The 86,076-nt window shown below is 68.6% G+C and carries 74 protein-coding genes, 1 other RNA gene and 1 pseudogene; 38 read left to right on the top strand and 38 right to left on the bottom strand.

What is annotated here, in order from left to right; genetic code table 11:
* Positions 1-47 precede the first annotated feature (47 nt).
* On the bottom strand, positions 48-2,429 hold the full coding sequence (locus N5D30_RS13260; RefSeq protein WP_279909363.1) for a penicillin acylase family protein: 2,382 nt from the start codon (positions 2,427-2,429) through the stop codon (positions 48-50).
* A gap of 104 nt (positions 2,430-2,533) precedes the next feature.
* Between N5D30_RS13260 and N5D30_RS13255 the strand changes: the two genes are divergently transcribed.
* Positions 2,534-3,571 (top strand): AraC family transcriptional regulator, encoded by a 1,038-nt coding sequence (locus N5D30_RS13255; RefSeq protein ID WP_279909362.1) that lies wholly within the window; start codon positions 2,534-2,536, stop codon positions 3,569-3,571.
* On the opposite strand, the gene N5D30_RS13250 is transcribed toward N5D30_RS13255, so the two are convergent.
* Genes N5D30_RS13250 through N5D30_RS13240 form a run of 3 tightly spaced genes read right to left on the bottom strand, consistent with a single transcriptional unit; the run spans position 3,535 to position 7,751 of the window.
* On the bottom strand, positions 3,535-4,941 hold the full coding sequence (locus tag N5D30_RS13250; protein WP_279909361.1) for an FAD-binding oxidoreductase: 1,407 nt from the start codon (positions 4,939-4,941) through the stop codon (positions 3,535-3,537). The genes N5D30_RS13255 and N5D30_RS13250 overlap by 37 nt on opposite strands.
* A 28-nt stretch (positions 4,942-4,969) precedes the next feature.
* The gene (ptsP, locus tag N5D30_RS13245) at positions 4,970-7,249 is read right to left on the bottom strand and encodes a phosphoenolpyruvate--protein phosphotransferase (RefSeq protein WP_220811302.1); all 2,280 of its coding nucleotides are present in this window, start codon (positions 7,247-7,249) and stop codon (positions 4,970-4,972) included.
* Positions 7,250-7,271: 22 nt separating this feature from the next.
* A complete protein-coding gene (locus N5D30_RS13240) occupies positions 7,272-7,751 on the bottom strand; it encodes an RNA pyrophosphohydrolase (protein WP_220811303.1) in 480 nt (159 codons plus the stop codon).
* Positions 7,752-7,896: 145 nt separating this feature from the next.
* On the opposite strand from N5D30_RS13240, the gene N5D30_RS13235 reads away from it, so the two are divergent.
* Positions 7,897-8,550: an HAD-IB family hydrolase gene (locus N5D30_RS13235; RefSeq protein WP_279909360.1), complete on the top strand. Its 654-nt coding sequence runs from the start codon at positions 7,897-7,899 to the stop codon at positions 8,548-8,550.
* Positions 8,551-8,623: 73 nt separating this feature from the next.
* Here N5D30_RS13235 and N5D30_RS13230 read toward each other — a convergent pair whose 3' ends face one another.
* From N5D30_RS13230 to ilvA, 4 genes are read right to left on the bottom strand one after another with little or no spacing between them, the layout of a single operon-like run.
* Entirely contained in the window at positions 8,624-9,091 is a 468-nt protein-coding gene (locus N5D30_RS13230; protein ID WP_279909359.1) for a DUF2269 domain-containing protein, read from the bottom strand.
* Positions 9,088-10,344, bottom strand: coding sequence for an SDR family oxidoreductase (locus N5D30_RS13225; protein WP_279909358.1), 1,257 nt, complete (start codon positions 10,342-10,344; stop codon positions 9,088-9,090). Before N5D30_RS13225 ends, N5D30_RS13230 begins: the two co-directional genes overlap by 4 nt.
* Complete coding sequence (locus tag N5D30_RS13220; protein ID WP_220811307.1) at positions 10,344-10,784, bottom strand: DUF2269 family protein; 441 nt, start codon at positions 10,782-10,784, stop codon at positions 10,344-10,346. Before N5D30_RS13220 ends, N5D30_RS13225 begins: the two co-directional genes overlap by 1 nt.
* 11 nt (positions 10,785-10,795) lie before the next feature.
* Positions 10,796-12,310, bottom strand: coding sequence for a threonine ammonia-lyase, biosynthetic (ilvA, locus tag N5D30_RS13215; protein WP_279909356.1), 1,515 nt, complete (start codon positions 12,308-12,310; stop codon positions 10,796-10,798).
* Positions 12,311-12,491: 181 nt separating this feature from the next.
* On the opposite strand from ilvA, the gene N5D30_RS13210 reads away from it, so the two are divergent.
* A complete protein-coding gene (locus N5D30_RS13210) occupies positions 12,492-13,637 on the top strand; it encodes a calcium-binding protein (RefSeq protein ID WP_279909355.1) in 1,146 nt (381 codons plus the stop codon).
* A 64-nt stretch (positions 13,638-13,701) separates the two neighbouring features.
* A complete protein-coding gene (rpiA, locus tag N5D30_RS13205) occupies positions 13,702-14,373 on the top strand; it encodes a ribose-5-phosphate isomerase RpiA (protein ID WP_279909354.1) in 672 nt (223 codons plus the stop codon).
* A gap of 103 nt (positions 14,374-14,476) precedes the next feature.
* Here rpiA and N5D30_RS13200 read toward each other — a convergent pair whose 3' ends face one another.
* Complete coding sequence (locus N5D30_RS13200; RefSeq protein WP_279909353.1) at positions 14,477-15,589, bottom strand: SRPBCC family protein; 1,113 nt, start codon at positions 15,587-15,589, stop codon at positions 14,477-14,479.
* 87 nt (positions 15,590-15,676) lie between these two features.
* Here N5D30_RS13200 and N5D30_RS13195 point away from each other — a divergent pair, with 87 nt between their 5' ends.
* The 3 genes from N5D30_RS13195 (at position 15,677) to N5D30_RS13185 (ending at position 19,199) form a co-directional block, all read left to right on the top strand.
* Entirely contained in the window at positions 15,677-16,600 is a 924-nt protein-coding gene (locus N5D30_RS13195) for a LysR family transcriptional regulator (protein WP_279909352.1), read from the top strand.
* A gap of 200 nt (positions 16,601-16,800) precedes the next feature.
* Complete coding sequence (locus tag N5D30_RS13190; RefSeq protein WP_279909351.1) at positions 16,801-18,747, top strand: autotransporter domain-containing protein; 1,947 nt, start codon at positions 16,801-16,803, stop codon at positions 18,745-18,747.
* 119 nt (positions 18,748-18,866) lie between these two features.
* A complete protein-coding gene (locus N5D30_RS13185) occupies positions 18,867-19,199 on the top strand; it encodes a YegP family protein (protein ID WP_220811314.1) in 333 nt (110 codons plus the stop codon).
* A 51-nt stretch (positions 19,200-19,250) separates the two neighbouring features.
* Here N5D30_RS13185 and N5D30_RS13180 read toward each other — a convergent pair whose 3' ends face one another.
* The gene (locus N5D30_RS13180; protein WP_279909350.1) at positions 19,251-20,174 is read right to left on the bottom strand and encodes an SdiA-regulated domain-containing protein; all 924 of its coding nucleotides are present in this window, start codon (positions 20,172-20,174) and stop codon (positions 19,251-19,253) included.
* Between the two features lie 140 nt (positions 20,175-20,314).
* Here N5D30_RS13180 and N5D30_RS13175 point away from each other — a divergent pair, with 140 nt between their 5' ends.
* The 8 genes and pseudogenes from N5D30_RS13175 (at position 20,315) to N5D30_RS13140 (ending at position 28,479) form a co-directional block, all read left to right on the top strand.
* Positions 20,315-21,298: an AraC family transcriptional regulator gene (locus tag N5D30_RS13175; protein WP_279909349.1), complete on the top strand. Its 984-nt coding sequence runs from the start codon at positions 20,315-20,317 to the stop codon at positions 21,296-21,298.
* Positions 21,299-21,381: 83 nt separating this feature from the next.
* Positions 21,382-22,554, top strand: coding sequence for a 5-demethoxyubiquinol-8 5-hydroxylase UbiM (gene ubiM, locus N5D30_RS13170; protein ID WP_279909348.1), 1,173 nt, complete (start codon positions 21,382-21,384; stop codon positions 22,552-22,554).
* A 203-nt stretch (positions 22,555-22,757) separates the two neighbouring features.
* Complete coding sequence (locus N5D30_RS13165) at positions 22,758-23,807, top strand: ABC transporter ATP-binding protein (protein ID WP_279909347.1); 1,050 nt, start codon at positions 22,758-22,760, stop codon at positions 23,805-23,807.
* Positions 23,804-24,508, top strand: a pseudogene (locus N5D30_RS13160) (ABC transporter permease); the annotation flags it as partial. The gene N5D30_RS13165 and the pseudogene N5D30_RS13160, both read left to right, overlap by 4 nt.
* A gap of 35 nt (positions 24,509-24,543) precedes the next feature.
* Positions 24,544-25,332 carry an ABC transporter permease gene (locus tag N5D30_RS13155; RefSeq protein ID WP_220811320.1) on the top strand — a complete coding sequence of 263 codons (789 nt, stop codon included), beginning with the start codon at positions 24,544-24,546 and terminating at the stop codon, positions 25,330-25,332.
* Between the two features lie 10 nt (positions 25,333-25,342).
* The gene (locus tag N5D30_RS13150; RefSeq protein WP_220811321.1) at positions 25,343-26,386 is read left to right on the top strand and encodes an extracellular solute-binding protein; all 1,044 of its coding nucleotides are present in this window, start codon (positions 25,343-25,345) and stop codon (positions 26,384-26,386) included.
* 143 nt (positions 26,387-26,529) lie between these two features.
* Positions 26,530-27,564, top strand: coding sequence for a histone deacetylase family protein (locus tag N5D30_RS13145; RefSeq protein ID WP_279909345.1), 1,035 nt, complete (start codon positions 26,530-26,532; stop codon positions 27,562-27,564).
* A gap of 174 nt (positions 27,565-27,738) precedes the next feature.
* Positions 27,739-28,479: a DUF6796 family protein gene (locus N5D30_RS13140; protein WP_279909344.1), complete on the top strand. Its 741-nt coding sequence runs from the start codon at positions 27,739-27,741 to the stop codon at positions 28,477-28,479.
* On the opposite strand, the gene N5D30_RS13135 is transcribed toward N5D30_RS13140, so the two are convergent.
* From N5D30_RS13135 to N5D30_RS13125, 3 genes are all read right to left on the bottom strand, one after another.
* Positions 28,460-29,386, bottom strand: a complete 927-nt coding sequence (locus N5D30_RS13135; protein ID WP_279909343.1) for an SdiA-regulated domain-containing protein — start codon at positions 29,384-29,386, stop codon at positions 28,460-28,462. The two genes, N5D30_RS13140 and N5D30_RS13135, sit on opposite strands and share 20 nt — an antisense overlap.
* A gap of 199 nt (positions 29,387-29,585) precedes the next feature.
* Positions 29,586-30,251: a fumarylacetoacetate hydrolase family protein gene (locus tag N5D30_RS13130; protein ID WP_279909342.1), complete on the bottom strand. Its 666-nt coding sequence runs from the start codon at positions 30,249-30,251 to the stop codon at positions 29,586-29,588.
* Between the two features lie 128 nt (positions 30,252-30,379).
* On the bottom strand, positions 30,380-31,774 hold the full coding sequence (locus N5D30_RS13125; protein WP_220811326.1) for an FAD-binding oxidoreductase: 1,395 nt from the start codon (positions 31,772-31,774) through the stop codon (positions 30,380-30,382).
* A gap of 177 nt (positions 31,775-31,951) precedes the next feature.
* On the opposite strand from N5D30_RS13125, the gene serA reads away from it, so the two are divergent.
* Positions 31,952-33,181 (top strand): phosphoglycerate dehydrogenase, encoded by a 1,230-nt coding sequence (gene serA, locus N5D30_RS13120; protein ID WP_220811327.1) that lies wholly within the window; start codon positions 31,952-31,954, stop codon positions 33,179-33,181.
* 161 nt (positions 33,182-33,342) lie between these two features.
* On the opposite strand, the gene ppx is transcribed toward serA, so the two are convergent.
* A complete protein-coding gene (gene ppx / locus N5D30_RS13115; RefSeq protein ID WP_220811328.1) occupies positions 33,343-34,842 on the bottom strand; it encodes an exopolyphosphatase in 1,500 nt (499 codons plus the stop codon).
* Between the two features lie 216 nt (positions 34,843-35,058).
* Here ppx and trxA point away from each other — a divergent pair, with 216 nt between their 5' ends.
* The 4 genes from trxA (at position 35,059) to N5D30_RS13095 (ending at position 39,529) form a co-directional block, all read left to right on the top strand.
* Positions 35,059-35,385: a thioredoxin TrxA gene (gene trxA / locus N5D30_RS13110; protein WP_220811329.1), complete on the top strand. Its 327-nt coding sequence runs from the start codon at positions 35,059-35,061 to the stop codon at positions 35,383-35,385.
* Positions 35,386-35,622: 237 nt separating this feature from the next.
* On the top strand, positions 35,623-36,882 hold the full coding sequence (gene rho, locus N5D30_RS13105; protein ID WP_220811330.1) for a transcription termination factor Rho: 1,260 nt from the start codon (positions 35,623-35,625) through the stop codon (positions 36,880-36,882).
* A gap of 111 nt (positions 36,883-36,993) precedes the next feature.
* Positions 36,994-38,460: a 4-hydroxy-3-polyprenylbenzoate decarboxylase gene (ubiD, locus tag N5D30_RS13100; protein ID WP_279909341.1), complete on the top strand. Its 1,467-nt coding sequence runs from the start codon at positions 36,994-36,996 to the stop codon at positions 38,458-38,460.
* 100 nt (positions 38,461-38,560) lie between these two features.
* Positions 38,561-39,529 carry a CDP-6-deoxy-delta-3,4-glucoseen reductase gene (locus N5D30_RS13095; RefSeq protein WP_279909340.1) on the top strand — a complete coding sequence of 323 codons (969 nt, stop codon included), beginning with the start codon at positions 38,561-38,563 and terminating at the stop codon, positions 39,527-39,529.
* Positions 39,530-39,562: 33 nt separating this feature from the next.
* Here the strand turns inward: N5D30_RS13095 and N5D30_RS13090 are convergent, their stop codons facing one another.
* The 3 genes from N5D30_RS13090 to N5D30_RS13080 all read right to left on the bottom strand — a co-directional run bounded on the left by N5D30_RS13090 (position 39,563) and on the right by N5D30_RS13080 (position 42,174).
* Positions 39,563-40,060, bottom strand: a complete 498-nt coding sequence (locus N5D30_RS13090; protein WP_279909339.1) for a hypothetical protein — start codon at positions 40,058-40,060, stop codon at positions 39,563-39,565.
* A gap of 108 nt (positions 40,061-40,168) precedes the next feature.
* Positions 40,169-41,032 carry a tyrosinase family protein gene (locus N5D30_RS13085; RefSeq protein ID WP_279909338.1) on the bottom strand — a complete coding sequence of 288 codons (864 nt, stop codon included), beginning with the start codon at positions 41,030-41,032 and terminating at the stop codon, positions 40,169-40,171.
* A 161-nt stretch (positions 41,033-41,193) separates the two neighbouring features.
* Positions 41,194-42,174, bottom strand: a complete 981-nt coding sequence (locus N5D30_RS13080; protein WP_279909337.1) for an NADPH:quinone oxidoreductase family protein — start codon at positions 42,172-42,174, stop codon at positions 41,194-41,196.
* A 158-nt stretch (positions 42,175-42,332) separates the two neighbouring features.
* On the opposite strand from N5D30_RS13080, the gene N5D30_RS13075 reads away from it, so the two are divergent.
* Positions 42,333-42,740 carry a flagellar basal body-associated protein FliL gene (locus tag N5D30_RS13075; RefSeq protein WP_279909336.1) on the top strand — a complete coding sequence of 136 codons (408 nt, stop codon included), beginning with the start codon at positions 42,333-42,335 and terminating at the stop codon, positions 42,738-42,740.
* Positions 42,741-42,816: 76 nt separating this feature from the next.
* Here N5D30_RS13075 and N5D30_RS13070 read toward each other — a convergent pair whose 3' ends face one another.
* The 5 genes from N5D30_RS13070 to N5D30_RS13050 all read right to left on the bottom strand — a co-directional run bounded on the left by N5D30_RS13070 (position 42,817) and on the right by N5D30_RS13050 (position 50,161).
* Complete coding sequence (locus N5D30_RS13070; protein ID WP_220811336.1) at positions 42,817-43,941, bottom strand: ABC transporter permease; 1,125 nt, start codon at positions 43,939-43,941, stop codon at positions 42,817-42,819.
* Positions 43,941-46,646 (bottom strand): ribosome-associated ATPase/putative transporter RbbA, encoded by a 2,706-nt coding sequence (gene rbbA, locus N5D30_RS13065; RefSeq protein WP_279909335.1) that lies wholly within the window; start codon positions 46,644-46,646, stop codon positions 43,941-43,943. The genes N5D30_RS13070 and rbbA overlap by 1 nt, the downstream gene beginning before the upstream one ends.
* Positions 46,643-47,710: an HlyD family efflux transporter periplasmic adaptor subunit gene (locus N5D30_RS13060; RefSeq protein WP_279909333.1), complete on the bottom strand. Its 1,068-nt coding sequence runs from the start codon at positions 47,708-47,710 to the stop codon at positions 46,643-46,645. The genes rbbA and N5D30_RS13060 overlap by 4 nt, the downstream gene beginning before the upstream one ends.
* Before the next feature lie 88 nt (positions 47,711-47,798).
* On the bottom strand, positions 47,799-49,661 hold the full coding sequence (locus N5D30_RS13055) for a diguanylate cyclase (RefSeq protein WP_279909332.1): 1,863 nt from the start codon (positions 49,659-49,661) through the stop codon (positions 47,799-47,801).
* 50 nt (positions 49,662-49,711) lie between these two features.
* Entirely contained in the window at positions 49,712-50,161 is a 450-nt protein-coding gene (locus N5D30_RS13050) for an EVE domain-containing protein (RefSeq protein WP_279909331.1), read from the bottom strand.
* A 203-nt stretch (positions 50,162-50,364) separates the two neighbouring features.
* Between N5D30_RS13050 and N5D30_RS13045 the strand changes: the two genes are divergently transcribed.
* A complete protein-coding gene (locus N5D30_RS13045) occupies positions 50,365-50,493 on the top strand; it encodes a hypothetical protein (protein ID WP_262880323.1) in 129 nt (42 codons plus the stop codon).
* A gap of 46 nt (positions 50,494-50,539) precedes the next feature.
* Here N5D30_RS13045 and N5D30_RS13040 read toward each other — a convergent pair whose 3' ends face one another.
* The 4 genes from N5D30_RS13040 to N5D30_RS13025 form a co-directional block, all read right to left on the bottom strand.
* Positions 50,540-51,139, bottom strand: a complete 600-nt coding sequence (locus N5D30_RS13040) for a 5-formyltetrahydrofolate cyclo-ligase (protein WP_279909330.1) — start codon at positions 51,137-51,139, stop codon at positions 50,540-50,542.
* An 8-nt stretch (positions 51,140-51,147) separates the two neighbouring features.
* Positions 51,148-51,326: non-coding RNA, 6S RNA (ssrS, locus tag N5D30_RS13035), on the bottom strand.
* 35 nt (positions 51,327-51,361) lie between these two features.
* Positions 51,362-51,676: a cell division protein ZapA gene (locus N5D30_RS13030; protein WP_220811342.1), complete on the bottom strand. Its 315-nt coding sequence runs from the start codon at positions 51,674-51,676 to the stop codon at positions 51,362-51,364.
* Positions 51,673-51,882, bottom strand: coding sequence for a TIGR02449 family protein (locus N5D30_RS13025; protein WP_220811343.1), 210 nt, complete (start codon positions 51,880-51,882; stop codon positions 51,673-51,675). Before N5D30_RS13025 ends, N5D30_RS13030 begins: the two co-directional genes overlap by 4 nt.
* Before the next feature lie 157 nt (positions 51,883-52,039).
* Between N5D30_RS13025 and N5D30_RS13020 the strand changes: the two genes are divergently transcribed.
* From N5D30_RS13020 to gcvP, 13 genes are all read left to right on the top strand, one after another.
* Complete coding sequence (locus N5D30_RS13020; RefSeq protein ID WP_220811344.1) at positions 52,040-52,594, top strand: YecA family protein; 555 nt, start codon at positions 52,040-52,042, stop codon at positions 52,592-52,594.
* 9 nt (positions 52,595-52,603) lie between these two features.
* Positions 52,604-53,935, top strand: a complete 1,332-nt coding sequence (pepP, locus tag N5D30_RS13015; protein WP_279909329.1) for a Xaa-Pro aminopeptidase — start codon at positions 52,604-52,606, stop codon at positions 53,933-53,935.
* Complete coding sequence (gene ubiH / locus N5D30_RS13010; protein WP_279909328.1) at positions 53,935-55,119, top strand: 2-octaprenyl-6-methoxyphenyl hydroxylase; 1,185 nt, start codon at positions 53,935-53,937, stop codon at positions 55,117-55,119. The genes pepP and ubiH overlap by 1 nt, the downstream gene beginning before the upstream one ends.
* Positions 55,120-55,128: 9 nt before the next feature.
* Positions 55,129-55,611 carry a DUF4442 domain-containing protein gene (locus tag N5D30_RS13005; protein WP_220811347.1) on the top strand — a complete coding sequence of 161 codons (483 nt, stop codon included), beginning with the start codon at positions 55,129-55,131 and terminating at the stop codon, positions 55,609-55,611.
* A 9-nt stretch (positions 55,612-55,620) separates the two neighbouring features.
* Positions 55,621-56,838, top strand: a complete 1,218-nt coding sequence (locus tag N5D30_RS13000; RefSeq protein WP_279909327.1) for a 2-octaprenyl-3-methyl-6-methoxy-1,4-benzoquinol hydroxylase — start codon at positions 55,621-55,623, stop codon at positions 56,836-56,838.
* A gap of 104 nt (positions 56,839-56,942) precedes the next feature.
* Positions 56,943-57,443: a sigma-70 family RNA polymerase sigma factor gene (locus N5D30_RS12995; RefSeq protein WP_279909326.1), complete on the top strand. Its 501-nt coding sequence runs from the start codon at positions 56,943-56,945 to the stop codon at positions 57,441-57,443.
* Positions 57,444-58,391: a FecR domain-containing protein gene (locus N5D30_RS12990; protein WP_279909325.1), complete on the top strand. Its 948-nt coding sequence runs from the start codon at positions 57,444-57,446 to the stop codon at positions 58,389-58,391.
* A gap of 103 nt (positions 58,392-58,494) precedes the next feature.
* A complete protein-coding gene (locus N5D30_RS12985; RefSeq protein WP_279909324.1) occupies positions 58,495-60,927 on the top strand; it encodes a TonB-dependent siderophore receptor in 2,433 nt (810 codons plus the stop codon).
* 267 nt (positions 60,928-61,194) lie between these two features.
* Positions 61,195-62,190, top strand: coding sequence for an extracellular solute-binding protein (locus tag N5D30_RS12980; protein ID WP_279909323.1), 996 nt, complete (start codon positions 61,195-61,197; stop codon positions 62,188-62,190).
* Between the two features lie 124 nt (positions 62,191-62,314).
* On the top strand, positions 62,315-63,934 hold the full coding sequence (locus N5D30_RS12975; protein WP_279909322.1) for an iron ABC transporter permease: 1,620 nt from the start codon (positions 62,315-62,317) through the stop codon (positions 63,932-63,934).
* 146 nt (positions 63,935-64,080) lie between these two features.
* Positions 64,081-65,163, top strand: coding sequence for a glycine cleavage system aminomethyltransferase GcvT (gcvT, locus tag N5D30_RS12970; protein ID WP_279909321.1), 1,083 nt, complete (start codon positions 64,081-64,083; stop codon positions 65,161-65,163).
* An 87-nt stretch (positions 65,164-65,250) separates the two neighbouring features.
* Positions 65,251-65,640 carry a glycine cleavage system protein GcvH gene (gene gcvH, locus N5D30_RS12965; RefSeq protein ID WP_220811356.1) on the top strand — a complete coding sequence of 130 codons (390 nt, stop codon included), beginning with the start codon at positions 65,251-65,253 and terminating at the stop codon, positions 65,638-65,640.
* Positions 65,641-65,731: 91 nt separating this feature from the next.
* Entirely contained in the window at positions 65,732-68,605 is a 2,874-nt protein-coding gene (gcvP, locus tag N5D30_RS12960) for an aminomethyl-transferring glycine dehydrogenase (protein ID WP_279909320.1), read from the top strand.
* Positions 68,606-68,855: 250 nt separating this feature from the next.
* On the opposite strand, the gene N5D30_RS12955 is transcribed toward gcvP, so the two are convergent.
* The 8 genes from N5D30_RS12955 to N5D30_RS12920 form a co-directional block, all read right to left on the bottom strand.
* Positions 68,856-69,182, bottom strand: coding sequence for a DUF2388 domain-containing protein (locus N5D30_RS12955; RefSeq protein WP_279909319.1), 327 nt, complete (start codon positions 69,180-69,182; stop codon positions 68,856-68,858).
* Positions 69,183-69,269: 87 nt separating this feature from the next.
* Positions 69,270-70,334 carry a GGDEF domain-containing protein gene (locus N5D30_RS12950; RefSeq protein WP_279909318.1) on the bottom strand — a complete coding sequence of 355 codons (1,065 nt, stop codon included), beginning with the start codon at positions 70,332-70,334 and terminating at the stop codon, positions 69,270-69,272.
* A gap of 60 nt (positions 70,335-70,394) precedes the next feature.
* Entirely contained in the window at positions 70,395-70,841 is a 447-nt protein-coding gene (locus N5D30_RS12945) for an NfeD family protein (protein ID WP_279909317.1), read from the bottom strand.
* Positions 70,838-71,764, bottom strand: a complete 927-nt coding sequence (locus tag N5D30_RS12940) for an SPFH domain-containing protein (protein ID WP_220815992.1) — start codon at positions 71,762-71,764, stop codon at positions 70,838-70,840. The genes N5D30_RS12945 and N5D30_RS12940 overlap by 4 nt, the downstream gene beginning before the upstream one ends.
* A 42-nt stretch (positions 71,765-71,806) precedes the next feature.
* The gene (locus N5D30_RS12935; protein ID WP_220815991.1) at positions 71,807-73,591 is read right to left on the bottom strand and encodes a GspE/PulE family protein; all 1,785 of its coding nucleotides are present in this window, start codon (positions 73,589-73,591) and stop codon (positions 71,807-71,809) included.
* A gap of 96 nt (positions 73,592-73,687) precedes the next feature.
* Entirely contained in the window at positions 73,688-75,052 is a 1,365-nt protein-coding gene (locus N5D30_RS12930) for a CYTH domain-containing protein (RefSeq protein WP_279909316.1), read from the bottom strand.
* Positions 75,049-75,657, bottom strand: coding sequence for a serine acetyltransferase (locus N5D30_RS12925; protein WP_279909315.1), 609 nt, complete (start codon positions 75,655-75,657; stop codon positions 75,049-75,051). The genes N5D30_RS12930 and N5D30_RS12925 overlap by 4 nt, the downstream gene beginning before the upstream one ends.
* Before the next feature lie 140 nt (positions 75,658-75,797).
* Entirely contained in the window at positions 75,798-77,270 is a 1,473-nt protein-coding gene (locus tag N5D30_RS12920) for an inorganic phosphate transporter (protein ID WP_279909313.1), read from the bottom strand.
* Between the two features lie 166 nt (positions 77,271-77,436).
* Between N5D30_RS12920 and argE the strand changes: the two genes are divergently transcribed.
* Both argE and argA read left to right on the top strand, forming a co-directional pair.
* On the top strand, positions 77,437-78,576 hold the full coding sequence (gene argE / locus N5D30_RS12915; RefSeq protein WP_220815987.1) for an acetylornithine deacetylase: 1,140 nt from the start codon (positions 77,437-77,439) through the stop codon (positions 78,574-78,576).
* Between the two features lie 113 nt (positions 78,577-78,689).
* The gene (gene argA, locus N5D30_RS12910) at positions 78,690-79,988 is read left to right on the top strand and encodes an amino-acid N-acetyltransferase (RefSeq protein ID WP_279909312.1); all 1,299 of its coding nucleotides are present in this window, start codon (positions 78,690-78,692) and stop codon (positions 79,986-79,988) included.
* Positions 79,989-80,203: 215 nt separating this feature from the next.
* On the opposite strand, the gene N5D30_RS12905 is transcribed toward argA, so the two are convergent.
* The 4 genes from N5D30_RS12905 to N5D30_RS12890 form a co-directional block, all read right to left on the bottom strand.
* Positions 80,204-80,401, bottom strand: coding sequence for a ribosome modulation factor (locus N5D30_RS12905; protein WP_220815985.1), 198 nt, complete (start codon positions 80,399-80,401; stop codon positions 80,204-80,206).
* Positions 80,402-80,585: 184 nt separating this feature from the next.
* The gene (gene gshA, locus N5D30_RS12900; RefSeq protein WP_279909311.1) at positions 80,586-82,172 is read right to left on the bottom strand and encodes a glutamate--cysteine ligase; all 1,587 of its coding nucleotides are present in this window, start codon (positions 82,170-82,172) and stop codon (positions 80,586-80,588) included.
* Between the two features lie 224 nt (positions 82,173-82,396).
* Complete coding sequence (locus tag N5D30_RS12895) at positions 82,397-82,783, bottom strand: PaaI family thioesterase (RefSeq protein ID WP_279901598.1); 387 nt, start codon at positions 82,781-82,783, stop codon at positions 82,397-82,399.
* A 3-nt stretch (positions 82,784-82,786) separates the two neighbouring features.
* Positions 82,787-85,135, bottom strand: coding sequence for a Tex family protein (locus N5D30_RS12890; protein WP_279909310.1), 2,349 nt, complete (start codon positions 85,133-85,135; stop codon positions 82,787-82,789).
* Between the two features lie 174 nt (positions 85,136-85,309).
* Here N5D30_RS12890 and ompR point away from each other — a divergent pair, with 174 nt between their 5' ends.
* A complete protein-coding gene (gene ompR, locus N5D30_RS12885) occupies positions 85,310-86,041 on the top strand; it encodes a two-component system response regulator OmpR (protein ID WP_220815703.1) in 732 nt (243 codons plus the stop codon).
* Positions 86,042-86,076: the final 35 nt, after the last annotated feature.

The following is an 86,076-nucleotide window of genomic DNA, read 5'->3' as shown; positions in this document are numbered from 1 at the left end:
GTGCGCACCGGCAACCCCGTGCATGGCTCTGGTGCGCGTGGCGCACCCTACGGTGCTGGCCGTAGCTCCAGCGTGCCGCGGGTATTGGCGCGCACATCGTCCTCGGCGAAGCGCATCGGCAGGTACTCCCCGGCGACGTAGGCCTCGGCCTGGTCGGCGAAGTGGCGGTCGAACGGCACGCCGCTCTGGCCGACCGGATTGATGCCCAGGCCCTTGCTGGCATCGGCCATGTCGATCAGGCGGCGGGTCGAGGGGCCGTAGACCACCGACCAGGGCGCCGGGCCGACCCGGTGCGACAGGTTGTTCGGCACCTCGTGGCCGCCCGGCACGGCGAAGGGGCCGACGTTGAACAGCCTGTCCAGCGGCTTCTGGGTGCCCAGCGGGTGCTGGTGGGTCAGGCTGTGACCCTGGTCCCAGGTCCACTGCCGGCTGTCCGGGCCGAAGGTCTGGCGCAGGTGGGCGATGCTCGCCTGCCAGGCCGCCTTGACCGTGTCGGCGCGGCTATCCACGGCCTCGGTGCCGCGCCTGTCCCACCAGGGCGAGGCGGCGTCGGCGGTCAGGCGCGGCAGCGCCACGTCGAGCACGCGGGTCTGCAGCAGGCTGTCGAAGAAGGCGTCGCCCAGCTCATCGTGCATGGCCTGGTTGACCAGCTCGAAGGTCAGCTGGTTGAACAGGGTGGCGGCGACCGACTCCAGCGGATGGCCGCCGTTCCAGGTGGCGAGTTGCTCGACCAGGGCGCGCTCGTCCTCGTCCGCCGCAGCGGCGCGCAGGTCGTCGAGGATCGGCGCCAGCAGGCGCGGGCCGTAGCCGGTGCCGTCGTCCAGCTGCAGGGCCTGGCTGTTGGCGGTGTCCCACTTCATGTCCGGCTGGGCCAGGCGCTGGTCCAGGCGCGCGCCGCGGTCCGCCAGGTTGTAGTAGCCGGGGATGGCTGCGCCGGTGGGCGAGTCGGGCTGGTAGTTGGCGGAGATGATGTAGCCGCGCGCCGGATTCTCTTCCTGGGGGTTGGCGGCGAACGGCAGGTAGCCGGGTTTGTCCGCCTCGCCGCTGGCGCCGTCGAGGATGAAGCTCGGGTTCACCCCGGCCGGGCGACGCGGCAGCTTGCCGGCGGCCCACCAGCCGATGTCGCCGCTGGCGTTGGCGTAGATCACGTTGAGGCCCGGCGCATGGATCTTCGCGGCGGCGGCGCTGGCCTTGGCCAGGGTGTCGGCGCGGTTGAGCTGGTAGAAGGCATCGAGGATCGGATTCTCGGTCTCCAGGAAGGCCCACCACATGGCGATCGGCGTCTTGCCCGGCGTGGCGCCGAGCGCGTCGTTGACGATGGGGCCGTGGGGCGAGCGGCGCAGGGTGATGGTCACGTCTTCGCCGCCCTTGACCCTGATGGTTTCCTCGCGGCTCTCCAGCCTGACCCAGCGGCCGTCGATCCAGACCTGCCCGGAATCGTTCGGGTTGACCTTCTCGGCGATCAGGTCGAGGTCGTCGTTCTGGAACATGGTCAGGCTCCAGGCGAACTGCCGGTTGTGACCGAGCGAGGCGTAGGGGTTGAGCGCCTGGTGGTGACCGTACAGCTCGAAGCCGGGGTAGCTCAGCTGCGCCTCGTACCACACCGCCGGCACAGCGAAGCGGATGTGCGGGTCGCCGGCCAGCAGCGGCTTGCCGCTGGCGGTGCGGCTGCCGGCGACGGCCCAGGCGTTGCTGCCCTCGAACTGGGGCAGGCCGGCCTCCACCAGCGCCTGCTGGCTGAGCCGCGCCAAGTCGTTGAGCGCCTGCCAGTCCTCGCCGCCCAGGCGTTGCGCCAGCGCGCCGCCGGGGTGCCAGTCGAGGTCGAACACGCGCAGGTAGTCGCCGCCCAGGTTGTCGCGCACGTGGGTCAGCACCGGTTCGGTACGGAAGGCGGCGGCGAAGCTGTAGGCCATGTAGCCGGCCACGGATACGGTGTCTTCGAGGGTGAAGGGGCGTTTCTCGATGCCCAGCAGGTCGAACTCCACCGGCGCCGGGCGGCTGTCCTGGTAGCGGTTGATGCCGTCCAGGTAGGCCAGCAGGGCCTTCACCGACGGGCTCTCGCGGTCCAGGCCCTGGGCGTAGCGGTCGGCGTGCTGGCGGATGCCGAGGGTGCGGAACAGGCGGTCGGTGTCGACCAGCTTGGCGCCCAGCACCTCGGCCAGCTCGCCGCGCGCCAGGCGGCGCAGCATCTCCATCTGGAACAGGCGGTCCTGAGCGTGCACGAAGCCCAGGGCGCGGTACAGGTCGAGTTCGTTCTGCGCGCGGATGTGCGGCACGCCGCGCTCGTCGTAGCGTACCTCGACCGGCGCCTGCAGGCCGGCCAGCGGCAGGTTGCCGTCGCGTACGGGAAGTTTGCCGTGGACGTACCAGGCGCCGCCGGCGGCCGCCGCGGCGACGGCCACGGCGAGGAAGGTCAGACTGCGTTTCATGACGCGCTCCTTGTTGTAGTGCGGCCATTCTGCGCAGCGCTTCGGCCAGCGACATTGACCGGGGATGCGCGTGCTGGAATTCTCCGGTCAAACAAGGAGCGCCCATGAACCCGCACCTCGGCACCACGCCGCTGACCCATTCCGCGACCCTGCGCCGCCTGCTCTACGAGGCCCTGACCGAACTGGGCCACGACCCCGTGACCATCTACCGGCGCACCAACCAGAACCGCCGCCTGGTGCCGCCGCCGACCGAGGGGCGCCTCAGCCACGACGAGGCGCCGCTGTTCTGGCTGGCTGCCGACGCGCTGACCGGCGACCCGGACATCGGCCTGCACATGGGTGAGGTGATGAAGCCGCGCCTGCTCGACGTGGTCGGCTACCTGCTGCTGTCCAGCCGCGACCTGCAGCAGGCGGTGGACAGCTTCCTGCGCTTCCAGCACATCCTCGCCGGCGGCTTCGTCGCCCAGCTGCGCGTCGAGGACGAGCGCGCCTGCCTGGTGCTGGACCTCAACTACCGCGGCTTCGGCCCGCTGCGCCAGCAGATGGAATGCCTGGCCCTGCTGTTCATCAAGCTGCTGCGGCTGATCACCGACGACGAATTCCGCATCGACGGCCTCGACTTCCGCCACCCGCGGCCGGCCCGGGTGAGTGAGCATCGCCGGCTGTTGGGCCTGCTGCCCTGCTTCGCCGCCGAACACGACGCTCTGTGGTTCCCCGCCGCGCTGCTCAGACGGCCGTCGCGCAACGCCAATCCCGGTCTGCACCGCCTGCTCTGGCAGCACGCGGAGACCCAGTTGGCCGAACTGGTGGAGAACGATCTGCTCAACCGTCTGAGCTACCTGATCGGCGTGCGCCTGGGCCGCGCCGACTGCTCCCTGCGCGCCTGCGCCGCCGAACTGGGCATGCCCCCTGGCGCCCTGCAGCGCGGCCTGGCCGCCCAGGGCAGCCACCTGCGCCAGGTGCGCGAGGCGATCCAGCAGTCCCGCGCCCACGAACTGCTGCGCACGGGCCTGGCGATCCGCGACGTGGCGCGGGCCTGCGGCTTCGCCGAGCTGTCGCCCTTCTACCGGGCGTTCCGCCGCTGGTACGGCATCGCGCCGGACGCCTACCGGGCCAAGCTGATGCTGGAGGAGGGGGCGTAGTAAGCGTCCCACAGCCGGTTGCGGAACTTGTAGCCGGGGTCGAGCCGCTGCTTGAGGGCGAAGAACTCGGGCGCGCGCGGGTAGGCAGCGAGGAATTGTTCGCGGCTGGCGTGGATCTGGTAGGGCAGGTAGTAGCGCCCGCCGCAGGCCAGCGCGGCGTCGATCAGTTCGCGGGTCCAGGCCGCGGCCCGTGTCCGTTCTGTCGTATCGCTGCCCTGGCGGTAGTAGAGCACCAGGGCGAATACCTCTTCCGGTGCCCAGGCCAGCAGTGTGTCGGGGTCGGCCTTGGCGTGGCGGATGGATACGTTGATCAGGTTGGCCTGGTGCTTTTCGCTCAGCCGCGCCAGTTCGCCGACGAAGCGCTCCAGCTGCGCCGGCGGCACGAAGTACTCCTGCAGCACGAAGCTGAAGTCCGGCCCCGAGATGGGCTCCAGCTCGCGCACGTCGAGGCTGGCCTCGTGGTTGCGCCATTGCACCTTGGCGCCGCGGAACAGCAGCGGGTCCAGTGCCGCCTCGCGCAGCATGCGGCCGGTGCGCGAGGCGCTGGTCAGGCGGATGCCGGCCTGCTGCAGGTGGTAGCTGCGGCCGGCGGGCGTGAGCCTGGCCGTCTCGGTCAGTGCGGCGCTGGTGCGGCGATAGGAGACGGCGCGCACGGTGTCGAAGCTGTCCGGGTAAAGGATGCCGTTGTGCAGCACCAGGTCGCTCTGCCCGCGGACCTCGCGGTCGAACCAGGCGCGGTATTGGCTCAGCGGCATGACCGTCGACTCGCGGGCGATACGGCTGTTGTCCACCAGGCCCAGCGTGGCCTCGACTATCACCCCGAGCCCGCCGTAGCCGCCGATGGCGCCATGGAACAGCTCGGTGTTCTGCTGCGGGCTGGCGTCCACCAGGCTGCCGTCTGCCAGTACCAGGCGGATGCTGCGCACCGAGCCGATCAGCGGGCCTTCGCCGACATAGCGGCCATGCACGTTGACCGACAGGGAGCCGCCGACCGTGAAGTTGGCGTAGGACTGCATGATCTGCGGCGAAAGGTCGTATGGATCGACGTACTTGAGAATCGCGTGCCAGGTGATGCCGGCCTGCACGCGGATCTCGCGGCGCTCGGCGGAGAACTCGAGGATCTGGTCGAAGTCGCGCATGTCGAGCTGCAGGGCGCCATCCGTGGCGGTCTGGCCGCCCATGCTGAAGCGCCCGCCACCGATGCTGATCGGGCCGGGATGGTGCTTCACCGCGGCGACTATCTGCTCGATATCGGTGGGAGCGAGGACGCGCTCGACCCTGATCGGGTTGAGCCCGGTGACGTCGTTGACCGTCTCGTCGGCCAGCGCCGGAAGACCCAGGAGAATCAGGAGGACAAGCAGGAGGCGCATGAACATTCCTTGTTCGCGGCCCGGCGGATCAACTCTGGATGGTCGCCGCCGGGTTGATCACGCGGCCCAGGCCGAGGTTGCGCAGGGCCAGGTGCAGGCTGCTGTGGATCACCTGCGGGTTGTCGATGGCCATCAGGTGGCTGAGCAGTTCGCGGGCGCGGGTGGAGCTGATCTGGCGCAGCAGCCACTTCACCTTGGGCAGGTTGGTGGCGTTCATCGACAGGCTGTCGAAGCCCATCGCCAGCAGCAGCACGGCCGCCGCCGGGTCGCCGGCCATCTCGCCGCAGATGCTCACCGGCTTGCCTTCGGCATGGGCGCCGTCGACCACCAGCTTGAGCGCGTGCAGCACGGCCGGGTGGAGGAAGTCGTAGAGGTCGGCGACCCGCGGGTTGTTGCGGTCCACCGCCAGCAGGTACTGGGTCAGGTCGTTGGAGCCGACCGAGATGAAGTCGACCTGGCGCGCCAGTTCGCGCACCTGGTAGACGGCGGCGGGAATCTCGATCATCACCCCCACCGGCGGCATGGGGATGTCCACGCCCTCGTCGCGCACCTCGCCCCAGGCACGGTGGATCAGGTGCAGCGCCTCTTCCATCTCCTGGATGCCGGAGATCATCGGCAGCAGGATGCGCAGGTTGTTCAGGCCCTCGCTGGCCTTGAGCATGGCGCGCACCTGGACCAGGAAGATCTCCGGGTGGTCGAGGGTGATGCGGATGCCGCGCCAGCCGAGGAAGGGGTTCTCTTCCTTGATCGGGAAGTAGGACAGGGCCTTGTCGCCGCCGATGTCGAGGGTGCGCATGGTCACTGGCAGCGGGTGGAAGGCGGCCAGCTGCTCGCGGTAGGTGGCCAGCTGTTCCTTCTCGCTGGGGAAGCGCTCGCCGTTCATGAACGGCACTTCGGTGCGGTACAGGCCGACGCCTTCGGCGCCGCGTTCCTGGGCGCGCTTCACGTCGGCCAGCAGGCCGGTGTTGACCCACAGCGGCATGCGCTGGCCGTCCAGGGTCTCGCAGGGCAGTTCGCGCAGGGCGTTGAGGCCCTGGGCCAGCTGGCGCTCTTCCTCGACCACCTCGGCGTACTGCTTGCGCAGCAGCTCGCTGGGGTTGGTGAAGACCTCGCCGTGGTAGCCGTCGACGATCAGCTGGATGCCGTCGACCTTGGAGTAGGGCAGGTCGACCACGCCCATCACCGTGGGGATGCCCATGGCGCGGGCCAGGATGGCCACGTGGGAGTTGCCCGAGCCCTGCACCGAGATCAGGCCGACCAGCTTGCCTTCCGGCACCTGGCCGAGCATGGCTGGCGACAGTTCCTCGCTGACCAGGATGGTGTTGTCGGGGTAGACGAGGCTCTGCTTGCGTTCTTCCTGCAGGTAGGCAAGCAGGCGGCGGCCGAGGTCGCGCACGTCGCTGGCGCGCTCGCGCAGGTAGGCGTCGTCCATCAGCTCGAAACGGGAAACGTGCTCGGTGACCACCTGGCGCAGGGCGCCCTGGGCCCACTGGCCGGTCTTGATGACCTTGCGCACCTCGTTGCCGAGGGCATTGTCGTCGAGCATCATCAGGTACACGTCGAACAGTGCCAGCTCTTCCTTGCGCAGCTGGCTGGCGAGCTTCGCGGACAGCTCCTGCATGTCCTCGCGGACCCATTCCAGGGCCTTGCCGAACAGTGCCAGCTCGGCCTCGATGTCGTCGACCGACTTGTCCGGCACCACGTTGAGGTCGGCCGGCGGCAGCACCACCACGGCGCTGCCGACGGCCGCACCCGGGGAGCCGGGCACGCCGACGAAGCGCGCCTCCTGTATGCCCTTGCCCTGCTTGCCGAGGCCGCGGATCGAGCCGGTGGCTTCGGCGTGGGCGATGACCCCGGCGAGCTGGGCGCTCATGGTGACCAGGAAGGCTTCTTCGCCCTCGTCGAACTGGCGGCGCTCCTTCTGCTGCACCACCAGCACGCCCATCACCCGGCGGTGGTGGATGATCGGCGCGCCGAGGAAGGAGGCGTAGCGCTCCTCGCCGGTCTCGGGGAAATACATGTAGCGGGGGTGCTCGGAGGCGAACTCGAGGTTCAGCGGCTCCTCGCGGGTGCCCACCAGGCCGACCAGGCCCTCGTTCGGGGCCATGCTGACCTTGCCGATGGCGCGCTTGTTGAGGCCGTCGGTGGCCATCAGGACGAAGCGCTTGGTATCGGCGTCGAGCAGATAGACGGAGCACACCTGGCTGCCCATGGCCTCCTTCACCCGTTGCACGATGATCGTCAGCGCCGCCTTGAGATCCTTGGCGGCGTTCACTTCCTGGACGATCTTGCGCAGGGTGTTGAGCATGGCTCGCTATCGAACTCCTTCGTCAGTCGCGCGTCAGCAGGCGCGGGGCTAATTCCTTCAGGGCGCGGCGGTAGACCTCGCGCTTGAACGTCACCACCTGGTTCAGCGGGTACCAGTAACTGACCCAGCGCCAGCCGTCGAATTCAGGCTTGCCGGTCAGGTCCATGCGCACCCGGCTCTCGTCGCCGACCAGGCGCAGGAGGAACCACTTCTGTTTCTGCCCGATGCACAGCGGCTGGCTGTGGGTGCGCACCAGGCGCTGGGGCAGACGATAACGCAACCAGCCCCGGGTGCAGGCGAGAATCTTCACGTCCTGCTGTTCCAGGCCCACTTCCTCGTTCAGCTCGCGGTACAGCGCCTGCTCGGCGGACTCGTGGGGATTGATCCCGCCCTGGGGAAACTGCCAGGCATCCTGATTGATCCGCCGCGCCCACATGACCTGGCCGACATCATTGGTCAGGATGATGCCGACATTGGGGCGGAAACCATCGGAATCGATCACGGCACAACACCTCGAAAACGCATGTTTCGGCATTGTTCCACAAAGCCCGCGGGCGCAGCAAACGCGCGGTTCCAGCAATGGGCAGCGGCGCTGAAAGCGGCTATTCTGGCGCCCCTTCCGGCCATTGCGAACCAGGTATCACGACGTGCGCCTCGCCCTTTTCGACCTCGACAACACCCTGCTCGCCGGCGACAGCGACCACAGCTGGGGCGAATTCCTCTGCGAGACCGGCCGGGTCGACGCCGCCGAGTACCGCGCGCGCAACGATGCCTTCTATGCCGACTACTGCGCCGGCCAGCTGGATGTGGTGGCCTACCAGAGCTTCACCCAGGCCATTCTCAGCCGCACCCCGGCCGCCGAACTGGCGCGCTGGCAGGCGGAGTTCATGACGGAGGTGATCGAGCCGATCATCCTGGCCAAGGGCGAGGCCCTGCTGCGCGAGCACCGCGAGGCCGGCGACCGGCTGGTGATCATCACCGCCACCAACCGCTTCATCACCGCGCCGATCGCCGCCCGCCTGGGTGTGGAGACGCTGATTGCCACCGAATGCGGCATGGAGAACGGCCTCTACACCGGCCGGGTCGCCGGCGTGCCCTGCTACCAGGACGGCAAGGTGACGCGCATGAACCAGTGGCTGGCCGAGACCGGCCTGAGCCTGGACGGCAGCTACTTCTACAGCGACTCGCGCAACGACCTGCCGCTGCTGCAGGCGGCGACCCACCCGGTGGCGGTCGACCCGGACGACACCCTGCGCGCCATCGCCATCGAGCGCGGCTGGCCGGTGATCAGCCTGCGCTGAGTCGAGGTGTCACGCAGGTTTCACCCGCCCTACGGTCATGTAGGGCGGGTGAAACCCGCGTAGAACCGCCGATCTACAGCGGCTTGGCCACCATCAGCCAGAAGATGGCGATGAACGCGACGAAGGCCGGCCAGCCCAGCGCGAACCAGATGCGCATGTACAGGTGGGCGCGGGCGGGCAGGTCGGTGCCGTCGCGCAGCGCCTGGCTGGCCATGTCGCGCACCCGCATCTGCAGCCACAGCACCGGCAGCCAGCACAGCCCCGCCAGCACGAACAACCCTGCGCTCCACAGCAGCCAGGCCTGGCTCAGCGGCCAGCCCGCCAGCTTCGCCAGGGCCAGGCCGGAGAGCGGCTGGAACACCGCCGTGGTGGCGATGAACAGCCAGTCGGCGGTGACCAGGTGGCGGAAGGTGGTGGCGATCACCTGCAGCTCGCCGCTGCGCCAGGCGCGCAGGGCGTAGTAGGCCGAGCCGAGCCCGGTGCCGAACAGCAGGGTGGAGGAGAGGATGTGCAGGGTCTTGAGCAGCAGGTACAGGCTCATCGGTGTCTCGTCGTTGAGGCGGAAAGGCCCAGCAGCCAGAGGCTCAGCAGCAGGACCGCGAAGTTCTTGCCCAGCGCCATGTACGGATCGAACCAGTAGTGGGGCAGCAGCAGGCTGATGACCAGGCTATAGACCAGCATCAGGCCGATCTGTGCCTGCAGGGCGCGGACACGCCAGCGCCGCCACAGCAGGGCCAGGCCCAGCGCGCCGTCCAGCAGGGCGCCGGCGATCACCGCCAGGCGCGCGGGGAGGCCGTCGACGCCGGCCTCCGCCATGATCCGCAGGCCCCAGTCGAAGCCCGGCCCGAGGCAGACCACGGCGGTGCCCAGCCAGATCAGTGCCAGCACCAGCAGGACCAGCGGCTGCAAGGCCAGGGTCAGGCTCTGCGCCGGCTGCGGCCAGTGGCACAGGCGGCTCGCCAGGGGGGCGGCGCGGTAGCCGCAGGCATCCTCCAGCGGCGCCGGATCGGCCAGGTTGTCGTGGTGGCTCAGGCGCAGGGTCTGGCGGTTCAGCGCCTGCCAGCCCAGGCGCTCGCCCAGCGCCGCGCCGAGCCCGGCGAGCGGGGCCGGCAGGGTGAGGTAGCGTGCCGGTCGCCAGCCCTGGGCCTGGCGCAGCACGTCGATCAGCTCGCCCTGGGTGAGGGCCTGCGGTCCCACCAGCGGCAGCACGGTCGGCTGCGCCGGCCAGCGCCGCAGCAGCGCCAGCACCGCCGCGCAGAGATCGTCGACATGCAGGGGCTGCAGCCTGGTCCGATTGCCCAGCAGCGGCACCAGCGGCAAGGGTGACAGGCGCTGCAGCCAGCCGCTGCTGGCGCCGCCGGGGCCGACGACCAGCGAGGGACGCAGCACCACGGCGGGGATGCCGAGGCCGAGCAGGTGCCGGTCGGCCGCCGCCTTGCTGGCCAGGAAGGGCAGGTCGGGGTGCTCGCCGGCGCCCAGGGCGGAAATCTGCAGCACCGCGGCGCCATGCCGTCGGGCCAGCTCGAACAGGGCGATGGCGCCCTCGCGCTGCAGGTGCTCCATGTGTGCCGTGTCGGTGGACAGCTCGCCGCTGGCGTTGATCACCAGCTCGACGCCCTCCGGCCAGGCGAAGGCGTCCAGTCGCAGCAGGTCGAGGGAGCGCCACTCCACGCCGGGCAGCGCGGGCGCATCGGGTCCGCGTCGGGTGGCCACCACCGAGTGGCCGGTCAGGATCAGGGCGTCGAGCAGATGCCGGCCGATGAAACCGCCGGCTCCGACCAGCAGGATGCGCATCAGGCCGGCTTGGCCCCCATCAGGGCGAAGATCGCCAGCAGCAGGATCAGCATCAGCGCCGCGTAGGCGATCACGAAGCGCAGCAGCCTGGTCGGCACCGCGCCGCCTGCCGCCGCCTGCCAGGCGCCGAGGCGGCCGTGCAGGAGCAGGCCGAACAGCACCAGCAGGCCGAACAGCACCGCGCTGTACAGCAGCCAGCTGGCGCCCAGCGGCCAGCCCACGGTGTGCACCAGCCACCAGCCGCTGACCGGCAGGGACAGCGCCACCAGGCCCATGGCCGGCAGGCTGTACAGGCGGGTGACGCGCAGCTTGCGGGCCAGCACCGCGGCGTCGCCGGAGCGGTTGGCCTTCCACAGCATGAAGACGTGGGCGACGAAGCCCGCCAGGATCAGCACGGCCGGGATCAGGTGGGCGTATTTCAGCAGTTGGTAGTGTTCCATCACCGTGTTCCTTAGCCGAGGAAGAGCTTGTACGCCGGGTTGTCGGTTTCGTCCCAGTAGGGATAGCCGATGGCGTCGAAGGCTGCCGGAATCTGGTGGCGCTCGTCCGCCGGCACCTGCAGGGCGGCCAGTACGCGGCCGTCGGCGGCGCCGTGGTTGCGGTAGTGGAACATGGTGATGTTCCAGCGCCCGCCCAGGCGGTTGAGGAAGTTGAACAGCGCGCCCGGCCGCTCGGGAAACTCGAAGCGGAACACCACCTCGTCCGACACCGCCGCCGCGTGCCCGCCCACGGTGTGGCGGATGTGCAGCTTGGCCAGCTCGTTGTCGGTCAGGTCGACCACCGGGAAGCCCTGCTCGCGCAGGTTGTCCACCAGCGCCGCGCGCGGGTCGTTCTCCGGGTGGGTCTGCACGCCGACGAAGATGTGCGCCTCGCGGTCGGTGTGGTAGCGGTAGTTGAACTCGGTGATCTGGCGCTTGCCGATCGCCTCGCAGAAGGCCTTGAAGCTGCCCGGCCGCTCGGGGATGGTCACGGCGATGATCGCCTCGCGCTTCTCGCCCAGCTCGGCGCGCTCGGCGACGTGGCGCAGGCGGTCGAAGTTGATGTTGGCGCCGGAGTCGATGCCCACCAGCACCTGATCGCGCAGGCCTTCGCGCTCCACGTATTTCTTGATCCCGGCCACGGCCAGGGCGCCGGCCGGCTCGGTGATCGAGCGGGTGTCGTCGTAGATGTCCTTGATCGCCGCGCAGATTTCGTCGGTGCTGACGGTGATCACCTCGTCCACGTACTGCCGGCAGATGTCGAAGGTGTGCTGGCCGATCTGTGCCACCGCCACGCCGTCGGCGAACAGCCCGACCTGCGGCAGCACCACGCGCTCGCCGGCGGCCATGGCGGCCTGCAGGCAGTTGGAGTCGTCCGGCTCGACGCCGATCACCTTGATCTCCGGGCGCAGGTACTTCACGTAGGCGGCGATACCGGCGACCAGGCCGCCGCCGCCGACCGGCACGAAGATAGCGTCCAGCTGGCCCGGCTGCTGGCGCAGGATTTCCATGGCCACGGTGCCCTGGCCGGCGATCACCAGCGGGTCGTCATAGGGATGGATGTAGGTATAGCCCTTCTCTTCCACCAGCTTGAGCGAATGGGCCAGGGCCTCGGGGAAGGCGTCGCCGTGCAGCACCACCTTGCCGCCGCGCGAGCGCACGCCCTGCACCTTCAGCTCCGGGGTGGTGCGCGGCATGACGATGGTCGCCTTCACCCCCAGGTGCTTGGCGGCCAGGGCCAGGCCCTGGGCGTGGTTGCCGGCGGAGGCGGTGACCACGCCGCGCTCCAGTTCTTCGCGGGTGAGCTGGGCCAGCTTGTTGTAGGCGCCGCGAATCTTGAACGAGTACACCGGCTGCAGATCCTCGCGCTTGAGCAGAATCTGGTTGCCCAGCCGCTCGGTGAGCTGGCGGGCGGGTTGCAGCGGGGTTTCCACCGCGACGTCGTAGACGCGCGAGGTGAGGATCTTCTTCATGTACGGTTCGAGCATCACGGGTATCACGGCGCAGGGAAGGAGGGAGAGGGGGAGTCTACTCCGGCGACGCCGGACGCGGCCACCCGGGCGAGCCGACCGGTGGCGCGGAATCTTCCGCCGTTGCGCCAGTCAGTCCGCTCAGGCCCCTTTGTGCAGTGGCGTGCCTCCCCCACACTCCACTCCATGAGGATTCGCCATGGCCGTTCCCTCCCGCGTACTCGTGCCCGGCACGCCCGGCAACGACCTGCTGGTCGCCCACCCCGAACCCAGCCGCCTGCTCGGCGGCGACGGCGACGATGTCCTGATCGACGGCCCCGGCTCGGACTCGCTGGTCGGCGGCGCCGGCCACAACCGCCTGTACGGCGGCCTGGGCAGCGACTACTACACCTACGACCTGAACGCCGGCGGGCGCGACGAGATTCTCGACTTCGACCCCAGCCCGTCCTGGGTCAACCAGAACATGGACACCCTGATCATCGACGAGAGCCTGGAGTCGTTCGGCCCCTTCGAGCGCTACCAGGACGACCTGCTGATCGGCCTCAACGGCGAGCCGGGCGTGGTCGTGGTGCGGCACTTCTTCCTCGACCCCGCGTTCCGCATCGAGGTGTTCCGCTTCGGTTCCACCGTGGTGACGGACGAACAGGTGCTGCGCAACTTCCACATCGACCCGCTCATGGCGCTCGGCCGCAGCGCCGACAACCCGCCGACCTACACCGGCAACCTGATCCGCCTGACCGGCAACGAGCAGGCCAACCGCCTGGTGGCGGCGGACCGGCCCACCTACCTGTCCGGGCGCGGCGGCAACGACCTGCTGATCGGCAGCCGCCACGGCGACCTGCTCAACGGCGGCACCTCCGAGCCGATGTTCCTCGGCGGCAACCGCTGGAACCGCCTGTACGGCGGGCCGGGCGACGACTACTACCAGGTCGACCTGGTGGTGAGCGGCGATTTCGGCGACCAGCGCATCCACGACTACGACACCACCCCGGGCAACCTCGATACCCTGCACATCCGCGGCGCGGTGGACCCGGCCTACGTGCGCTTCAGCGGCGGGCCGCCCGGCGACCTGATCGTCGAGCTGGACAACGAGCAGCGTATCGTCATCGACAACTACTTCCTCGACCGGGCCTTCGTGGTCGAGAAGATCCGCTTCGACGACGGCACCGTGCTGGACGAGGCCGCCGTGCGCCAGCGCATGGGACTGCCGGCGGCGGCCCCGCCCCAGGCCAGCCTGAGCACGCCGGGCCACTGCTGCCCCGGCGCGGCGCCCGAGCCGGCGGCCGATGGCCTGCTGGGCCTGGCGCTGGCCGCCGGCGCCGTGCTGGCGCGCGCGGGCGGATGAGAAGCGCTGCGGCCGGGCCGGCAGCGCGGCTATAATCGCGCTTTTCCAGCCCGGCAGAAGCGTCATGACCCAGGATCAGCTCAAGCAGGCGGTGGCCCAGGCCGCCGTCGACCACATCCTCCCCCTGTTCGACAGCAAGAGCGTGATCGGCGTCGGCACCGGCTCCACCGCCAACTTCTTCATCGACGCCCTGGCCCGGCACAAGATGGCCTTCGACGGCGCCGTCGCCAGCTCCGAGGCCACCGCCGCGCGGCTCAAGGGCCACGGCATCCCGGTGTACGACCTGAACAGCGTCAGCGAACTGGAGTTCTACATCGATGGCGCCGACGAGAGCGACGAGCACCTGCACCTGATCAAGGGCGGCGGCGCCGCCCTGACCCGCGAGAAGATCGTCGCGGCGGTGGCCAGGACCTTCATCTGCATCGCCGACGGCAGCAAGCTTGTGCCGGTGCTCGGCGCCTTCCCGCTGCCGGTGGAAGTCATCCCCATGGCCCGCAGCCACGTGGCGCGCCAGCTGGTGAAGCTGGGCGGCGACCCGGTGTACCGCGAGGGCGTGGTCACCGACAACGGCAATATCATCCTCGATGTGCACAACATGAGCATCGTCGACCCGGTGAAGCTGGAAGCGGACATCAACGCCATCGTCGGCGTGGTCACCAACGGCCTGTTCGCCGCGCGCCCGGCCGACCTGCTGCTGCTCGGCACCGCCGAGGGCGTGAAGCGCCTGGAGCGCTGAGCGCCCACGCGCCGTCGGGGAACGGTGTAGGAGCGAGCTCTGCTCGCGAATACAGGCGCCACCAACACTTCGCGAGCAGAGCTCGCTCCTACCATTCGTTCGGCTAGGCGCCGGCGCGCGCCTCCCAGGCCCGCTTGAGTTCGACCAGCGACTGGCGCGACTCGTTTTCGGTCCTGCGGGACAGGAACAGCGCGTCGAGCAGGCGCAGCAGCCGGCCATTCACCCGGTACTCCATGCGCCGCTCGAAGCGGGTGCCGCCGGCCAGCGGCGCGCACAGGTAGGTGACCCGCAGCCAGAAGCGCCCCTGGGCGTCCTCCGCCTCGGCGCACCACAGCCGGCCCGGCTGGTAGTCGGTGACGCGCCAGGCGATATGGCCGAGGCGGCCGGCGGATTCGATGTCCTCCTCGAAGGTCGCGCCCGCCGGCAGCGGCCCGCTCACCCCGTAGATGGCCTTGGACGAGGGATGCCACTCGGGCCAGTGGCTGGCGTCGCGGGCGTAGTCCAGCACCGCCTCCGGCGTGCCGCTCAGGTCCACCACGTGCTGCTGGCGGACCAGGCCGGCCTCGGGCATCGGCTCCCAGTGCAGGGTGCCGTAGAGCCAGTCGGTCAGCGGGAACACGATGTTCATGTTGCGCTCCTGCATCAGGTCGCGGCGGTGGTGCAGGGCGTGCAGGTGGCGCATGTGGCGGACCCAGGGCAGGCGCGCGACGGGGTTGCTGTCGGGCAGGTGCTCGCAGGCGTGCAGCACCTCGTAGAGCAGGTAGCCCAGCACCCAGCCGGCGCCGACCACGGCCGCTAGCTCCGGGTTGAACGGCCGGATCACCGCCCAGAGGGCCACGGCGCCGACGCTCTGCACCACCACCAGCCAGGCCGGGAACAGGATCACCCGCCAGTCCCGCGCCTGCTCGAAGGGCATGTGACTCTCCTCGAAGAAGCTGTGGTGGTCGCCGGTGTGGCGCTTGTAGAACATCGCGCCCAGGCGCCGCTTGTGGTGCCCCAGGCCCTGGTGGATGCGATGCTCGCCCCAGTTGAGGAACAGCAGGGTCAGGGGCAGCGCCAGCCACTCCCACGGCCCGATGTCCTGCGCGGTCGCCAGCAGGGCGGCCGCCACGCCGAGGCCGAACAGGGCGACGAAGCCGGCGTGCAGCCAGGGGTTGTAGCCGGGGCTGATCGCCGCCCGGTAGCGTTCGCGGAATGTGTGCACGTCGAAGCTCATGCCATCGCCCTCCCTCGGGTCTATGAAAGCTCAGGCTAGAGGCTGTATCTTCATTCGTATAATGGATATTCAGAAAGAGCTTTATTCATGATCCGGAATTTGCAACAGCTCGATCTGAACCTGCTGCTGGTGTTCGACGCCCTGATGCAGGAACAGAACCTGTCGCGCGCGGCCTTGCGCCTGCACCGCAGCCAGCCGGCGGTGAGCAACGCCTTGGCGCGCCTGCGCGAGCAGCTCGGCGAGAAGCTGTTCGTGCGCACCGCCCAGGGCCTGCGGCCGACCGCCCAGGCCCAGGCGCTGCACGTGCCGATCCGCCAGGCGCTGGGCATCCTGCAGCGCGGGCTGGGCAGCGAGACCGCCGTCGACCGCGACAGCGAGCACCGCCTGCGCCTGTCTATGAACGACTACGCCCAGGCCAGCCTGCTGCCGGCGCTGAGCGCCAGGCTGGCCGCCGAGGTGCCGCGCTGGACCCTGCAGGTGCAGAGCGACGACGCCCGGCAGATGGTCCGGCAACTGGCCGACGGCGAACTCGACCTGGCCATCGACTACCTGTACTTCGACGATCCGCAGCTGTGCTACCAGGCGCTGCACGAGGAACGGATGATGGTCATCGGCCGCGGCGGCCACCCGGCCTTCGACGGCGGCCTGGGCCTGGAGGACTACCAGGGCGCCCGGCACGTCTCGATCCTGCCGCGCGACGGCCGCGGCTCGCCGCTGGAGATCGTGCTCGGCTCGGCCAAGGTGCGCCGCCAGGTGCAGGTGTACCTGCCCAACTACATGCCGCTGTCGGCCATCGTCGCCGGCTCCGACCTGCTGGCCACGGTGCCCGGCCACCTGCTGCGCCAGCTGCCGGCCGGCCATGGCCTGGCGGTGGCGCCGCTGCCGCTGGCACTGCCGCCGGTGCAGGTCAGCATGATCTGGCACCGTTCCCAGGACCGCTCGCCGAACATGCGCTGGCTGCGCGAGCGGCTGCTGGAGATCGCCGGCGAACTGCGCGCCGGCGAGGCCTGATTCGGGGCCGGAAGGACCCCGTTCGCGCCAATCCGGTGCGCCGTGTCCGCCCGGTCATGTAAGCAGGCGGATACAACTTACAGCCAGGCGACCCGCAGTTTTTCCCATGCGTCAATCTGTCTGCGCGGACAGGTTGCCGGCCCGCATCCTGCTATTGCTTTCCTGTCGTTTTTCTCCCAACCAACAACAAGGAAAGTGAAGTGATCAAATCCCTCGCTCGCGCCGTCAGCCTCGGCAGCCTGCTCTGTGCACCCCTGGCCGGCGCCTACCAGTTCGGCGAACACGCCGCCGGCACCGTCGACAAGCTGATCCACGACTACCCGGGCCGCTACCGCGACACCGCCAGCTTCGCCGGCGCCGCCGACTGGATGGAGTCCCGCATGGGCGACGGCTATGCGCTCGGCCGGCAGAACTTCAGCTGGAACGACGGCACCCGCACCTCGCAGAACGTCATCGCCTCCGCCGCCGGCCTCAGTGACCAGTACGTGGTGATCGGCGCCCACTTCGACACCTACTTCGGCCGCCCGACCCTGCAGGGCCTGGACGACAACGCCTCGGGCGCGGGCGTGCTGACCGAGGTGGCGCGCAACCTCTCCGGGTTGCGCCTGGAGAACGGCCTGGAGATCGTCGGCTTCGGCGCGGAAGAAGAGGGCCTGCGCGGTTCCCGGGCCTACGTGGCCGCGCTGGACGACGCGCGGCGCGCCAACCTGCTGGCGATGATCAACATCGACAGCCTGATCACCGGCGACATGATGTACGCCCACGCCGGCCAGAACAGCGCGGACAACCCGGAGCTGGCCAGCCTGCGCGAGCACGCCGCGCGCATCGCCGGGGAGCTGGGCATCGACCTGCGCGCCAACCCCGGCCTCAACCCCGACTACCCCGTCGGCACCGGCTGCTGCAGCGATGGCGAGGCGTTCGAGGACTTGGGCGTGCCGATCCTCTACGTCGAGTCGACCAACTGGGACATCGGCGACTTGGACGGCTACGAGCAGACCACCAACCCGGCCATCCCCGGCGGTTCGACCTGGCACGACCCGGTCGAGGACAACGAGACCGTGCTGGTCGGCGCCTTCGGCGAGGAACGCATCGAGCAGCGCCTGCGCGACTACTCGCGCCTGCTCAGCCGCCTGATGCTGGAGCTGACCAACGCCGACCTGCTGGCCTCCGCCGCGTCGGGCGGCGCCACCGCGCGCAACATGCAGGACCACCTGCAGCGCCAGTACCAGGCGCAGAGCCAGCTGCACGAGCGGCGCTGGCAACTGCTGCAGGCCATGCAGCGCGAGGTCGGCAGCTTCGACGGGGCGATCGGCGTGGACGGCGAGTACGCGCCGGACAGCGGCTTCGACGAGGCGCCGAATCCCGAGGCCCGGCGCTACGGCATCCACGCCCTGGGCGACCTGCGGGTGAGCGAGCTGCTGTCGGTGGGCGCCAGCCTGAGCTACCAGAACGGCCGCGACGACCTGGAGCATGGCGGCAAGCTCGACAGCGACGCCTGGCGCCTCGGCGCCTTCGCCCTGCTCAGCGACGGCGGCCCGGCCTGGCTGGGCGCCGACCTCGGCGTGGCGCACACCCGCCTCGACAGCGAGCGCGCCCTGCGCATCCAGGCCGACGGCGGCCCGGTGCTGCTGGAGCGGCGCTTCTCCGGCGATACCGACGCGCTGACCTGGGGCGCGCGCCTGCTCGGCGGCTACGACTTCAGTTTCGGCGACCTGCGCAGCGGTCCCTTCGCCGGCCTGGACTACAGCCACAGCCGCATCGACGACTTCTCCGAGAAGGGCGCCGACCGCACCGCCCTGGGCTACGAGGAACAGGACTACGACAGCCTCGAAGCCAGCCTCGGCTGGCGCCTGCAGGGCAGCGTGGCGCTCGATGGCTCGCTGCGCCTGCTGCCGTACGCCAGCGTGGCCTGGGTCAAGGAACTGGGCGACGGTCGCCTGGAAGACATCGCCCTCACCAGCCGCGCCGACGGCCGGGTGCGGGTGGCCGAGCTGGGCGACGTGGACACCAGCTTCGGCCGCGCGCGCCTCGGCAGCCAGCTGCAGATCGGCGACAGCCTGGGGCTGTACGTGGAGGTCAACGGTCGCCTGGGCCACGACGAGGGCAGCCAGACCGGCTACTCGCTCGGCGCCCAGTGGCTGTTCTGAGGTGAGTGGGCGGGGCCGGTTCCCGGTCCCGCCCGATCGCGCAAGCGTGATCGCCCGAACAACCGAAGCGGCAGCTTGCGGCTACGCTTAGCGGACCATTCACCCACGGAGGTCCATCCATGGCCAGCAAGTTCCACCTGAAAACCGCCAGCAACGGCCAGTTCCACTTCAACCTGCATGCCGGCAACGGCGAGATCATCCTCAGCAGCGAACAGTACAAGGCCAAGCAGTCGGCCCTGGACGGCATCGAGTCGGTGCGCAAGAACTCCCAGCGCGAGGGTGCCTTCGAGATCAAGGACGCCAGCAACGGCAAGAGCTACTTCGTGCTCAAGGCCACCAACGGCCAGGTGGTCGGCCAGAGCCAGATGTACGCCAGCGAGGCCAGCTGCAAGAACGGCATCGAGTCGGTGAAGAAGAACGCGCCGGACGCGGTGCTGCAGAACGACGCCTGAGCGGGTGACGAGTGAAACCCGCGTGGGTGTTCGGCGCGGGTTGCACCCGCCCTACGGCTGCGCCTGTTTCTCGAACACGTAGAACAGGTTCGGCTCGCTCACCAGGTACAGCCGGCCGTGGTCGTCCAGTGCGACGCCCTCGGCCTGCGGTACTCCCTTCTCCAGGCCGTTGCGGCCACCCAGCAGCGACAGGGTGCTGATCGGCCGTCCGTCCGAATTGATCTCCAACACCAGGCGCGATTCGTCCGAAAGCGCCAGCAGGTGGCCGCTGTGCTGGTCGTACTGCAGGCTCGACAGGTCGCGCACGAACAGCCGCGCATCGCGCTCCGGGTCCTCCACCACGTGCACGGCGAACGGCTTGTCCGGGTGGGTGTGGGGGAAACCGTGGATCTCGTAGATGGTCACCGGGTCGCGCTCCTTGGCGGCGAACAGGCGGTGGTTGACCGGATCGTAGGCCAGCCCCTCGAAGCCCTTGTTGCCGTTGAGGCCGATGCCCAGCGACAGCTGCTCGGAGTCGGCGGCGTCGACGAAGTCGGTGTCGTCGTCCAGGTGCACGCGGTACAGGCGCTGCTGGCGCTCGTCGGTGATCACGTAGAGGTCGCGGCTGATGTACTCGATGGCTTCCGGGTCGCCGAAGCCGATCAGGGGCACGCGGCGGATGATCGCGCCGTCCAGCGACAGCTCGACCACCTCGGGCTTCTTGTTGGTCACGGTGAAGAGCGTGCGCCGGTCCGGGTCGAAGGTCAGCGCGGAGACATCGGAACTCAGCCCCTCGATGGGCCTGGCCTGCACGGTGGCATGGTAGTCCGGCAGCCAGATCGAGCGGTCCCGCCATTCGGCGGTGTGGCGCCATTCTTGCACCATGAACCAGCCGCGTTCGAACAGGCGCCACTGCTGGGCCACCACCAGCAGGGCCAGGAGGACGAGCAGCGCCAGGGTGGGCAGCAGAACGCGGGCTTGGGTCAGGCGACGCATGGATGGGGTTCCGGATCAGGGGTGCTGCATCAGAGCAGCCGCAGCTGAATTCAACCTTAAGAAGGCGCCGCCGGCCGAAGTTACCGAATACCACCGCAGCGGAAACGGCCGTCATGTCAGTGTTACCGGAAGAGCGAGTATTGACCACCCTGCACACGGTCGCCCTGGCCGTGCAGGTCCTGCAGCGCATGGGCGTCGCCGCCGAGCGGGTGCTGGAGGGCAGCGGCATCCAGGCCGGCGACCTTGCCAGCCCGACCCGGCTGGTCAACCACGCCCAGGAACTGCGCGTGCTGAGCAACGCCCTGGCGGCCAGTGCCGACCCCGCTCTGGGCCTGCTGCTGGGCAAGCGCATGCACGTCTCGGCCTACGGCATGCTCGGCTACACCCTGCTAGCCAGCCGCAACCTGGGCGACGCGCTGCGCCTGGCCATCGCCCATCCGGCGCTGCTCGGCACCTACTTCCAGCTCGACCTGCGCCCGGTCGGCGACGAGGTGCGGCTGAGCGCCGGCGGCTACCGCTACGACCCCGCGCTGTCGCGCTTCAACACCGAGCTGTGCCTGGCCTCGCTGCTCACCGTGGTGCAGGACCTGCTCGGCGAATCCGTGCGCCCGCGCCGCCTGTTGCTGGCCTACCGCGCGCCGGCCCATGCCGCCAGCTACGGCGAGCGGCTCGGCTGCCCGGTGGAGTTCGACGCCGGCTGCAACGCCCTGTGCTTCAACCCGGCGCTGCTGGAGCGGCCGCTGCCGCTGGCCGACCCGGTCAGCCACCAGCACGGCCTGCAGCAGTGCATGCAGCTGGAAGCGCAGCTGCACAACCGCCACGACCTGCGCGACCTGATCCGCCAGCAGCTGTCCGGCGACCTGATCGAGTGCTCCAGTCTGGAGCGCGTCGCCACCCGCCTGCACCGTTCCGAGCGCACCGTGCGCCGCCATCTGCAGCAGCTCAACACCAGCTTCCAGCACCTGCTCGACGAGGTGCGCTACGACAAGGCGCGCCAGCTGCTGCTCAACACCGACATGCCGATCTACCTGATCGCCGAGCAGCTCGGCTATAGCGAGACTGCCAGCTTCCGCCACGCTTTCCAGCGCTGGAGCGGCCTGGCGCCGAGCGAACTGCGCCGCTGAGGCGGCGACATGATCCAGGACAAGACCGGGCGGCACTCCCGCGCCTAGACTCGCGGACATCGTCAGTGCTGCGGGAGCCGCTCATGATCCACGATGTCGCCATCATCGGCGCCGGTCCGGCCGGCCTGTGCCTGGCCCGCGCCCTGTCCGGGCACGGCCTGTCCGTCGTCCTGCTGGAGCGCCAGGCGGAACGGGAACTGGCCGACCCGGCCTTCGACGGCCGCGAGATCGCCCTGACCCACGCCTCCCAGGCCCTGCTGGAGAAGCTCGGCCTGTGGCGGCGCTTCCCCGCCGAGGATGTCGCCGTGCTGCGCGACGCCCAGGTGTTCAACGGCCCCTCGCTGTTCGCCCTGAAAATCCGCGCCGAGCAGGCGGGTGCCGAGCGCCTCGGCCATCTGGTCGCCAACCAGGCGATCCGTCGCGCCGCCTTCGAGGCGGTCGCCGAGTGCGCCGACGTGCAATTGCGCTGCGAGACGAGCGTGCGTGCGATCCGCCACCACGCCCGGGAAGTGGAGCTGGAACTGGCCGATGGCGAATCGCTGCGCACGCGCCTGCTGGTGGCCGCCGACAGCCGCTTCTCCGAGACTCGTCGTCAGCTCGGCATCGGCGCCCGTCTCAAGGACTTCGGCAAGACCATGCTGGTGTGCCGCATGCGCCACGACAAACCTCACCAGCAGGTGGCCTGGGAGTGGTTCGGCTACGGCCAGACCCTGGCCCTGCTGCCGCTCAACGGCAACCAGTCGTCCGTGGTGCTGACCCTGCCGCCGCGCGAGATCGAACGCCTGCGCGAACTGGACGAGGAGGCCTTCGCCCGGGAGATGGAACAGCGCTTCGACCGCCGCCTCGGCGCCATGCAGCTGGTCAGCGCCCGCCGCGCCTATCCCCTGGTCGGCGCCTACGCCGAGCGCCTGGTCGGCCCGCGCTGCGCGCTGCTCGGCGACGCCGCCGTCGGCATGCACCCGGTCACCGCCCACGGCCTCAACTTCGGCCTGGGCAGCGTGCAGCGCCTCGCCGACGCCGTGCTGGCCGCCCACGCCCATGGCGAGGACATCGCTGCGCCGGCGGTGCTGTCCCGCTACGAGCGCCAGCACCGCCTGGCGACCTGGCCGCTGTACCAGGCCACCAACCTGCTGGTGGACGTCTACACCAACGACCGCCTGCCGGCCAGGCTGCTGCGCGGCGCCGGCCTGCGCGTGGCGCAGGGGCTCCTGCCGCTGCGCAAGGGCATCGCGCGGCACCTCACCGCGCGAGGCTGACCCGCCGTAGGGTGCGCCGCGCGCACCGGCCGTGTCTCGGTGCGCGCGGCACACCCTACAGATTGGCCTCATCTATCCCCTTTTGTCCGCATCTATCGTTCTGCCGCAAGCGCGGCGCTGCCTAGAATCGATCGCAAGGTGTCCTTGGCACCAAACTGCCTCTTAATCGCCAATAAAAACAATTGGTTAGGAGCTATTTGCGGATGAGCAGCGCGATCTCGATCGAAACCCTGAGCATGGAGTACGGCGCCGCCGGCAGCGGCCACAAGGCGCTGGACGAGGTCTCCCTGGAAATCCGCGACAACGAGTTCTTCACCCTGCTGGGCCCCTCGGGCTGCGGCAAGGCCACGCTGCTGCGGCTGATCGCCGGTTTCGAGCAGCCCACCGCCGGGGTGATCCGCCTGTACGGCGAGCCGATGCAGGACCTCCCGCCCTTCCGCCGCCCGGTCAACACCGTATTCCAGAGCTATGCGCTGTTCCCGCACATGACGGTGGCGCAGAACATCGGCTTCGGCCTGGAGATGCAGGGCAAGCCGAAGGCGGAGATCGCCGCCACCGTGGAGCGCATGCTGGCGCTGGTGAAGCTGCCGGACGTGGGCGGCCGCCGCGCCGACCAGCTGTCCGGCGGCCAGCAGCAGCGCATCGCCCTGGCCCGGGCGCTCGCCAGCCGGCCGCGGGTGCTGCTGCTGGACGAGTCGCTGTCGGCGCTGGACATGAAGCTGCGCAAGGAAATGCAGATCGAACTCAAGCGCTTGCAGGCCGAGACCGGCATCACCTTCATCTTCGTCACCCACGACCAGGAAGAAGCGCTGACCATGAGCGACCGCATCGCGGTGATGAACAAGGGGTGCATCCTCCAGGTCGGCACACCCAGCGAAATCTACGAGAGCCCGGTGAACCGCACGGTGGCCGACTTCATCGGCGAGACCAATTTCCTCGAAGCCTGGGCCCGGGACGAGCGCCTCGAACTGGCCGACGGCCAGGCGCTGCCGGGGGCGGGCGAGCGGCGTGGCGCGGTGACCCTGGCGATCCGCCCGGAACGGGTGGCCCTGGACGAGGCCGGCAACCTGGCCGGCGAGGTGGAGGAGGTGGTGTACATCGGCACCGACACCCTCTACCTGCTCAAGGTGGCGGGGCAGTCGGGCTTCCGCGTGCGCCAGCAGAACCGTGGCGGCAGCGCGCAGCCCCTGCCGCGCGGCGCGCTGGTGCGTCTCGACGTGCCGGCCGCGGCGATCCGGGTGCTGGCCGAATGAGCACGCCACGGCAACTGGCCGAACGCCGCCAGCTGGTCCGCCGCCTCGGCCTGATCGCGCCGGGCATGGCGGTGCTGGCGGTGTTCCTGATCGCGCCGCTGGCGATCATGCTGCTGGTGTCCTTCCTCCAGCCCGGCGACTACGGCGGGGTGAAGTGGGGCGAATACTCGGTGGAGGCCTACGTCGGCTTCCTCTACGAGCGCGACTTCGACGACAGCCTGGTGTTCAACACCGACTACCTGGGCATCTTCCAGCGCTCCTTCTGGCTGGCCGTGGCGACCACCGCCGGCTGCCTGCTGATCGGCTTCCCCACGGCGCTGTACCTGGCCCTGCAGAGCGAGAGGAAGCGCAACCTGCTGCTGTTCCTGGTCACCGTGCCGTTCTGGACCAACCTGCTGGTGCGGGTCTACGCCTGGATGCTGCTGCTGCGCAACGGCGGCCTGGTGGACAGTGCGCTAGGCGTGTTCGGCGTGCCCGAGGGCAGCGTCGGCCTGCTGTACAGCAACGGCGCGGTGATGATCGGCCTGCTCTACAGCTTCCTGCCGTTCATGGTGCTGCCGATCTACACCAGCCTGGAGAAGCTCGACTGGCGCCTGGTGGAGGCGGCCTTCGACCTGGGCGCCAACCGCTGGCAGGCGCTGAAGCGGGTGATCCTGCCGCTGGCGCTGCCCGGCATGCTGGCCGGGGCGACCCTGCTGTTCAACGGCCTGCGCCAGCGCGGTCAGGAGGTGCGCGCATGAACCTGCAGGGCCCGCTGTGGCGTTTCACCGGCGTGCGGCCGCTGGCCTGGGCGTTCTTCGCTTTCCTCTACATCCCGATCGTGGTGCTGGTGGCGCTGAGCTTCAATGCCGGCCAGTCGGCCACTCTGTGGCAGGGCTTCAGCCTCAAGTGGTACGGCGTGGTGGCGAACGATCCGGAGATTCTCCGCGCGGCGAAGAACTCGCTGATCGTCGCGACCCTGGCGACGCTGATCGCCACCTGCCTGGCGACCCTGGCGGCGCTGGGCATGCACGGCCGGCGCTTCCGCGGCCAGGGCGCATTGCAGGGCGTGCTCGGCCTGCCGCTGCTGGTGCCGGACATCGTCTGCGCGGTGGCGATCCTGATGTTCTTCGCCTTCATCGGCCTGAAGCTGTCGCTGCTGACCATCCTGATCGCCCATGTGGTGTTCTGCACGCCGTTCGCCTACCTGCCGATCCGCGCCCGCCTGCAGGGCATGGACCCGCGTCTGCTGGAGGCCGCCGCCGACCTCTACGCCTCGCCCTGGCGCGCGTTCTGGCGGGTCAGCTTCCCGCTGCTGCTGCCCGGCATCCTGTCCGGGGCGATGCTCGCCTTCATCATCTCGATGGACGACTTCGTCATCACCTACTTCGTCGCCGGGGCCGGTTCGACCACCCTGCCGATCTACATCTTCAGCTCCATCCGCATGGGTATATCGCCGAAGATCAATGCGATTTCCTCGATCATGCTCGTGCTTTCCATCCTCTTCGTCACCCTGTCGTACTACCTCGGCCAACGCAAACGCTAGGAGCCAGACCATGATCCGTCGTACCCCGCTCGCGCTATCCGTCGTATTCGCCCTCGGCCTGTCCGGCGCCGCCCAGGCCGCCGGCAGCCTCAACTTCGCCAACTGGTCGGACTACTACCCGCCGGAGCTGCTGAAGAAGTTCGAGGCCGACACCGGCATCAAGGCCACCCTCGACGCCTACGACTCCAACGAGACCCTGCTGGCCAAGCTCAAGGCCGGCGGCGGCAACTACGACGTGGTGGTGCCGTCGGACAGCTTCATCCAGATCATGGTCCAGGAGGACCTGCTGCAGAAGTTCGACAAGAGCAAGCTGCCGAACCTGAAGAACCTGGCGCCGACCTTCCAGAAGCTCGACTTCGACCCGGGCCACGACTACAGCGTGCCGTACCTGTGGGGCACCACCGGCTACAGCTACGACAGCGCCCAGGTGCCGGGCGGCAAGCTCGACGAGAGCTGGGGGCCGTTCTTCGCCCCGCCGGCCGAGCTGAAGGGCAAGGTGGTGGCGCTCAACTCGATGGACGACCTGTTCCCGCCGGCCGCCTTCTACCTCGGCATCGACCGCTGCACCGAGGACCCGCAGGAGGTGAAGAAGGTGATGGAACTGCTGAGCAAGCAGAAGGGCATGCTCGCCATGTACAACAGCGACGGCACCATCGAGCGCATGGCTGCCGGCGAGGTGGCCATGCACCAGCAGTGGAACGGCGCCTTCCACCGCGCCAAGGAGCAGCGCGGCTCGCTGGTCTACGTCTATCCGAAGGAAGGCATCGCCACCTTCATCGACAACTTCGTGATTCCCAAGGGCGCGACCAACGTCGAGGAGGCCCACGTGTTCATCAACTGGATGATGCAGCCGGAGAACATCGCCGCCGCCTCCAACTTCGCCAAGTACCACAACGCCATCGCCGGCTCCGAGCAGTTCATGGAGAAGGCCCTGTTCGACGACCCGGCCATCAACACCCCGCAGGACAAGCTCGAACGCCTGCGCCCGTTCAAGCTGTGCTCGCCCAAGGCCCTGTCGTTGCGCACCAAGGTCTGGACCAAGCTGAAGAAATAAGCGCCTGGCTCCCCTCTCCCATTGGGAGAGGGGTCGGGGCGGCCCGCGTAGGGGTGAGGGTGCTTCGACCCTCGCCTGAACCATCCCGGCAGGAAAATTCATCCTTTCATTTCACGGACCCTTGCGAGTCCGGGGAGCCCCTCATGCTGACGATCTACAGCGACGACCATCACCTGCACCACGGCAAGTTCGAACTGATCGATGGCCAGCTCACCCCCTGCTTCGAGAAGCCCAGCCGCGCCGACATGGTCCTGGCGCGGGCGCAGAAGGTGAAGCTGGGCGAGGTGGCGGGGCCGCGCGAGTTCGGCCTGGAGCCGATCCTGCGGGTCCACGACGAAGGCTTCGTGCACTTCCTCAAGGGCGCCTGGGCCGAATGGCAGGCCATGGGTCGCGACTACGACATGCTGCCGTTCACCTGGCCCAACCGGCGCCTGCGCCAGACCATTCCGGACAGCGTCGACGGCCGCTTCGGCTACTACAGCTTCGACGCCGGCGTGCCGATCACCGCCGGCACCTGGCAGGCGGTGAGCAGCTCGGTGAACGTCGCCCTGACCGGCCAGGCCGAGCTGGCCAAGGGCGCGCGCGGGGTGTTCTCCCTGTGTCGGCCGCCGGGCCACCACGCCGCCGCCGACTACATGGGCGGCTACTGCTACTTCAACAACGCCGCCATCGCCGCCCAGGCGATGCTCGACCAGGGCGCCAGCCGGGTGGCCATCCTCGATGTGGACTACCACCACGGCAACGGCACCCAGGACATCTTCTACGACCGCGCCGACGTGCTGTTCACCTCGATCCACGGCGACCCGCGCTTCGAATACCCGTTCTTCCTCGGCTACGCCGACGAGAAGGGCGAGGGCGTCGGCCAGGGCTTCAACTTCAACTACCCGCTGGCCGCCGGCAGCGACTGGTCGGCGTGGAGCCTGGCGCTGGCCGCCGCCTGCCGGCAGATCGCCGCCTACGCGCCGGACGCGCTGGTGGTGTCGCTGGGGGTGGACACCTTCAAGGAAGACCCGATCTCCCAGTTCAAGCTGGACAGCCCGGACTACCTGCGCATGGGCGAGGTCATCGGCAAGCTCGGCCTGCAGACCCTGTTCGTGATGGAAGGCGGCTACGCGGTGGAGGAGATCGGCATCAACGCCATCAACGTGCTGCAGGGCTTCGACAGCGTCGTGCGCTGACCTGCGGATGGGTGGTGGCGGTGCGCACAGCGCACCCTACGGTAGGGCGGGTGAAACCCGCGGGCGGGGCCGATGATATCGCGGAGTCGCGGGTTGCACCCGCCCTGCGGGATTCGCTCGCCTGGCAGCGCGATAGCCCCTAGAATCGAGAACAATTCTCGACAAGGGGGCTCCATGTCTGCATCCATCCGGCTTCGACTCGTCCGCCTGAGCGGCCTCGCGGGCATCCTCGGCGCGCTGCTGTGGACGCTCGGCGACGCCCTCATCATCGGCGCCAATGCCGGCGTCGCCGACTATCCACTGCTGCTCGACACCTACGCCGAGCGGATCGGTTTCGACGGCCTGGCGATGATGCTGCCATCGTCCGAGCCGCGCCTGGCGGCCGGCGCGCTGGTCGCCAACGTCGGCATCGTCTTCTACCTGGCCGGCTGCTGGCACCTGCTCCAGGGCATGCGCCCGGACCGGGGATGGCTCGCCTGGGCGGCCTTCGCCCTGCTGGTCGCCGGCAACGCCTGGTCGCCGCTCGGGCATGCCGGCTTCTACTACGTCGGCATGGTCTACAAGACGCTGCTGGAGACGCCGGTGGAGGCCCATGCCGCGCTGCTCGAACTCGGCAACCACTTCGACCACGTGCTGATGATCGCCTGGCTGCTGGCGGTGGTGACCCTCGGCGTGGCTCTGCTGCTGCTCGGCCTGCGCATCGCCCTCGGTGGCACGGCCTGGCCGCGCTGGTTCGCGCTGGTCGCCAACCCGCTGTCGCTGGTCGGTATCGGCCTGCTGGTGCCGTTCGTGCTGCCGGAGCCGCTGAGCACCTGGCTCGGCGGCGCGGCGTTCAACGTCGGCTGGCTGGCCGTCTACGCCTTGTCGACCGCGCTGCTGTGGCGCGGCGACACGCTCAGCCCTGCGGCGCGGTGAAGGGCTCGTCCTTGCGGAACACGTAGAACAGGTTCGGCTCGCTGACCATGTAGATAGTGCCGTCCTCGTCCATGGCCACGCCCTCGGCGCGCGGGATGCGCTGCTCCAGGCCGCTGCGGCCGCCGACCAGGCTGATGAAGCTGACCGGCTCGCCGTGCTCGTCCAGCTCCAGCAGCAGGCGCGACTGGGCGGAGAGGGCGAGGATGTGGCCGGTGCGCGGGTCGACGCTGAGCGCCGACAGGTTGCGCATGCCCAGGCCGTAGCTCGGCAGCGGCTGCAGCTCCTGGTCCAGCAACTGCTGGCCGTCGCTGCCCAGGCTGAACATGGCGGTGGGCGAGCGCTCCTTGCCGAGCAGCAGGCGCTGCTGGGCCGGGTCCCAGGCGATGCCCTCGAAGCCCTTGTTGCCGGCGTCCGGGAAGCCCAGGTCGAAGGGCTCGGCGTCGGCGATGTCCAGTTCCTCGGTGTCCGCCGTCAGGGCGAAGATCGACAGGTTGCGCTTGCGCTCGTCGGTCACGGCGATGTTGCCGTTCTCCAGCACGGCCACTCCTTCCGGGTTGGCGAAGCCCTTCAGGGCGATGCGCCGCAGCACCTCGCCGGTGCGGCTCAGCTCGACCAGCATGGGCAGCTTGCCGGTGACGGTGAACAGGGTGCCGGTGAGCGGGCTGTAGGCCAGGTCGGAGGCCTCGTCGTCGTCCAGGCCGGCCAGCGGCTTGCCTTCGACGCTGACCTTGTAGCCCGGCAGCCAGATGCTGGCGTCGCGGTCGGCGGTCGGCACGTTCTGCTCCTTGAGCCAGAGCAGGGTGCGGTCGTCCCAGTGCAGGTAGCGGACCACGGCGACGGTGCAGGCGAGGATGACGACCAGCGCGAGGCTGAGCGTGCGGCGGCGGGAGAGAACGGCGAGGGACATCGGGACTGCTCGATGAAGATCAGCCTCTGTGATACCCCAGGCACGGTGAAAGTTCTGTGAAAGGCCGCCCCGGAACCCGTTCACGATCGAGAACACATCCTGTAGGAGCGGCCTTGGCCGCGAAGCTTTTGCCGTGCTCCCGGTTCGCGGCCAAGGCCGCTCCTACAACTGCGCCTATCTGCTGCTCTCGCCCGGGCTTTCAGAGGACGTGGCTGGCGAAGCGCGAGAGCCCGACCAGCTCGATCTCCAGGCTTTCGCCGCTGCTCAGCGGGCCGACGCCGGCGGGGGTGCCGGTGGACACCACGTCGCCCGGCTGCAGGCTGAAGTGGCCGGCGATGTGCTGGATCAGGCCGATGATCGGGTTGAGCATGTCGCGGCTGTTGCCGTCCTGGCGGACCTGGCCGTCGATGGACAGGCGGATGCCGATGTCGCGCACGTCCTCCACCGCATCGGCCATCACGAAGGGTGCCAGCACGTAGGCGCCGTCGAACGACTTGGACAGCTCCCAGGGCAGGCCCTTTTCCTTGAGCTTCGCCTGCACGTCGCGCAGGGTCAGGTCCAGCGCCGGGGCGAAGCCGGAAATGGCGTCGCGCACCTCTTCCTCGGATGGTTTCTTCGACAGCGGCTTGCCGATCAGTACGGCGATCTCCGCCTCGAAATGCACGGCGCCGCGCTCCTGGGGAATGGCGAAACCGCCTTCCAGCGGCACGGTGCAGCTGCCCGGCTTGATGAACAGCAGCGGCTCGGTCGGCACCGGGTTGTTCAGCTCGGCGGCGTGCTCGGCGTAGTTGCGGCCGACGCAGACCACCTTGCCCAGCGGGAAGTGGACCGGGGTGCCGTCGATGTAGTGGTGCTGGTAGCTCATGGGACCGCTCCTCGGGTGGGATACTGGCTGGGAGAGGGCTGGGGTGAGGGTGCCGCAGGCGACTCGGCGTGGCCTGGAAACCCCTCACCCCCTGGCCCCTCTCCCAAGGAGAGAGGGGAGTCGAGGCCTCAAACCGGGAAGATCTTGCCCGGGTTCATGATGCCATTCGGATCGAACACGGCCTTGATCGCCTTCATGTAGCCGATCTCCGCCTCGGAGCGGCTGTAGTGCAGGTAGTCGCGCTTGGTCATACCCACGCCGTGCTCGGCGCTGATCGAGCCGTTGTACTTCTGCACGGTCTCGAACACCCACTGGTTGACCACCGCGCACTTGGCGAAGAACTCGTCCTTGGACAGGTTGTCCGGCTTGAGGATGTTCAGGTGCAGGTTGCCGTCGCCGATATGGCCGAACCACACCACCTCGAAGTCCGGGTAGTTGGCCTCGACGATGCGGTCGATGTCGTGGAGGAAGGCCGGCACCTGGCCGACGGTGACCGAGATGTCGTTCTTGTACGGCGTCCAGTGGCTGATGGTCTCGGAGATGTACTCGCGCAGCTTCCACAGGTTCTCCAGCTGTTGCTGGCTCTGGCTCATCACGCCATCGACCACCCAGCCCTGCTCGACGCAGTGCTCGAAGGTGGCCAGGGCCTGCTCGGCGACTTCCTCGGTGGTGGCCTCGAACTCCAGCAGGGCGTAGAACGGGCAGTCGGTCTCGAAGGCCGGCGGCACGTCGCCGCGGGCCATGATCTTGGCCAGGGCCTTGTCGGAGAAGAACTCGAAGGCGGTCAGGTCCAGCTTGTTCTGGAAGGCGTGCAGCACCGGCATGATCGAGTCGAAGTCCGGGGTGCCGAGGACCATCGCGGTGAGGTTCTTCGGCGCGCGCTCCAGGCGCATGGTCGCTTCCACGACAAACCCGAGCGTACCCTCGGCGCCGATGAACAGCTGGCGCATGTCGTAGCCGGTGGCGTTCTTGATCAGGTCGCGGTTCAGCTCCAGCAGCTCGCCGGTACCGGTCACCACCTTGAGGCCGGCCACCCAGTTGCGGGTCATGCCGTAGCGGATCACCTTGATGCCGCCGGCGTTGGTGCCGATGTTGCCGCCCAGCTGACTGGAGCCGGAGGAAGCGAAGTCCACCGGGTAGTACAGGCCCTTCTCCTCGGCGAACAGCTGCAGCTGCTTGGTCACCACGCCCGGTTGGCAGACCACGGTGCGGTCGTACTCGTTGAAGGCGAGGACCTGGTTCATGTAGTCGAACGCCACCACCACCTCGCCGTTGGCCGCCACGGCGGCGGCGGACAGGCCGGTGCGGCCGCCCGAGGGCACCAGGGCGACCTTGTGCTGGTTGGCCCAGCGCACGATGGCCTGCACCTGCTCGACGGTCTTGGGGAAGACGATGGCGCTGGGCGCCGGGGCGAAATGCTTGGTCCAATCCTTGCCATAGGCGTTGAGGGAGTCGGCGTCGGTCAGCACCTTGCCGGCCTCCACCAGGGTCTTCAGCTCGTCGATCAGGGCGGGATTGGTCATCTGGGAACTCTCAAGCTGTTCATGGTCACCCTGAGAACGCTTCATCGGTCAGGGGTGGGCGTTTCGCGGGGTCCGTATGCTAGCATACGCACCCCGCCAATCGTGCCCCCGAGCCGATCCGCGGGGTCGGCCGCGGCCGATTTCCCTGACACTTTTTGTGGGACAACAGGTACTCCGATGAGCAAGACCTCTCTCGACAAGGGCAAGATCAAGTTCCTTCTGCTGGAAGGCGTGCACCAGAACGCCGTCGACACCTTGAAGGCCGCTGGCTACACCAACATCGAGTACCTCAAGGGCGCCCTGTCCGGCGACGAGCTGAAGGCCAAGATCGCCGACGCTCACTTCATCGGCATCCGCTCGCGCACCCAGCTGACCGAGGAAGTCTTCGACTGCGCCAAGAAGCTGGTCGCCGTCGGCTGCTTCTGCATCGGCACCAACCAGGTCAACCTGGACGCGGCCCGCGAGCGCGGCATCGCCGTGTTCAACGCACCCTATTCCAATACCCGTTCGGTGGCCGAGCTGGTGCTGGCCCAGGCCATCCTGCTGCTGCGCGGCATCCCGGAGAAGAACGCCTCCTGCCACCGTGGTGGCTGGATCAAGTCGGCGGCCAACTCCTTCGAGATCCGCGGCAAGAAGCTCGGCATCATCGGCTACGGCTCCATCGGCACCCAGCTCTCGGTGCTGGCCGAGGCCCTGGGCATGCAGGTGTTCTTCTACGACACCGTGACCAAGCTGCCGCTGGGCAACGCCACCCAGATCGGCAACCTGTACGACCTGCTGGGCCTGTGCGACATCGTGTCGCTGCACGTGCCCGAGCTGCCGTCCACCCAGTGGATGATCGGCGAGAAGGAAATCCGCGCCATGAAGAAGGGCGGCATCCTGATCAACGCCGCGCGCGGCACCGTGGTCGAACTGGACCACCTGGCCCAGGCGATCAAGGACGAGCACCTGATCGGCGCCGCCATCGACGTGTTCCCGGTCGAGCCGAAGTCCAACGACGAAGAGTTCGAGAGCCCGCTGCGTGGCCTGGACCGCGTGATCCTGACCCCGCACATCGGCGGCTCCACCGCCGAGGCCCAGGCCAACATCGGCCTGGAAGTGGCCGAGAAGCTGGTCAAGTACAGCGACAACGGCACTTCCGTCTCATCCGTCAACTTCCCGGAAGTCGCCCTGCCGGCGCACCCGGGCAAGCACCGCCTGCTGCACATCCACCAGAACGTGCCGGGTGTGATGAGCGAGATCAACACGGTGTTCGCCGAAAACGGCATCAACATCTCCGGCCAGTTCCTGCAGACCAACGACAAGGTCGGCTACGTGGTGATCGACGTCGACGCCGAGTACTCCGACCTGGCGCTGGAGAAGCTGCAGCACGTCACCGGCACCATTCGCAGCCGCGTCCTGTTCTGAGGCGCGTCGCCGCAATGAAAAAGGGAGGCTTCGGCCTCCCTTTTTCGTTGCTGTGTATCAGTGCCGCGTGGCCTGTGTAGGAGCGAGCTCTGCTCGCGAAGCTCTTTACGGGTCTTGGTTCGCGAGCAGAGCTCGCTCCTACGGTCGTGGGTCGTGGTCTTTCAGCGCACCGTCAGCGCGAAGCCGATGCGGGTCAGCCACTCGGCTTCCTGCTCGAAGTCGGCCTGGGTCAGCGGGTTGGCTTCCAGCCAGCCGCCGGGGAAGGTCAGGTCGAGGCTCTGCGGGCCGGCCTTGAGCTGTACCTTCGGCATGTCCTGGGTGCCGCGGATGTGATGGAAGAGGATGGCGAAGCGCAGCAGCACGCACAGGCGCAGCAGCTGCACGCCGTCTTCGCCGAACTCGGCGAAGCGGTCCTTAGGGATGTTGCGGCGGTGGCCGCGCACCAGCAGCGCCAGCATCAGCTGGTCGCGCCGGGAGAAGCCGGCCAGGTCGGAGTGCTCGATCAGGTAGGCGCCGTGCTTGTGGTACTGGTAGTGGGCGATGTCCAGGCCGATCTCGTGCACCCGCGCGCCCCATTGCAGCAGGTCGCTGTGCCAGTCCTCGTCCAGCTGCCAGGTGTCGGCGACCTTGCCCAGCGCCTGCAGGGCCTTGGCCTCGACCCGCGCCGCCTGCTGCAGGTCGACGTGGTAGCGCTCCATCAGCGCGCCCAGGGTGCGTTCGCGCACGTCCTCGTGGTGGTGGCGGCCGAGCAGATCGTAGAGCACGCCTTCGCGCAGCGCGCCTTCCGAATGATCGATGCGCTGCAGTTCGAGGGCATCGAACACGGCCTCGGCGATGGCCAGGCCGGCCGGGAAGATCTGCCGGCGATCGGGCTTGATGCCGTCGATCTCCAGCTTGTCGGCCTCGCCCAGCTTGAACACCTTGCGCTTGAGCCAGGCCAGGCCCTCGGGATTGATCTCGCCGTTGCCCAGCTCGCCGGCCTTGATCGCCAGGCCGATGGCGCGGATGGTGCCGGACGCGCCCACCGCTTCCTGCCAGCCCAGGCGATGCAGGCCCTGCTCGATGCTCATCAGTTCCAGGCGCGCGGCGGTGTAGGCCTGTGCATAGCGCGCCGGGGTGATCTTGCCGTCCTTGAAGTAGCGCTGGGTGTAGCTGACGCAGCCCATCTGCAGGCTCTCGCGCAGCAGCGGTTCGAAGCGCTGGCCGACGATGAATTCGGTGCTGCCGCCGCCGATGTCCACCACCAGGCGCTTGCCGGGAGTGTCGGCGATGGTGTGCGACACGCCGAGGTAGATCAGGCGCGCTTCCTCGCGCCCGGAAATCACTTCCACCTGATGGCCGAGCAGCTCGTCGGCGCGTCGGATGAACTCGGCGCGGTTGCGTGCCTCGCGCAGAGCGTTGGTGCCGACGATGCGCACGGCGCCTTGGGGCAGGTGCTGGATCAGCTGGCCGAAGCGGCGCAGGCAATCGAGGCCGCGCTGCATGGCTTCCTCGCTGAGCTGGCGCTCCTCGTTGAGGCCGGCGGCCAGCTGCACCTTCTCGCCGAGCCGCTCGAGGATGCGGATCTCGCCATGATCGGCCTTGGCCAGCACCATGTGGAAACTGTTGGAGCCCAGGTCGATGGCTGCAATCAGGGGATACTGCTTGGAGGTGTTGGGCATGAGGGATTCCTTGAGGAAACGCTGGCATCCTGCCACGACCAGGCAGGCGCTCCAATGGTTCGCATGTTAACCGCCCGAGGCCTCGATGCCGTATTCTTTCATCAGCTTTTACCCCGGGATCGATAGCCAGGCTCAATGGCCTGCGGCTTTCGACTCGGGGCAAGGCGGGCTATCATGACCGCCAATTTTTTCCGCTTCCGACCACGGAGACTGTACATGAGCGAATTCATCACCAACGTCAGCGACACCAGCTTCGAAGACGATGTGATCAAGGCCGAAGGTCCGGTCCTGGTCGACTACTGGGCCGAATGGTGCGGCCCGTGCAAGATGATCGCCCCGGTCCTGGACGAGATCGCCCAGACCTACGCCGGCAAGCTGAAGATCTGCAAGCTGAACATCGACGAGAACCAGGAAACCCCGCCGAAGTACGGCGTGCGCGGCATCCCGACCCTGATGCTGTTCAAGAACGGCAACGTCGAGGCCACCAAGGTCGGCGCCCTGTCCAAGTCGCAGCTGGCCGCCTTCCTCGACGCCAACATCTGAGGCGTTCGCCGCTGTAGCAGAAGCCCCGCACATTGCGGGGCTTTTTCTTTGGACGCAGGCTGGACGCCACGATAAACGCGGTGTTACATTCGGGCCTGCGCCGGGTTCCCCGCCGCCCTCCAAGCCGTCGCCGATGCACTCCTCCCGATAATATCGAGCGATCCAGTCGCCCTCTCGCGGCGCGGCCAGCAAAGCCACAGGCTTTCCTTCCTTCTCTCATCTATCTACGTCATTCCTATGAATCTGACCGAACTCAAGCAAAAGCCGATTGCCGAACTGCTGGACATGGCCGACCAGGCTGGTCTGGAAAACATGGCCCGTTCGCGCAAGCAGGACATCATCTTCGCCCTGCTCAAGAAGCACGCGAAAAGCGGCGAAGAGATCTCCGGCGACGGCGTGCTGGAGATTCTCCAGGACGGCTTCGGCTTCCTGCGCTCCGCGGACTCCTCCTACCTGGCCGGCCCGGACGACATCTACGTCTCGCCCAGCCAGATCCGCCGCTTCAACCTGCGTACCGGCGACACCATCATCGGCAAGATCCGCCCGCCGAAAGAGGGCGAGCGCTACTTCGCCCTGCTCAAGGTCGACACCATCAACTTCGACCGTCCGGAAAACGCCAAGAACAAGATCCTGTTCGAGAACCTGACGCCCCTATTCCCGACCAAGCGTCTGACCATGGAGGCCGGGAACGGCTCCAAGGAAGACCTCACCGGCCGCGTGATCGACCTCTGCGCACCGATCGGCAAGGGCCAGCGCGGCCTGATCGTCGCCCCGCCGAAGGCGGGCAAGACCATCATGCTGCAGAACATCGCGGCCAACATCACCCGCAACAACCCCGAGTGCTACCTGATCGTCCTGCTGATCGACGAGCGCCCGGAAGAAGTGACCGAGATGCAGCGCACCGTGCGCGGCGAAGTGGTCGCCTCGACCTTCGACGAGCCGCCGACCCGTCACGTGCAGGTCGCCGAGATGGTGATCGAGAAGGCCAAGCGCCTGGTCGAGCACAAGAAGGACGTGGTCATCCTGCTCGACTCCATCACCCGCCTGGCGCGTGCCTACAACACCGTGATCCCGAGCTCCGGCAAGGTCCTCACCGGTGGTGTCGACGCCCACGCCCTGGAGAAGCCCAAGCGCTTCTTCGGCGCCGCCCGTAACATCGAGGAAGGCGGCTCGCTGACCATCATCGCCACCGCGCTGGTCGAGACCGGCTCGAAGATGGACGAGGTGATCTACGAGGAATTCAAGGGCACCGGCAACATGGAGCTGCCGCTGGACCGCCGCATCGCCGAGAAGCGCGTGTTCCCGGCCATCAACATCAACAAGTCCGGCACCCGCCGCGAGGAGTTGCTGACCGGGGAGGAAGAGCTGCAGCGCATGTGGATCCTGCGCAAGCTGCTGCACCCGATGGACGAGATCGCCGCCATCGAGTTCCTCACCGACAAGCTGAAGGACACCAAGACCAACGAGGAATTCTTCTTGTCGATGAAGCGCAAGTAGGCACGAATCGTTGCACGCGAGGCCGGGGAAACCCGGCCTTTGCATGTGCGCAGCCTTCTGAATAACCCAGTTCGGCGCTAAACTTTGCGCCCCGACCTGTGAGGCCCAAGCATGCAGTATCGCGACCTGCGCGACTTCATCCGCGAGCTGGAAAAGCGCGGCGAACTCAAGCGCATCCAGGCACCGGTATCGCCGGTGCTGGAAATGACCGAAATCTGCGACCGCACCCTGCGCAAGGGCGGTCCTGCGCTGCTGTTCGAGAAGCCCACGGGCTTCGACGTGCCGGTGCTCGGCAACCTGTTCGGCACGCCCAAGCGCGTGGCGCTGGGCATGGGTGCAGAGGACGTCGGCGAGCTGCGCGAGATCGGCAAGCTGCTGGCCTTCCTCAAGGAGCCCGAGCCGCCCAAGGGTCTCAAGGACGCCTGGAGCAAGCTGCCGATCTACAAGAAGGTCATCAGCATGGCGCCCAAGGTGCTCAAGGATGCGCCGTGCCACGAGGTGATCGAGGAGGGCGAGGCCGTCGACCTCGGCAAGCTGCCGATCCAGCATTGCTGGCCGGGCGACGTGGCGCCGCTGATCACCTGGGGCCTGACCATCACCAAAGGCCCTAACAAGGAGCGGCAGAACCTCGGCATCTACCGCCAGCAGGTGATCGGCCGCAACAAGGTGATCATGCGCTGGCTCAGCCACCGCGGCGGCGCGCTGGACTACCGCGAGTGGTGCCAGAAGCACCCGGACAAGCCCTACCCGGTGTGCGTGGCCCTGGGCGCCGACCCGGCCACCATCCTCGGCGCAGTGACGCCGGTGCCGGACACCCTCTCCGAATACGCCTTCGCCGGCCTCTTGCGCGGCCACCGCACCGAACTGGTCAAGGCCATCGGCTCCGACCTGCAGGTGCCGGCCAGCGCCGAGATCGTCCTCGAAGGCGTGATCCATCCGGGCGAGACCGCGCCGGAAGGCCCCTACGGCGACCATACCGGCTACTACAACGAGGTCGACACCTTCCCGGTGTTCACCGTCGAGCGCATCACCCGCCGCCGCGAGCCGATCTACCACAGCACCTACACCGGCCGGCCGCCGGATGAACCGGCGATCCTCGGCGTGGCGCTGAACGAGGTGTTCGTGCCGATCCTGCAGAAGCAGTTCCCGGAGATCACCGACTTCTATCTGCCGCCGGAAGGCTGCTCCTACCGCATGGCGGTGGTGACCATGAAGAAGCAGTACCCGGGCCACGCCAAGCGCGTGATGCTCGGCGTGTGGAGCTTCCTGCGCCAGTTCATGTACACCAAGTTCGTCATCGTCACCGACGACGATGTGAACGCGCGCGACTGGAACGACGTGATCTGGGCCATCACCACGCGCATGGACCCCAAGCGCGACACGGTGATGATCGACAACACGCCGATCGACTACCTCGACTTCGCCTCGCCGGTGTCCGGCCTGGGCTCGAAGATGGGCCTCGACGCCACCCACAAGTGGCCGGGCGAGACCAGCCGCGAGTGGGGCAGGGTGATCGAGAAGGACCCGGCCGTGGTCGCACGAGTCGACGAGCTGTGGGCGCAACTGGGGATCGACTGATGAAGCGCCTGTGGGAGCGGCCTTGGCCGCGAACGGAACAGCGCAGAGGCATCGCGGCCAAGACGGAGTGCCGCCCAGCCGCCCCCACGGGGGCCGTGGCATGAAGGTCACCCTGCAGCCCTCCGGTGCCGTGCTCGACGTACACGGCGGCGAGCGCATCCTCGACGCCGCGCGGCGCCTGGGCTACGAGTGCCCGCAGAGCTGCCGCAACGGCAACTGCCACATCTGCGCGGCATTGCTGGTGGAAGGCCGGGTGCGCCAGGACGGCGCCGAACTGGACCACGGCGAGCTGTTCACCTGCCTGGCCGAGCCGCTGGAGGACTGCGTGCTGCACTGGGACGGCGTGCTCGCCCCCGGCGAGCTGCCGGTGCGCACCTTCGGCTGCCAGGTGCTCGACCTGGCCGATCTGGGCGGCGACGTCTGCCGCGTGCGCCTGCGCGCGCCGGCCGGCAAGCCGCCGCGCTACCACGCCGGGCAGTACCTGCTGCTGCAGCGCGACGACGGCGAGTGGGCGGCCTTCTCCCTGGCTTCGGCGCCGCACGAGGGGCGCGACCTGGAGCTGCACATCCTGACGCGCGAGGACGCCCCGCGCCAACTGGTGGAGCAACTGCGCCGCACGCGCCTGGCGCGGGTGCAGATGCCGTTCGGCGACACCCACCTGGCCGAGCTGCCGGAGGGGCCGCTGGTGCTGCTCGCCGCCGGCACCGGCATGGCGCAGATGCACAGCCTGATCGAGCACTGCCGGGCCACCGGCTTCACCCATCCGCTGCACCTCTACTGGGGCGTGCGCCAGCCGGAAGACTTCTACCACCTGGACCACTGGCGCGCCTGGGAAAACCAGCCCGGCCTGTACCTGCACCGGGTGGTCAGCGACGCCTGCACCGGCGATATCCGCTGCGGCATGCTGCACGAGGCGGTGTGCCAGGACTTCGCCGACCTCAAGTCCCTGCACGTCTACGCCAGCGGCTCGCCGGGAATGGTCTACGGCACCCTGGACGCCCTGGTGGACGCCGGCATGGACGCCCACCAGATGCGCGCCGACGTGTTCGCCTACGCGCCCCGCTCCTGACCGGGCCGCCCCAGGGCGGCCCGGCAGGTTGCCTCAGTAGCGCAGCAGGCTGACGTCGTCGATGCGGATCTCGTCGCTGCGATCGCCCTGGCTCTTCACCCGCAGGCCGTACTGCCCGTCGGCCGGCAGCTCGTCGGTCACGTCGAACAGGAACGACGACTTCAGCCGTGCCGGTGCGGCGCTGTGATCGGCGTGTGAAAGCTCCGCGCCGCCATGGCTGCTGGCGTGGTGCGCGGCGCCGAAGAAGGTCAGATAGCCGGCCAGCCGTTCGCCGCCCTGGCTGTCGGTGATCAGCACCTCGTAGGCGCCGTCGGGCTCCTCGGTAAAGGACACAACCATCTGCAGGACCAGTGCCGAGGCGTCGCTCGTTAGCACCTTGGGTGCGGACTTGCTGGTCTGGGGCGGGGGCGCCAGGTCGAGGCTCAGGCCTTGCAGGGCCTGGCGCGGGGCGGCCTGCCAGAGGCGTTGCGGCTGCTGGCGTTCATTGGCCTGCAGCAGCTCTTCGCTGGCGCTGCTGCCGAGCGCGGCCACCGGGCTGCCGAGCTGATCGTAGACGTAGTTGGGGCTGAAGGCGGCCTGGTAGGCCTGCGCGACGCTGTATTCGACGCGCTGGCCGTTGGCGTCGAAGAACTGGTAGGGTCAGGGCACGGCCTGCAGCTCGGCCAGCGAGGGGCGTCGCCCGTTCGGCGAGCGTTCCCACTTCTGCCAGAGGTAGTCGATGTTGGCGTGGTGCAGCCAGAACACCGGGTCGAATCCGGCCGAGGGCACCTCGCCCATCAGGCCGGCGTGGGCCTTGTCGCGGTAGATCGAGTTCCACATGGTCAGGTCGTTGGAGACGCCGCCGATGTAGTTGTGCATCGCGCCGTGCGGGGCGCGGTCGATCTGGTTGCTGAACACGCTGAAGACCCTGCTCTGGAACAGGCTGGTCACGTCCAGCAGCTTGTCCATGTTGGCGATGGGCGTGTTCTGGATCGGCTGGCCGGCGTTCAGGCTGGGCAGGCGTTCGGCGCTGAACAGACTGGAGTTTGGCTGGCGGATGGGCTCGGGCATCACCCGATAGGCGCTGTTGGTGTAGTCCCAGTAGGGCAGGGCGAAGTCGCGCTTGCCGGAGAGCTGGCGCACCATGGCCTCGAAATGCTGGATGTACAGGCGGTGCCAGAGCAGGAAGTGGATCTCCGAGCCGTCCTGGTGGGTGCAGGTGTTCCACCCCCACTTGAGCTGGCCGATATTGGTGTAGGACGGGCAGAGCGGGTTGTCGCCATTGGGAATGGTCGGCGGGATGGCGTGGGTGGCGCCCTGGTAGTACCAGCTGCGCGGGTCGGCGCAGCCCAGGGCGCGCATCTTCTGCAGGGCGGTCTGCAGCGCCATCAGGTCGGGCAGGGCCGCGGCGCTGCTGGCGTTCTTGCGAACGAAGGGCGGGGCGTTGGTCGCGGTTTCGGCCTGGGCCTGGCTGGCGATAAGCAAGGAGGCGCCGAGGAGGGCGCCGAGAGCGGCATGCTGCATAGATTCATCCCTGTATGCGGATCGACGGGAAAGGCCTTGGGGCCTTTGCGAGGTGGCGTCGGGCCGGCGCCATCCGGCTCCGGGGCAGGCATCCGTGCCCGCGCTGGTGGAGGAGTCTAGCAGTGAATCGCGGAGGCGCCGCCACGGGGCGGCGCGGTGCTTCAGCGGACGAGCACGACCACCTTGCCCACGGCCTTGCGCTGGCCCAGGGCGTCGATGGCTTCGCCGCCGCGCGCCAGCGGGAAGGTCTGGGACACCAGCGGCTTGAGCTTGCCCTCGGCGTGCCAGGCGAACAGCTGCTCGAAGTTGGCTGCGTTGTCCTGCGGCTGGCGCTGGGCGAAGGAGCCCCAGAACACGCCGATCAGCGCGGCGCCCTTGAGCAGCGGCAGGTTGGCCGGCAGGGCCGGGATGCCGCCGCCGGCGGCGAAGCCGACCACCAGGAAGCGACCGTTCCAGGCGATGGAGCGGAACGCCTCCTCGAAAAGATCACCCCCGACCGGGTCGTAGATCACGTCCACGCCCTGGCCGCCGGTGAGTTTCTTCACTTCTTCCTTGAGGCTCTGCTCGCTATAGTTGATCAGGTGGTCGGCGCCGGCGTTGCGCGCCACTTCCAGCTTCTCGGCGGTGCTCGCCGCGGCGATCACCTTGGCGCCCATGGCCTTGCCGATCTCCACCGCCGCCAGGCCGACGCCACCGGAGGCACCGAGCACCAGCAGGGTCTCGCCCGGCTGCAGGTTGGCGCGCTGCTTCAGCGCGTGCATCGAGGTGCCGTAGGTCATGCCGAAGGCGGCGGCGCTGGTCAGCTCCATGCTCTTCGGCACGGGCAGCACGTTGTAGGCGGGTACCGCCACTTCCTCGGCGAAGCCGCCCCAGCCGGTCAGCGCCATGACCCGGTCGCCCGGCTTGAGGTGGGTGATCTTCTCGCCGACCACCTTGACCACGCCGGCGGCCTCGCCACCCGGGGCGAACGGGAACGGCGGCTTGAACTGGTACTTGCCCTCGATGATCAGGGTATCGGGGAAGTTGACCCCGGCGGCGTGCACTTCGATCAGCACCTCGTTCTTCTTGGGTTCGGGGCTGGGCAGGTCTTCCAGGACCAGGCTGGAGGCCGGGCCGAAGGCTTTGCAGAGCAGGGCTTTCATCGCACTTTCCTCGGGTTCGTGACTGTCCGGCAGTGTAGGCGGCGGGTCGCGAGGGTCAACGAGCATGGCCGCATCTGATGGCGCCCCATAAGCACCGGGCTTGGGCGCGGGGGCCGCTATGGCTATGCTAGGCGGCATCCGCCTTCGAGGAGTCGTCCGTGAAAAACTGCATCGCGTTGCTGCTGGCCCTGATCCTGCCCTGCGCCGCCCTGGCCAACAGCGGCGGCGGCGAGGAGAACGCCGCGCCCAAGGTCGCCTACTACAACCTGGTGCCGGCCCTGGTGGGCAATTTCGGCGCCGGGCCCAAGCTCAAGTTCTACAAGGCCGACATCGCCTTGCGGGTGACCGGCAGCGAGGCCGAGGAGCGGGTCGAGCACCACGAGCCGCTGATCCGCAACCAGCTGGTGATGCTGTTCTCCCAGCAGACCGAGGCCAGCATGGCCGACGAGGCGGCCAAGGAGAAGCTGCGCCAGGACGCCCTCAAGCAGGTGCAGGAAGTGCTGACCCAGGAAGAAGGCAAGCCGATCGTCGAAGACCTGCTGTTCAACAACCTCATCCTCCAGTAGGGCGGGTGCAACCCGCGCCCGGTCGCCGAGCAGCGCCCCGCATCTGCCAGGGACGCGCTGGCGGGTTTCACCCGCCCTACGCCATCTGCGCCAGGGTCTTGCGGAAGCGCAGCAGGGCCGCGGTGAAGAACAGCGCGCCGATGCCGGCGATGGCCAGCAGCTGCGGCCAGACGATGGACAGCCCCGCGCCGCGGTAGAGGATGGCCTGGGCCAGGGCGACGAAGTGGGTGGTCGGCGCCGCCAGCATGATCTGCTGCACCAGCTCCGGCATGCTCTCGCGCGGCGTGGTGCCGCCGGAGAGGATCTGCAGCGGCAGCAGCACCAGGATGATCAGCAGGCCCAGCTGCGGCATCGAGCGCGCCACGGTGCCGAAGAAGATGCCCATCGAGGTGGTGGCGAACAGGTGCAGCGCCGCGCCCGCCAGGAACAGCGCCAGCGAGCCCTCGATCGGCACCTGCAGCCAGCCCTGCACCACCAGCAGCAGCGACAGCGCCGCCGCCACCAGCACCACCAGGCCCATCGACCAGACCTTGGCCAGCATGATCTCCAGCGGTGTCACCGGCATCACCAGCAGGTGCTCCACCGTGCCGTGCTCGCGCTCGCGGATCAGCGCCGCGCCGGTGAGGATGATCGACAGCATGGTGATCTGGTTGATCACCTCCATCACCGAGCCGAACCAGGCGCGCGTCAGATTGGGGTTGAAGGCGACCCGCACCGCCAGCTCCGCCGGCTGCTGCAGCTCGCCCCGGTAGCGGCGGACGAACTCGGCCACCTCGCTGGCGCCGATGCTCTGGATGTAGCCGGCGCCGGTGAAGGCCATGCTCACCTGGGTGGCGTCGACGTTGAGCTGGATCGCCGGGCTGCGCCCGGCCAGCACGTCGCGCTGGAAGTCCGGCGGGATGTTGAGGGTGAAGGTGTAGCGGCCGGAGTCCATGCCGCGGTCCATCTGGCTCAGGTCGATGCGTTCCGGCGGCCGGAAGTAGGGCGCCTGGAAGGCCTGGACCAGGCGCTCGGAGAGCTGCGACTGGTCCTCGTCGACCACCGCGATGGCGGCGTTGTGCAGGCTCTCCGGCATGCTGGTGGCGGAGGAATACACGCCCAGGCTGAAGGCCCAGAGGATCAGCACCACCAGCGCCAGGTCGTGCTGCAGGCTGCGCAGTTCCTTGACGCCGAGGTGGAGGATGTTGGCCAGGCGTTCCATCACACCTCCTGTTTGCGCAGCAGGCTGGCGCTGAGCAGGGTCAGCAGCGGCACGGTCAGCGCCAGGGCGAGGAAGTAGCCGGCCAGGTCCTGCAGTTCGAGGGCCTTGGAGAAGATGCCGCGGCTGATCACCAGGAACTGCGAGGTCGGGTAGACCTGGCCGATCAGCGCGCCGAAGCCTTCCAGCGAGGCCACCGGGTAGATCAGCCCGGAGAACTGCACGGCCGGCAGCAGGGTGGCGATGGCGGTGCCGAACACGGCGGCGATCTGGCTCTTGGTGAAGGTCGACATGAGCAGGCCCAGGCCCGTGGCGCAGGCGACGTAGAGCAGGGCGCCGAGGCCGAGGGTCAGCCAGCTGCCCTTGAGCGGCACGTCGAACACGGTGATCGCCAGCAATACCAGCAAAGCGCAGTTGAACAGGCCCAGGGCGATGTAGGGCAGCTGCTTGCCGAGGAGGAATTCCAGCCGCGTCACCGGGGTGACGTAGAGGTTGGTGATCGAGCCCAGCTCCTTCTCGCGCACCACGCCGAGGGCGGTGAGCATCGCGGGAATCAGCATCAGCAGCAGCGGGATCACCGCTGGCACCATGGCCTTGAGGCTCTCCACGTCCGGGTTGTAGCGGTAGCGCACTTCCAGTTCGGCGGCGCCGGCCGCCTGGGGCTGTGGCGAGCGCCGCGCCAGTTCGGCCAGGTAGTGCTGGTGCAGGCCGGTGACGTAGCCCTTGATGGTCTCGGCGCGGGTCGGCATGGCGCCGTCGATCCACATGCCGATCTGCGGGCTGGCGCCGCGCTTGAGGTCGCGGCCGAAGTGCGGCGGTATCTCCACCGCCAGGCTGATGTCGCCGTTGCGCAGGCGTCGCTCCAGGTCGGTGTAGTCGGTGAGCGGCGGCTTCTCCAGGAAGTAGCGCGAGCCGGACAGGTTCAGGTGGTACTCCTGGCTGGTGGTGGTGCGGTCGCGGTCGAGCACGGCGAAGGTCAGGTCCTCCACGTCCAGGCTGATGCCGTAGCCGATGATGAACAGCAGCAGCACCGTGCCGAGCAGGGCCATGCCACCGCGGATCGGGTCGCGGCGCAGCTCCAGCGACTCGCGCCGGGCATAGCTGAGCAGCCGGCGCGGGCTGAAGCGCTGGCGTTGCGGCGGCGGCGCCTGTTCCAGCGGCGGCGCCTCGCTGACCGGCTGCTCGCCGACCGCTTCCTGCAGGTAGGCGATGAAGGTGGCTTCCAGGCTGTCCAGCCCGCGCTTGTCCATCAGCCCCTGGGGCGTGTCGCTGTCCAGCACCTTGCCGGCGTGCATCAGCGAGATGCGGTCGCAGCGCTGCGCCTCGTTCATGAAGTGGGTGGAGATGAAGATGGTCACCCCGTCGTTGCGCGACAGGTCGAGCATCAGTTGCCAGAAACCGTCGCGCGCCACCGGGTCGACCCCCGAGGTGGGTTCGTCGAGGATCAGGATTTCCGGCTGGTGGATCACCGCCACGGCCAGCGACAGGCGCTGGCGGATGCCCAGCGGTAGGCGCTCGGGGAGCATGTCCATGACTGCGCCGAGGTCGAAGCGCGCGGCCATCTGCGCCACCCGCGGCTCGATGGCGGCGGCCGGCACGTGGAACAGCTGGGCGTGCAGCACCAGGTTCTGTCGCACCGTCAGCTCGCCGTACAGGGAAAACGCCTGGGACATGTAGCCGACCCGCTTGCGCGTGGCCATGTCCTTCGGGTCCACCGCCTGGCCGAACAGCAGGGCCTCGCCCTCGCTGGCCGGCAGCAGGCCGGTGAGCATCTTCATGGTGGTGCTCTTGCCGCAGCCGTTGGAGCCGAGGAAGCCGAAGATCTCGCCGCGGCGGATGCGGAACGATACCCGGTCCACCGCCACGAAGTCGCCGAAGCGCATGGTCAGGTCGCGGGCCTCGATGGCGATCTCGCTGCTGTCGTGCAGCGGCGGGATCACCACCTCGCGGTGGCCGCGCCGGCGCTCCTCCGGCAGCAGGGCGATGAAGGCCTGCTCCAGGCTGTCGCAGCCGGTGCGCTGGCGCAGCTCGGCCGGGCTGCCGGTGGCCAGCACGCGGCCGGCGTCCATCGCCACCAGGTGGTCGAAGCGCTCCGCTTCCTCCATGTAGGCGGTGGCCACCAGCACGCTCATCTGCGGGCGCTGGCTGCGGATGCGGCCGATCAGGTCCCAGAACTGGTTGCGCGACAGCGGGTCGACGCCGGTGGTGGGCTCGTCGAGGATCAGCAGGTCGGGGTCGTGGATCAGCGCGCAGCACAGGCCGAGCTTCTGCTTCATGCCGCCGGACAGCTTGCCCGCCGGCCGCTCGCGGAACGCCGCCATGCCGGTGCTGCGCAGCAGGTCGTCGATGCGCCGCTCGCGCTCGGCGGCGCCCTGGCCGAACAGGCGGCCGAAGAAGTCGAGGTTCTCGAACACCGACAGGGTCGGATAGAGGTTCCTGCCCAGGCCCTGGGGCATGTAGGCGATGTGCGGGCAGACCTCGCGGCGGTGGCGACGGCTGGCCATGTTGCCGCCGAGTACCTCGACCGTGCCGTGCTGGATCTGCCGGGCGCCGGCGACCAGCGCCAGCAGGCTGGACTTGCCGACCCCGTCCGGGCCGATCAGCCCGACCATGCGCCGCGCCGGCAGCTCCAGGTCGATACGTTCGAGCGCCTTGGTCTGGCCGTAGTCGAGGCCGACGCCGGCGAGCCGGGCGACCACCTCGTTCATTGCGGGACCTTGATCGTCAGGTGCTCGGGCCATTCGGCCTCAGGGTCGAGACGCAGGTAGGCCATGCCCGGCACTCCGGTCTTCACCTGCTGCAGGTGCTTCTGCAGCAGCCCGGGGTCGATGCGCGCCTTGACCCGGAACATCAGTTTCTCGCGCTCGCTGGCCGTCTCCACCGTCTTCGGCGTGAACTGGGCGACGCTGGCGACGTAGCTGACCTTGGCCGGGATCACGTATTGCGGCGCGGCGTCGATCACCAGGCGCACCTCGCTGTCGAGCGCCACCAGGCCGGCCTGGCGCTCGGGCAGGAAGAAGGTCATGTAGACGTCGGTGAGGTCGACCAGGTTGAGCACCTTGCCGCCGGCGCCGAGCACTTCGCCGGGCTGGGCGACGCGGTACTGCACGCGGCCGGCGCGCGGCGCCTTGAGCCGGCTGTCGTCGAGGTCCGCCTGCAGGCGGTCGACGCTGGCGCGGGCGGCGTCAACGGCGGATTCCGCCTCGATCGCCTGGGACTGGGCGGCGGCGATGCCGGCGGCGGCGGAGCTGACCTGGGCGCGGGCCGCGGCCAGCGCCGCCTCGGCGCTCTGCAGGCGGGCCAGGTCATCGTCCAGCTGCTGCTGGGCCATGGCGTTGCGCTTGACCAGGGTGGCGCTGCGGGCGTGGCGCTTGCGCGCCGCGTCCAGCTCGGCCTGGCGCTGGCGCACCACGGCCTCGGCGGTGAGCTTCTCGCTCTCGCGCAGGCTGATCTGGCTGGTGGCGGTGATGCGGCCGTTCTCGGCCTGCTTCAGTTGCGCCCTGGCCTGGGCCAGCTGGGCCTCCAGCACCTGGGTGTCCATCTGCGCGAGGACCTGCCCGGGCTGGACGAAGTCGCCTTCGTCGACCTCGATGGCGGCGATGCGCCCGGCCAGCTTGGTGGCGACATCCACCTCAGTGGCCTCGATCCGCCCGTTGCCGCTGGCGAAGCCCTCGCCCAGCCCTTGCGGGCGAAGTTGCCACCAGGCCGCGGCGACCAGCAGGGCCAGGCCGGCGGCGATCAGGTAGGGCAGGGGACGTTGCGTTTTGTTCATCTCGGCTTCCCTTCTGCGAGCCCCGTCGAGGGGATGGTTAGCAGGCTTCCATTCTCTGCCGGTCGTGGTTGCGGCAGCGTGACTCAGGTCAAGCGGATGGCCTGCCGTGGGTGGCGAAAGTGGCGTTCCAGACGCAGATACGGTTGCGCCCGTCGTGCTTGGCACGGTACAGCGCCTGGTCGCTGCGCGCCACCAGCGCGCCCGGGTGTTCCTCGGTTATCGGCTCGGCCACGGCCAGGCCGATGCTCAGGGTCAGCCGCCCCTCGGGGCTCGCCGGATGGGCGATGGCCAGCGCGGCGATCAGCGCATGGACCCGTGCGGCCACATGCTCGCCGCCCTCCAGGCCGGTGTTGGCGAGGATGATGGCGAATTCCTCGCCGCCGTAGCGGCAGGCGACGTCGCCCTCGCGCTGCAGGCTGTTCTGCAGCACTTCGCCGACCTGGCGCAGGGCATCGTCGCCGGCCAGGTGGCCGAGGCTGTCGTTGAACGCCTTGAAGTGGTCGATATCCAGCATCAGCAGCGCCAGCGGCGCGTCGATCCGGCGCAGGCGGCGCCATTCGCCCTGCAGCTGCTGGTCGAAGAAGCGCCGGTTGTACAGGCCGGTCAGGCCGTCCAGGTGCGACAGGCGTTGCAGGCGGGCCTCCAGCTCCAGCCGCTCGCTGTTGTCGCGGGACACGGCGATCAGGTATTCGCGCTCGCCCTGTTGCACCAGCTGGGTGTTGATCTCCGCCGGCTGGCGGCTGCCGTCCTGGCGGTACAGCTCGCGCTGGAAGATGCGCGACTGGTTGTCCTGGCGCGCCGCGCGCACCTCCTCCAGCCAGTCGTGGAAGCCCGGCAGCAGGCGCTCGGGCTCGTCGCGCAGGAGCTGGGCGAACTGCTCGGCGGGGTAGCCCAGGCCGGCGTGGGTGGCGCGGTTCATGTGCAGCAGCTCGCGGCTGCGGGTATCGAAGATGAACAGGCTATCGTGGCTGGAGTCGGTCAGGTCGAGCACCAGTTGCAGGCGCTCGCGGCTGTCGCGCAGGCGGCGCTCGGTCTCTTCGCGTCGCGCGGCTTCCTCGTGCAGGCGGCGGTTGGCCATCTGCATGGCGCTGGCGCGGCGCATGTTCTCCAGCGCCAGCGCCAGGGCGGCGACCAGCAGCAGGCTGATGGCCAGGCCGGCGCCCAGGACCACCTCCGGCAGCGGCGTGTCCAGGCTCTGCAGCAGGCTCGTGGTGGGGCTCAGCTGCAGGCTGAAGGAGCCGTTGTTGAGCAGGTGCAGGCCCACCTCGCGGGCCATCTGCAACTGGGTGTCGGGGTGCTCGTAGCTGTACAGGCTGCGCTGGTTCTCCAGCAGCCGCACGCTGAAGCTGCCCCGGTCGAGCTGGGCCAGCAGCTCGTCCATCAGCGGCTCGACGCGGAACACGCCCTGCAGGAAGCCGTCGAACTCGCGCTTGCCTGAGGCGTCCTGCAGGTACAGCGGGGTGTAGAGGATGAAGCCGAGGCCGCCCTGGACCAGCGGGAAGCTGTTGGAGAAGCGCTGCTCGCCGGTCTGCCTGGCCTGCATCGCCAGCGGGTAGTTGGGATGGTCGGGAGTCAGGCGGAAATTAACCGCCGCCTCGTTGCCGAGCAGGGGCAGCAGCCAGCGTATCCGCAGGTCGGCGCCGGTCCACTGGACGGACTGGTAGGCGGGGAAGTCGGCCAGCGCCAGCTCCGCTTCCTGTTCCCAGCTCTCCCGTGGCAGGCGTCCCAGGCTGTTCCACAGGCGGGCGATGCGACCGAGGCTTTCCACTTCGGTATGCAGGGTGGCTTCCAGGCGGCGCGCGAGGGTGCGCGCCTCGTAGTCCACCCTTTCGTTCACGCGTGCCTGCTGGGCCTGTTCCAGTTGGCGCCAGAGCATGATGCTGGCCATGTTCAGCGCCAGGAATACGAGGACCAGCGCCAGGCGCGCCGGCCAGATGGGACGTACGCGCATGGTCGGCTCCGCAGGCTATGTCATGGTGATAGCACAGCGCCGATGGCCACTCAACGCATGGCGAGGATGGCCTGCCACTGCGCGTCGCTCACCGGCATCACCGACAGGCGGCTGCCGCGTTGCACCAGGGCCAGTTCGGCCAGGGCGGGGTTGTCGCGCAGGCGCGCCAGCGGCAGCACCCGGGGGAAGGCTTCGACGAACTCCACGTCCAGCGCGCTCCAGGGATTCTTCTCGGCGCTGGCCTTGGGATCGTGGTAGTGGCTGCCCGGGTCCAGCGCGGTGGGGTCCGGGTAGACCGGCCCGGCGATGCGGGCGATCCCGGCGATGCCCGGCTCGGGGCAGCTGGAGTGATAGAAGAAGAACAGCTCGCCCGTCTGCATGCTGCGCATGAAGTTGCGCGCCTGGTAGTTGCGCACGCCGTCCCAGCGGGCGCGCCCGAGCTTCTGCAGGTGGTGGATGGACAGCTCGTCGGGTTCCGATTTCATCAGCCAGTAAGGCATGAACTTTGCTCCTGTGTGCCGGTCCTTTCGCGGGCGCCGTCGCCGGGCCCGTGGTCGACTGCCGGACGGCCGAAAAGAATGTGTGGATCGCGCCTTGATCGGATTCGCTTCGAGGTGCAGGCTAGGCGCCCTCGTCGCGGCCAACAACACAACGACCGCCGCCGGTAACGAGCAGCAACACGCCTACAGGGGGAGGCAACTCGATGAAACGCAAACCGGATCTGTTGTGGGTACTGGTCATCCTGTTCGGCCTGGGCATGGTAACCACAGGTTACACCCAGGGTCTGTGGGACCGTCAGGGTAACCCGCCGGCCACCGAGCAACAGCCCTGATCCACAGCCCGCATCGCCGCAGGGAACGCGGCGCCTTCACCGCCCCTCAGCCGTACCACCGCAGATCGGTCACCACCGCACCGAGCCTGACATCCCAACTGGCCAAGGCCAGCCTGTCCACCCGCTGACATTCGTGAGCTGCGCCCAGAAGCGTCGGTTTGTGCCATTTTTTGCGCCTCTGCAGGTAAGCCAGGCTGCGGTCGTAGAAGCCTCCGCCCATCCCCAGTCGTCCGCCGTACGCGTCGAAGCCCACCAGCGGCAGCAGGATCAGGTCGAGCGCCCAGGCCTTGCGCTGGCGCGCCCGGCGGATGGCCGGCTCCTCGATGCGGAAGCGGTTGCGCACCAGCGCCTCGCCCGGCTTCACCCGCTGGAAGTGCATGCGGGTGCGTGGCCAGGGGCCGAGTACCGGCAGGTAGGTGGCCTTGCCGCGACGCTGCGCCGCGCGCAGCAGCGGGCGCGGGTCGATCTCGCCGTCGTTGGGCAGGTACAGGGCGATGTGGCGGGCACGGCGGAACAGCGGATGCTGCGCCAGCTGACGGTAGAGGCCGCGAGCGGCGCGTCGCTGTTGCAGGGGGGGGAGGGTGCGGCGAGCCTGGCGGAGCTGGCGGCGTAGCGCCGCGCGTGAAAGATCACCAGCCAGGATCATGGAATTCGGGACTCCCCGGTCGTGCCGCTGTCGGGTTAGCCCTTGAACCCGAAAGTTCAAGGTGGAGATTGCAGGAGGCGTTAAGGCTTTCCGTCAGGCGGACATGCACACCGGCCCCGCTGGCAACCCCCGTGGTTGTGCGTATCGGCTCAGGGACATCACCGACTGGCCAACACACCAGGGAGCTCGGGGGCGAGTATACCCCATTCGGGCGCGCTGCGATCAGAGCGCGTGGCCATCCGGATCGGCGGCGAGGGCGGAGTCGACGCGGCCGAGCAGGTCGCGCACCTGCTCGCGGGCGGCGCTGGCCTCCTGATCCAGACGCTGCTGCTTGTGCAGCAGGTCGTGGGTGATGTTCAGCGCGGCCATGACCGCGATGCGGTCGGCGCCGATGACTTTGCCGCCGGAGCGGATCTCGCGCATCTTGCCGTCGAGATAGCGCGCGGCGCTCTCCAGGTTGGCGCGTTCGTCCGCCGGGCAGGCGATGCAGTATTCCTTGTCGAGGATATGCACGGTTACGGTTTTCGACTGGGTCATGAGTCCTGCTCCAGAGCTTTCAGGCGCGAAATCATCGCTTCGACCTTCTGCCGGGCCAATTCGTTCTTTTCGACCAGATGAGCGCGCTCTTCGCGCCAGCTCTTCTCCGCGGCGAGCAGGGAGCGATTCTGCGTCTTCAGCTGCTCGACACGCTGGATCAGCAGCTCCAGCTTGCCCGTGAGGGCTTGCAGTTCGGGGTTTTCCATCGTCTCCATACCTGGGCCGTGATCCCGGCACTATAAAGGATCGCAGGGAGGGGGCGGCAAGCGGCGTGCGGCAACGATGCGGTGGAAACCACAGCGCGCAGGCCCTACGATACGAAACCTTCATTCTAGAGATCGCGCGGTTCAGCGCCTGGTTGCCATGCCCACTTCGAATTCCCCCTACGCCGCCTTCGCCGCCCTGCTGGCGAACTCCGGCAAAGCCGTTTCCCCCGCCGAACTGCACGGCCTGCTGCTGGGCCGCAGCTGCGCCGGCGCCGGCTTCGAGGCCGACGCCTGGTTGCAGGACGCCAGCGAGCTGCTCGGCGCCGAGCCGGCCGACAACGTGCGCCAGGCCCTGGTCGGCCTGCAGGAGATGGTCAAGGGCGAACTCGCCGGCAACGACATCACCCTGGTCCTGCTGCTGCCCGGCGACGACGAGCCGCTGGCCGAGCGCGCCAAGGCCCTGGGCCAGTGGTGCCAGGGCTTCCTCGACGGCTTCGGCATGATCCTCGGCAACGCCGCGCTGAGCGCCGAGGCCATGGAAGTGCTCCAGGACCTCTCCGCCATCGCCCAGATCCAGAGCGCGTTGGAGGAATCCGAGGACGGCGAGAGCGACTATATGGAAGTGATGGAATACCTGCGCGTTGCCCCCCTGCTGCTGTTCACCGAGTGCGGCAAGGCCGAAGCGCCCGCGCCCAAACCTTCCCTGCATTAAGGTCGAGCCATGGTCAGCATCCCCAGGTCGGAATACGCCCGTCGGCGCAAGGCGCTGATGGAGCAGATGGAACCCAACAGCATCGCCATCCTGCCGGCGGCGCCGGTGTACATCCGCAACCGCGACGTCGAGCATGTCTACCGCCAGGACAGCGATTTCCAGTACCTCACCGGCTTCCCCGAGCCGGAAGCGGTGATGGCCCTGATCCCCGGCCGCGAGCATGGCGAGTACGTGCTGTTCTGCCGCGAGCGCGACCCCGAGCGCGAGCTGTGGGACGGCCTGCGTGCCGGCCAGGATGGCGCCGTGGCCCAGTATGGCGCCGACGACGCCTTCCCCATCGGCGATATCGACGACATCCTGCCGGGCCTGATCGAGGGCCGCGAGCGGGTCTACTACGCGATCGGCACCAATCAGGAGTTCGATCACCGGCTGATGGAGTGGGTCAATGTGATCCGCTCCAAGGCGCGCCTGGGCGCGACGCCGCCCAACGAGTTCGTCGCGCTCAACCACCTGCTGCACGACATGCGCCTGTACAAGAGCGCGGCCGAGGTGAAGGTGATGAAGGCCGCCGCCGAGATCAGCTCGCGCGCCCACGTGCGGGCCATGCAGGCGAGCCGCCCCGGCCTCCACGAATACCACCTGGAAGCCGAGCTGGACTACGAATTCCGCAAGGGCGGGGCGAAGATGCCGGCCTACGGCTCCATCGTCGCCGCCGGCAAGAACGCCTGCATCCTGCACTACCGCGAGAACGACGCGCCGCTGCGCGACGGCGACCTGGTGCTGATCGACGCCGGTTGCGAGATCGACTGCTACGCCAGCGACATCACCCGCACCTTCCCGGTTTCCGGCACCTTCTCGCCCGAGCAGAAGGCCATCTACGAGCTGGTGCTCAAGGCCAACGAGGAGGCGTTCAAGTACATCGCCCCCGGCAAGCACTGGAACGAGGCCCACGAGGTCACGGTGCGAGTGATCACCGCCGGCCTGGTGGAACTCGGCCTGCTCGAGGGCGACGTCGAGCAACTGATCGCGAGCGAAGCCTACAAGCCCTTCTACATGCACCGCGCCGGCCACTGGCTGGGCATGGACGTACACGACGTCGGCGACTACAAGGTCGGCGGCGAATGGCGCGTGCTCGAACCGGGCATGAGCATGACCGTGGAGCCGGGCATCTACATCGCCACCGACAACGACAAGGTGGCGAAGAAGTGGCGCGGCATCGGCGTGCGCATCGAGGACGACGTGGTGGTGACCCGGACCGGCTGCGAAGTGATCACCGGCGGCGTGCCCAAGACGGTCGCCGAGATCGAGGCGCTGATGGCCGCCGCGCACCAGGCCGCCTGATGGCCCGCGCGCAGCTCGTCATCGTCGGTGGCGGCCTGGTCGGCGCCAGCCTGGCCCTGGCGCTGCAGGCCGGGGCCAGGGCGCGCGGCTGGCGCATCGTGCTGGTCGAGCCGTTCGCCCCGGGCGACGCCTGGCAGCCGAGCTACGACGCCCGTTCCAGCGCCCTGTCCTACGGCAGCCGGCAGATCTTCGAGCGCCTCGGCCTGTGGCCGGCGCTGGCCGAGCGGGCCGAGGCCATCACCCGCATCCAGGTCTCCGACCAGGGCCGCTTCGGCGCCACCCGCCTGTCCGCCGAGGACGAAGGCGTGCCAGCCCTCGGCTACGTGCTGGAGAACGCCTGGATGGGCCACTGCCTGTGGCGCGCCCTCGATCCCGGCGTGGTCGAGTGGCGCTGCCCGGCGGAAGTGACCCGGATGGAGGCGCTGGACGACGGCTACCGCCTGTTCCTCGACGACGACTCCAGCCTGGACTGCGATCTCGCCGTGCTGGCCGATGGCGGCCGCTCGGGCCTGCGCGAACAGCTCGGCATCGCCGTGCGCCACACCCCATACGACCAGTGCGCGCTGATCGCCAACGTCAGCACGGCGGACGCCCACGGCGGCCAGGCCTTCGAGCGCTTCACCGAACAGGGGCCGCTGGCCCTGCTGCCGTTGCCGGACCACCGCTCCGCGCTGGTGTGGACCCGCCCGCCGGTGGACGCCGAGCGCCTGCAGCGCCTGCCCGAGCGCGAGTTCCTCAGCGAGCTGCAGCAGGTCTTCGGCTACCGCCTCGGCGCGCTGCGCCAGGTCGGCGCCCGCCATGTCTACCCGCTGGCGCTGGTCGAGGCCACCGAGCAGGTGCGCCCGCACCTGGTGGTGCTCGGCAATGCCGCCCACAGCCTGCACCCGGTGGCGGGGCAGGGCTTCAACCTTTCCCTGCGCGACGCCCAGGCGCTCGCCGACACGCTGCTGGAGGGCGAGGGCGGCGCCGGCGAGTTCGCCACGCTGCAGCGCTATCTGGAGCGCCAGCGTCAGGACCAGGCCCTGACCGTGGGCTTCTCCGACCGCGTCACGCGCCTGTTCGGCCGTGGCGAGTCGCTGCTGGTGGCCGGACGCACCCTGGGCCTGCTCGGCCTTGATCTGCTACCACCGGCCAAGCGCTGGTTCGCCCGCCAGGCCATGGGCCTGGGCACCCGCACCCTATGAGAAAGACCGATGACTGATCGTAAACTGGCGCGCCGCGCGCGCCTGCTGCGGCTTGGCCTGAACCTGTATCCGCCCTACCTGGGCGCGGGCATCCGCGTGCAGCGCATTTCCGCCGACTGCCGCGAGGCGCGGGTGAAGATGGCCTTGCGCTGGTACAACCGCAACTTCGTCGGCACCCAGTTCGGCGGCTCGCTGTACAGCATGATCGACCCCTTCTACATGCTGCTGCTGATGCCCCTGCTGGGCGACGACTATATCGTCTGGGACAAGGCCGCCAGCATCGACTTCGTCAGCCCGGGCAAGGGCCCGGTGTTCGCCGACTTCCGCATCGACGACGCCCTCCTGGCGGAAATCCGCGACAAGACCGCCGGCGGAGACAAGTACCTGCCCGAGCTGCACGTGGAGATTCGCGACGGCGAAGGTACCCTGGTGGCTACCGCGCACAAGACCCTGTACGTGCGCCTGAAGCCGCGTGCGCGGCAAGCGGCATAAGGAAGCGACATGCAAGCGGACCTGATCATCGTTGGCGCCGGCATGGTCGGCAGCGCACTGGCCCTGGCCTTGGAGCACAGCGGCCTGGAGATTCTGGTGGTCGATGGCGGGCCGCTCAGCGTGCGTCCCTTCGAGGCCGAAGGCGCCTTCGAGCCGCGGGTCAGCGCGCTGTCCGCGGCCAGCCAGCGCATCCTCGAACGCCTGGGTGTGTGGGACGGCATCGCCGCCCGACGCGCCTCGCCCTACCGCGACATGCGCGTGTGGGACGGTTCCGGCACCGGCAGCGTGCACTTCTCCGCCGCCAGCGTGCATGCCGAGGTGCTTGGCCATATCGTCGAGAACCGGGTGGTGCAGGACGCCCTGCTCGATCGCCTGCACGACAGTCGCATCGGCCTGCTCGGCAGCGCGCGCCTGGAGCAACTGCGCCGTTCCGGCGATGGCTGGCTGCTGACTCTGGCCGACGGCCGCGAGCTGCGCGCGCCGCTGCTGGTGGCCGCCGACGGCGCCAACTCGGCGGTGCGTCGCCTGGCCGGCTGCGCCACCCGCGAGTGGGATTACCTGCACCACGCCATCGTCGCCAGCGTGCGCTGCGAGCGGCCGCACCAGGCCACCGCCTGGCAGCGCTTCACCGACGACGGCCCGCTGGCGTTCCTGCCGCTCGACCGCCAAGGCGACGCGCACTGGTGCTCGATCGTCTGGTCCACCGTGCCGGAGCAGGCCGAGCGCCTGATGGCGCTGGACGACGCGGCCTTCCGCCACGAGCTGGGCAAGGCCTTCGAGTGGAGCCTGGGGCCGGTTGTCGCGACCGATCCCCGATTGTGCATCCCGCTGCGCCAGCGCCACGCCAAGCGCTACGTGGAAAGCGGCCTGGCGCTGATCGGCGACGCCGCCCACAGCATCCACCCGCTGGCCGGCCAGGGCGTCAACCTCGGCTTCCTTGACGCCGCGGTGCTGGCCGAGGTGCTGCTGCACGCGCTGGAGCGCGGCGAACAGCCGAACGATGTGCGCGTGCTGAGCCGCTACGAGCGTCGGCGCATGCCGCACAACCTGGCGATGATGGCGGCGATGGAGGGCTTCGAGCGGCTGTTCCAGGCCGATCCGCTGCCGATCCGCTGGCTGCGCAACAGCGGCCTGAACTGGGTCGACGAGCTGCCGGACGCCAAGGCCCTGTTCGTCCGTCGCGCCCTCGGCCTGGCCGGCGACCTGCCGGTGCTGGCGCGGGTATAGCGCTCCGGCCCGAGGGTTTGCCAGAAACCGGTGGCATGAGTGGCTTGCCAGCAGCCGGTCTCATCCGGACAATGCGATGAATTATCATTTGTAACTTCATCGCCATGTCCTGCTCCGACTCTCGCTCCCTGCATGCGCTCTACAGCGAGCACAACGGCTGGCTGAAGGGCTGGTTGCGTGCCCGCCTGGGCAATGCCAGCGATGCGGCCGACCTGGCCCAGGACACCTTCGTCCGGGTGCTCGCCGCGCGCAACGTCGAGACCATCCGCGAGCCACGCACCTACCTCAGCGCCATCGCCCGCGCGCTGATGATCGACAAGTTCCGCCGCCAGGCCATCGAGCAGGCCTACCTGGACGCGCTGGCGCTGCGCCCCGAGCCGCTGGACATTGCCCCGGAAACCCGCCTGCTGATCCTGGAAACCCTGACCGCCGTCGATGCCATGCTCGACGGCCTGGGCGAGCGCACCCGGCGCATCTTCCTCGCCGTGCAGCTCGAAGGGCTGAGCTACGTGGCCACGGGTGAGCGTCTCGGCGTGTCGGTGACCACGGTGAAGAAGCACATGATCCGCGCCATGACCCAGTGCCTGTTGCTGGTGGACGATTGAATGGCCGCCAGCCTGGATCGCAAGACCCTTGAAGCCGCCGCCACCTGGTACGTGCAGCTCAACGCCGCGCCGCCCAGTGAGGCCGAGCGCCAGGCCTGGCGCGACTGGCTGGGCGAGAGCGCGGCCAATGCCCAGGCCTGGGCGCGGGTGGAAAAGCTCCAGCGGCAACTGGGTGCTCTGCCGCAGGAGGTGGCCTTGCCGACCCTCGCCGGGGTGCGCGCACGGCGCCGGGCCGTGCTCAAGACCCTGGGCGTTCTGCTGGCGGTGGGCGCCACCGGCTGGACGGCCGGCGAGCTGGCGCCGACCTCGGCCTGGCTGGCCCAGCACCGCACCGCCAAGGGCCAGCGTCGTCGCCTGCGCCTGGAGGATGGCAGTCGACTCGACCTGAATACCGACAGCGCGGTGGATGTCGCCTACGACGACACCCTGCGCCGGGTGTACCTGCGCCGGGGCGAGATATTCATCGAGACCGCCGTCGACCCGGCGGGCCGTCCCTTCGTGGTTCATACGGAGGAAGGCAGCGTGCGCGCCCTCGGTACGCGCTTCAGCGTGCGCAGCGAAGCGGGGCGCAGCGAGGTCCGGGTGATGCAGCATGCCGTCGAGCTGCGGCCTGTGCAGCAGCCGTCCTCGGTATTGCGTGTGGAGGCCGGCCAGCAGGCCGACTTCGGCAGCCAGCGCCTCGGTTCGCCCCGGGAACTGGTCGCCGGCAGCGGCGCCTGGACCGAGGGCATGTTGACGGTCATCGAATGGCGCCTGGCGGATTTCCTGGCCGAGCTGGAACGCTACCGGCCCGGCTATGTGCGCTGCGCCGAGACGGTCGCCGACCTGCGCCTGTCCGGCGCCTTCCGCCTCGATGACACCGATCTGATCCTGGAAAACCTCGGGGCCTCGCTACCGATTCGTGTGCGGTACCTGACGCGTTACTGGGTGCGGGTCGAGCCGGCCTGAAAATAATTCAGTCACCGGGTTGCCGATTTTCATTCTCATCCGGCCAAGCAATGAAGCGGTGAACGCTGCCGCACCTCTGCCATGCCAACCGAAGGAAAATTGCATGACCCGTCTTTCTCCGCGAGCGGCCAGGCCGCTGGCCCATGCCCTCCACCTGGCGCTGTTCGGCCTGACCACCGCACCGTTCGCGCTGTTGCCAGGCCAGGTCGCCGCCCAGACCGAAGCGGCTACCTACAACATTGCCGCCGGCCCGCTGGGCACGGCCCTGAGCCAGTTCGCCACCGCCGCCGGCGTGACCCTGTCGTTCGCCGCCGAACAGACCCAGGGTCGCAGCTCGCCAGGCTTGCAGGGCGCCTATTCGGTGGACGAGGGGCTGAGCCGGCTGCTCGCGGGCAGCGGCCTGCTGGCGCAGCGCCAGGGCAACGGCGGGTATGTACTGGTGCCGGCCCCCGTGGCCGGGGAAGCGGCGCTGGAGCTGTCGGCCCTGAGCATCTCCGGCAAGGCGCCGGGTTCGACCACCGAGGGCTCCGGCTCCTACACCACGGAGTCTTCCAGCAGTTCCACACGCCTGAACCTGTCGCCCAGGGAGACGCCGCAGTCGGTCACCGTCCTGACCCGGCAACGCATGGAAGACCAGAGGCTCGACAGCCTCACCGATGCCCTCGACGCCACCACCGGCATCACGGTGATTCGCGAGAGTCTGGGGGCGGACAGCACCACCTACCTGTCGCGCGGCTTCCCGATCAGAAACTTCGAGATCGACGGCGTACCCACGTCGGCAAGCATGGACAACTACACCCAGAACACCGCGATGTACGACCGGGTGGAAGTGGTGCGTGGCGCCACCGGGCTGATCAGCGGCCTGGGCAACCCCTCGGCGACCATCAACCTGATCCGCAAGCGGCCCGGCAACGAGCCACAGGTCATCCTCAGCGCCGAAGCGGGCAGCTGGGATCGCTACGGACTGGGCGTGGACGTCGGCGGCGCGCTGAACGACAGCGGTACCGCGCGTGCCCGCTTCGTCGCCGAGCACAAGGACGAGCATGCCTGGATCGACCGCTTCAGCCAGGAGCTGACGACCCTCTATGGCATCACCGAACTGGACCTGACGGACGCGACCCTGCTGACCCTGGGCTTCAGTCACCAGATCACCCACAGCAACGCGCCGATGCGCACCGGTTTTCCGCTGTTCACCACCGACGGTGGCATGACCGATATCAAGCGCTCCTTCAATACCTCGCCCGACTGGAGCTACTACGATCGCCAGCAGAGCACGCTGTTCACCTCCGTCGAACAGCATTTCGCCAATGGCTGGAGTGGCAAGCTGGAGTACAGCCACGCGCGCAATGACTACGACACCGTGGTCAGCTACATGGACGGTGAAATCGATCCCGCTACCGGCGGCGGTGCCTACATCATGCCGACCCGCTGGCAGGCAACTCCCGAGCAGGACAACCTCGATGCCTACCTGACCGGCTCGTTCCCGCTGTTCGGTCGCGAGCACGAACTGATCGGCGGCGTCACCCTGTCGCGCGTCGAGGAGCGCGGCACCTCGAACTTCGGCGGCTGGAAGCGGGCAAGCTCGGGCTACGAGGGCGATATCCCGAACATCTACGACTGGGATGGCAAGACGCCCAAACCGCACTTCGACAAGATCGGCGAGAACGACGTGACCGAGAGCCAGTATGCCGGCTACTTCACCTCGCGCTGGCGCCTGACCGATGCCGCCAGCCTGATTCTCGGTGCCCGCGTGGTGGACTGGAACTGCGAGAGCAAGAGCCGGCTCTACGCCGGCACCCGCAGCAAGACCGAACGCACCGAGAGCGGGATCGTCATCCCCTATGCCGGCTTCACCTACGACCTGAGTGACATCTGGACCGCCTACGCCAGCTACACCCAGATATTCAACCCGCAGTCGGCCAGTGTGCGCGACGTCAACGGCTCGCCGCTCGACCCGCTGGAGGGCACCGGCTATGAAGTGGGCCTGAAGGCCGGCTTCTACGACGGGCGCCTGAACACCAGCCTGGCGCTGTTCCGGGTCGAGCAGGACAACCTAGCGGTGGCCGACGGCAAAAGGCTGCAACCCAACGGCTTCCAGGCCTACAGGGCCGAGAGCGGCACCACCAGCGAAGGGGTGGAGCTGGAAGTCACCGGCGAGCTCGGCGACGGCTGGCAGTTCACCGGCGGCTACTCCTACAGCGTCAGCTTCAACGATGACGACCGGCGCATCGTCACCGAGATACCGCGCAACAGCGTTAAGCTGTTCACCACCTACCGCCTGCCCGGCGCGCTGGACAAGTTCACCGTCGGTGGCGGGCTGAACTGGCAGAGCGAGGCCGGCTACGACCTCTACTACGCCACCACCCAGAGCAGCTACACCCTGGCCAGCCTGATGGCCAGGTACCAGATCACGCCGGCGCTGTCGGCGACGCTGAACGTCAACAACCTGTTCGACAAGGAGTACTACACCACCACGGCGGCAGGTCTGTATGGTGCGCCCCGCAACGTCATGACGACGCTGCGCTACGCCTACTGAGGCGCAACGCTTTTCAAGGCATCTGAAAACCTGCCGCAACGGGCCGGCCCACTTCTTGTGCCGGCACGTCCCGGTCCGGCTGAGTGGGGCGCGGCAGGCCTTGCAGGGGCGGGCCCCGCAATAGGGTGGTGGCCCGATCCGGACGCATGCACGGAGCATCGGGGCGCACGCTGCGCACCCCGAAACACTTCGACATACACACCATGCTCATTCGCAACTGAGGTTTACTATCATTTGCGCCTTTCCGGACCTTACAGGGACTGCATGATGCGCACAGGCAAACCTCTTCTCGCGGCGCTGCTGCTTGCCGCCACCACCGCCCAGGCCGCCGACGAAGTAGTGGTCTACTCCTCGCGGATCGACGAGCTGATCAAGCCGGTGTTCGACGCCTACACCGCCAAGACCGGGGTCAAGGTCAAGTTCATCACCGACAAGGAAGCGCCGCTGATGCAGCGCATCAAAGCCGAGGGCGAGAACGGCGTGGCCGACCTGCTGATCACGGTGGACGCCGGCAACCTGTGGCAGGCCGAGCAGATGGGCATCCTGCAGCCCTTCACCTCGTCGGTGATCGACGCCAACATCCCCGCCCAGTATCGCTCCAGCAACCACGCCTGGACCGGCCTGTCGCTGCGCGCGCGCACCATCGTCTATTCCCCCGAGCGGGTGAAGCCGGGCGAGCTGACCACCTACGAGGCGCTGGCGGGCCCGGAGTGGGAAGGCCGCCTCTGCCTGCGCACCAGCGAGAAGGTCTACAACCAGTCGCTCACCGGCACCCTGATCGAGACCCACGGCGCCGAGAAGGCCGAGCAGATCGTCCGCGGCTGGGTCGGCAACCTGGCCACCGACGTGTTCGCCGACGACAACTCGGTGGTCCAGGCGGTGGATGCGGGCCAGTGCGATGTCGGTATCGTCAACACCTACTACTACGGCCGCCTGCACAAGGCCAACCCGCAGCTGCGCGCCAAGCTGTTCTGGCCGAACCAGGAAGACCGTGGCGTGCACGTCAACCTGTCCGGCATCGGCCTGACCAAGCACGCGCCGCACCCCGAGGCGGCGAAGAAGCTGGTCGAGTGGATGACCACGCCGGAGGCCCAGGGCCTGTTCGCCGAGATCAACCAGGAGTTCCCGGCCAATCCGGCGGTCAAGCCGTCCGCCGAGGTGGCCGCCTGGGGCGAGTTCAAGGCCGACTCCATCCCGGTGGAAGTGGCCGGCAAGCGCCAGGCCGAAGCGATCAAGCTGATGGACCGGGTCGGCTGGAACTGATCCGCCTCGCGGCGAGGCGATGATCCGCCAGCGACCTCCGGTCGCCGGGCCATCGCCCCTTCGCCCGTTATACTCGACGCCCCGGCCCGCCGGGGCGTTTCGCATCCACCGCCTAGGAGTCCGCGTGGCCCATCCCGCCCAACGCCGCTGGTACCCCATCGCCTTCGCCATCGCTTCCCTGGTGCTGCTGCCGCTGTCGGTGCTGGTGCTGTCCTGGCACGAGGTCGACGGCGAGATCTGGCGCCACCTGTGGGACACCCAGATGCCGCGCCTGCTGGGCAACACGCTGATCCTGGTGCTGGGCGTCGGTGTCGGTGTGACCGTGCTCGGCGTCAGCCTGGCCTGGCTCACCAGCCTCTGTGAGTTCCCCGGCCGGCGCTGGCTGGACTGGGCGCTGATGCTGCCCTTCGCCATCCCGGCCTACGTGCTGGGCTTCGTCTTCATCGGCCTGTTCGACTTCTCGGGGCCGGTGCAGAGCCTGCTGCGCGAGTGGTTCGGCACGGGTATCCGCTTCCCCCGGGTGCGCTCGACCGGCGGCGTGATCGCGGTGCTGGTGCTGGTCTTCTACCCCTACGTCTACCTGCTCGCGCGCAGCGCCTTCCTCGCCCAGGGGCGGGGGCTGATGGAGGCCGCCCGGGTGCTCGGCCAGTCGCCCTGGCAGGCGTTCTGGCGGGTGGCCCTGCCGATGGCCTGGCCGGCGATCGGCGCGGGCCTGGCCCTGGCGATCATGGAGACCCTGGCCGACTTCGGCGCGGTGGCGGTGTTCAACTTCGATACCTTCACCACCGCCATCTACAAGACCTGGTACGGCTTCTACAGCCTGTCCGGCGCCACCCAGCTGGCCAGCCTGCTGCTGCTGGCGGTGATGCTGGTGTTGTACGGCGAGCGCCGCGCCCGGGGCATCAGCCGGCCGGCCAGCGAACGGCCGCGCGGCCAGGCCCTGTACGTGCTGCGCGGCTGGAAGGCCGTCGCCGCCAGCGCCTGGTGCGGCCTGGTGTTCGCCTGCGCCTTCGTGGTGCCGCTGCTGCAGCTGCTGGCCTGGTTCTGGCAGCGCGGCCGCTTCGACCTGGACGAGCGCTACGCCGGGCTGATCCTGCACACCCTGTCGCTCGGCGGCCTGGCGGCGCTGATCACCGTGGCGGTGGCCCTGCTGCTGGCGTTCGCCAGGCGCCAGGCGCCGACCCGGCCGGTGCGCGGCGCGATCAGCCTGGCCAACCTCGGCTACGCGCTGCCCGGCTCGGTGCTGGCGGTCGCCATCATGCTCGCCTTCAGCTTCCTCGACCGGGAACTGGTGATCCCGCTGTCCGCCTGGTTCGGCGGCGCCGGCAAGCCGCTGCTGCTGGGCAGCCTCGCGGCGCTGCTGCTGGCCTACCTGATCCGCTTCATGGCGGTGGCCTACGGCCCGCTGGAGAGCAGCCTGGCGCGCATCCGCCCGTCGCTGCCCCAGGCCGCCCGCAGCCTGGGCGTCGGCGGACCGGCATTGTTCTTCCGCGTCTACCTGCCGCTGCTGGTGCCGGGGGCGCTGTCCGCCGCGCTGCTGGTGTTCGTCGACGTGCTCAAGGAGATGCCGGCGACCCTGCTGATGCGTCCCTTCGGCTGGGACACGCTTTCCGTGCGCATCTTCGAGATGACCAGCGAGGGCGAATGGGCCCGCGCCGCGCTGCCGGCCCTGACCCTGGTGCTGGTCGGCCTGCTGCCGGTGATCGGCCTGATCCGTCGCTCGGCGCGGCAGCCGGGGCACTAGCGTTCGGCGAATCCGGTCACGCAGCGACCGTCCGGTCGGCTATCGAGGTGACCGGGGGCCGCGTCGGGGCTACAATGCGCGCCTGCTGAAGCAGCCGTCCATGAGCCCGTGCCCACCAGGGCAGGGCCCGCATCAAGGAGTTATCCATGGGACAGCGTACACCCCTGTATGAACAGCATCTGGCGCTGGGCGCCAAGATGGTCGACTTCGGTGGCTGGGACATGCCGCTGCACTACGGCTCCCAGGTCGAGGAACACCACCAGGTCCGGCGCGACTGCGGCGTGTTCGATGTCTCCCACATGACGGTCGTCGACATCACCGGGTCGCAGGCCAAGGCCTGGCTGCAACACCTGCTGGCCAACGACGTGGAGCGTCTGAAGACGCCGGGCAAGGCCCTCTACAGCGGCATGCTCAACGAGCGTGGCGGGGTGGTCGACGACCTGATCGTCTACCTCACCGACTGGGGCTACCGCATGGTGGTCAACGCCGCCACCCGCGACAAGGACATGGCCTGGATGCAGGCCCGCACCGCCGGCTTCGAGGTGACCCTGACCGAGCGCCCGGAACTGGCCATGCTCGCCATCCAGGGCCCCAGCGCCCGGGCCAAGACCGCCGAACTGGTCAGCGCAGCGCGCGCCGCGATCATCCACGAACTCAAGCCGTTCCAGGGCCTGCCCGAAGGCGACTGGTTCATCGCCCGCACCGGCTACACCGGTGAGGACGGCCTGGAGATCATGCTGCCGGCGGCCGAGGCCCCGGGCTTCCTCAGCGAACTGGTCGGCGCCGGCATCGCCCCGATCGGCCTGGGCGCCCGCGACACCCTGCGCCTGGAGGCCGGCATGAACCTGTACGGCCAGGACATGGACGAGGACACCTCGCCGCTGGCCGCCAACATGGCCTGGACCATCGCCTGGGAGCCGGCCGAGCGCCGCTTCGTCGGCCGCAGCGCCCTGGAGAGCCAGCGCGCCGCCGGCGACCAGCCCAAGCTGGTCGGCCTGGTGCTGGAGGAGCGCGGCGTGCTGCGCGCCCACCAGGTAGTGCGGGTGGACGGCGTGGGCGAGGGCGAGATCACCAGCGGCAGCTTCTCGCCGACCCTCAACAAGTCCATCGCCCTGGCCCGCGTGCCGGCCGCCACCGGCGACCGCGCCGAGGTGGAAATCCGCGGCAAGTGGTACCCGGTACGGGTTGTGCAACCGAACTTCGTGCGCAATGGCAAGGCCGTGATCTGATTCCAGTGGCGCGGGGCGGCAGCCTCCGCGCCAACTGCTAAATTTTCCGGGCGGACGTTCCGCCCACCGATTCCGAGGATAACGACAATGAGCAACATCCCCGCCGATCTGCGTTACGTCGCCAGCCACGAGTGGATTCGCCTGGAGGCCGACGGTTCGGTCACCGTGGGCATCACCGACCACGCCCAGGAAGCCCTGGGCGACGTCGTCTACGTCGAGCTGCCGGAAGTCGGCAAGCAACTGAGCGCCGGCCAGGAAGCCGGGGTGGTCGAGTCGGTGAAGGCCGCCTCCGACATCTACGCGCCGATCTCCGGCGAAGTGCTGGCGGTCAACGAGTCGCTGGCCGACGCGCCCGAGCAGGTCAACGGCGAGCCCTACGAGGCCTGGTTCTTCAAGCTCCAGCCGAGCGACGCGGCCGAACTGGAAGGCCTGCTCGACGCGGCCGGCTACCAGGCCGTGTGCTCCGCCGACGCCTGAGGCCGATGACCGCGCCCGGCGCGGTCCGCACCGATTCCCGTTGCCGAGCCTCGATCCGTCGGGGCTCTGTCATTTTTCGAGAGCTTCCGCCATGTCCACGCCCCGTCTCGACCAGCTGCAACAGCCCGACGCCTTCCTCCGCCGCCACCTCGGCCCCGACGCCCGCGAGGAGCAGGCCATGCTCGACGCCCTCGGGCTGGGCAGCCGCGACGAGCTGATCGTGCAGACCGTGCCGCCGGCCATCCGCCTCAACCGTCCGCTGGACCTGCCGGCGGCGCTGGACGAGCAGGGCGCCCTGGCCAAGCTCAAGGGCTACGCCGAGCAGAACCAGCTGTGGACCAGCCTGATCGGCATAGGCTACCACGGCACCATCACCCCCACGGTGATCCTGCGCAACCTGCTGGAGAACCCGGGCTGGTACACCGCCTACACCCCCTACCAGCCGGAGATCGCCCAGGGTCGCCTGGAGTCGCTGCTCAACTTCCAGCAGCTGACCATCGACCTGACCGGCCTGGACCTGGCCAGCGCCTCCCTGCTCGACGAGGCCACCGCCGCCGGCGAGGCCATGGCCCTGGCCAAGCGTGTGGCGAAGAGCAAGAGCAACCTGTTCTTCGTCGACGAGAACTGCCACCCGCAGACCATCTCGGTGGTGCAGACCCGCGCCGAAGGCTTCGGCTTCGAGGTCAGGGTCGGTGCGCTGGACGAGCTGGCGGGCCTGGAAGTGTTCGGCGCCCTGCTGCAGTACCCGGACACCCACGGCGAAATCCGCGACATCCGCCCGCTGATCGACCAGCTGCACGCGCAGAACGCCCTGGCCTGCGTGGCCGCCGACCTGCTCAGCCTGCTGCTGCTGACCCCGCCCGGCGAGTTCGGCGCCGACGTGGTGTTCGGCTCGGCCCAGCGCTTCGGCGTGCCGATGGGCTACGGCGGCCCGCACGCGGCCTTCTTCGCCACCCGCGACGCCTTCAAGCGCGCCATGCCCGGGCGGATCATCGGCGTGTCCAAGGACGCCCGCGGCAACACCGCGCTGCGCATGGCCCTGCAGACCCGCGAGCAGCACATCCGCCGCGAGAAGGCCAACTCCAACATCTGCACCTCGCAGGTGCTGCTGGCCAACATGGCCAGCTGCTACGCCGTCTACCACGGCCCCGAGGGCCTCAAGCGCATCGCCCAGCGCGTGCACCGGCTGACCGCCGTGCTGGCCGCCGGCCTGGAGCAGAAGGGCCTGCAGCGCGACAACCTGTTCTTCTTCGACACCCTGACCCTGGATGTCGGCGGCATGCAGACCGCGATCATCGAGTCGGCCAAGGCCGCGCGCATCAACCTGCGCATTCTCGGTCGCGGCAAGCTGGGCGTCAGCCTGGACGAGACCTGCTCGGAGCAGACCGTCGAGCAGTTGCTGAGCATCTTCCTCGGTGCCGACCACGGCCTGTCCGTCGCCGAACTGGATGCGGGCTACCTGCCGGAAGGCATCCCGGCCGCGCTGCAACGCACCTCCGGCTACCTGAGCCATCCGGTGTTCAACAGCCACCACAGCGAAACCGACATGCTGCGCTACCTCAAGCGCCTGGAGAGCAAGGACCTGGCCCTGAACCAGGCCATGATCCCGCTCGGTTCCTGCACCATGAAGCTGAACGCCACCAGCGAGATGATCCCGGTGACCTGGCCGGAATTCGGCGCGCTGCACCCCTTCGTGCCGCGCGAGCAGGCCACCGGCTACCAGCTGATGATCGACGAGCTGGAGGCCTGGCTGCGCGCCATCACCGGCTTCGACGCCATCTGCATGCAGCCCAACTCCGGCGCCCAAGGCGAGTACGCGGGCCTGCTGGCGATCCGCAAGTACCACGAGAGCCGCGGTGAGGGGCACCGCGACATCTGCCTGATCCCGGCCTCGGCCCACGGCACCAACCCGGCCTCGGCGCAGATGCTCGCCATGCGCGTGGTGGTGGTGGAGTGCGACGCCGCCGGCAACGTCGACCTGGACGACCTCAAGGCCAAGGCCGGCGAGGCGGGCGACAAGCTGTCCTGCCTGATGATCACCTACCCGTCCACCCACGGCGTGTACGAGGAAGGCATCCGCGAGATCTGCGAGGTCGTCCACGGCTTCGGCGGCCAGGTCTACATGGACGGCGCCAACCTCAACGCCCAGGTGGGCCTGGCGCGCCCGGCCGACATCGGCGCGGACGTGTCGCACATGAACCTGCACAAGACCTTCTGCATCCCCCACGGCGGTGGCGGCCCGGGCATGGGGCCGATCGGCGTGCGCGCGCACCTGGCGCCCTTCGTCGCCAACCACCCGGTGGTCGAGCTGCAGGGGCCGAACCCGCAGAACACCGCGGTCAGCGCCGCGCCCTGGGGCAGCGCCAGCATCCTGCCGATCAGCTGGATGTACATCGCCATGATGGGCCCGCAGCTGGCCAGTGCTACCGAGGTGGCGATCCTCAACGCCAACTACCTGGCCAGCCAGCTCAAGGGCGCCTTCCCGGTGCTCTACAGCGGCCGCAACGAGCGCGTGGCCCACGAATGCATCCTCGACCTGCGCCCGCTCAAGGCGGAAACCGGCATCACCGAGGAAGACGTGGCCAAGCGGCTGATGGACTACGGCTTCCACGCTCCGACCATGAGCTTCCCGGTGCCGGGCACGCTGATGATCGAGCCGACCGAGAGCGAGTCGAAGGAGGAGCTGGATCGCTTCATCGAGGCGATGCTGAGCATCCGCGCCGAGATCGCCAAGGTCGGCAGCGGCGAGTGGCCGGAGGACAACAACCCGCTGAAGAACGCGCCGCACACCCTGGCCGACGTCACCGGCGTGTGGGAGCGGCCGTATAGCATCGCCGAGGCGGTGACCCCGTCCGCCCACACCCTGGCGCACAAATACTGGCCGGCGGTGAACCGGGTGGACAACGTCTACGGTGACCGCAACCTGTTCTGCGCCTGCGTACCGATGGACGACTACCGCGAGTGATGCCGTAGGGCGGGTGAAACCCGCGCCAACGCCGGATCGCGGGTTGCACCCGCCCTACGACGACGCCCCTGCATTCCGTGAAGAGTGCAGGGGCGTTTTCGTAGGTGATGTATCCGTTACCTGTTGGTGGCGCAATCCTGCTTTTATGTGGGAGCGGCTGGGCGGCATTCCGATTGGCCGCGAAATTCGCGGATAAATCCGCTCCCACACAAGGTATGCAGTACTTAACGGGTTCGTAGAGGGCGACGAATCAGCGCGTGGCTTCGTGGCCCGTCGGCTGCACCAGCAGCGCCTGGGCCAGCTCTTCGTCGCTGGCCTGCAGTTGCGGATGGTCGGCGCGCGCTCGTTGCAGCGCCGCTTCCAGGTGGGCGCCGCGGATCTGGCCGCCGCTGGCGATGAAGGCGCTGGCGTCGTCGCGCGCCGCGATCACCTCCTTGTTGTCCTTGAAGGTCAGGTAGGTGGAGGCGGTGGTGGCGCCGGAGGAAATGACGTCGCGCCAGAAGCCCCCGTCGGCCATGGCCGGGCCGAGGGGAAGGGCGATCAGGGCGAGGGTCGCGAGGGTTTGGCGGGTGCGCATGCTGGCTGCTCCTTTGGCGGCGAGTCCTGAGAATTCTGAGCCTGTGGTTTTACCGGGAGTTCCACCTTTCGAACGAGGCGGCAGGTTTCAGGATAGCTCGGCCTGCGTCTCGCCAACGACCCGGTTGCGGCCCGCCTGCTTGCCCTGGTACAGGCGCCAGTCGGCGCAGCGGTACAGCTCGTCCGGCGTATGGCCGTCGCGGGGCCATTCGGCGAGGCCGAAGGTGGCGGCCAGTTCGATGGTCTGCCCGGCGTATTCCAGGGGCTGATCGCAGATCAGCTGGCGCAGCGATTCCAGCAGCGGCAGCGCGCCGGCGGCGTCGGTGTTGCGCAGCAGCAGGCCGAATTCCTCGCCGCCGAGCCGTCCCAGGTTGTCGGTGGTGCGCAGGCGCCGGTACAGCAGGTCGCAGATGTGGCGCAGGGCGTGGTCGCCGGCGTCGTGGCCGTAGCGGTCGTTGACGCTCTTGAAGTGGTCGATGTCGAGCAGCGCCAGGACCACCGGGCTCTGGCTGCGGCCGGCGTCCTTCAGTGCTCGGCGCAGCTCCTGCTTGAAATGGCCGCGGCTGTCGGCGCCGGTCAGCTGGTCGGTCTGCGCCTGGTGCTGCAGCTCGGCGAAGGCCGCGGCGCGGCGGGTCTCGTAGAGGTGGACGAAGACCACGATCAGGGCGCCGCAGAGAATGGCGTTGCCGGCGTCGATCCAGGCCAGCGCGGACTGCGGCAGCGGGTACCTCAGGTAGTAGAGCACCAGAGCCAGCAGCATGAACGGCAGCGCCAGGCGCATGCCCCGCCGCTTGCCGAGCATCAGGTAGGACAGCACCGGGATCAGGTAGACCCAGACGAAGGCGGTGGACGAAGCCTGGGGCATCAGGCTGATGTAGAGGATGAAGGCGAAGGTCGGCAGCAGGTAGAGGTAGATCCACAGCTCCAGGCGCCGGGCGCCGTGGATGCCGTGGCCGGCCGCCAGCAGGACGAGGCAGGCGATCACCTCGAGGCTGGCGAACAGGACGTTGCCGGAGCTGAACTGCAGCACCGAGAACGCCCCGATGCTGAGGGCGGTGGCGTTGAAGATCAGACGCAGCAGCGAGCGCCGGTCGCTGTCCTCCAGCCCGGTATGGCTGCTCTCCCTCGGCGGTCGCGGTTGCCGCTTTTGCATGCCCGGCGTTCTCTCGTTGTGCACCGTTGGCGGCCGCGGAGCGGCACGGCTGGAAAAGCTTCAGGCGGGCTCGACGATCAGCAGCACGCCGTCCTGGCCGGTGACCCGCACCGTGCTGCCCGCGGGCAGGTCGCTGCCCCTGACCAGCCACAGCGTGTCGCCGGCCCTGATCTTGCCGCGCCCGTCGACTATCGCCTCGTGCAGGACGAAGGTGCGGCCGATGAACTCGCTGCCCCGGCGGTTCAGCCCCGGCACGTCCGAGGGCTTGGCGGCGCTGCGCTGGCGCTGCCACCAGAACACCGCGGTGAGCACCGAGAGCAGGGCGAACACGATGAACTGCCAGGTCCAGGGCAACTCGGGGAAAAGATAGGTCAGAACGCCGACCGCCGCCGCCGCGACGCCGATCCACAGCAGGTAGCCGCCGGCGCCGAACACCTCGAGGATCAGCAGGACCGTGCCGAAGGCCAGCCAGTCCCAGAACGACAGGTGCTGCAGGTAGGCGATCATGCTTTCTTGCCGTCCCTGTCGAAGGTGGCGCGGACGATCTCGCCGATGCCGCCGACCGCGCCGATCACCTGGCTCGCCTCCAGCGGCATGAGGATGACCTTGCTGTTGTTGGCCGAGGCCAGCTGGCCGAGGGTCTCGACGTACTTCTGCGCGACGAAGTAGTTGACCGCCTGCACGTTGCCGCTGGCGATGGCGTCGGACACCATGCGGGTCGCCTCGGCTTCGGCCTGGGCCGCCCGTTCGCGCGCCTCTGCTTCAAGGAAGGCAGCCGCGCGCTCGCCCTCGGCCTTGAGGATTTCCGCCTGCTTGTGGCCCTCGGCGGTGAGGATGGCCGCGGAACGCGAGCCCTCGGCTTCGAGAATCTGCGCGCGCTTGAGGCGCTCGGCCTTCATCTGGCTGGCCATGGCCTCGACCAGATCGGCTGGCGGGCTGATGTCCTTGATCTCGATGCGGGTGATCTTGATGCCCCAGGGCGCGGTGGCCTCGTCCACCGTCTTGAGCAGGCGCTCGTTGATCGCGTCGCGCTGGCTGAGCATGGAGTCCAGCTCCATGGAGCCGAGCACGGTGCGGATGTTGGTCATCACCAGGTTGCGGATGGCATGCTCCAGGTCGTTCACCTCGTAGGCGGCCTGGGCGGTGTTGATCACCTGGAAGAAGCACACCGCGTCGATCTGCACGATGGCGTTGTCAGCGCTGATCACCGCCTGCGGCGGGATGTCCAGCACGCTCTCCATGACGTTGAGCTTGCGGCCGATGCGGTCCATCACCGGCACGATGATGTTGAGGCCGGGCTTGAGGGTGTTGGTGTAGCGGCCGAAGCGCTCCACCGTCCACTCGTAGCCCTGCGGGACCACCTTGAAGCCCATGAACACCACGGCCACGGCCAGGGCGACGAAGAGAAAGATCACGCTACCGACTTCCATGGAAAACTCCCTTTCTGTGCGGGCCGGCGTGGGGCCCGGTGGTTACTTCTGTTCGCTCTGCGGGGTGACCCGCAGCACTTCCTCGATGGTGGTCAGACCCGCCGCGACCTTCTGCGCGCCGGACAGGCGCAGGCTGCGCATGCCGTCCTTGAACGCCGCGCGGCGCAGGGCGATGAGGTCGGTGTCGGCGGTGATCAGCGGCTTGATGCTGTCGTTCAGCAGCATGATCTCGTAGACGCCGGCGCGGCCCCGGTAGCCGGTCTCGCGGCACTCCAGGCAGCCGACGGCGCAGTGCGCCTGGGTCGGCAGCGGCGCGTTCCAGGGCTTGGTCAGGCTCTGCCAGTCGTCCTCGTCCAGCGCCACCGGCGCCTTGCAGTGCGGGCACAGGGTGCGCACCAGGCGCTGGGCCATGACGCCGAGCAGGGTGGCCCTGAGCAGGTAGTGCGGCACGCCCAGCTCCAGCAGGCGGCTGATAGCGCTGGGCGCGTCGTTGGTGTGCAGGGTGGAGAGCACCAGGTGGCCGGTGAGCGCCGCCTGGATGGCCATCTCGGCGGTCTCCAGGTCGCGGATCTCGCCGACCATGATGATGTCCGGGTCCTGCCGCATCAGCGCGCGCACGCCGCTGGCGAAGGTCAGGTCGATGTTGTGCTGCACCTGCATCTGGTTGAAGGCGCCCTCGATCATCTCGATCGGGTCTTCGATGGTGCAGACGTTCACCTCTTCGGTCGCCAGCTGCTTGAGGGTGGTGTACAGCGTGGTGGTCTTGCCCGAGCCGGTGGGGCCGGTGACCAGGATGATGCCGTTGGGCTGGCAGGTCATGCTCTCCCAGCGGCGCAGGTCCTCCGGCGAGAAGCCCAGCTGGTCGAACGACTTGAGCAGCACCTCCGGGTCGAAGATGCGCATCACCATCTTCTCGCCGAAGGCGGTGGGCAGGGTCGACAGGCGCAGCTCGACCTCGCCGCCGTCCGGGGTGCGGGTCTTGATCCGGCCATCCTGGGGCTTGCGCTTCTCCGCCACGTTCATCCGCCCGAGGCTCTTCAGGCGGCTGACCGCGGCCATCGTCACCTGCGGCGGGAACTGGTAGACGTTGTGCAGCACGCCGTCGATGCGGAAGCGCACGGTGCCGGCCTCGCGGCGCGGCTCGATGTGGATGTCGCTGGCGCGCTGCTGGTAGGCGTACTGGAACAGCCAGTCGACGATGTTGACGATGTGCGCGTCGTTGGCGTCCGGCTCCTGGTCCTGGGCGCCGAGGTTGAGCAACTGCTCGAAGTTGCCCACGCCGCTGATCTTCTGGTCCACCGAGGTGGCGCCGGTCACCGAGCGGGCCAGGCGGTAGAACTCGGTGGTGAAGCGCTGGATGTCCGCCGGGTTGGCCACCACCCGCTTGATCGGGCGCTTGAGCACGTGGGTCAGGTTGCCTTCCCAGCCATGTACGAACGGCTGGGCGCTGGCGATGGTCACCGTCTCGCTGTCCACCGCCACGGCGAGGATCTTGTGGCGCTGGGCGAAGGCGTAGGACATCAGCGGCGTCACCGCCGCCACGTCGATCTTCAGCGGGTCGATGCGCAGGTACGGCTGGCCGGCGAAGTTGGCCAGCCACACGGTGAGGCCTTCCAGGTCGTGCTTGCGGTCGGGCCGCTGCAGGTCGTCGATCTGCTGGGCGGCGATGAACTCCAGCGGGTGCAGCTGCGCGTTGCTCGACGCGCGGCGCAATACCATGCACTGCTCGGCCTGCTCCTGGGCGATCCGGCCCTGGGCCACCAGCTCGCGGAGGATGTCGTTGAGGTCGAGCCAGCGATCCTGGGCTGGCGAGGCGAAGGCGGACATGGAGCTCCCTTTTTGTTCTGACTGGATGCCCGCTGGGTGCGCGGGAGCGGCCAGGGCCGCTCCCACAAGTTCTGCTCCCACTGCGGGACGAGCAGCTTATTTCAGCAGCAGCTTCCAGGGTTTGAGCGTCGCCACAGTATGGGCCTGTGCCTGGCGAGCGGCCAGCACTTCGGCATCGTTGCCACGGCTGGCCAGGGCCTCCAGCTTGGCCAGTTCGCCGTACAGGCGGTCCAGCTCCGGCAGTTCGAGCGCCTGGCGGGCCAGGCGCAGCCAGGCCTGGATGCGCTCGATGCGCGGCAGCTGTTCGGCCAGCGCCTCGGGGAACTGCTGGTAGTGCTTCAGGCGCAGGCCCTCGGCCTCCTCGCCCAGCAGGGTCGGCAGCCAGTTGCCCAGCGCCGCCGCACCCTGGCGCTCGCCGCGCGAGTTGCGCCCGGCCGTCCAGCCGCGCTGCAGCAGCCAGCGCGACAGCTGCAGGGAGAGCAGGCCCCAGCGGTTGCCCTGCAGCTCGCCGGCGAACATGGCCGGCGCGTTGTGGCGCAGCGCCTCGTCGTCGCGGCCGGCGGCCAGGCGCGGGCGCCAGTCGGCCAGCAGGGCGTCCAGCGCCTCGCGCAGCTCGCGACTGGAGGCGCGCGGCGCGGCCTGGCCGAGGCTGCCGAGTAGGGCGCGCAGGTCGACCAGCTGTTGCAGCCACTGCTCAAGCAGCTTCCAGTGGCCGTTGAAGCGGTATTGCTCGGCCAGGCGCTGGCTGCTGCCGAGCAGGTGCCAGGCGAGAGCGGCGAAGGCGTCGTCCAGCGCCATCTCGGCGTGCAGCGCGGGCGGCGGCAGGCTCAGGCTGTAGCTGGCGGAGTCGAACAGGCGGTAGCCGCGCTCGGCCTTGCTGATGTCGCAGGGCATCAGCGGCAGGTCGGCGGCCAGCTCGCAGGCCAGTTCCAGCAGGGCCGCCGGCTCGCCTTCGCGCAGTTCCAGTTCCAGTTCGCAGATTTCTTCCTCGCCCTCGCCGGCGACCACCTTGCCCAGGTCCAGGGCCGCCTCGATCACCGTCTTGGCCTTGCCGCGGCCCCAGGCGATCTCCGCCTTCTGGCGGACGAAATCGGTGGTGAAGATCGGCTGCAGGCTCTTCTTGTCCAGTTCGGCCAGGCTGGCCGGCCAGCAGTCGTCGCCAAGCAGCTTGAGGTCCAGCTTGGCCTTCTTCAGGTACCAGTCCCACTCGTTGCGCTCGGACAGCCCGGCCACGCTCTGGCCGCGACTCTTCAGGGTCTGGATGTACTGCTCGCCGTCGCGGCGCAGGCGCAGGGCGACGCGGGCGCCGGCCAGGTCGCGGGCCGCCGTGTCGAAGTACTGGTTGAACAGCTCGTGGGTCTGCCAGCCGGACTTGTTGCGCTTCTTCAACAGCGGGTGGTCGCGCAGGGCGGCGAGGGTTTCGCGGCTGGCGCGCAGCTTGATCTCGGTTTCTTTGTTCATGCGGGTTTCGTCGGTTGCGGCTGTTGTGCCTGGCGGGAATGGCGCGTGCTGATGAGGGTAGCGCCCTGGCGGGGCTCGATCAGCTCCGAGGCGTAGCGGGTGACGAACAGGTGGTCGTCGGGAATGTCCTTGTTGACAAAGGCGGCCGCCGCGATGGTGACGTTGTTACCGATGCGCAGGTCGTGGCCGATGATGCAGGCGTTGGCGCCGACGGTCACGTTGTCGCCGATCAGGATGGGCGCGCTGTCGTCGTTCTTCTGGCCGATGGTGGTGTTCTGGAAGATGCTGAAGTTCTTGCCGATCACGGCCTTGCGGGTGATCACGATACCCACCGGATGAGGGATGAACAGCCCTTCGCCGATCTGCGCGCCGAGGGCGATCTCGATGCCGAAGCGCTCGGCGATGCGGTCCGCCAGGCGCTCGGCACGCTTGCGCAGGAACTTCGAGCGGCTGCTGTGCAGGTACTGGGCGAAGCGGAACCAGAACAGGTAGCGGTAGCGCGAGCGCTGCACGTACTTGGCGCGCAGCCGGCGCCAGGAGAAGCGCTTGTGGGCGCCGCCCAGCAGCTCGATGTGCCAGTAGCGCCTGAGTTGTTGGAAAGTCATCGCTGGTTGATCCGCCTCTGTCTCGTCGCCACGCCGCCCCGAGCCGCCAGTGTACAGGGCAACGCCGGGCTGGGTAGGTGGCTGGGGCTGGAACGAAGAGGCCGCCCGGGGGCGGCCTCGTCGCGTGGCGCCGGCGGCGCCTACACGAACAGCTGCACGCCCAGCCAGAACAGGCCGGCGGACAGCAGGATGGTGGCCGGCAGGGTCAGCACCCAGGCCATCAGGATGTTGCGCACCGTGCCGAACTGCAGGCCGCTCTTGTTGGCGACCATGGTGCCGGCGACACCGGACGACAGCACGTGGGTGGTGGACACCGGCAGGCTGTAGACGTTGGCCAGGCCGATGGCGATGGAGGCGGTGATCTGCGCGCTCATGCCCTGGGCGTAGGTCATGCCCTGTTTGCCGATCTTCTCGCCGACGGTCAGCACCACACGCTTCCAGCCGACCATGGTGCCGATGCCGAGGGCCAGGGCCACGGCGAAGATCACCCAGGTGGGGGCGTATTCGGTGGTGGCGGTGAGGTCCTTGCGCAGCTTGTCCAGGTCCGCCTTCTCGCGCTTGGGCAGGTTGTCCAGCTTGCTGACGCGCTTGGCGGTGTCATCCAGGCAGAGCAGGTAGCGGCGCACCTGGGTGCGTTTCTCGTGATCCATCTGGTTGTAGTCGGTGACGCCCTGCAGGTCGGTCATCAGGGCGGCGATGGTCGCCTCGGTCAGCTTGGCGTCGCAGCGGAACTGCTTGGGCAGTTCGGTGTTGCCGGGCTTGCCCAGCGACAGGTACTCGCTCAGCGCGTCGTGGTTGCGCTGGTAGAACTGCTGCAGGTGGACGGTGGCGTCGCGGGTGCGTTCGATCTGGTAGGTGGTGCTGTTCAGGTCCAGCACGAACTTGGCCGGGACGATGCCGATCAGCACCAGCATGATCAGGCCGATACCCTTCTGGCCGTCGTTCGAGCCATGCACGAAGCTCACGCCCATGGCCGAGATGATCAGCACCATGCGGTTCCAGAACGGCGGCTTCTTCTTGCCCTTGATCTCCTTACGGCTCTCGGGCGTCTCATGCATCTTCGATTCCGCGAAGGCGCGGCGCAGGCCGATCAGGATCAGGCCGGCCACGGCGAAGCCGGCCAGCGGCGACAGCAGCAGGCTCAGGCCGATGTCGATCGCCTTCTGCCAGTTCACGCCGTCGGCCAGGGAGATGTGGGTGAGCAGGGCGTTGGCCAGGCCGACACCGAGGATCGAGCCGATCAGGGTGTGCGAGCTGGAGGCCGGGATGCCGAAGTACCAGGTGCCCAGGTTCCAGGCGATGGCCGCGGTCAGCAGGGAGAACACCATCACCAGGCCGTGGCTGGTGTTGACGTTGATCAGCAGCTCCACCGGCAGCAGGTGGACGATGGCGTAGGCGACGCCGACGCCGCCCAGCACCACGCCGAGGAAGTTGAAGATGCCGGAGGCGATCACCGCCAGGTGCGGCGGCATCGCCTTGGTGTAGATCACCGTGGCCACCGCGTTGGCGGTGTCGTGGAAACCGTTGATGAATTCGAAGGCCAGGACAAAGGTCAGAGCCAGGATCAGGCTGATGGCAACCCACACATCCAGCCCGCTGAATAGTTCGAACATGACGTTTTCATGACCGCAAAAGGGGCGCGAAGTATGCCAGATGACAGCGGCTTCTGCTCGAACGGTCGTTTCGGCTCATGTCGGCCCGGACGAAAGGTCGAATCCCGACCGCGTTTGCAGGGCGCGCCCGCGTCTCTATGATGGGGGCCAGATCATGGAGATTCCTATGCCGCTTCCCTCTCTGCAGGACCAGCTCGCCGCACTGATCGCCACTCCCTCGGTCAGCTGCACCCAGCCCCACTGGGACCAGTCCAACCGCCCGGTGATCGAGCTGCTGGCGGCCTGGCTGGGCGACCTCGGTTTCGCCTGCGAGATCCAGGACGTGGCGCCGGGCAAGGCCAATCTGCTGGCGACCCTGGGCAGCGGCCCCGGCGGCCTGGTGCTGGCCGGCCACAGCGACACCGTGCCGTTCGACGCCGCGTTGTGGCGCAGCGACCCGCTTCGGCTGACGGCGGAGGGCGACCGCTGGGTCGGCCTCGGCGTCTGCGACATGAAGGGCTTCTTCCCGTTGGTGATCGAGGCGGTGCGCGGCCTGCTCGACCACCCGTTCCGCCAGCCGCTGCTGGTGCTCGCCACCTGCGACGAGGAAAGCTCCATGGACGGCGCGCGCGCCCTCGCCAGGGCCGGCCGGCCGCTGGGCCGCGCGGCGGTGATCGGCGAGCCGACCGGGCTCAGGCCGGTGCGCCTGCACAAGGGCGTGATGATGGAGCGCATCGACATCCTCGGCCAGAGCGGCCACAGCTCCGACCCGAGCCTCGGCCACAGCGCCCTGGAGGCGATGCACGACGCCATCGGCGCGCTGCGCGACCTGCGCGGCCAGTGGCAGCGCGAGTTCAGCAACCCGCAGTTCGGCGTGCCGCAGCCGACCCTCAACCTCGGCTGCATCCACGGCGGCGACAATCCCAACCGCATCTGCGGCCAGTGCTCGCTGGAATTCGACCTGCGCCCGCTGCCGGGCATGGACCCGGAGCAGCTGCGCGAGGCCATCCGCGGCAAGCTGCGGCCGCTGGCCGAGCGGCACCAGGTGAAGATCGACTACGCGCCGCTGTTCGCCAACGTGCCGCCCTTCGAGCAAGCCGCCGACAGCGAACTGGTGCGCCTGGCGGAAAAGCTGACCGGGCATGCAGCCCAGTCGGTGGCATTCGGCACCGAAGCCCCGTATCTTCAGCAACTCGGCTGCGAGACCATCGTCCTCGGCCCGGGCGACATCGCCTGCGCCCACCAGCCGGGGGAATTCCTCGAGCTGGCGCGCATCGAACCGACCGTGGCGCTGCTGCGCCAGCTGATCCAGCACTACTGCCTGTAACCCGTCCGGCCCACAAGGGGAGCACCGATGTTGCGACGACGCTAGACCGACCTTCTTCTCCGCTGGTGGAGAGGCAAAACATCGCTCGTCCGTCCTTGCTCACAGGCTTCTCAATGCACGACTACGTCAACTGGCTTCGCCACGCTTCGCCCTATATCAACGCCCACCGGGACTGCACCTTCGTGGTGATGCTGCCCGGCGACGGTGTGGAACATCCGAATTTCGGCAACATCGTCCACGACCTGGTGCTGCTGCACAGCCTCGGCGTGCGCCTTGTGTTGGTGTACGGCTCGCGCCCGCAGATCGAGGCGCGCCTGGCCGAGCGCGGGCTGATCCCGCACTACCACCGCGACCTGCGCATCACCGACGGGCCGACCCTGGATTGCGTGATCGACGCGGTCGGCAGCCTGCGCATCGCCATCGAGGCGCGCCTGTCGATGGATATGGCCGCCTCACCGATGCAGGGCTCGCGCCTGCGCGTGTCCGGCGGCAACTTCGTCACCGCGCGGCCGATCGGCGTGGTCGACGGCATCGACTATCACCACACCGGCGAGGTGCGCCGGGTTGACCGCAAGGGCATCGGCCGCCTGCTCGACGAGCGCAGCATCGTGCTGCTGTCGTCGCTCGGCTACTCGCCCACGGGTGAAATTTTCAACCTGGCCTGCGAGGACGTCGCCACCCGCGCCGCCATCGACCTGCAGGCCGACAAGCTGCTGCTGTTCAGCGCCGAGCGCGGCCTGCTCGACGACAGTGGCAAGCTGGTGCGCGAGCTGCGTCCGCAGCAGGTGCCGGCGCACCTGGCGCGCCTGGGCAGCTGCTACCAGGCCGAGCTGCTCGACGCCGCCGCCCAGGCCTGCCGGGGCGGGGTCAAGCGCAGCCATATCGTCAGCTACATGGAGGATGGCTCGCTGCTCACCGAGCTGTTCACCCGCGACGGCGGCGGCACTCTGGTCGACCAGGAGCAGTTCGAGTCGCTGCGCGAGGCGACCATCGAGGACGTCGGTGGCCTGATCGAGCTGATCACTCCGTTGGAGGACCAGGGCATCCTGGTGCGCCGCTCCCGCGAGGTGCTGGAGCGGGAGATCGGCCAGTTCAGCATCGTCGAGCGCGACGGGCTGATCATCGCCTGCGCCGCGCTCTACCCGATCGCCGACTCTGAGGCCGGCGAGCTGGCATGCCTGGCGGTCAACCCGGAGTATCGTCACGGCGGCCGTGGCGACGAGCTGCTCGAACGCATCGAGGAGCGGGCCAGGGCGCTGGGGCTGAAGACCCTGTTCGTGCTCACCACCCGCACCGCGCACTGGTTCCAGGAGCGCGGTTTCGAGTCCAGCGGCGTGGAACGCCTGCCGGCCGCGCGCGCCTCGCTGTACAACTACCAGCGCAATTCGAAGATATTCGAGAAGGCCCTGTAGGGGCTCCGGTGTGCACGGTGCACCCCACGGTAGGGCGGGTGAAACACGCGATGGTGTCGGTCACGCGGGTTGCACCCGCCCTACGTGACCGCGGGCAATAACGAAGAGCCACGAGTTCCGACGTCGCCGGAGACCGTAGGAGCGAGCTCTGCTCGCGAACATCAACGGCGAAAGGCTTCGCGAGCAGAGCTCGCTCCTACGGATGTGGCGGGGTGTCAGGCGCTGCGGCGCTGGTGCTGCTTGAACTGCTCGTTGCCGTCGTCCCAGCCGGCCTCCCAGGCGGCGGCCAGCACTTCGGCGGGGTAGGGCTGGGCGTGCTGGGGCTGGCCGGTGAGGCCGGCCATGTAGCCTTGCTGGTAGGCCTTGTTCAGGCTCTCCAGGCTCCAGTCGTGATTGTCTGCTGCGGGCGTCATGGCGGTTTGCCAATACGGGTTTCCACACAGGCTAGCCCGTGGCAGGGCGGTCGGCGTGCCGCTGGTCAGGGCCGAACGGTCGTCGTGGCGGATTTGTGACGGGCTGCCGCAAAGAAACCCTGCTTTCCGCCAGGTCATTGATTGCAGAGCCTTTGCCGCGCGCCGGTGTTCCGGCGCGCGGCCTTCACACGCTGATGCCGAGGATGCTCGCCTGGTACGCCGCGACGAAGGTGTCGAAGTCGCCGGCCGGGGCCCGTTCCAGTTCCTCCTGCTCGGCCAGCGACTGGCTCGCCGCCGCTTCGAACGCCGCCCGCTCCTCCGCGCTCAGCGGCCGGGCGCGGAAGGCCTCGGCGTGGGCCTTGCTCTGGCGCAGGGCGAACTGGCGGAAGCTTTCGCCGGTCGCCTGCAGCTCGGCCAGCACCCGCGCCGAGGGCGTCAGGCTGGTGTCTTCCACCTTGCGTCGCTGCAGGTGCAGGGCGGTCTGGTAGGCGTCGCCACCATGGGCGCGGTCGAGCAGGGCGGCGATGGGGGCGAAGGCGTCGAGCAGCTCGCCGGCCCAGGTCCGCAGTTCCACCTGTTGGCCGTCGCGCTGCAGGTGCAGGTTCGGGCGGCGGCCTTCCTTGACCGTCTTGAGGAAGTTCTCGGTGCAGGAGCAGCATTCGCCGCTGGCCAGCAGCGGGCTGTCGGCCAGGGCGCAGAACAGGATGAAGGCGTCGAGGAAACGCGCCTGGTCCAGGTCGATGCCCAGCGGCAGGTAGGGGTTGATGTCCAGGCAGCGCACTTCCACGTACTGCACGCCGCGGCTCATCAGGGCCTGGATCGGGCGCTCGCCGGAGTAGGTGACGCGCTTCGGGCGGATGCTCGAGTAGTACTCGTTCTCGATCTGGATGATGTTGGTGTTGAGCTGCAGCCACTCGCCGCTGGCGTCCTTGGTGCCGATCTCGGCGTAGGCCGGGTAGGGCGTGGCCACCGCCGCGCGGAGGCTCTCGGTGTAGCTGGCCAGGTCGTTGTAGCAGGGCGTCAGGCCGGACTGGGCGCTGCTCTGGTAGCCCAGGTCGCTCATCCGCAGGCTGGTGGCCCAGGGCAGGTAGAGGGTGTCGGCGTCGAGCTGCTGCAGCTGGTGCGGGCGGCCGCGCAGGAAGCTGGCGTCCAGCGCCGGCGAGGCGCCGAACAGGTACATCAGCAGCCAGCTGTAGCGGCGGAAGTTGCGGATCAGCGCGATGTAGGCGGCGGACTGGTAGTCGCGCGGGGCCTGGGTGTCGCCGTCGAGCTTCTGCAGCAGCGGCCACAGGCCCTCGGCCAGGCTGAAGTTGTAGTGGATGCCGGCGATGCACTGCATGGTCTTGCCGTAGCGCAGGGCCAGGCCCTGGCGATAGACGTACTTCAGGCGACCGATGTTGGAGCTGCCGTAGCGGGCGATCGGGATGTCCGCCTCGTCCGGCAGCAGGCCGGGCATCGACGGGCTCCACAGGTACTCGCCATCGAGTCGGTCGGCGGCGAAACGGTGGATGCGGTCGAGATCGGCCAGGGTGTCGGCCGGGTCCGGCTCGGCCGGGGTGATGAACTCCAGCAGGGCCTCGGAATAGTCGGTGGTGATCTGCGCGTGGGTCAGCGTCGAGCCCAGTGCGCGGGGATGCGGCGTCTGCGCCAGCCGGCCGTTCGCGTCGACGCGCAGCGTCTCGCGTTCGATGCCGTGCAGGCACCGGGTGAGCAGGGGCAGGTGGGCGGCCTCGCCGAGCAAAGCCAGGCGGCGTTCGATGCGATCGCTCAAGATTCTTGTTCCTTCACTCGACGGTCGCCCCTATATGGGGGTGGAGCCGCCACACTGCAAGTGGGGTACGGACGGACGCTGTCGCCTGACCGGAAGGGGAGGATGCGCCGCCCGGGCGCGCGGCGCAATCCTGAAGCTGTGGGAGAGGGGCCGGGGGTGAGGGTGGTTGGGCGCGACTCATTGCGCCCTCTCCCAAGAGGAGAGGGCTTGTGCGCAGCCATGGCTTATTTGCAGATGAACGTGGCCTGGGCTGTGGCGATCAGCTTGTCGCCCTGTTCCACCCGCGCCTCCAGCACGTGCACCTTGCGCCCGGCGTTGAGCACGCGGGCGTGGCAGACCACCTCGCCGGCCTCGACGCCGCGGATGTAGTTGACCTTGCACTCCAGGGTCATGCTGCCGGCCTCGCCGCCGAACAGGCTGTGGCTGGCCTGGCCGAGGGCGGTGTCGATCAGCGAGTAGAGCGCGCCACCGTGCATGCGTCCGTGCAGGTTGAGCAGGTGCTCCTGCATGCTCATGCGCAGCACGGATTCGCCGTTCTCGGCCTTCTCGATGCGGATGCCGAGCAGCTTGCTGAAGTTGCTGTCCTGGCCGACCGGCGACGCTTCACTCATGGCTCACTTCCTCAACTGCTTGGCGTTGGCGAACAGCGCGGCCATGGCGGCGTTGGCCGGGGCCGGCTTGTCCTGGCTGGAGTGGCGCTCGCTGCGCGGCTGGTTGCCACCGTTGCCACGGTTACCGCCATGGGACTGCCCGCCCCGGGATTGCCCGCCACGCGGACCATCGACCTTCTCGCCGGGGGTGTCGCTCATGCGCATGGACAGGCCGACGCGGTTGCGCGGGATGTCCACTTCCATGACCTTCACCTTGACGATGTCGCCGGCCTTGACCACTTCGTAGGGATCTTTCACGAACTTCTCGGAAAGCGCGGAGATGTGCACCAGGCCGTCCTGGTGCACGCCGATGTCGACGAAGGCGCCGAAGTTGGTGACGTTGGTCACCACGCCCTCCAGCACCATGCCCGGCTGCAGGTCCTTGAGGCTTTCGACGCCGTCCTGGAACTCGGCGGTCTTGAACTCCGGGCGCGGGTCGCGGCCGGGCTTGTCCAGTTCCTTGAGGATGTCGGTGACGGTCGGCAGGCCGAAACTCTCGTCGGTGAAGCGCTTGGGATCGAGGCTGCGCAGGAAGCTGGAATCGCCGAGCAGCGAACGCACATCGCGGCCGGTGTCGGCGGCGATGCGCTGCACCAGCGGGTAGGTCTCCGGGTGCACGGCGGAGGCGTCCAGCGGGTTGTCGCCGTTCATCACGCGGAGGAAGCCGGCGGCCTGCTCGAAGGTCTTCTCGCCCAGGCGTGGCACCTTCTTCAGGTCGGCGCGGGAGGCGAAGGCGCCGTTGGCGTCGCGGAACTGCACGATGTTCTGCGCCAGGGTGCCGTTGAGGCCGGAGATGCGCGCCAGCAGGGCGGCGGAGGCGGTATTGACGTCGACGCCGACGGCGTTCACGCAGTCCTCGACCACCGCGTCCAGCGAGCGCGCCAGCTTGAGCTGCGACACGTCGTGCTGGTACTGGCCGACGCCGATGGATTTCGGGTCGATCTTCACCAGCTCGGCCAGCGGGTCCTGCAGGCGGCGGGCGATGGACACGGCGCCGCGCAGCGACACGTCCATGTCCGGGAATTCGCGGGCGGCCAGCTCCGAGGCGGAGTACACCGAGGCGCCGGCCTCGGACACCATCACCTTGGTCAGCTTGAGGCCCGGCAGCTTCTTGATCAGGTCGCCGGCCAGCTTGTCGGTCTCTCGGCTGGCGGTGCCGTTGCCGATCGAGATCAGGTCCACCGCGTGCCTGGCGCACAGCTTGGCGAGGATGGCCAGGGTGCCGTCCCAGTCGTTGCGCGGCGCGTGCGGGTAGACGGTGGCGGTTTCCAGCACCTTGCCGGTGGCGTCGACCACGGCCACCTTGCAGCCGGTGCGCAGGCCCGGGTCCAGCGCCAGGGTGGCGCGCGGCCCGGCCGGAGCGGCCAGCAGCAGGTCGTGCAGGTTGCGGGCGAACACGGTGATCGCCTCGTCCTCGGCCTTCTCGCGCAGCTCGCCGAGCAGGTCGGTTTCCAGGTGGGTGTAGAGCTTGACCTTCCAGGTCCAGCGCACCACCTCGCCCAGCCACTTGTCGGCGGCGCGGCCGCGCTGCTCGATGCCGAAGCGCTCGGCGATCATCAGCTCGCAGGGATGCATCGTGCCCGGCGCCTCGTCGCCGACCTTGAGGCTGGCGCCGAGGATGCCCTCGTTGCGCCCGCGGAAGATCGCCAGCGCGCGGTGCGACGGCACGCCCTTGAGGGCTTCGTCGTGCTCGAAGTAGTCGCTGAACTTGGCGCCCTCGGCCTCCTTGCCGGCGACCACGCGGGCGCTGAGGGTGGCCTCGTTCTTGAGGAAGGAGCGCAGCTTGTCGAGCAGGCTGGCGTCCTCGGCGAAGCGCTCCATGAGGATGTACTTGGCGCCTTCCAGCACGGCCTTGACGTCGGCGAAGCCCTTCTCGGCGTCGACGAAGCGCGCGGCCTCGGTTTCCGGGTTCAGCTCGGGATTGCCGAACAGCGCGTCGGCCAGTTCGCCGAGGCCGGCCTCCAGGGCGATCTGGCCCTTGGTGCGGCGCTTCTGCTTGTACGGCAGGTAGAGGTCTTCGAGGCGGGTCTTGGTGTCGGCCTCGTTGATCTCGCGGGTCAGTTCGGGGGTCAGCTTGCCCTGTTCCTCGATGCTGGCGAGGATCGCGGCGCGGCGCTCGTCCAGTTCGCGCAGGTAGCGCAGGCGCTCTTCCAGGTGGCGCAGCTGGGTGTCGTCCAGGCTGCCGGTCACTTCCTTCCGGTAACGGGCGATGAAGGGCACGGTGGAGCCTTCATCGAGCAGGGCCACGGCGGCGGCGACCTGTTGCGGGAGGACGCCGAGCTCGGCGGCGATACGCTTGTTGATGCTATCCATGAACCCTACCTGACAGAAGAACCACGCCGGTGCCGACGCGAAAGCGCCGCATTATAAACACCGGGTCGGAAAGCATTGGGAACCGTTCGGGGAAAAATCTGCTAACAATGGACGGGCCGCCGCAACCCGGCACTGGGCGATAATGCCGCCCCACCTGGACCGACAGGAGAGAACATGAGCAGCACACCCGCCGCCGAAGGCGAAAAGATCCTCATCGTCGACGACGACCCTGGCCTGCGCCGCCTGCTGGAGCGTTTCCTAAGCGAGCAGGGCTACCGCGTGCGCGCCGTGGAGAACGTCGAGCAGATGGACCGCCTGCTGGCCCGCGAACTGTTCCAGCTGCTGGTGCTCGACCTGATGCTGCCGGGCGAGGACGGCCTCTCCGCCTGTCGCCGCCTGCGCGAGGCGAACAACCAGATGCCGATCATCATGCTCACCGCCAAGGGCGACGAGGCCAGCCGCATCCAGGGCCTGGAGGGCGGCGCCGACGACTACCTGGCCAAGCCGTTCAACCCGCGCGAGCTGCTGGCGCGGATCAAGGCCGTGCTGCGCCGCCAGTCGCCGGTGGTGCCGGGCGCTCCGGCCAGCGAGGACGAGACCGTCACCTTCGGCGACTACGAGCTGTCCCTGGCGACCCGCGAGCTGAAGAAGGGCGACGAGGTTCACATGCTCACCACCGGCGAATTCGCCGTGCTCAAGGCACTGGTCCAGCACGCCCGCGAACCGCTGACCCGGGACAAGCTGATGAACCTGGCCCGTGGCCGCGAATGGGATGCCCTGGAGCGCTCCATCGACGTGCAGATCAGCCGCCTGCGCCGCCTGATCGAGCCGGACCCGTCCAAGCCACGCTATATCCAGACCGTCTGGGGCGTGGGCTACGTCTTCGTGCCTGATGGCAACAAGTAGGGGCGAGCGCCGCTCGCGAAGCTCCAGCCTGGCCT

The sequence above is a fragment of the Pseudomonas sp. GD03875 genome, from assembly GCF_029840585.1.
GTDB classification, from domain to species: Bacteria; Pseudomonadota; Gammaproteobacteria; order Pseudomonadales; family Pseudomonadaceae; genus Aquipseudomonas; species Aquipseudomonas paralcaligenes.
The sequence above is the reverse complement of the archived record's forward strand: the minus strand, read 5'-3'. Positions and strand labels throughout refer to the sequence as shown.

Excerpts from the sequence above, each read along its gene's own strand:
- N5D30_RS13255 (WP_279909362.1), top strand. The coding sequence starts at position 2,534 with ATGAACCCGCACCTCGGCACCACGCCGCTGACCCATTCCGCGACCCTG.
- N5D30_RS13030 (WP_220811342.1), bottom strand. The coding sequence starts at position 51,676 with ATGACCCAGTCGAAAACCGTAACCGTGCATATCCTCGACAAGGAATAC.
- N5D30_RS12905 (WP_220815985.1), bottom strand. The coding sequence starts at position 80,401 with ATGACGCCCGCAGCAGACAATCACGACTGGAGCCTGGAGAGCCTGAAC.
- N5D30_RS12950 (WP_279909318.1), bottom strand. The coding sequence starts at position 70,334 with ATGCAAAAGCGGCAACCGCGACCGCCGAGGGAGAGCAGCCATACCGGG.
- gcvT (WP_279909321.1), top strand. The coding sequence starts at position 64,081 with ATGGGACAGCGTACACCCCTGTATGAACAGCATCTGGCGCTGGGCGCC.
- N5D30_RS13040 (WP_279909330.1), bottom strand. The coding sequence starts at position 51,139 with ATGATCCTGGCTGGTGATCTTTCACGCGCGGCGCTACGCCGCCAGCTC.
- ubiH (WP_279909328.1), top strand. The coding sequence starts at position 53,935 with ATGGCCCGCGCGCAGCTCGTCATCGTCGGTGGCGGCCTGGTCGGCGCC.
- ubiM (WP_279909348.1), top strand. The coding sequence starts at position 21,382 with ATGATCCACGATGTCGCCATCATCGGCGCCGGTCCGGCCGGCCTGTGC.
- serA (WP_220811327.1), top strand. The coding sequence starts at position 31,952 with ATGAGCAAGACCTCTCTCGACAAGGGCAAGATCAAGTTCCTTCTGCTG.
- N5D30_RS12995 (WP_279909326.1), top strand. The coding sequence starts at position 56,943 with ATGTCCTGCTCCGACTCTCGCTCCCTGCATGCGCTCTACAGCGAGCAC.
- N5D30_RS13095 (WP_279909340.1), top strand. The coding sequence starts at position 38,561 with ATGAAGGTCACCCTGCAGCCCTCCGGTGCCGTGCTCGACGTACACGGC.
- N5D30_RS12980 (WP_279909323.1), top strand. The coding sequence starts at position 61,195 with ATGCGCACAGGCAAACCTCTTCTCGCGGCGCTGCTGCTTGCCGCCACC.
- N5D30_RS13225 (WP_279909358.1), bottom strand. The coding sequence starts at position 10,344 with ATGCGCATCCTGCTGGTCGGAGCCGGCGGTTTCATCGGCCGGCATCTG.
- N5D30_RS13150 (WP_220811321.1), top strand. The coding sequence starts at position 25,343 with ATGATCCGTCGTACCCCGCTCGCGCTATCCGTCGTATTCGCCCTCGGC.
- ubiD (WP_279909341.1), top strand. The coding sequence starts at position 36,994 with ATGCAGTATCGCGACCTGCGCGACTTCATCCGCGAGCTGGAAAAGCGC.
- N5D30_RS12985 (WP_279909324.1), top strand. The coding sequence starts at position 58,495 with ATGACCCGTCTTTCTCCGCGAGCGGCCAGGCCGCTGGCCCATGCCCTC.
- N5D30_RS12925 (WP_279909315.1), bottom strand. The coding sequence starts at position 75,657 with ATGACTTTCCAACAACTCAGGCGCTACTGGCACATCGAGCTGCTGGGC.
- N5D30_RS13140 (WP_279909344.1), top strand. The coding sequence starts at position 27,739 with ATGTCTGCATCCATCCGGCTTCGACTCGTCCGCCTGAGCGGCCTCGCG.
- N5D30_RS13020 (WP_220811344.1), top strand. The coding sequence starts at position 52,040 with ATGCCCACTTCGAATTCCCCCTACGCCGCCTTCGCCGCCCTGCTGGCG.
- pepP (WP_279909329.1), top strand. The coding sequence starts at position 52,604 with ATGGTCAGCATCCCCAGGTCGGAATACGCCCGTCGGCGCAAGGCGCTG.
- N5D30_RS13025 (WP_220811343.1), bottom strand. The coding sequence starts at position 51,882 with ATGGAAAACCCCGAACTGCAAGCCCTCACGGGCAAGCTGGAGCTGCTG.
- ompR (WP_220815703.1), top strand. The coding sequence starts at position 85,310 with ATGAGCAGCACACCCGCCGCCGAAGGCGAAAAGATCCTCATCGTCGAC.
- N5D30_RS12890 (WP_279909310.1), bottom strand. The coding sequence starts at position 85,135 with ATGGATAGCATCAACAAGCGTATCGCCGCCGAGCTCGGCGTCCTCCCG.
- N5D30_RS13135 (WP_279909343.1), bottom strand. The coding sequence starts at position 29,386 with ATGTCCCTCGCCGTTCTCTCCCGCCGCCGCACGCTCAGCCTCGCGCTG.
- N5D30_RS13080 (WP_279909337.1), bottom strand. The coding sequence starts at position 42,174 with ATGAAAGCCCTGCTCTGCAAAGCCTTCGGCCCGGCCTCCAGCCTGGTC.
- ptsP (WP_220811302.1), bottom strand. The coding sequence starts at position 7,249 with ATGCTCAACACCCTGCGCAAGATCGTCCAGGAAGTGAACGCCGCCAAG.
- N5D30_RS13005 (WP_220811347.1), top strand. The coding sequence starts at position 55,129 with ATGACTGATCGTAAACTGGCGCGCCGCGCGCGCCTGCTGCGGCTTGGC.
- N5D30_RS13155 (WP_220811320.1), top strand. The coding sequence starts at position 24,544 with ATGAACCTGCAGGGCCCGCTGTGGCGTTTCACCGGCGTGCGGCCGCTG.
- argA (WP_279909312.1), top strand. The coding sequence starts at position 78,690 with ATGCACGACTACGTCAACTGGCTTCGCCACGCTTCGCCCTATATCAAC.
- N5D30_RS12895 (WP_279901598.1), bottom strand. The coding sequence starts at position 82,783 with ATGAGTGAAGCGTCGCCGGTCGGCCAGGACAGCAACTTCAGCAAGCTG.
- N5D30_RS13195 (WP_279909352.1), top strand. The coding sequence starts at position 15,677 with ATGATCCGGAATTTGCAACAGCTCGATCTGAACCTGCTGCTGGTGTTC.
- N5D30_RS13165 (WP_279909347.1), top strand. The coding sequence starts at position 22,758 with ATGAGCAGCGCGATCTCGATCGAAACCCTGAGCATGGAGTACGGCGCC.
- argE (WP_220815987.1), top strand. The coding sequence starts at position 77,437 with ATGCCGCTTCCCTCTCTGCAGGACCAGCTCGCCGCACTGATCGCCACT.
- N5D30_RS13260 (WP_279909363.1), bottom strand. The coding sequence starts at position 2,429 with ATGAAACGCAGTCTGACCTTCCTCGCCGTGGCCGTCGCCGCGGCGGCC.
- N5D30_RS12945 (WP_279909317.1), bottom strand. The coding sequence starts at position 70,841 with ATGATCGCCTACCTGCAGCACCTGTCGTTCTGGGACTGGCTGGCCTTC.
- N5D30_RS13130 (WP_279909342.1), bottom strand. The coding sequence starts at position 30,251 with ATGAGCTACCAGCACCACTACATCGACGGCACCCCGGTCCACTTCCCG.
- N5D30_RS13185 (WP_220811314.1), top strand. The coding sequence starts at position 18,867 with ATGGCCAGCAAGTTCCACCTGAAAACCGCCAGCAACGGCCAGTTCCAC.
- N5D30_RS13180 (WP_279909350.1), bottom strand. The coding sequence starts at position 20,174 with ATGCGTCGCCTGACCCAAGCCCGCGTTCTGCTGCCCACCCTGGCGCTG.
- gcvP (WP_279909320.1), top strand. The coding sequence starts at position 65,732 with ATGTCCACGCCCCGTCTCGACCAGCTGCAACAGCCCGACGCCTTCCTC.
- N5D30_RS13230 (WP_279909359.1), bottom strand. The coding sequence starts at position 9,091 with ATGAGCCTGTACCTGCTGCTCAAGACCCTGCACATCCTCTCCTCCACC.
- N5D30_RS13085 (WP_279909338.1), bottom strand. The coding sequence starts at position 41,032 with ATGCAGCATGCCGCTCTCGGCGCCCTCCTCGGCGCCTCCTTGCTTATC.
- ilvA (WP_279909356.1), bottom strand. The coding sequence starts at position 12,310 with ATGCTCGAACCGTACATGAAGAAGATCCTCACCTCGCGCGTCTACGAC.
- N5D30_RS12930 (WP_279909316.1), bottom strand. The coding sequence starts at position 75,052 with ATGAACAAAGAAACCGAGATCAAGCTGCGCGCCAGCCGCGAAACCCTC.
- N5D30_RS13210 (WP_279909355.1), top strand. The coding sequence starts at position 12,492 with ATGGCCGTTCCCTCCCGCGTACTCGTGCCCGGCACGCCCGGCAACGAC.
- N5D30_RS13070 (WP_220811336.1), bottom strand. The coding sequence starts at position 43,941 with ATGGAACGCCTGGCCAACATCCTCCACCTCGGCGTCAAGGAACTGCGC.
- N5D30_RS13050 (WP_279909331.1), bottom strand. The coding sequence starts at position 50,161 with ATGCCTTACTGGCTGATGAAATCGGAACCCGACGAGCTGTCCATCCAC.
- N5D30_RS13145 (WP_279909345.1), top strand. The coding sequence starts at position 26,530 with ATGCTGACGATCTACAGCGACGACCATCACCTGCACCACGGCAAGTTC.
- N5D30_RS13000 (WP_279909327.1), top strand. The coding sequence starts at position 55,621 with ATGCAAGCGGACCTGATCATCGTTGGCGCCGGCATGGTCGGCAGCGCA.
- N5D30_RS13250 (WP_279909361.1), bottom strand. The coding sequence starts at position 4,941 with ATGCGCCTCCTGCTTGTCCTCCTGATTCTCCTGGGTCTTCCGGCGCTG.
- rpiA (WP_279909354.1), top strand. The coding sequence starts at position 13,702 with ATGACCCAGGATCAGCTCAAGCAGGCGGTGGCCCAGGCCGCCGTCGAC.
- N5D30_RS13060 (WP_279909333.1), bottom strand. The coding sequence starts at position 47,710 with ATGAACAAAACGCAACGTCCCCTGCCCTACCTGATCGCCGCCGGCCTG.
- N5D30_RS13220 (WP_220811307.1), bottom strand. The coding sequence starts at position 10,784 with ATGGAACACTACCAACTGCTGAAATACGCCCACCTGATCCCGGCCGTG.
- N5D30_RS12920 (WP_279909313.1), bottom strand. The coding sequence starts at position 77,270 with ATGTTCGAACTATTCAGCGGGCTGGATGTGTGGGTTGCCATCAGCCTG.
- N5D30_RS12955 (WP_279909319.1), bottom strand. The coding sequence starts at position 69,182 with ATGCGCACCCGCCAAACCCTCGCGACCCTCGCCCTGATCGCCCTTCCC.
- N5D30_RS13055 (WP_279909332.1), bottom strand. The coding sequence starts at position 49,661 with ATGCGCGTACGTCCCATCTGGCCGGCGCGCCTGGCGCTGGTCCTCGTA.
- N5D30_RS13200 (WP_279909353.1), bottom strand. The coding sequence starts at position 15,589 with ATGAGCTTCGACGTGCACACATTCCGCGAACGCTACCGGGCGGCGATC.
- N5D30_RS13045 (WP_262880323.1), top strand. The coding sequence starts at position 50,365 with ATGAAACGCAAACCGGATCTGTTGTGGGTACTGGTCATCCTGTTCGGC.
- N5D30_RS12935 (WP_220815991.1), bottom strand. The coding sequence starts at position 73,591 with ATGTCCGCCTTCGCCTCGCCAGCCCAGGATCGCTGGCTCGACCTCAAC.
- N5D30_RS12990 (WP_279909325.1), top strand. The coding sequence starts at position 57,444 with ATGGCCGCCAGCCTGGATCGCAAGACCCTTGAAGCCGCCGCCACCTGG.
- rbbA (WP_279909335.1), bottom strand. The coding sequence starts at position 46,646 with ATGAACGAGGTGGTCGCCCGGCTCGCCGGCGTCGGCCTCGACTACGGC.
- N5D30_RS13125 (WP_220811326.1), bottom strand. The coding sequence starts at position 31,774 with ATGACCAATCCCGCCCTGATCGACGAGCTGAAGACCCTGGTGGAGGCC.
- rho (WP_220811330.1), top strand. The coding sequence starts at position 35,623 with ATGAATCTGACCGAACTCAAGCAAAAGCCGATTGCCGAACTGCTGGAC.
- ppx (WP_220811328.1), bottom strand. The coding sequence starts at position 34,842 with ATGCCCAACACCTCCAAGCAGTATCCCCTGATTGCAGCCATCGACCTG.
- N5D30_RS12940 (WP_220815992.1), bottom strand. The coding sequence starts at position 71,764 with ATGGAAGTCGGTAGCGTGATCTTTCTCTTCGTCGCCCTGGCCGTGGCC.
- trxA (WP_220811329.1), top strand. The coding sequence starts at position 35,059 with ATGAGCGAATTCATCACCAACGTCAGCGACACCAGCTTCGAAGACGAT.
- gcvH (WP_220811356.1), top strand. The coding sequence starts at position 65,251 with ATGAGCAACATCCCCGCCGATCTGCGTTACGTCGCCAGCCACGAGTGG.